The organism is Pseudomonas sp. EA_5y_Pfl2_R50, from assembly GCF_963970475.1.
Lineage (GTDB): Bacteria > Pseudomonadota > Gammaproteobacteria > Pseudomonadales > Pseudomonadaceae > Aquipseudomonas.
Genome location: NZ_CAXAPT010000006.1, coordinates 168,814 through 280,999 on the forward strand (window position 1 = coordinate 168,814; position 112,186 = coordinate 280,999).

The 112,186-nt window shown below is 60.6% G+C and carries 105 protein-coding genes, 1 pseudogene and 1 riboswitch (1 of these 107 cut by a window edge); of the genes and pseudogenes, 52 read left to right on the forward strand and 54 right to left on the reverse strand.

Annotated elements, in window-relative coordinates:
• Positions 1-816, reverse strand: partial view of a coniferyl aldehyde dehydrogenase gene (locus AACY19_RS12520; RefSeq protein WP_339450527.1) — the 5' portion only. It extends 615 nt beyond the left edge of the window; only the first 816 of its 1,431 coding nucleotides appear in the window; its start codon is at positions 814-816; the stop codon falls past the left edge of the window.
• A 147-nt stretch (positions 817-963) separates the two neighbouring features.
• Between AACY19_RS12520 and AACY19_RS12525 the strand changes: the two genes are divergently transcribed.
• Both AACY19_RS12525 and AACY19_RS12530 read left to right on the forward strand, forming a co-directional pair.
• Entirely contained in the window at positions 964-1,635 is a 672-nt protein-coding gene (locus AACY19_RS12525) for a TetR/AcrR family transcriptional regulator (RefSeq protein ID WP_339450529.1), read from the forward strand.
• Positions 1,636-1,667: 32 nt separating this feature from the next.
• A complete protein-coding gene (locus tag AACY19_RS12530; RefSeq protein WP_339450530.1) occupies positions 1,668-2,522 on the forward strand; it encodes a sulfurtransferase in 855 nt (284 codons plus the stop codon).
• Positions 2,523-2,571: 49 nt separating this feature from the next.
• Here AACY19_RS12530 and AACY19_RS12535 read toward each other — a convergent pair whose 3' ends face one another.
• The 5 genes from AACY19_RS12535 to AACY19_RS12555 form a co-directional block, all read right to left on the reverse strand.
• Positions 2,572-3,474 (reverse strand): AraC family transcriptional regulator, encoded by a 903-nt coding sequence (locus tag AACY19_RS12535; protein WP_339450532.1) that lies wholly within the window; start codon positions 3,472-3,474, stop codon positions 2,572-2,574.
• A complete protein-coding gene (locus AACY19_RS12540) occupies positions 3,471-4,466 on the reverse strand; it encodes a hydrolase (RefSeq protein ID WP_339450534.1) in 996 nt (331 codons plus the stop codon). Before AACY19_RS12540 ends, AACY19_RS12535 begins: the two co-directional genes overlap by 4 nt.
• A gap of 62 nt (positions 4,467-4,528) precedes the next feature.
• Positions 4,529-5,143, reverse strand: a complete 615-nt coding sequence (gene rsmD / locus AACY19_RS12545) for a 16S rRNA (guanine(966)-N(2))-methyltransferase RsmD (RefSeq protein ID WP_339450536.1) — start codon at positions 5,141-5,143, stop codon at positions 4,529-4,531.
• On the reverse strand, positions 5,143-6,630 hold the full coding sequence (locus AACY19_RS12550) for a M16 family metallopeptidase (RefSeq protein WP_339450538.1): 1,488 nt from the start codon (positions 6,628-6,630) through the stop codon (positions 5,143-5,145). Before AACY19_RS12550 ends, rsmD begins: the two co-directional genes overlap by 1 nt.
• Positions 6,623-7,978 carry a M16 family metallopeptidase gene (locus tag AACY19_RS12555; protein ID WP_339450540.1) on the reverse strand — a complete coding sequence of 452 codons (1,356 nt, stop codon included), beginning with the start codon at positions 7,976-7,978 and terminating at the stop codon, positions 6,623-6,625. Before AACY19_RS12555 ends, AACY19_RS12550 begins: the two co-directional genes overlap by 8 nt.
• A 344-nt stretch (positions 7,979-8,322) precedes the next feature.
• Here AACY19_RS12555 and ftsY point away from each other — a divergent pair, with 344 nt between their 5' ends.
• The 4 genes from ftsY (at position 8,323) to rpoH (ending at position 12,481) form a co-directional block, all read left to right on the forward strand.
• A complete protein-coding gene (gene ftsY, locus AACY19_RS12560; protein WP_339450542.1) occupies positions 8,323-9,822 on the forward strand; it encodes a signal recognition particle-docking protein FtsY in 1,500 nt (499 codons plus the stop codon).
• Complete coding sequence (ftsE, locus tag AACY19_RS12565; RefSeq protein ID WP_003229148.1) at positions 9,819-10,490, forward strand: cell division ATP-binding protein FtsE; 672 nt, start codon at positions 9,819-9,821, stop codon at positions 10,488-10,490. The genes ftsY and ftsE overlap by 4 nt, the downstream gene beginning before the upstream one ends.
• Complete coding sequence (gene ftsX, locus AACY19_RS12570) at positions 10,487-11,512, forward strand: permease-like cell division protein FtsX (protein ID WP_339450544.1); 1,026 nt, start codon at positions 10,487-10,489, stop codon at positions 11,510-11,512. The genes ftsE and ftsX overlap by 4 nt, the downstream gene beginning before the upstream one ends.
• Positions 11,513-11,626: 114 nt before the next feature.
• Complete coding sequence (gene rpoH, locus AACY19_RS12575; protein WP_007913617.1) at positions 11,627-12,481, forward strand: RNA polymerase sigma factor RpoH; 855 nt, start codon at positions 11,627-11,629, stop codon at positions 12,479-12,481.
• A 210-nt stretch (positions 12,482-12,691) separates the two neighbouring features.
• On the opposite strand, the gene mtgA is transcribed toward rpoH, so the two are convergent.
• Complete coding sequence (mtgA, locus tag AACY19_RS12580; RefSeq protein WP_339450547.1) at positions 12,692-13,414, reverse strand: monofunctional biosynthetic peptidoglycan transglycosylase; 723 nt, start codon at positions 13,412-13,414, stop codon at positions 12,692-12,694.
• Between the two features lie 74 nt (positions 13,415-13,488).
• On the opposite strand from mtgA, the gene AACY19_RS12585 reads away from it, so the two are divergent.
• From AACY19_RS12585 to trmB, 4 genes are all read left to right on the forward strand, one after another.
• Positions 13,489-13,869, forward strand: a complete 381-nt coding sequence (locus AACY19_RS12585; protein ID WP_339450549.1) for a DUF423 domain-containing protein — start codon at positions 13,489-13,491, stop codon at positions 13,867-13,869.
• A gap of 71 nt (positions 13,870-13,940) precedes the next feature.
• Entirely contained in the window at positions 13,941-14,141 is a 201-nt protein-coding gene (thiS, locus tag AACY19_RS12590) for a sulfur carrier protein ThiS (RefSeq protein ID WP_122604433.1), read from the forward strand.
• Between the two features lie 60 nt (positions 14,142-14,201).
• Positions 14,202-14,996 (forward strand): thiazole synthase, encoded by a 795-nt coding sequence (locus AACY19_RS12595; protein ID WP_339450551.1) that lies wholly within the window; start codon positions 14,202-14,204, stop codon positions 14,994-14,996.
• A gap of 9 nt (positions 14,997-15,005) precedes the next feature.
• Positions 15,006-15,731 carry a tRNA (guanosine(46)-N7)-methyltransferase TrmB gene (gene trmB / locus AACY19_RS12600; protein ID WP_064589653.1) on the forward strand — a complete coding sequence of 242 codons (726 nt, stop codon included), beginning with the start codon at positions 15,006-15,008 and terminating at the stop codon, positions 15,729-15,731.
• Positions 15,732-15,862: 131 nt separating this feature from the next.
• Here the strand turns inward: trmB and AACY19_RS12605 are convergent, their stop codons facing one another.
• From AACY19_RS12605 to AACY19_RS12650, 10 genes are all read right to left on the reverse strand, one after another.
• Positions 15,863-16,186, reverse strand: coding sequence for a DUF3392 domain-containing protein (locus tag AACY19_RS12605; RefSeq protein ID WP_003229134.1), 324 nt, complete (start codon positions 16,184-16,186; stop codon positions 15,863-15,865).
• A 20-nt stretch (positions 16,187-16,206) separates the two neighbouring features.
• Positions 16,207-17,412 (reverse strand): radical SAM family heme chaperone HemW, encoded by a 1,206-nt coding sequence (gene hemW / locus AACY19_RS12610; protein WP_339450554.1) that lies wholly within the window; start codon positions 17,410-17,412, stop codon positions 16,207-16,209.
• The gene (gene rdgB, locus AACY19_RS12615; RefSeq protein ID WP_339450556.1) at positions 17,409-18,005 is read right to left on the reverse strand and encodes an RdgB/HAM1 family non-canonical purine NTP pyrophosphatase; all 597 of its coding nucleotides are present in this window, start codon (positions 18,003-18,005) and stop codon (positions 17,409-17,411) included. The genes hemW and rdgB overlap by 4 nt, the downstream gene beginning before the upstream one ends.
• The gene (locus AACY19_RS12620; RefSeq protein ID WP_339450558.1) at positions 18,002-18,436 is read right to left on the reverse strand and encodes a DUF4426 domain-containing protein; all 435 of its coding nucleotides are present in this window, start codon (positions 18,434-18,436) and stop codon (positions 18,002-18,004) included. The genes rdgB and AACY19_RS12620 overlap by 4 nt, the downstream gene beginning before the upstream one ends.
• A 26-nt stretch (positions 18,437-18,462) precedes the next feature.
• Positions 18,463-19,083, reverse strand: coding sequence for a methionine biosynthesis protein MetW (gene metW / locus AACY19_RS12625; RefSeq protein WP_095121520.1), 621 nt, complete (start codon positions 19,081-19,083; stop codon positions 18,463-18,465).
• A gap of 7 nt (positions 19,084-19,090) precedes the next feature.
• A complete protein-coding gene (gene metX / locus AACY19_RS12630) occupies positions 19,091-20,230 on the reverse strand; it encodes a homoserine O-succinyltransferase MetX (RefSeq protein ID WP_339450564.1) in 1,140 nt (379 codons plus the stop codon).
• Between the two features lie 227 nt (positions 20,231-20,457).
• Positions 20,458-20,754, reverse strand: coding sequence for a DUF167 domain-containing protein (locus AACY19_RS12635; protein ID WP_007913642.1), 297 nt, complete (start codon positions 20,752-20,754; stop codon positions 20,458-20,460).
• Positions 20,751-21,341, reverse strand: coding sequence for a YggT family protein (locus tag AACY19_RS12640; RefSeq protein ID WP_339450566.1), 591 nt, complete (start codon positions 21,339-21,341; stop codon positions 20,751-20,753). The genes AACY19_RS12635 and AACY19_RS12640 overlap by 4 nt, the downstream gene beginning before the upstream one ends.
• A gap of 10 nt (positions 21,342-21,351) precedes the next feature.
• Complete coding sequence (gene proC, locus AACY19_RS12645; protein ID WP_339450568.1) at positions 21,352-22,170, reverse strand: pyrroline-5-carboxylate reductase; 819 nt, start codon at positions 22,168-22,170, stop codon at positions 21,352-21,354.
• Positions 22,171-22,193: 23 nt separating this feature from the next.
• Complete coding sequence (locus AACY19_RS12650) at positions 22,194-22,880, reverse strand: YggS family pyridoxal phosphate-dependent enzyme (protein WP_339450570.1); 687 nt, start codon at positions 22,878-22,880, stop codon at positions 22,194-22,196.
• Between the two features lie 56 nt (positions 22,881-22,936).
• Between AACY19_RS12650 and AACY19_RS12655 the strand changes: the two genes are divergently transcribed.
• Positions 22,937-23,971 carry a type IV pilus twitching motility protein PilT gene (locus AACY19_RS12655; RefSeq protein WP_339450572.1) on the forward strand — a complete coding sequence of 345 codons (1,035 nt, stop codon included), beginning with the start codon at positions 22,937-22,939 and terminating at the stop codon, positions 23,969-23,971.
• A 124-nt stretch (positions 23,972-24,095) separates the two neighbouring features.
• Here AACY19_RS12655 and AACY19_RS12660 read toward each other — a convergent pair whose 3' ends face one another.
• Positions 24,096-24,713, reverse strand: coding sequence for a C40 family peptidase (locus tag AACY19_RS12660; RefSeq protein WP_339450574.1), 618 nt, complete (start codon positions 24,711-24,713; stop codon positions 24,096-24,098).
• Between the two features lie 248 nt (positions 24,714-24,961).
• Between AACY19_RS12660 and AACY19_RS12665 the strand changes: the two genes are divergently transcribed.
• Complete coding sequence (locus AACY19_RS12665) at positions 24,962-25,393, forward strand: NINE protein (protein WP_339450576.1); 432 nt, start codon at positions 24,962-24,964, stop codon at positions 25,391-25,393.
• 84 nt (positions 25,394-25,477) lie between these two features.
• On the opposite strand, the gene AACY19_RS12670 is transcribed toward AACY19_RS12665, so the two are convergent.
• The 7 genes from AACY19_RS12670 to gshB all read right to left on the reverse strand — a co-directional run bounded on the left by AACY19_RS12670 (position 25,478) and on the right by gshB (position 31,488).
• A complete protein-coding gene (locus AACY19_RS12670; protein WP_339450577.1) occupies positions 25,478-26,749 on the reverse strand; it encodes a dihydroorotase in 1,272 nt (423 codons plus the stop codon).
• Positions 26,746-27,750: an aspartate carbamoyltransferase catalytic subunit gene (locus AACY19_RS12675; RefSeq protein ID WP_339450580.1), complete on the reverse strand. Its 1,005-nt coding sequence runs from the start codon at positions 27,748-27,750 to the stop codon at positions 26,746-26,748. The genes AACY19_RS12670 and AACY19_RS12675 overlap by 4 nt, the downstream gene beginning before the upstream one ends.
• 27 nt (positions 27,751-27,777) lie before the next feature.
• Positions 27,778-28,284, reverse strand: a complete 507-nt coding sequence (gene pyrR, locus AACY19_RS12680) for a bifunctional pyr operon transcriptional regulator/uracil phosphoribosyltransferase PyrR (protein WP_034153653.1) — start codon at positions 28,282-28,284, stop codon at positions 27,778-27,780.
• 80 nt (positions 28,285-28,364) lie between these two features.
• Positions 28,365-28,802, reverse strand: a complete 438-nt coding sequence (ruvX, locus tag AACY19_RS12685) for a Holliday junction resolvase RuvX (protein ID WP_064589634.1) — start codon at positions 28,800-28,802, stop codon at positions 28,365-28,367.
• On the reverse strand, positions 28,802-29,374 hold the full coding sequence (locus tag AACY19_RS12690) for a YqgE/AlgH family protein (RefSeq protein WP_339450584.1): 573 nt from the start codon (positions 29,372-29,374) through the stop codon (positions 28,802-28,804). The genes ruvX and AACY19_RS12690 overlap by 1 nt, the downstream gene beginning before the upstream one ends.
• A 90-nt stretch (positions 29,375-29,464) precedes the next feature.
• Positions 29,465-30,364: an energy transducer TonB gene (locus AACY19_RS12695; RefSeq protein WP_339450586.1), complete on the reverse strand. Its 900-nt coding sequence runs from the start codon at positions 30,362-30,364 to the stop codon at positions 29,465-29,467.
• Positions 30,365-30,537: 173 nt separating this feature from the next.
• Entirely contained in the window at positions 30,538-31,488 is a 951-nt protein-coding gene (gshB, locus tag AACY19_RS12700; RefSeq protein ID WP_339450588.1) for a glutathione synthase, read from the reverse strand.
• Between the two features lie 225 nt (positions 31,489-31,713).
• On the opposite strand from gshB, the gene pilG reads away from it, so the two are divergent.
• The 16 genes from pilG to madM all read left to right on the forward strand — a co-directional run bounded on the left by pilG (position 31,714) and on the right by madM (position 50,066).
• On the forward strand, positions 31,714-32,118 hold the full coding sequence (gene pilG / locus AACY19_RS12705; protein WP_259497264.1) for a twitching motility response regulator PilG: 405 nt from the start codon (positions 31,714-31,716) through the stop codon (positions 32,116-32,118).
• Between the two features lie 60 nt (positions 32,119-32,178).
• On the forward strand, positions 32,179-32,544 hold the full coding sequence (pilH, locus tag AACY19_RS12710) for a twitching motility response regulator PilH (protein ID WP_007913674.1): 366 nt from the start codon (positions 32,179-32,181) through the stop codon (positions 32,542-32,544).
• 10 nt (positions 32,545-32,554) lie between these two features.
• Entirely contained in the window at positions 32,555-33,094 is a 540-nt protein-coding gene (locus tag AACY19_RS12715) for a chemotaxis protein CheW (RefSeq protein WP_339450592.1), read from the forward strand.
• Positions 33,095-33,237: 143 nt separating this feature from the next.
• Positions 33,238-35,283, forward strand: coding sequence for a methyl-accepting chemotaxis protein (locus AACY19_RS12720; protein ID WP_339450594.1), 2,046 nt, complete (start codon positions 33,238-33,240; stop codon positions 35,281-35,283).
• 11 nt (positions 35,284-35,294) lie between these two features.
• Positions 35,295-41,204 carry an Hpt domain-containing protein gene (locus AACY19_RS12725; RefSeq protein WP_339450596.1) on the forward strand — a complete coding sequence of 1,970 codons (5,910 nt, stop codon included), beginning with the start codon at positions 35,295-35,297 and terminating at the stop codon, positions 41,202-41,204.
• Positions 41,197-41,667 carry a chemotaxis protein CheW gene (locus AACY19_RS12730; protein ID WP_339450598.1) on the forward strand — a complete coding sequence of 157 codons (471 nt, stop codon included), beginning with the start codon at positions 41,197-41,199 and terminating at the stop codon, positions 41,665-41,667. Before AACY19_RS12725 ends, AACY19_RS12730 begins: the two co-directional genes overlap by 8 nt.
• 512 nt (positions 41,668-42,179) lie before the next feature.
• Positions 42,180-42,545 carry a DUF6124 family protein gene (locus AACY19_RS12735; protein ID WP_339450600.1) on the forward strand — a complete coding sequence of 122 codons (366 nt, stop codon included), beginning with the start codon at positions 42,180-42,182 and terminating at the stop codon, positions 42,543-42,545.
• Between the two features lie 295 nt (positions 42,546-42,840).
• Complete coding sequence (gene mdcA / locus AACY19_RS12740) at positions 42,841-44,511, forward strand: malonate decarboxylase subunit alpha (protein ID WP_339450602.1); 1,671 nt, start codon at positions 42,841-42,843, stop codon at positions 44,509-44,511.
• A complete protein-coding gene (locus AACY19_RS12745; protein ID WP_339450604.1) occupies positions 44,511-45,383 on the forward strand; it encodes a triphosphoribosyl-dephospho-CoA synthase in 873 nt (290 codons plus the stop codon). Before mdcA ends, AACY19_RS12745 begins: the two co-directional genes overlap by 1 nt.
• Complete coding sequence (locus AACY19_RS12750) at positions 45,383-45,682, forward strand: malonate decarboxylase subunit delta (RefSeq protein ID WP_039767948.1); 300 nt, start codon at positions 45,383-45,385, stop codon at positions 45,680-45,682. Before AACY19_RS12745 ends, AACY19_RS12750 begins: the two co-directional genes overlap by 1 nt.
• Positions 45,675-46,526: a biotin-independent malonate decarboxylase subunit beta gene (locus AACY19_RS12755; protein WP_339450608.1), complete on the forward strand. Its 852-nt coding sequence runs from the start codon at positions 45,675-45,677 to the stop codon at positions 46,524-46,526. Before AACY19_RS12750 ends, AACY19_RS12755 begins: the two co-directional genes overlap by 8 nt.
• Positions 46,523-47,308, forward strand: a complete 786-nt coding sequence (mdcE, locus tag AACY19_RS12760; RefSeq protein WP_339450610.1) for a biotin-independent malonate decarboxylase subunit gamma — start codon at positions 46,523-46,525, stop codon at positions 47,306-47,308. The genes AACY19_RS12755 and mdcE overlap by 4 nt, the downstream gene beginning before the upstream one ends.
• Positions 47,302-47,922, forward strand: a complete 621-nt coding sequence (locus tag AACY19_RS12765; protein ID WP_339450612.1) for a malonate decarboxylase holo-ACP synthase — start codon at positions 47,302-47,304, stop codon at positions 47,920-47,922. Before mdcE ends, AACY19_RS12765 begins: the two co-directional genes overlap by 7 nt.
• Positions 47,919-48,839, forward strand: a complete 921-nt coding sequence (mdcH, locus tag AACY19_RS12770; RefSeq protein WP_339450614.1) for a malonate decarboxylase subunit epsilon — start codon at positions 47,919-47,921, stop codon at positions 48,837-48,839. The genes AACY19_RS12765 and mdcH overlap by 4 nt, the downstream gene beginning before the upstream one ends.
• A 64-nt stretch (positions 48,840-48,903) precedes the next feature.
• On the forward strand, positions 48,904-49,296 hold the full coding sequence (gene madL / locus AACY19_RS12775) for a malonate transporter subunit MadL (RefSeq protein WP_339450616.1): 393 nt from the start codon (positions 48,904-48,906) through the stop codon (positions 49,294-49,296).
• A 5-nt stretch (positions 49,297-49,301) separates the two neighbouring features.
• Positions 49,302-50,066, forward strand: a complete 765-nt coding sequence (madM, locus tag AACY19_RS12780; RefSeq protein WP_339450618.1) for a malonate transporter subunit MadM — start codon at positions 49,302-49,304, stop codon at positions 50,064-50,066.
• 105 nt (positions 50,067-50,171) lie between these two features.
• Here the strand turns inward: madM and AACY19_RS12785 are convergent, their stop codons facing one another.
• Entirely contained in the window at positions 50,172-51,086 is a 915-nt protein-coding gene (locus AACY19_RS12785) for a LysR family transcriptional regulator (RefSeq protein ID WP_339450620.1), read from the reverse strand.
• Positions 51,087-51,227: 141 nt separating this feature from the next.
• Between AACY19_RS12785 and trhA the strand changes: the two genes are divergently transcribed.
• The gene (gene trhA, locus AACY19_RS12790) at positions 51,228-51,845 is read left to right on the forward strand and encodes a PAQR family membrane homeostasis protein TrhA (RefSeq protein WP_339450622.1); all 618 of its coding nucleotides are present in this window, start codon (positions 51,228-51,230) and stop codon (positions 51,843-51,845) included.
• A gap of 5 nt (positions 51,846-51,850) precedes the next feature.
• A pseudogene (locus tag AACY19_RS12795) lies at positions 51,851-51,943 on the forward strand (metal ABC transporter ATP-binding protein); the annotation flags it as partial.
• Positions 51,944-52,020: 77 nt separating this feature from the next.
• Here the strand turns inward: AACY19_RS12795 and AACY19_RS12800 are convergent.
• The gene (locus AACY19_RS12800) at positions 52,021-52,740 is read right to left on the reverse strand and encodes a 16S rRNA (uracil(1498)-N(3))-methyltransferase (RefSeq protein WP_339450624.1); all 720 of its coding nucleotides are present in this window, start codon (positions 52,738-52,740) and stop codon (positions 52,021-52,023) included.
• 152 nt (positions 52,741-52,892) lie between these two features.
• Complete coding sequence (locus tag AACY19_RS12805; protein ID WP_339450626.1) at positions 52,893-54,299, reverse strand: adenosylmethionine--8-amino-7-oxononanoate transaminase; 1,407 nt, start codon at positions 54,297-54,299, stop codon at positions 52,893-52,895.
• Between the two features lie 223 nt (positions 54,300-54,522).
• Between AACY19_RS12805 and AACY19_RS12810 the strand changes: the two genes are divergently transcribed.
• The 3 genes from AACY19_RS12810 (at position 54,523) to AACY19_RS12820 (ending at position 57,796) form a co-directional block, all read left to right on the forward strand.
• The gene (locus AACY19_RS12810; protein WP_339450628.1) at positions 54,523-56,292 is read left to right on the forward strand and encodes a flavin monoamine oxidase family protein; all 1,770 of its coding nucleotides are present in this window, start codon (positions 54,523-54,525) and stop codon (positions 56,290-56,292) included.
• 345 nt (positions 56,293-56,637) lie between these two features.
• Positions 56,638-57,189, forward strand: a complete 552-nt coding sequence (locus AACY19_RS12815) for a cytochrome b (protein ID WP_339450630.1) — start codon at positions 56,638-56,640, stop codon at positions 57,187-57,189.
• Positions 57,190-57,220: 31 nt separating this feature from the next.
• Positions 57,221-57,796 carry a YceI family protein gene (locus tag AACY19_RS12820; RefSeq protein ID WP_007913714.1) on the forward strand — a complete coding sequence of 192 codons (576 nt, stop codon included), beginning with the start codon at positions 57,221-57,223 and terminating at the stop codon, positions 57,794-57,796.
• A 256-nt stretch (positions 57,797-58,052) separates the two neighbouring features.
• Here AACY19_RS12820 and AACY19_RS12825 read toward each other — a convergent pair whose 3' ends face one another.
• The 4 genes from AACY19_RS12825 to ahcY all read right to left on the reverse strand — a co-directional run bounded on the left by AACY19_RS12825 (position 58,053) and on the right by ahcY (position 63,549).
• Positions 58,053-59,930 carry a DEAD/DEAH box helicase gene (locus AACY19_RS12825; RefSeq protein ID WP_339450632.1) on the reverse strand — a complete coding sequence of 626 codons (1,878 nt, stop codon included), beginning with the start codon at positions 59,928-59,930 and terminating at the stop codon, positions 58,053-58,055.
• Between the two features lie 222 nt (positions 59,931-60,152).
• The gene (locus AACY19_RS12830; RefSeq protein WP_339450634.1) at positions 60,153-60,965 is read right to left on the reverse strand and encodes a substrate-binding periplasmic protein; all 813 of its coding nucleotides are present in this window, start codon (positions 60,963-60,965) and stop codon (positions 60,153-60,155) included.
• A 169-nt stretch (positions 60,966-61,134) separates the two neighbouring features.
• On the reverse strand, positions 61,135-61,980 hold the full coding sequence (metF, locus tag AACY19_RS12835) for a methylenetetrahydrofolate reductase [NAD(P)H] (RefSeq protein WP_339450636.1): 846 nt from the start codon (positions 61,978-61,980) through the stop codon (positions 61,135-61,137).
• A gap of 159 nt (positions 61,981-62,139) precedes the next feature.
• Entirely contained in the window at positions 62,140-63,549 is a 1,410-nt protein-coding gene (gene ahcY / locus AACY19_RS12840; protein WP_250605838.1) for an adenosylhomocysteinase, read from the reverse strand.
• Positions 63,550-63,572: 23 nt separating this feature from the next.
• A riboswitch (S-adenosyl-L-homocysteine riboswitch) is annotated at positions 63,573-63,672 on the reverse strand.
• 187 nt (positions 63,673-63,859) lie between these two features.
• Here ahcY and AACY19_RS12845 point away from each other — a divergent pair.
• Both AACY19_RS12845 and AACY19_RS12850 read left to right on the forward strand, forming a co-directional pair.
• Positions 63,860-64,267: a hotdog domain-containing protein gene (locus AACY19_RS12845; RefSeq protein WP_122594710.1), complete on the forward strand. Its 408-nt coding sequence runs from the start codon at positions 63,860-63,862 to the stop codon at positions 64,265-64,267.
• A gap of 175 nt (positions 64,268-64,442) precedes the next feature.
• Positions 64,443-65,330 carry a formate/nitrite transporter family protein gene (locus AACY19_RS12850; protein ID WP_339450644.1) on the forward strand — a complete coding sequence of 296 codons (888 nt, stop codon included), beginning with the start codon at positions 64,443-64,445 and terminating at the stop codon, positions 65,328-65,330.
• A 149-nt stretch (positions 65,331-65,479) separates the two neighbouring features.
• Here AACY19_RS12850 and AACY19_RS12855 read toward each other — a convergent pair whose 3' ends face one another.
• Together AACY19_RS12855 and AACY19_RS12860 are read right to left on the reverse strand one after the other, a co-directional pair.
• Positions 65,480-66,742 carry a cation:proton antiporter gene (locus AACY19_RS12855; RefSeq protein ID WP_339450646.1) on the reverse strand — a complete coding sequence of 421 codons (1,263 nt, stop codon included), beginning with the start codon at positions 66,740-66,742 and terminating at the stop codon, positions 65,480-65,482.
• Positions 66,743-66,835: 93 nt separating this feature from the next.
• Positions 66,836-68,005, reverse strand: a complete 1,170-nt coding sequence (locus AACY19_RS12860; protein WP_339450648.1) for an MFS transporter — start codon at positions 68,003-68,005, stop codon at positions 66,836-66,838.
• 223 nt (positions 68,006-68,228) lie between these two features.
• On the opposite strand from AACY19_RS12860, the gene AACY19_RS12865 reads away from it, so the two are divergent.
• Positions 68,229-69,062 carry an EamA family transporter gene (locus tag AACY19_RS12865; protein WP_339450650.1) on the forward strand — a complete coding sequence of 278 codons (834 nt, stop codon included), beginning with the start codon at positions 68,229-68,231 and terminating at the stop codon, positions 69,060-69,062.
• 38 nt (positions 69,063-69,100) lie between these two features.
• A complete protein-coding gene (locus AACY19_RS12870) occupies positions 69,101-69,484 on the forward strand; it encodes an MAPEG family protein (protein ID WP_008081053.1) in 384 nt (127 codons plus the stop codon).
• Positions 69,485-69,624: 140 nt separating this feature from the next.
• Here the strand turns inward: AACY19_RS12870 and mltA are convergent, their stop codons facing one another.
• Entirely contained in the window at positions 69,625-70,809 is a 1,185-nt protein-coding gene (gene mltA, locus AACY19_RS12875) for a murein transglycosylase A (RefSeq protein ID WP_339450652.1), read from the reverse strand.
• A 128-nt stretch (positions 70,810-70,937) separates the two neighbouring features.
• On the opposite strand from mltA, the gene AACY19_RS12880 reads away from it, so the two are divergent.
• Positions 70,938-71,387 (forward strand): c-type cytochrome, encoded by a 450-nt coding sequence (locus AACY19_RS12880; protein ID WP_339450654.1) that lies wholly within the window; start codon positions 70,938-70,940, stop codon positions 71,385-71,387.
• Between the two features lie 132 nt (positions 71,388-71,519).
• Here AACY19_RS12880 and AACY19_RS12885 read toward each other — a convergent pair whose 3' ends face one another.
• The 4 genes from AACY19_RS12885 to AACY19_RS12900 form a co-directional block, all read right to left on the reverse strand.
• Entirely contained in the window at positions 71,520-71,915 is a 396-nt protein-coding gene (locus AACY19_RS12885) for a DUF1090 domain-containing protein (RefSeq protein WP_339450656.1), read from the reverse strand.
• A gap of 97 nt (positions 71,916-72,012) precedes the next feature.
• On the reverse strand, positions 72,013-73,689 hold the full coding sequence (ligB, locus tag AACY19_RS12890; protein ID WP_339450658.1) for an NAD-dependent DNA ligase LigB: 1,677 nt from the start codon (positions 73,687-73,689) through the stop codon (positions 72,013-72,015).
• 215 nt (positions 73,690-73,904) lie between these two features.
• On the reverse strand, positions 73,905-75,095 hold the full coding sequence (gene metK, locus AACY19_RS12895; RefSeq protein ID WP_339450660.1) for a methionine adenosyltransferase: 1,191 nt from the start codon (positions 75,093-75,095) through the stop codon (positions 73,905-73,907).
• An 18-nt stretch (positions 75,096-75,113) separates the two neighbouring features.
• A complete protein-coding gene (locus tag AACY19_RS12900; RefSeq protein ID WP_339450662.1) occupies positions 75,114-76,109 on the reverse strand; it encodes an ArsR/SmtB family transcription factor in 996 nt (331 codons plus the stop codon).
• Between the two features lie 259 nt (positions 76,110-76,368).
• Between AACY19_RS12900 and tkt the strand changes: the two genes are divergently transcribed.
• The 8 genes from tkt to AACY19_RS12940 all read left to right on the forward strand — a co-directional run bounded on the left by tkt (position 76,369) and on the right by AACY19_RS12940 (position 84,403).
• A complete protein-coding gene (gene tkt, locus AACY19_RS12905; protein ID WP_339450664.1) occupies positions 76,369-78,366 on the forward strand; it encodes a transketolase in 1,998 nt (665 codons plus the stop codon).
• Positions 78,367-78,516: 150 nt separating this feature from the next.
• Entirely contained in the window at positions 78,517-79,569 is a 1,053-nt protein-coding gene (epd, locus tag AACY19_RS12910) for an erythrose-4-phosphate dehydrogenase (protein ID WP_339450666.1), read from the forward strand.
• A 12-nt stretch (positions 79,570-79,581) separates the two neighbouring features.
• A complete protein-coding gene (locus AACY19_RS12915; RefSeq protein ID WP_083367689.1) occupies positions 79,582-80,745 on the forward strand; it encodes a phosphoglycerate kinase in 1,164 nt (387 codons plus the stop codon).
• Between the two features lie 34 nt (positions 80,746-80,779).
• Positions 80,780-81,001 carry a hypothetical protein gene (locus tag AACY19_RS12920; protein WP_064119176.1) on the forward strand — a complete coding sequence of 74 codons (222 nt, stop codon included), beginning with the start codon at positions 80,780-80,782 and terminating at the stop codon, positions 80,999-81,001.
• 57 nt (positions 81,002-81,058) lie between these two features.
• Entirely contained in the window at positions 81,059-81,391 is a 333-nt protein-coding gene (locus AACY19_RS12925) for an MliC family protein (protein ID WP_339450672.1), read from the forward strand.
• Positions 81,392-81,662: 271 nt separating this feature from the next.
• On the forward strand, positions 81,663-82,727 hold the full coding sequence (fba, locus tag AACY19_RS12930; RefSeq protein WP_008081027.1) for a class II fructose-bisphosphate aldolase: 1,065 nt from the start codon (positions 81,663-81,665) through the stop codon (positions 82,725-82,727).
• 118 nt (positions 82,728-82,845) lie between these two features.
• Positions 82,846-83,136, forward strand: coding sequence for a helix-turn-helix transcriptional regulator (locus tag AACY19_RS12935; protein ID WP_339450675.1), 291 nt, complete (start codon positions 82,846-82,848; stop codon positions 83,134-83,136).
• Positions 83,129-84,403, forward strand: a complete 1,275-nt coding sequence (locus AACY19_RS12940; protein WP_339450677.1) for a type II toxin-antitoxin system HipA family toxin — start codon at positions 83,129-83,131, stop codon at positions 84,401-84,403. Before AACY19_RS12935 ends, AACY19_RS12940 begins: the two co-directional genes overlap by 8 nt.
• 61 nt (positions 84,404-84,464) lie before the next feature.
• Here AACY19_RS12940 and AACY19_RS12945 read toward each other — a convergent pair whose 3' ends face one another.
• Positions 84,465-84,827, reverse strand: coding sequence for a DUF6124 family protein (locus tag AACY19_RS12945; RefSeq protein WP_007913768.1), 363 nt, complete (start codon positions 84,825-84,827; stop codon positions 84,465-84,467).
• A gap of 456 nt (positions 84,828-85,283) precedes the next feature.
• Positions 85,284-85,952, reverse strand: a complete 669-nt coding sequence (locus AACY19_RS12950; RefSeq protein WP_339450680.1) for a polysaccharide lyase family 7 protein — start codon at positions 85,950-85,952, stop codon at positions 85,284-85,286.
• A 321-nt stretch (positions 85,953-86,273) separates the two neighbouring features.
• Here AACY19_RS12950 and AACY19_RS12955 point away from each other — a divergent pair, with 321 nt between their 5' ends.
• From AACY19_RS12955 to AACY19_RS12965, 3 genes are read left to right on the forward strand one after another with little or no spacing between them, the layout of a single operon-like run.
• A complete protein-coding gene (locus AACY19_RS12955; RefSeq protein WP_339450682.1) occupies positions 86,274-88,397 on the forward strand; it encodes a putative bifunctional diguanylate cyclase/phosphodiesterase in 2,124 nt (707 codons plus the stop codon).
• Positions 88,398-88,439: 42 nt separating this feature from the next.
• A complete protein-coding gene (locus tag AACY19_RS12960; RefSeq protein ID WP_339450684.1) occupies positions 88,440-88,934 on the forward strand; it encodes a M48 metallopeptidase family protein in 495 nt (164 codons plus the stop codon).
• A gap of 24 nt (positions 88,935-88,958) precedes the next feature.
• Positions 88,959-89,255 (forward strand): winged helix-turn-helix domain-containing protein, encoded by a 297-nt coding sequence (locus AACY19_RS12965; protein ID WP_016987242.1) that lies wholly within the window; start codon positions 88,959-88,961, stop codon positions 89,253-89,255.
• Positions 89,256-89,307: 52 nt separating this feature from the next.
• On the opposite strand, the gene AACY19_RS12970 is transcribed toward AACY19_RS12965, so the two are convergent.
• Positions 89,308-89,760, reverse strand: coding sequence for a GNAT family N-acetyltransferase (locus AACY19_RS12970; protein ID WP_339450687.1), 453 nt, complete (start codon positions 89,758-89,760; stop codon positions 89,308-89,310).
• Positions 89,761-90,015: 255 nt separating this feature from the next.
• Between AACY19_RS12970 and AACY19_RS12975 the strand changes: the two genes are divergently transcribed.
• Positions 90,016-90,753: a substrate-binding periplasmic protein gene (locus AACY19_RS12975; protein ID WP_339450689.1), complete on the forward strand. Its 738-nt coding sequence runs from the start codon at positions 90,016-90,018 to the stop codon at positions 90,751-90,753.
• Positions 90,754-90,868: 115 nt separating this feature from the next.
• Here AACY19_RS12975 and yccS read toward each other — a convergent pair whose 3' ends face one another.
• The 9 genes from yccS to betI all read right to left on the reverse strand — a co-directional run bounded on the left by yccS (position 90,869) and on the right by betI (position 104,741).
• Positions 90,869-93,061, reverse strand: coding sequence for a YccS family putative transporter (gene yccS, locus AACY19_RS12980; RefSeq protein ID WP_339450691.1), 2,193 nt, complete (start codon positions 93,059-93,061; stop codon positions 90,869-90,871).
• 223 nt (positions 93,062-93,284) lie between these two features.
• Positions 93,285-94,463 carry an NAD(P)/FAD-dependent oxidoreductase gene (locus AACY19_RS12985; RefSeq protein ID WP_339450693.1) on the reverse strand — a complete coding sequence of 393 codons (1,179 nt, stop codon included), beginning with the start codon at positions 94,461-94,463 and terminating at the stop codon, positions 93,285-93,287.
• Positions 94,464-94,609: 146 nt separating this feature from the next.
• The gene (gene dbpA, locus AACY19_RS12995; RefSeq protein WP_339450866.1) at positions 94,610-95,947 is read right to left on the reverse strand and encodes an ATP-dependent RNA helicase DbpA; all 1,338 of its coding nucleotides are present in this window, start codon (positions 95,945-95,947) and stop codon (positions 94,610-94,612) included.
• 128 nt (positions 95,948-96,075) lie between these two features.
• Complete coding sequence (mdtD, locus tag AACY19_RS13000) at positions 96,076-97,503, reverse strand: multidrug transporter subunit MdtD (RefSeq protein WP_339450695.1); 1,428 nt, start codon at positions 97,501-97,503, stop codon at positions 96,076-96,078.
• 151 nt (positions 97,504-97,654) lie between these two features.
• Positions 97,655-98,992 (reverse strand): TldD/PmbA family protein, encoded by a 1,338-nt coding sequence (locus AACY19_RS13005; RefSeq protein WP_339450696.1) that lies wholly within the window; start codon positions 98,990-98,992, stop codon positions 97,655-97,657.
• The gene (locus AACY19_RS13010) at positions 98,992-100,434 is read right to left on the reverse strand and encodes a TldD/PmbA family protein (RefSeq protein WP_339450697.1); all 1,443 of its coding nucleotides are present in this window, start codon (positions 100,432-100,434) and stop codon (positions 98,992-98,994) included. Before AACY19_RS13010 ends, AACY19_RS13005 begins: the two co-directional genes overlap by 1 nt.
• 280 nt (positions 100,435-100,714) lie before the next feature.
• Positions 100,715-102,418, reverse strand: coding sequence for a choline dehydrogenase (gene betA, locus AACY19_RS13015; protein WP_339450699.1), 1,704 nt, complete (start codon positions 102,416-102,418; stop codon positions 100,715-100,717).
• A gap of 148 nt (positions 102,419-102,566) precedes the next feature.
• Positions 102,567-104,039, reverse strand: coding sequence for a betaine-aldehyde dehydrogenase (gene betB / locus AACY19_RS13020; protein WP_339450701.1), 1,473 nt, complete (start codon positions 104,037-104,039; stop codon positions 102,567-102,569).
• A 99-nt stretch (positions 104,040-104,138) separates the two neighbouring features.
• Complete coding sequence (betI, locus tag AACY19_RS13025) at positions 104,139-104,741, reverse strand: transcriptional regulator BetI (RefSeq protein ID WP_339450703.1); 603 nt, start codon at positions 104,739-104,741, stop codon at positions 104,139-104,141.
• Between the two features lie 428 nt (positions 104,742-105,169).
• Here betI and betT point away from each other — a divergent pair, with 428 nt between their 5' ends.
• Positions 105,170-107,167 carry a choline BCCT transporter BetT gene (gene betT / locus AACY19_RS13030; protein WP_339450705.1) on the forward strand — a complete coding sequence of 666 codons (1,998 nt, stop codon included), beginning with the start codon at positions 105,170-105,172 and terminating at the stop codon, positions 107,165-107,167.
• Between the two features lie 118 nt (positions 107,168-107,285).
• On the opposite strand, the gene choV is transcribed toward betT, so the two are convergent.
• The 3 genes from choV to AACY19_RS13045 form a co-directional block, all read right to left on the reverse strand.
• Complete coding sequence (gene choV, locus AACY19_RS13035; protein ID WP_339450707.1) at positions 107,286-108,464, reverse strand: choline ABC transporter ATP-binding protein; 1,179 nt, start codon at positions 108,462-108,464, stop codon at positions 107,286-107,288.
• Positions 108,461-109,306 (reverse strand): choline ABC transporter permease subunit, encoded by an 846-nt coding sequence (gene choW, locus AACY19_RS13040; RefSeq protein ID WP_339450709.1) that lies wholly within the window; start codon positions 109,304-109,306, stop codon positions 108,461-108,463. Before choW ends, choV begins: the two co-directional genes overlap by 4 nt.
• A 66-nt stretch (positions 109,307-109,372) precedes the next feature.
• Positions 109,373-110,320, reverse strand: a complete 948-nt coding sequence (locus AACY19_RS13045) for a choline ABC transporter substrate-binding protein (RefSeq protein WP_339450711.1) — start codon at positions 110,318-110,320, stop codon at positions 109,373-109,375.
• A gap of 437 nt (positions 110,321-110,757) precedes the next feature.
• On the opposite strand from AACY19_RS13045, the gene AACY19_RS13050 reads away from it, so the two are divergent.
• A complete protein-coding gene (locus AACY19_RS13050) occupies positions 110,758-112,134 on the forward strand; it encodes an L-serine ammonia-lyase (protein ID WP_339450713.1) in 1,377 nt (458 codons plus the stop codon).
• Positions 112,135-112,186 lie beyond the last annotated feature (52 nt).

The following is a 112,186-nucleotide window of genomic DNA, read 5'->3' on the forward strand; positions in this document are numbered from 1 at the left end:
GATGCGGTCTTGCGGCACCAGCACGTAATCCGGGGCGACACAGGTCTGTCCGGCGTTGAGGGTCTTGCCGAAGGCGATGCGCTCGGCGGCGTCCTTGAGCGGCACGTCGCGGGAGACGATGGCGGGCGACTTGCCACCCAGTTCCAGAGTGACCGGCGTGAGGTTTTCGGCGGCGGCGCGCATCACGTGCTTGCCGACGCTGGTCGAGCCGGTGAACAACAGATGATCAAACGGCAGGCGGGAAAACGCCACGCCGATGTCCGCCTCGCCGAGCACCACGCAGACCTGATCTTCCGGGAACACCCGCGCCAGCAAATCCTTGAGCAGCAGGCCGGTGGCCGGGGTCGATTCACTGAGCTTGAGCATCACCCGATTGCCCGCCGCCAGTGCGCCGACCAACGGGCCGATCGCCAGATACAACGGGTAATTCCACGGCACGATGACGCCAACCACGCCCAGCGGCTGGTAAACCACTTTCGCCGAGGCGGGCTGAAAGGCCATGCCGACCTTGCGCCGTGAGGCTTTCATCCAGCCCTTGAGATGGCGGCTGGCGTAATGAATGCCGTGCAGGCTCGGCATCAGTTCGGCGAGCAGGGTTTCGTCGGCGCTGCGATGGCTGAAATCCGTGCTGATGGCGTCGATCAAGGCCTGACGCTCGTCGCTGAGCACCTCGCGCAACGCCTTGAGCCACTGCTGACGCTGGGCGGCAGGCGGCATCGGGTTGGCTGCGTAGGCCGCTCGTTGCGCTGTGAACTGCCGATTGAGCTCTTCCAGTGGCTGTTGAAGCGTTTGCAGGTAGGCAATATCGGCAGTCATCGTAGGCTCCGGATTTATCGTAGTGACGAACTTTTTAGAGTCTATGCTCTATAAAGTCAAATGACTTCCTGGTGCAGCATTGTTTTATCCATCTCCAGATAGGTCGTAAGATGCCCGCCAACGCACTCTGAATTAAAGCTCAAGCCTATGGCCCCACGAATAAAAACCAGCGAGCGCATCGTGCAGAACAGCCTGGAGCTGTTCAATCAGCAGGGCGAGCGCAGCATCAGCACCAATCACATCGCAGCCCACATGGAGATTTCTCCGGGCAACCTGTACTACCACTTCCCCAACAAGCAGGCGATCATCGCCGTGCTGTTCAGTGAGTACGAAGCCCTGGTCGACAGTTTTCTGCGTCCGCCACAGGGCCGCGCCGCGACGGTGGAAGACAAGCGTTTCTATCTCAAGGAACTGCTGTCGGCGATGTGGCGCTACCGCTTTCTGCACCGCGATCTCGAACACCTGCTCGACAGTGATTCGGAGCTCGCCGCCCGTTACCGGCGCTTTTCCCAGCGCTGCGTGATTCAGGGCGCGGCGATTTACGAAGGCTTTGTGGCTGCCGGCATCTTGAAGATGGACCGGGTGCAAATCGAATCCCTCACGCTCAACGCCTGGATCATTCTGACGTCGTGGGTACGCTTCTTGTGCACCACTCGGGAAAACTCCAACCACCTCAGCGAGCAGGCCGTTAAACGGGGCGTGTATCAGGTGCTGGTGCTGGAAGCCGGGTTTGTCACCGATGAGGCGCGCGATCAGGTCAATGCGCTGTTCGAGGAGTTCTATGTGCCGCTGGCCCAGGCCCTCGAAGATGTGAAGTAAACCGTTCCGTTGAAACTCCACAGGAGCCCGTTATGCCGATTGCGCAGTTGATCAGCCCGCCAGAACTGGAGGCCCGCAAGGACCAGCCGGGGTTGGTGATTCTCGATTGTCGTTTTGCCCTCGAAGATCCGGATTACGGTCCGCGCAGCTACGCCGAAGGGCATATCGCCGGGGCGGTTTTTGCCGATCTTGAGCGTGACCTGAGCGGTAAAGTGGTCAAGGGCGTGACCGGGCGCCATCCACTGCCTGTGCCTGCCGCGCTGGTCGAGCGTTTGCAGGCATGGGGCATCAACGCCGACAGCGATGTCGTGCTTTACGACGATGGGCCCGGCGCCTATGCGGCGCGGGCGTGGTGGTTGCTGGCGTGGCTGGGCAAACGCGACGGCGTGTTCATCCTCGACGGCGGGCTCAAGGCCTGGCACGCGACGGGGTTGCCGCTGAGTCTGGACGCGCCGTCGGTGAGTCGCGGCAGCTTCAGTGGTCAGCCGGACATGGGCCTGCTGCTCAGCGCCGGGCAACTGCAACAGCGCCTCGGTCAGCCGGCCTTGACCCTGCTCGACGCGCGGGCCTTGCCGCGGTTCAAGGGTGAAGTGGAACCGATTGACCCGATTGCCGGGCACATTCCCGGCGCACAATGCGCGGCGTTCACTGACAACCTCGACAGCGACGGGCGCTTTCTACCGGCGGAGCAACTCAAGCAGCGCTTCGCCGCAAAACTCGGCGAGCGTTCGCCGTCGGAACTGGTGGCGTACTGCGGCTCCGGAGTGACGGCGTGTCACAACCTGTTTGCACTGTGCCTGGCGGGATATCCGTTAGGTTCCTTGTATGCCGGGTCGTGGAGTGAGTGGATCAACGAGCCGGCGCGCGGTATCGCCACCGGCGAATAGTCACTGCACAGGCCAGTGCGGGAGCCGGGTTGGTCGCGAAGACGTCGGGTCAGTCGATATCCATGTTGAATGAGCGACCGCTTTCGCGAGCAACCCCGCTCCCCCATGGGGTATGCGGCGTCTGGGGGGATTGTCGGGCACTGCGATACGCGGCGGGCCCGACGCCGTAAGCCTGTTTGAACTGTCGGCTCAAATGGCTCTGATCGGCAAAACCCAACCGTGTCGCGACTTCCACCGGCAAACAGCCGCTCTGCAACAGGGCGCGTGCGGTGGCGATGCGTTGCTGCATCAACCAGGCATGCGGCGGCATGCCGGTCGCGCGGCGGAACACCCGGGCGAAATGGAATGGCGAGAGGTTCACCGCCGCCGCCAACTCTTCCAGTGACGGTGGCGCCGCCAGTTGCGCTTGCAGACACTCCTTGGCCATGACCACCGCGCGGTGCTCCTTGCCCGGTCGGCCCGCGACCGGAACGGCGGCGTGACGCTGCAACAACAGCAACATCATCTCGCGCCACACCGTTTGCTGTTGCAGGGCGGTGGCAGGGCTTTCGAGCAACCGGTGCAGTTGGGCAAAACCGCTGACCAGATCCGCATCGCGGTACAACGTGGCGCCGAACGCCGGCAAACTCGTCGTGGACAGTTCAAGTTCATCCAGCAGCGAAACAATCTGGCCGGTATCCGGGTAGAACGCTCGATACAGCCACCCGTCGTCGGTGCCCTTGTGCCCGGTGTGCAACTCGTCCGGGTTGATCAGCACCAGCGTGCCGCTGCCGGCCAGATGCTCGGCGCCGCGATAACGGTAGCGCTGGGCACCGGCCATGATCATGCCGATCACGAAGCCGTCGTGCACATGAGGGGCGAAGCGATGATCGATGTAGCGTGCCGACAACAATTCGACTCCGGCCAGCGGCGCGGTTTGCCAGAAATGGATCGATTCGCCGTGTTCGCTCATGCGGGCACACTGGCCAGCCATTGCGGGATGCGGCGTTCGAGGTAGTAGCCGGGCTGGCGCACTGAGCCGTCGACGAATCCGACGTGTCCGCCGCGTGCCTGCAATTCAAATACGGTTGAGGCCGACAGCTCATCAGCCTGGGGCAAGCTGTGCGGGAACACGAACGGGTCGTCCGCCGCCTGAATGATCAGCGTTGGCGTGCGGATCTCAGCGAGGAAATAGCGGCTCGACGCACGCCGGTAATAATCCTCGGCATCGGTAAAACCGTGCAGCGGTGCGGTCACCCGGCCATCGAAATCCCAGAACGTGCGCATGTTTTCCAGCGACCCGAGCGCCGCGAGCGCGGCGAGGCCATCCTCGCGGCCGTCATGCTGGAACTGCCGCTGTTTGTTCTTGATGTACGCGACCATCTCGCGCATGAAATGCGCCTGATAGACCCTGGAAAAGCCCTGGCCGATCCGGTCGGCACATTGATCGAGACGAAACGGCACCGACACCGCCACCGCGCCGAGCACGCCACTGGCACTGCCGGTTTCGCCCAGGTGCTTGAGCAACACGTTGCCGCCCAGGGAATAACCGACGGCATACAACGGCGCCAACGGGCGTTTCGCCCGCAGGTGTTTGATGGCTTCAGCGAGGTCCTCGCTGGCGCCGGAATGATAGCTGCGCGGCAACAGATTGGGTTCGCCCGAACAGCCACGCCAGTTCAGCGCAACGCTGGCCCAACCCTGATCGGCCAACGCCTTCTGGATGCCCGCCACGTAAGGCGAATTGGAGGAACCGGTCAACCCATGCAGTATCAGCACCAACGGCGCAGTGGCTGTGTGCGGGCCGTGCCAGTCGAGGTCGAGAAAGTCGCCATCCTCAAGCCACAGGCGTTCGCGTTCACGTTCGATATGCACGGTTTTGCGCCACAGCGGCCCCCACAGGGTTTGCAGGTGCGGGTTGCTCAGGCCGAAGGCGGGGAGGAAGCGTTCTGAAGAAGCGGACACGATGATTCTCGATGCAGCGCGGCGGCCTCGTTCGAGGCGCACCGCTTGTTCAGGCCGGTCGGTTAACCGGCGATCTGCGCCATACGTTGCCACAACGCGTAATGCACCCGCCCGGATTTTTGCTCACGGTGCAAGCGCCAGTTGCCCGGCAGGCCGAGGATCGACGGAGCGGTTTCGCTTTCAGTGTAGATCCATGAATCAGGCGCCAGCCATTGGCGTTCTTCGAGCAGGGTACAAACCGCCGGCAGCAGATTCTGGTTGAACGGCGGGTCGAGGAATACCAGGTCGTATGCTGTTGCAGTCTGGGTTTCCAGATAACGCAGCGCATCAGCGGTCTGCACCTGGCCGTTGGTGCAGCGCAGGGTGCCGAGATGTTCTTTCAGGCTGGAGACGGCAATGTTGCTGGCATCCAGCGCCTGCCCCATGGCCGCGCCACGGGACAGGGCTTCGAGAAACAGCGCGCCGCTGCCGGCGAACGGATCGAGGACTTTGGCCCCTTCAACATAAGGCGCCAGCCAGTTGAACAGGGTTTCACGCACACGATCCGGCGTCGGGCGCAGGCCCGGCGCATCGGGGAAGCTCAGCTTGCGGCTGCGCCATTGACCGCCAATGATGCGCAACTGGTTAACGCCGTTGTGCACATTGTGTGCAGGTTTCTTGGGTGCTCGAGTCGCCATTAATGCTCCGGAACCCCGAGCGGTTGCTCGGCAGGTTTATCAGAAGGGGCCGGTAACGGCTTTTGCGGCACGGTCGGGCCAGCGCTGACGATGACCATTTTGTCCGTGCTCAGGTGTTTGTTCAGGGCGTCGCGGACTTGTTCCACGGTCAGGCTCTGGGACTGACGCATGAAGTCGTCCAGGTAGCTCAACGGCAGATTATAGAAGCCCATCGCGCCAAGTTGGCCGACTATATCGGCATTGCTCGCGGTGGACAGCGGGAAGCTGCCGGCCAGTTCGCGTTTGGCGTCATCGAGTTCTTTTTGCGTCGGTCCGGTTTTCAGGTAGTCGGCGAGCACGTCCTGCACCAGTTTCAGGGTGCCTTCGCTCATTTCCGCACGGGTCTGCAGATTGATCATGAACGTGCCACGCGCCTGCATCGGGCTGAACGCCGAATACACGCCGTAAGTCAGACCGCGTTTCTCACGCACTTCGCTCATCAGGCGTGTACCGAAACCGCCGCCACCGAGGATCTGGTTGCCCATCGACAGCGCGGCGTAATCCGGGTCGTCACGGTCGATGCCCAGTTGCGCGAGCATCAGGTTGGTCTGCTTCGACGGGAACTCGATGTGGTTGACGCTGGCTTTCGGTTCTTGTGGCTGGGCAATCTTCGCCAGCGCCGGGCCTTTCGGCAAGGCAGAAGAGACCTGATGGGCAATCGCCTCGGCTTCCGCGCGCGACAGGTCGCCGACCAGCGCGATGACGACATTGCCGGCCGCGTAAGCCCTGGCGTGGAACTCACGCAATTGCGCGAGGGTGATCTTCGGCACACTCTGCGGATTGCCGTCGCTCGAATGCGCATACGGGTGATCGCCGTACAGACGCTTCATCAGCTCCAGGCTGGCGAGTTTGCCGGGGTTCTGCTTCTGGTATTCAAAGCCGGCGAGCAACTGGTTCTTGATGCGCGCGAACGAGTCGGCGGGAAAGGTCGGTTTGCCGACCACTTCGGCGAACAGCTTCAGCGCCGGTTCACGCTTGTCAGCGGCACTCAGGCTGCGCAGAGAAGCCAGCGCCATGTCCTTGAATGCACCGTTGCCGAAATCCGCGCCCAGGCCTTCAAAACCTTGGGCGATGGCGCCGACATCCTTGCCGGCCACGCCTTCATTGAGCATCGCGTTGGTCAGCACCGCCAAGCCCGGCGCGTTACCGTCCTGACTGCTGCCGGCGGCGAAGATCAGGCGCATGTCGAACATCGGTAACTCGTGGGCTTCAACGAACAACACCTTGGCGCCTTCGGCGGTGTTCCAGGTTTGTACGTCGAGCTTGCGGCTGGCGGGAGCCTTGCCGTCGAGTTCGGCCAGCGATTGCAGCTTCTGGGTGCTCTTGGCGTTGTCCAGCGCTTCACTGGCTTTGCTGTCGGCACCTGGCGTCAGGTAGAACGCGGCAGAGCCGATCACCGCCACGGCAATCAGGCCGAGCAGCAGGCGTGGGGTTTTGCGCTCACTCATGAGTCGTCTCCAGGGGCAGGACGTGGGCGACGCTGAGACGTTCGCGGGTGAAATACAACTTGGCGGCGTTCTGGATGTCTTGTGGGGTCACGCTTTCCAGATCGGCGAGTTCGGTGTCCATCAGTTTCCACGACAGGCCGACGGTTTCCAGTTGGCCAATCGCCGTGGCCTGGCTGGTGATCGAATCACGTTCGAAGACCAGGCCGGCAATCACTTGCGCACGCACACGCTCAAGTTCTTCAGCGGACGGCGCGGTGGTTTTCAGCTGTTCCAGCAGCTTCCAAAGACCCGCTTCGGCCTGGGCCATGGTCTTTTTCTTCTGCGTGTTCGGCGTCGCCGAGAGGGTGAACAGGCTGTCGCCACGGGTATAGGCGTCGTAGCTCGATGAACCGCCGGAGACCAACTCTTCGCCGCGCTCCAGTTGCGTCGGGATACGACCGCTGTAACCGCCGTCGAGCAGGGCCGAGATCAGGCGCAGGGCGTTGACCGAGCGTTTGTCTTCAGCGGTGGCGATGCTCGGGACGTTGAAACCGAGCATCAGGCTCGGCAACTGTGTCTGTACATGCAAGGTGATCTGGCGTTCGCCGGGTTCGGCCAGTTCCAGCGGTTGTTTCGCGGGCGGCACGTCGCGCCTGGCGATCGGGCCGAAATAGCGTTGGGCGAGGGTTTTCACTTCGTCCGGGGTGACGTCGCCGACCACCACCAGCGTGGCGTTGTTCGGCACGTACCAGGACTGGTACCAGTGGCGCAGCTCTTCGACCTTCATGCGGTCGAGGTCGGCCATCCAGCCGATGGTCGGTGTGTGGTAGCCGCTGGCCGGGTAGGCCATGGCCTTGTAGCGTTCGTAGGCCTTGGACATCGGCTTGTCATCGGTGCGCAGGCGACGCTCTTCCTTGATGACTTCGATTTCCTTGGCGAACTCGTCGGCCGGCAGGCGCAGATTGGCCATGCGGTCGGCTTCCAGTTCAAAGGCCACGCCCAGGCGGTCGCGGGCCAGCACCTGGTAGTAAGCGGTGAAGTCGTCGCTGGTGAAGGCGTTTTCTTCGGCGCCCAGATCGCGCAGGATCAGCGAGGCTTCGCCGGGCCCGACTTTCTCGCTGCCCTTGAACATCATGTGCTCAAGCGCGTGGGACAAACCGGTCTGGCCCGGGGTTTCGTAGCTGGAGCCGACCTTGTACCAGACCTGCGAGACCACGACCGGTGCGCGATGGTCTTCGCGCACGACGACCTTCAGACCGTTATCGAGGGTGAATTCGTGAGTCGGTTGCGGGTCGGCCGCCAGGGCCGAAAGGGGCAGGCAGACTGTGCAAAGCAGCAGGCCTGCAGCGCGGCGGGCTAGAGCATTCATTCGTTTTTTAACCTGTTGGGCGGCCCGCTTGGTCTTAGCCTAGGCGGGCGAGGAGGTGCTAGGATACTGATCCGTTTTACCGGCGACCACGCCTATCAGGTTTCAAGACTTGATCAGGCTGAATGGGTTTACGGCGCAAAGCAGTGTTTTACCTACTAAACTCCGCGTTTTCGCCGATTTTTACCGGTTTAGACCTTCGTTAAAACGATCTTTGAGGTGCCTGTGGCGCCTCGACAAAATGTTGCGCGTGAACAAGCTGGATGAAACACAGTCTGTTCTGCATCGAATATTTATTTGCCGGGGCGCCCTTATGGCGCGTCGCTACCGTGAGATAGCCGTCCTCCATGTTTGGTTCCAACGACGACAAGAAGACCCCAGCTGCGGCTGGCGAGAAGAAAAGCCTGTTCGGATGGCTGCGTAAGAAACCGCAGGAACCCGTCGTCGAACAGCCGCCCGCGATTCCTGAACCAGCCCCTGCGCCGGCACCGGTACTAGAAGAAGAGCCGGCACCGATCGTGCTGCCGATTGCCGAACCGGTGCTGCAACCGGCGGCAGAGCCAGAACCTGAAGCCCCTGTGGCTGCCGAGTTGCCGCTGACGCCAGCGTCCGAGCCGTGGCTGACCTTGCCCGTGGCGGAAGAGCCGGTGGCATTGGTTGAAGAGGCTGCGCCACACATCACCCCGGAAATTCCTGCGCCTGCTGCGTTAGTGTCAGAGGTGACTCCGGTGCCTGAGGTTGAGCCGGTCGTCGAGCCTGCGCCGGTTGTTGCTGAGCCTGTTGCGCCGGCGTTTGTTGCTCCGGTTCCTCCGGTCGTTCAGCCGCCCGAGCCTGCACCTGTTGCGGCTACTTCAGTCGTGCCGGTTGAAGTGGTTGCCGAGACCCCTGTCGCAGCCCCACGCACCGAAGAAACCAAGGCCGGCTTCTTCGCTCGCCTCAAGCAAGGTCTGTCGAAAACCAGCGCCAGCATCGGCGAAGGCATGGCCAGTCTGTTTCTCGGCCGCAAAACCATCGACGACGATCTGCTCGATGACCTCGAAACCCGTCTGCTCACCGCTGACGTGGGTGTCGAAGCCACCACGCAGATCATCCAGCGTCTGACCCAGAAGGTCGCTCGCAAAGAGCTGGCCGATGCCGACGCGCTGTACAAATCCCTGCAGGCCGAACTGGCCGCGATGCTCAAGCCGGTCGAACAACCGCTGAAAATCGCCTCGCAGCACAAGCCGTTCGTGATTCTGGTGGTTGGCGTCAACGGCGCCGGCAAGACCACCACCATCGGCAAGCTGGCGAAGAAACTGCAGCTGGAAGGCAAGAAGGTCATGCTCGCCGCCGGTGACACCTTCCGCGCGGCCGCTGTGGAGCAATTGCAGGTCTGGGGCGAGCGCAACAAGATTCCGGTGATCGCCCAGCACACCGGCGCTGACTCGGCTTCGGTGATCTTTGACGCCGTGCAGGCTGCCAAGGCGCGCGGTATCGACGTGCTGATCGCTGACACCGCCGGTCGTCTGCACACCAAAGACAACTTGATGGAAGAACTGAAAAAGGTTCGCCGGGTGATCGGCAAGCTCGACGCCGATGCGCCGCACGAAGTGCTGCTGGTGCTCGACGCCGGTACGGGTCAGAACGCCATCAACCAGGCCAAGCAATTCAACCAGACCGTCGAACTGACCGGCCTGGCGCTGACCAAACTCGACGGCACCGCCAAGGGCGGGGTGATCTTCGCCCTGGCCAAGCAGTTCGGTCTGCCGATCCGCTACATCGGCGTCGGTGAAGGCATCGACGATTTGCGTACTTTTGAAGCCGAACCCTTTGTCCAGGCATTGTTTGCCGAGCGGGAGCGTTCATGATTCGTTTCGAACAGGTCGGTAAACGCTACCCGAACGGTCACGTCGGCTTGCATGAGCTGAGCTTTCGAGTCCGTCGTGGCGAGTTCTTGTTTGTCACCGGCCACTCCGGCGCCGGTAAATCCACCTTGTTGCGCCTGTTGCTGGCCATGGAGCGTCCGACCAGCGGCAAACTGCTGCTCGCCGGGCAAGACCTGAGCACCATCAGCAACGCGCAGATTCCGTTCCTGCGTCGGCAGATCGGCGTGGTGTTCCAGAATCACCAGTTGCTGTTTGATCGCACGGTATTCAACAACGTCGCCTTGCCGCTGCAGATTCTCGGCCTGTCCAAGGCTGAAATCGCCAAGCGTGTCGACTCGGCGCTGGAGCGTGTGGCGCTGTCGGATAAAACCGATTTGTACCCGGGCGACCTGTCCACCGGTCAGCAACAGCGCGTCGGCATCGCCCGCGCCATCGTTCACCGCCCGGCCTTGCTGCTGGCGGACGAACCGACCGGTAACCTCGACCCGCGTCTGGCGGCCGAGATCATGGGCGTGTTCGAAGACATCAACCGGCTGGGCACCAGCGTGCTGATTGCCAGTCACGACCTGGCGCTGATCGCGCGCATGCGTCACCGCATGCTGACCCTGCAACGTGGCCGATTGATCGGTGACGGGGAGGCCGGGGTATGAGTGCGACACGCAGTCCGAAGGTTTCCGAGCGCGTGGCCCCGAAGGCCGCCGATCCGCAGCCGCCGAAGAAGAAAAAACACGACGATGACGATGGCCCGGATTTCGCCACGTTATTCCATGCCTGGGTCGAAAGCCATCGCGCCAGCCTGCTCGACAGTCTGCGTCGCCTCGGCAAGCAGCCGATTGGCAGCTTCTTCACCTGCCTGGTGATGGCCGTGGCGTTAAGCTTGCCGATGGGCCTGTCGTTGTTGCTGAACAACGTCGAACGCCTTGGCGGTTCGTGGCAGCGTGCGGCGCAGATCTCGTTGTACCTGCAACTCGATGCCAGCCCGGAGCAGGGCGAATCGTTGCGTGAACAGATCAAAGGCATGCCCGGCGTAGCTGATGCTGAATATGTCGGCCGTGATCAGGCGCTGGAAGAGTTCCAGCAACAGTCCGGTCTGGGCGAAGCCCTGCGCGAACTGCCGGAGAACCCGTTGCCGGGCGTGGTGCTGGTCACTCCGAACGAAGTCGACAAGCCGACCCTGGAAGCATTAAGACAAAAACTTTCCGAGTTGCCGAAGGTACAACAGGCGCAACTTGATCTAGTCTGGGTCGAGCGTCTGGCCGCCATCCTCAAACTCGGCGATCGATTTGTCTTCGGTCTGACCGTGCTTTTGGTTTCTGCATTACTTTTGGTGATAGGCAATACCATTCGTCTTCATATTGAAAACCGCCGCACAGAGATAGAAGTGATTAAACTCGTCGGCGGCACTGACAGCTATGTGCGTCGTCCCTTCCTTTATATGGGTGCGCTGTATGGCTTTGGTGCCGGGCTGTTGTCCTGGGGTGTGTTGGCGTTCGGCCTGAACTGGTTGAACGATGCGGTGGTTGGGCTGGCCGGCTTGTACGGCAGTGATTTCGCGCTGGCCGGAGTGCCAGTAGCCGATGGTCTGTCGCTCTTGCTTGGCGCGGTGCTGTTGGGTTATATCGGTGCATGGATTGCAGTCGCACGTCATCTCAGGGAGCTGGCGCCGAAGTAGAATCTTTTTTGCGCGTGATTGGCCTTGCGGTTTTTTGGGAACTTGCTCTTGAGTTCCCGGTCAATTTTTCGCAGTGCTGAGAAGCACGAGTATGTAAGTCGGAGGTTTTTTCGTATGACCAATTCTTTGCAACCTGCGTATGCGTTGGTTCCGGGTGCGAACCTGGAAGCTTACGTGCACACCGTCAACAGCATTCCATTGCTGACGCCGGAGCAGGAGCGTGAACTGGCCGAGAGTCTCTACTATGAGCAGGATTTGGGGGCGGCTCGGCAGATGGTGCTCGCCCACCTGCGTTTTGTCGTACACATTGCCCGTAGCTATTCCGGTTACGGCCTGGCTCAGGCTGACCTGATCCAGGAAGGTAACGTCGGCCTGATGAAGGCTGTAAAACGTTTCAACCCGGAAATGGGTGTTCGACTGGTGTCGTTCGCCGTGCACTGGATCAAGGCGGAAATTCACGAGTTCATCCTGCGCAACTGGCGCATCGTGAAAGTCGCGACCACCAAGGCCCAGCGCAAGCTGTTCTTCAACCTGCGCAGCCAGAAGAAGCGTCTGGCATGGTTGAACAACGAGGAAGTCCACCGTGTGGCGGAAAGCCTCGGCGTTGAACCGCGGGAAGTGCGTGAGATGGAAAGTCGCCTGACCGGCCATGACATGGCCTTCGACCCGGCTGCTGAAGCCGACGACGACAGCGCTTTCCAGTCGCCGGCCAACTATCTGGAAGACCACCGGTACGACCCGGCGCGTCAACTGGAAGATGCTGACTGGAGCGACAATTCCAACAGCAATCTGCATGAAGCACTGGAAGTGCTGGACGAACGCAGCCGCGACATCCTCTACCAGCGCTGGCTGGCAGAAGAGAAAGCTACGCTGCACGACCTGGCGCAGAAGTACAACGTGTCGGCCGAGCGTATTCGTCAGCTCGAGAAGAGCGCGATGAACAAGCTCAAGTTGTCGATCGCTGCATAACCGGCGAGCAGGCAATAAAAAACGCCCCGATCAGCGATGATCGGGGCGTTTTTTATGCGCGTATCTTTGCTTTGGCAGCATAAGCTCCTGTGGGAGCTGGCTTGCCAGCGATGGCGTCGGGCCAGTCACGTAGATGTTTGCTGAACCACCGCTATCGCGGGCAAGCCCGCTCCCACAGGGATTTTCAGTGTCTACAAAAACAGTGACTGATCATCGAGCCCACGGCGCCCGACGCGAATCATTCAGCCCCAGCAGATAATTATCCCCACCCAACTGACTCATCTGCTGGCGAATCCACCCGGCGCGGCGCGAGACATAAGCCGTTGGATGGCTGGCACTCCATACACGTGGGTTCGGTAAAACGGCAGCAAGATAACTCGCCTGCTGGCGGGACAGTGATTTGGCGCTCACCCCAAAATGATGGCGGGCCGCCGCCTCGGCGCCGAACACTCCGTCATCCCACTCGACGCTGTTCAGGTACACCTCAAGAATCCGCTGCTTGGGCCAGAACACCTCGATCAGTGCGGTAAACCACGCCTCCAGACCTTTACGCAGATAACTACGCCCGGCCCACAGAAACAGGTTCTTCGACACCTGCTGGCTCAAGGTGCTGGCGCCGCGAATCGAGCCGCCCAGTTCGTTGTGCGCCAGTGCGGCCTGGATTGCGCTGAAGTCAAAGCCCCAATGCTCGGGAAACTTCTGGTCCTCACCGGCCATGACCGCGACTTTGAGGTCATCGGAGATCTCGTCCCACGGCTTCCACGTGCGTTGCAGGTCAATCGGTTCGCCGTCGACCCAGGATTCGATCTTGCGCTCGACCATCAGCGCCGTTCCCGGTGGCGGCACGAAGCGAAACACCAGCACCAGCAATACGCTACCGCCCGCGAACCAGAGCAGGGCCTTCATAAGACGACGGAAAATAATACGCAGCATAGAGATGGCTTGGCCGAACCGGTGGAGCGGGCCATTATACAGACCCTGCCGAACGAGTCTGACTGGAGTTCCAAATGCTGCGTGGCTTTCTGATGCTGGCCGCTTTTTTCGGTTTCACCGGGGTCGCATTGGGCGCGTTTGCCGCCCATGGCCTGAAAAACCGTCTGACGCCCGAGTATCTGGCGATTTTCCATACCGGCGTGACCTACCAATTGGTGCATACCCTGGCGCTGTTCGGCGTGGCACTGCTGGCGACTCAGATTCAGGGGCGACTGGTCACGTGGGCGGGCGTGTCGTTCACCGTGGGCATCCTGTTGTTCTCCGGCAGTCTGTACGTGCTGACCACCACCGGCATCAGCAAGCTCGGCATCATCACCCCGTTCGGTGGTCTGGCGTTTCTGATCGGCTGGCTGTGTCTGGGGCTCACCGCCTGGCGCTTGCAACCAACCGCTTGACGCTTGGTGCTGACCTTTAGGTCATGATCGGGCTAGAATGCCAGCCCCTAAAAATGATGGCGGCGTTACGCATGCGCATTCAGTTGAACGGCGAATCCCTTGAACTGCCCGACGGCGAGACCGTTGCGGCCCTGATCACTCGTCTGGAACTGACCGGACGCCGGGTGGCAGTCGAACTCAATCTGGATATCGTCCCGCGCAGCCAGCATGCCGACACCACGCTCAACGACGGCGACAACGTTGAAGTGGTTCACGCCATCGGCGGCGGCTGATTCGCTGGCCCCCACGGCCCCAGAATTCTGCAAGACCCTCACCCCTAAAGAGGATTCCCCATGAGCATCGTTCGTAGCGACAAGCCTTTCGTCCTGGCGGGTCGTACTTACCAGTCGCGTTTGCTGGTTGGTACCGGCAAGTACCGTGACATGGAAGAAACCCGTCAGGCCATCGAAGCCTCGGGTGCCGAGATTGTCACCTTCGCCGTGCGCCGCACCAACCTGGGTCAGATCGAAGGCGAACCTAATCTGCTCGACGTCCTGTCGCCGGATCGCTACACCTTCCTGCCGAACACTGCCGGTTGCTACGACGCCATCGAAGCCGTGCGCACCTGCCGCCTGGCCCGTGAGCTGCTCGACGGCCACAACCTGGTGAAGCTGGAAGTGCTGGCTGACCAGAAAACCTTGTTTCCCAACGTGATCGAAACCCTCAAGGCCGCCGAAACGCTGGTCAAGGAAGGTTTCGACGTGATGGTCTATACCAGCGATGACCCGATCATCGCCCGGCAACTGGCGGAAATCGGCTGCATCGCGGTCATGCCGCTGGCCGGCCTGATCGGTTCCGGTCTGGGTATCTGCAACCCCTACAACCTGCAGATCATCCTCGAAGAGGCCACAATTCCCGTGTTGGTCGATGCCGGTGTCGGCACCGCTTCCGACGCCACCATCGCCATGGAACTGGGCTGCGACGCGGTATTGATGAACTCCGCCATCGCTCACGCCCAGCAACCGGTGATGATGGCCCAAGCCATGCAGCACGCCATCGTCGCAGGCCGTCTGGCCTACCTCGCGGGCCGTATGCCGAAAAAACTCTATGCCAGCGCCTCTTCGCCGCTGGATGGTCTGATCAAGTAAGAGCCATTGATGACTGAATCGAACGACACGCCTATCCAGACGGAAGAAGGCGACGAGCGCCAACACCGCCGCATCAAGAGTTTCGTGATGCGCGCCGGGCGCATGACCGAAGGCCAGCAACGCGGTCTGGATCAGGGTGCGCCGCTGTACGTGCTGCCGCTGGCCGACGCGCCGGTGGACTACGATCAGGTGTTTGGCCGGTCGGCGCCGCGCTCGCTGGAGATCGGTTTCGGCATGGGCCACTCGCTGCTGGAAATGGCGGCTGCAGCACCGGATCAGGATTTCATCGGTGTTGAAGTACACCGTCCGGGTGTTGGCGCGCTGCTCAATGGCGTGCTGACCCAGGGCCTGACCAACCTGCGGGTCTACGATTGCGACGCGATCGAAGTGCTCAACCGCTGCATCGCCGATAACAGCCTCGACCGCCTGATGCTGTTCTTCCCGGACCCGTGGCACAAGAGCCGTCACCACAAGCGCCGTATCGTTCAGGCGTCGTTCGCTGAACTGGTGCGCAGCAAGTTGAAGGTCGGCGGCATTCTGCACATGGCCACCGACTGGGAACCGTATGCCGAGTACATGCTGGAAGTGATGAATGTCGCCCCGGGCTACCGCAATCTTGCCGAAGACGGTAAATGCGTACCACGCCCGGCCGAACGCCCGATCACCAAGTTTGAACGCCGCGGCGAACGTCTTGGTCATGGCGTCTGGGATCTGAAGTTCGAAAAACTGTCGTAAGCGTCACGCAATAAAAACGGTGGGAGCGAGCCTGCTCGCGAAAGCGGATGTTCATTCAACACTGATGTTGACTGACACACCGTATTCGCGAGCAGGCTCGCTCCCACAGTTGTTTTGGGGTGTTTGCGGAATCAGCGGCGGTCGGCGACGACGCCGATGAGCACCAGGACCACCAGCAGGACCGGCGCCAGGCTGTAGTTGTTGAACTGACTCAAGCCCTTGACCACCCACGGCGTGGCGTAGATCAGCGCTGCGCCGCTGCCGATCACGCACAGCAACGCCATCAGCGGCACGCGCAAGGCGCCGGCGATGCTGCCCAAGCGTTGCTCGACCCAGCCTTTGAAGTCAGCGCCAAACAGCACCAGCAGGCAGCCGACCAGCGCCAGGGCGATTTCCGAGAGGTTGCTGCGGCTCCAGCGGGAGACAGTGGCGAGCAGGTCGAGTATCAAATCCATGCGTTTTCCCTTGACTGAAGTCAGTTCAGAAATTGTTGCAGCAAGTCGTTGAGGAACAGCTGTCCGCGCTCGGTAGCCGCCAGACGTGACGGTTCGACCTGCAACAGACCGCTTTGTTCTGCCGCTGCCCGGCCTTCAGCAAGGCTTTCCAGCGACAGGCCGGTGCGTTCCGGATACAGCCGCGATTCGACGCCTGCGGTCAGGCGCAAGGCGTTCATCAGAAACTCGAACGGCATCTCGTCATTGGTCAGCGCTTTTTCGCCGGCCTGAAAGCTTTTGGCGGGGTTGAGGTAGTCCTTCGGCAGCCGCGTCTTCCAGGTGCGCAAGATGCGCCCGTCCGGGTGGCTCAGCTTGCCGTGCGCTCCCGCACCGATGCCGATGAAGTCGCCAAAACTCCAGTAATTGAGGTTATGCCGCGCCGGGCGTCCGGCCAGTGCATACGCCGACACTTCGTACTGCGCGTAACCGTGCTCGGCCAGCAGTGCCTGCCCGGCCTCTTGAATGTCCCACAGCGTGTCGTCCTCCGGCAGCACTGGCGGCTGATTCCAGAATACCGTGTTCGGCTCCAGCGTCAGCTGATACCAGGAAATGTGTGTCGGCTTCAGTTCGATGGCCTGGCGCAGATCGCTGAGGGCGTCGTCCGGCGACTGATCGGGCAAGCCGTGCATCAAGTCGAGGTTGAAGTTATCAAACCCGGCCTGCCGCGCCATGCCGGCCGCGCGCACCGCTTCGTCACCGTTGTGAATGCGCCCCAGCGCCTTGAGCTTTTCCTGCTGGAAGCTCTGGATACCAATCGACAGCCGATTGATCCCCAGCTTGCGGTACGCGACGAACTTCTCTTGCTCGAAGGTGCCCGGATTGGCTTCCAGGGTGATTTCGATGTCGTGGGCGAACGGAATGCGCTGCTCGACGCCTTCCAGCAAACGCCCAAGGGCTGCGGCGCTGAACAGGCTCGGCGTGCCGCCACCGAAAAAGATCGAACTGATTTCACGACCGTACACGGCGTGCAGATCCTGATCGAGATCGGCCAGCAGCGCATCGACGTATTCCTGCTCCGGCAGCACCGGGCTGGCGGTGTGGGAGTTGAAGTCGCAATACGGGCATTTGCGCACACACCACGGGATGTGGATGTACAGCGCCAGCGGCGGTAGCGTCGGCAGCGGCGCCCGAGGCGAAGAAGCGGCGCCGCCGACGATCAGCGACGACGCAGAAGAATCACCGGTCATTTCAAGCCCAGACGCTGGCGCAGCAGATCCATTGCTCGGGCGCGGTGGCTGATCTGGTTCTTGTCCGCCGGGCTCAGTTCGGCGCTGGACACATCGCGCTCCGGCACCCAGAACAGCGGGTCATAGCCAAAACCGTGCTCGCCGCTGGCAGCGGTCAGAATGCGCCCGTGCCACAGGCCTTCGCAGAGGATCGGCAGCGGATCGTCGGCATGTCGCACCAGCGCCAGCACGCAAACGAACTGCGCACCGCGTTCGGCTTCCGGCACGTCCTTGAGCGCATCGAGCAGTTTGGCGTTGTTTGCCGCATCGCCCTTGCCGTCGGCGTAACGTGCCGAATAGATGCCCGGCGCACCGCCGAGGAAATCAACCGCCAGACCGGAATCGTCGGCCAGCGCCGGCAGCCCGCAAATGCGCGCGGCGTTGCGCGCTTTGAGGATCGCGTTCTCGACGAAGGACAGACCGGTTTCTTCCGGCTCGACCTTGCTCCACTCGCCAATCGAGCGCAGTTGCACCGATTCGCCGAGCATGGCCTGGAGTTCTTTGAGTTTGCCGGCGTTATGGCTGGCCAGTACGAGCTGCTTGATGTTCATCATTCGCCGGGAAAGAGTTCTTGGTTGAAATTGATGATGTTGATCTTGTCGCCATGCTGCACCTTGATTTCAAAGGTGCGGGTTTCCTGTTGCTCCACCGGATACTGGGCGATGTAGTAGATCGCGCCCTGTTCGGTGATCTGGCGAAATTTCAGCGGCACGCTGTTGCTGGTCAGGTCTTTGACCGTGCCGGTGACGTTGGCGATCAACGGTTTGCCATCCTTGATCACCGAAACATTGATTACGCCCTGGTTCTTGCTGCGAGTAAGCTCGGCAGCCTTGGCGATGTCCGGTTGCAGGTACGTCGAGTTGAAAGTGTTGTAGTGCACCGTCACGTCGCCGAAGGTTTCCTTGCGTTCACCCTTGATGACGTCGGCCGCCAGGGCGCTGGCGCTCAGGCAAGCAGTCAGTAACAACATCGCTAAACGAACCATGATCGTGCTCCTCGAAATGCCGGAATTCAGACCGCGACTTTGTGGTCTGCAAGCTGCGGGCTGCTGACGCGGTAGATACCGATCTCACCCAACAGATTAGGCCATAGCTTACTGGCCCACCCGTGCCGGTGCTGTTGATCCACGGCAAGCCGATCAATGACCTTCGCATCACGTTCGCGGCAAAGTTCTTCAAAGTCTTCGAAGGTGCAGAAGTGGATGTTCGGCGTGTTGTACCAGGTATACGGCAGGAACTCGGAGACCGGCATGCGTCCCTTGCTCGCCAGATACCAGCGGCAGCGCCAGTGGCCGAAATTCGGGAAGGTAATGATGCACTGACGGCCGACGCGGAGCATTTCGTCGAGGATCTTGTCCGGGTAGTGCACGGCTTGCAGGGCCTGGGTCATGACGACGATGTCGAAACTGTTGCTGGCGAAGTTGCCCAGCCCCTTGTCCAGATCCTGCTCGATGACGTTGACGCCTTTGGCCACGCACTCGGCAATGTTGTCGGCGTCGTTTTCCAGGCCATAACCGGTGACGTTCTTGTTGTCGCGCAGCCAGGTCAGCAACTCGCCGTCACCGCAACCGAGGTCGAGGACGCGGCTGCCGGCGGGTATCCATTCCTGGATGATTTCCAGATCAGCTCTCATGGCTTTCTCACAACGTGATGCGGTTCATGTAATTGCCGAACGCCTGCAAGTAGCGAGGGATCGGAATCAGGAAGGCGTCGTGGCCCTGCGGCGCGTCGATCTCCAGATAGCTGACGTCCTTGCGCGCCGCCATCAGCGCGTCCACCAGCTCGCGCGAACGCGCCGGGGAGAAGCGCCAGTCGGTGGTGAACGACATCACACAGAACTTGGCCGTGGCATTTTCAAAGGTTTTCGCCAGGTTATCGTCGAAGTTCGCCGCCGGATCGAAGTAGTCCAGTGCCTTGGTCATCAATAGATAAGTGTTGGCGTCGAAGCGTCCGGAGAACTCTTCGCCCTGATAACGCAGGTAGCTTTCGACCTGGAACTCGACGCTGTGGAAGTCGTAGTTGAGCTTCTCGCTCTTGAGGCCGCGACCGAATTTTTCGCCCATGGAATCGTCGGACAGGTAAGTGATGTGCCCGACCATGCGCGCCAGCATCAAGCCGCGCTTGGGGATCACGCCTGCTTCCTGGAACGAACCGCCGTGGAACTCCGGGTCCGTCAGGATCGCCTGACGCGCGACCTCGTTGAAGGCGATGTTCTGCGCCGACAGCTTCGGTGCCGAGGCGATGGCCAGACAGTGACGCACGCGATCCGGATAAGTGATGGTCCATTGCAACGCTTGCATGCCGCCGAGGCTGCCGCCAATCACTGCCGCGAACTGGCCGATGCCGAGCAAGTCGGCGAGACGTGCCTGGCTGTGCACCCAGTCTTCCACGGTGAGCACCGGGAAGTCGGCGCCGAACGGTTTGCCAGTGTCGGGGTTGATGCTGCTCGGGCCGGTGGAGCCATTGCAGCCGCCAAGGTTGTTCAGGCTGACCACGAAGAATCTGTTGGTGTCGATGGGCTTGCCGGGGCCGATGCAGCTGTCCCACCAGCCGGGCTTGCGGTCGTCGACGCTGTGATAGCCGGCAGCGTGATGGTGGCCGGACAAGGCGTGGCAAATCAGCACGGCGTTGCTCGCCTGCGCGTTCAGCGTGCCGTAGGTTTCGTAGATCAGGTCATAGGCGGCCAGCGAACGGCCACAGGCCAGCGCCAGCGGTTCGCTGAAGTGCGCGGTTTGCGGCGTCACCAGACCAACAGAATCGGGGGGAAAGGCAGTTGGCATCGACCCTGCTCTCGTTGAAATGAGGCGTAAGTCTAAAGACCGGTGGGGTTAGCGGCAAGCGGCCCTCACCCTAGCCCTCTCCCAGAGGTAGAGGGGACTGACCGAGGTGTTCTTTTTAACTACGCCGACCTGATATATCCGGCTGAATTCAGGTCTTGAAAGTCACCCAAATCGGCTCCCTCTCCAGGGGGAGAGGGCTGGGGTGAGGGGGACAGACGCCGCAAAACTCAAGACAAGCGCCCAACCAACCCCGGCAAATCCGGCAACTTCTTCGGCGAGCAAATCTTCACCCGCTTCTGCCGGTTCAGCTCGCCACTGAGCAAACTGACCTGGCTCTTGGAAACCCCAAACGCCTTGGCCAGAAAGCCCATCAGATACGCATTGGCCTTGCCCTCGACCGGCGGCGCTGTCAGGCGGATCTTCAGGCGATCACCGTGCAGCCCGGCGAAGTCATCGCTGCGGGCTGCCGGTTGCAGGTGACATTCGAGGATCAAGTCGTCACCGTCCCATCGAAACCAGCTCACATCAGCAGACGGAGGATTTCCGGCATCATCGTCATCGCCGCCAGATTGTTGATCACCAGCATGTCGATCAGCTTCAGCGCGAGGAAGGCGAAGATCGGCGACAAGTCCAGACCGCCCATGCTTGGCAGGAAGCGGCGGAACGGTGCCAGTGCCGGCTCGCAGATCTGGTTGACCAGTTCAGCGCCCGGGTTGTGGCTGCCCGGTGCAACCCACGAAAGGATCACGCTGATGATCAGGGCGAAGAAGAAAATCTTCAGGAACAGCGCGGTCACGCCGATCAGCGACCAGATCAACAGTTGCAGCGGATTGCCGGTGGTGCCGTAGGTCAGCAGCAGGGTCAGCGCCATCAGTGCCAGTTGCACCAGAATCGCCAGCACCAGCGACGACATGTCGAGGCCGAACAGGCTCGGGATGATCCGGCGCAGTGGCTTGAGCAGCGGCTGGGTCGCTTTGACGATGAACTGGCACAGCGGGTTGTAGAAGTTCGCCCGCACCAGTTGCAGGACGAAGCGCAGCAGCACGATCAGCAGGTACAGACTGCCGAGGGTTTGCAGCACGTAAACCGCTGCGGTGTTCAATCCAATCATGTAAGGCTCCTTATTTGCCCAGTTGTTCGGCCATTTCGGCCGAGCGGTGCGCGGCGGCGCCGAGTGCGGTTTCGACCAGGGCTTCGAAGCCATTGGCCTGGAATGATTTGATCGCGGCTTCGGTGGTGCCGTTTGGCGAAGTGACGCGACGACGCAGTTCGGCAGCATCGACGTCGCTGGAGACGGCCATGTGTGCGGCGCCCAGCGCGGTCCGCAAGGTCAGTTGTTCGGCGATGTCTTTCGGCAGGCCGAGTTTGACGCCGGCGGCGGTCATGGCTTCGATCAGCAGGAAGAAGTACGCCGGGCCGGAACCGGACACAGCGGTCACGGCGTCCAGTTGCTGTTCTTCATTCAGCCACAGGGCGATACCGACGGCGGACAGCAGCTCTTCGGCTTGCTGGCGCTGCTCGGCGGTCACGTCCGGGGTCGCGTACAAACCGCTGACGCCCTGACGCAGCAGCGCCGGAGTGTTCGGCATGCAGCGCACGATCGGCTGCTCGCCGAGCCACGCAGTCATGCTCGCGCAAGTGATGCCCGCGGCGATGGAAACCACCAGTTGATTCGGCTTCAGGCTCGGGCGAATCGCCTCGCACACGGCTTTCATCGCCTGCGGCTTGACCGCCAGCACGATCACATCGACGCCGTCGATGGCCTGGGCGTTGTCAGCGAAGGTTTCGATGCCGTGTTCGGCACTGACCTTGGCGCGGGTTTCTTTACCGGGGTCGCTGGCGCGGATCTGCGCCGCTTCCAGACCCTTGGCGCGCAGGCCGCCGATCAGGCTGGCCGCCATGTTGCCCGCACCGATAAACGCAATACGTGTGTTGCTCATGTGTGGTCCTTATCTGGAAACGTTCAGGATTGGGAATAGTCGCGCGCGCCAAACAGGGCCGTACCGATACGCACCCAAGTGGCGCCTTGGGCAATGGCCGACTCGAGGTCGTGGCTCATGCCCATGGAAAGTGTGTCGAGCGGCAGTTCGAGGCTCGCCTGCAATTTCTGCACGGCGGCGAAGGCCGCGTCCTGCTCGGCACGATCTTCGGTTGGCTCGGGAATCGCCATCAGCCCGCGCAGTTTCAGTCGTGGCAAAGCGCTGATGGCCTTGGCCAATGCCGGCAGGTCAGCCGGTGTGCAGCCGGATTTGCTGGCCTCGCCGCTGACGTTTACCTGAATGCAGATGTTCAGCGGCGGCAGTTCGGCCGGGCGCTGTTCGGACAGACGTTGAGCGATTTTCAGGCGATCCACGGAGTGCACCCAGTCGAAATGCTCGGCAATGGCACGAGTCTTGTTCGATTGAATGGGGCCGATGAAGTGCCAGATCAAGGGCAGGTCGGCCAGTTCGAGCTGTTTGCCCAGGGCTTCCTGCAGGTAGTTCTCGCCAAAGTCGCGCAGGCCGGCGGCATACGCTTCGCGCAGTGCCTGGGCAGGTTTGGTTTTGCTCACGGCGAGCAACTGAATACTGTTTTCGTCGCGGTTCGCAGCTTTGGCTGCTGCCTGGATGCGCGAACCAACCTGAAGAATGTTGTCTGCTATCGTGGACATCAAGAGGCGCCGGCGGTCTGAAGGTTCGCGGCATTCTACTGGAATTGAGGAGCGCTATGGATATCACTGAACTGCTGGCCTTCAGCGCCAAACAGGGAGCTTCCGACCTGCACCTGTCCGCCGGTCTGCCGCCGATGATTCGTGTGGATGGCGATGTGCGACGGATCAATCTGCCGCCGCTGGATCACAAGCAAGTGCACGAACTGATCTACGACATCATGAACGACACCCAGCGGGTCGACTTCGAGAAACATCTGGAAACCGACTTTTCCTTCGAAGTCCCCGGTGTCGCGCGCTTTCGGGTCAACGCCTTCAACCAGAACCGTGGTGCCGGTGCGGTGTTTCGTACCATCCCGTCGAAAGTGCTGAGCATGGAAGACCTCGGCATGGGCGATGTCTTTCGCAAGATTACCGATGCGCCGCGCGGGCTGGTCCTGGTCACCGGGCCGACCGGTTCCGGCAAGTCGACCACGCTGGCGGCGATGATCGATTACCTCAACACCCATCGCCATCACCACATTCTGACCATCGAAGACCCCATCGAATTCGTCCACGAATCGCGCAAATGCCTGATCAATCAGCGTGAAGTCCATCGCGATACCCGCAGTTTCGCCACCGCACTGCGATCGGCGTTGCGCGAAGACCCGGACGTGATCCTGGTGGGTGAAATGCGCGATCTGGAAACCATTCGCCTGGCCCTGACCGCTGCCGAGACCGGGCACTTGGTGTTCGGCACGCTGCACACCACTTCGGCGGCGAAAACCATTGACCGCGTGGTCGACGTGTTCCCCGGTGACGAGAAGTCGATGGTGCGTTCGATGCTGTCGGAGTCGTTGCTGGCAGTGGTGTCGCAGACGCTGATCAAGAAGACCGGCGGCGGGCGGGTGGCCGCGCACGAGATCATGTTGGGCACGTCGGCGATCCGTAACCTGATCCGTGAGGACAAGGTGGCGCAGATGTATTCAGCGATTCAGACCGGTGGGTCGTTGGGGATGCAGACACTGGACATGTGCCTGAAGGAGCTGGTGACCAAGGGCTTGATCAGCCGCGAGCATGCGCGGGAGAAGGCGCGTACACCGGATAATTTCTGAGGGGGCGTTGTGTTGCGATTAACGGCCCCTTCGCGAGCAAGCCCGCTCCCACAGGGGATTGTGTGGGAGCGGGCTTGCTCGCGAAGGCTTCAGTGCTGGCGATGCAGCCTGAGGATCAGTCAGCTCAACGCTGAACCACGCGCATCTGGCTCTGTTCTTTGGGCAACACACGCTTGGCAACAACGTAATGCTGTTTCCAGTAGGGCTTGTTCAGCGTGTCGATGCTCACCGCTTTGCCACGACGCGGGGCGTGGATGAAGCGGTCGTTGCCCAGGTAGATGGCAACGTGGTTGACCCGACGGCTCTTGATGTTGAAGAAAATCAGGTCGCCCGGTTTCAGGTCCTTGCGCTCGACTTTCTCGCCGTGACCGCTGGCCATGGCGTTCGAAGTGCGTGGCAGGTCGAAGGTGGCGTCGTTGAACGCGTATTTCACCAGACCGCTGCAATCGAAACCTTTACTTGGGCTGCTGCCGCCCCAACGATAAGGCGTACCGAGGACGTTCACCGCACGGCTGAGGACGTTGCTGCTTTCCTTGCTCGCCATCGGTGGCACCAGCTTGCTGTGGCCCTTGCTGCTCAGCGTGGTGGTTTTGCTTTTGCTGCTTTTGCTCGATGGAGCCGAAGCATGGGATTTAGGGGTAAAGCCGTTAACGTTAGGAAGACGTTGCTCACGATTGGTGGCGTGGGCGGCCAGTGGCATTAACAGGCAGATGGTTAGCCATGTCTTGAAAAATGGTCGCATTAGGCGTGGCTCTTCAGTGATAGCGCGCAACTTTATAACAGAGTTTTTTTTCATTCCGAGGCCGTTGGTCGATTCACTTGGCTGCCAACGGAACCAAATAAGCGGCAAATGGACGCAATTGTCGGACACAAGTCAGGTGTTATAAGGCTTTGACGGTAGCAACGGTAACATTTGCCATACGTCGGCTACCTGTAAAAAAGTCACAAAGAATTCAAGAATATTTATCTATCGAGTGATTCGAGGTCTTCATGAACCCCTATCGACAATTTGTTGAACAGCAGGATACGCACAGCAAGATCATCGGCTACCTGCTGTGGATTTTTGGCTTTACCGGTGCTCATCGCTTCTATTACGGCAAACCGGTGACCGGAACGATCTGGTTTTTCACCTTCGGTTTGCTGGGCATTGGCTGGTTGATCGACGTGTTCCTGATCCCGGCAATGGATCGCGAGGCGGACCTGCGTTTTAACGCCGGGCCTCTCGAATACAACGTAGCGTGGATTCTGCTGACGTTTCTGGGGGTGTTCGGCGTACACCGTATGTATCAGGGCAAGTGGATCAGCGGACTGCTGTATCTGCTGACGGGCGGGTTGTTCTTTCTTGGCGTGCTGTATGACTTCTGGACGCTGAACGATCAGGTGTCGTTGCGCAACGCCCAGAACAGAGGTGCTTTCCAGTAAGTCTTCGCGAGCAAGCCCGCTCCCACAGGATTCGCGGTGATCCTTGTGGGCGCGGGCTTGCTCGCGAATGCAGGCGACGGGGTATCAAGCCTGGTGGCTGATCCGCCCATCCACCAAGGTGTAGCGAACCACACCCGGCAGACTGTGCCCGATGAACGGGCAGTTCTCACCCTTCGACAGCCAGTTCTCACCCGCCACCGTCGAAGCCTTCGGATCGAACAGGACGATATCCGCCGCACCGCCCACCGCCAGTTTGCCCGCCGGCAGGCGCAGCGCCTCAGCCGGGCCTGCACTCAGGCGCGCAAGCAGAGTTGGCAGATCCAGTAACCCGTCCTCAACCAGCGTCATCGCCAATGGCAGCAGCAGTTCAACGCTGCTGATGCCCGGCTCGGTTGCGCCGAACGGTGCCAGTTTGGCGTCGCGTTCATGCGGCTGGTGATGGCTGGAAATCGCCGAAACCACGCCGGACTTCACCGCTTCGCGCAGGCCGTCGCGATCTGCACGGGTGCGCAGCGGTGGTTGCACGTGATAGAGGCTGCTGAAGTCGATCAGCGCATCGTCAGTCAGAATCAGCTGATACAACGCGACATCCGCCGTCACCTTCAAACCTCGGGCCTGAGCCTGAGCAATCAGGGCAACGCCGCGCGCGCTGGTCAACTGGCTGAAGTGGGCGCGCACGCCGGTCTGTTCGACCAGCAACAGATCCCGGGCCAATGCCACGGTTTCAGCGGTTTCCGGAATGCCCGGCAGACCAAGGAAACTGGCGACAGCACCTTCATGAGCCAGGCCACCTTCGGCCAGATCATGATCCTGCGAGTTGAAAATCACCGTCAGGTCGAAAGTCGCCGCGTATTCCAGCGCCCGGCACAGCGTGCGAGTGTTGCGGAAGCTTTCCAGACCGTTGCCGAACGCCACGCAACCCGCGTCGCGCAGCGCCACCAGTTCCGCCAGTTGCTCTCCGTCCAGACCTTTGCTCAGCGCGCCAATCGGGAACACCTTGGTGTTGCCGGCTTCGCGGGCGCGGTCGAGGATCAGTTCGGCGACGGCAGAGGTGTCGAGCACCGGTTTGGTTTTCGGTGGGCAGCACAGGCTGGTCACGCCGCCGGCAGCCGCTGCACGGGTTTCGCTGATGATCGAGCCTTTGCGGCTGTAACCCGGCTCGCGCAGGGCGACGTTCAGATCAACGAGGCCAGGCGCGGCGACAAGGCCTTGGGCATCAATGGTTTCCACTGCGCTGAAACCGGCCGGGGCCGCGCCGAGGGCGACGATCTTGCAGGCTTCAACGTGAATGTCGGTGACTTGATCCAGGCCGCTGCTTGGATCGATGACGCGTGCGCCGAGAATGCTGAGCTTCACTGGGCGTTCTCCTGCTCGAATTGACGCTGTGCGGTTTGCCCGCTCATGGCCATGGACAGCACGGCCATACGAATCGCGATGCCGTAGGTCACCTGGTTGAGGATCACCGAGTGCGGGCCGTCGGCCACCGCTGACTCGATTTCCACGCCCCGGTTGATCGGCCCCGGGTGCATGACGATGCAATCCGGTTTGGCCCCGGCCAGACGCGCGGTGGTCAGGCCGAACAAGCGATAGAACTCGCCCTCGCTCGGCAGCAGGCCACCGGTCATGCGTTCACGCTGCAGGCGCAGCATGATGACCACGTCGACGTCTTTCAGGCCCTCGGTCATGTCGGTGTAAACCTTCACGCCGTATTGCTCGATGCCGATCGGCAGCAGGGTTTTCGGCGCGATCACGCGGATGTCCGGGCAACCGAGGGTTTTCAGCGCGAGCATGTTCGAGCGTGCGACCCGCGAGTGCAGGATGTCGCCGACGATGGCCACCGAGAGGTTTTCGAAACCGCCCTTGTGTCGACGGATGGTGAGCATGTCGAGCATGCCCTGCGTCGGGTGCGCGTGCCGGCCGTCACCGCCGTTGATGATCGCCACTTGCGGGCAGACATGTTCGGCGATGAAGTGCGCGGCGCCGGAATCACCGTGGCGCACGACGAACATGTCGGCCGCCATGGCTTCGAGGTTGCGCAGGGTGTCGAGCAGGGTTTCACCTTTACTCGCCGACGAGGTCGACACGTTCAGGGTGATCACGTCCGCCGACAGCCGCTGGGCCGCGAGTTCGAAGGTGGTGCGGGTGCGTGTCGAGTTCTCGAAGAACACGTTGCACACGGTCTTGCCGCGCAGCAACGGGACCTTCTTCACCGCCCGGGCACCGACTTCGAGGAACGAGTCGGCAGTGTCGAGGATTTCCGTCAGCAACTCGTGGCGCAGGCCGTCGAGCGAGAGGAAGTGGCGCAGCTGGCCCTGATCATTGAGCTGCAGCGGGCGCTTGGTATCTAGAGGCGTCATCGCGAGGGGGACTCTCAATAGGGCGGATTAAAGGTTGAAGTCTTGCAGTTCGAGCGTCAGCGGCTCGGGGCCGGACAGCTTCACCCGTTCATGGGCAGCCAGCGACAAGGTCGCCCCGACCACGTTCGGGCGGATCGGCAGCTCGCCGGCATCCAGGTCCAGCAGGCAGACCAGGGTCACGCTGGCCGGGCGGCCGTAATCGAACAATTCGTTCATGGCGGCGCGGATGGTGCGGCCGCTCATCAACACGTCGTCGATCAGCACCAGATGCTGGCCTTCGATCTCGAAGGGCAGGGCGGACGGGCGCACTTGCGGGTGCAGGCCGTTCTGGCTGAAGTCGTCGCGGTAGAAGGACACGTCCAGTGTGCCCAGTGGCGCATCGCTGCCCAGTTCCTTGAGCAGAGCCTGCGCGACCCAGATGCCGCCGGTGCGGATGCCGATGTAACGCGGTTCAGTGATTTCACGCTGGGCAAGGTGCGCCTTGAGGCGGGTTGCCATCTGGCTGATCAGATCGGCGGGATTTGGCAGGCTCATGGTTGCTCCTTGTTGGGGGCGAGTCGGGTCCTTGGACGCGACTCGGTTTTTCACTCAAAAGAAAAGCGCCGAAGCGCTTGTCAGGATTCAAACAATGCTGTGTTTTCATCGAGCCAGCCCTGCAACAGCAGAGCGGCGGCGATGGCGTCCACCGGGTTGTCGCGGTAACTGCCTTTCTGGCCACCACGGGCCAGACGCTCGCCCTTGGCCTCAAACGTGGTCAGGCGTTCGTCGTGGGTATAGAAGGGCAGGTTGAAGCGGCCATTGAGGCGGCGGGCGAATTTTTCCGCGCGCACACACATGTCGCTCGGCGTGCCGTCCATGTTCAGCGGCAGACCGACGACGACGGCGTCAGGTTTCCATTCCTTTATGAGTGCTTCGACCTGGTTCCAGTCCGGCACGCCGTTCTGTGCCTTCAAGGTGCACAGCTCGCGAGCCTGGCCGGTGATCACCTGACCGACGGCAACGCCGATCTGCTTGGTGCCGTAGTCGAAGCCGAGAATCAGGCGCAGGGCCATCAGGCGTGACCTGCCTGGCTGGTCAGCAGGCTGAGGTTGATCCCCAGATGCCTGGCCGCCGCTTCGAGGCGCAGCTCGCTGCTGGTGTTGAAGAGGATGTCGGCGTCATACGGGCAGGTCAGCCAGGCGTTGTCGGCCAGTTCGGCTTCCAGTTGCCCGGCTTCCCAACCGGCATAACCGAGAGCGATCAGGCTTTTCGCCGGGCCGACGCCGTCAGCGATGGCGAACAGCACATCCTGCGAGGTCGACAGGGCCAGATCGCCGTCCAGTTGCGCGGTGGCCTGGAAGGTCTGCCCCGCCGGGTGCAGGACAAAACCGCGATCGGTCTGCACCGGCCCGCCGATAAAAATCGGCACGTGCTGGCACAGTGCTGGCGGGTCAATGTCCGGGCGCAGTTGCTCCAGAATGTCGGCCAGATTCAGCTCTTGCGGTCGGTTGACCACAATCCCCATCGCCCCATTGGCCGTGTGCTCGACGATGTAGGTCAAGGTGTGGGCAAAGTTCGGGTCGGCCATGTGGGGCATGGCGATCAGGAATTGATGCTTGAGGTAGCTGGGGCTGACGTTTTTCATGTGCGCTAGTGTGGCGTTCGGGGGGCGAACTGACAAGCTGGAGATACTGACAACATCACAGTCCCCTTGTGGGAGCGGTCTATGGTGTATTCAATTGCTCGAGAGCTTGTCGCCGCGAGCAAATTTCCAGGTACGAATGATTTCCAGACGGTCGATATCCGACAAATCCCCGGTAAACGGCGCAAACGGCGCCGCCAGTCGGACAATGCGCTGCGCCGCCTGATCCAGCAGCGGCTGGCCGGACGATTCCAGCACCAGCACTTCATACAGCGAACCGTCGCGGTTGATCGAAACCATCAGGCGCAGATTGCCGTAGATCTGCTTGCGCCGTGCTTCTTCGGGGTAATTGAGGTTGCCGATGCGCTCGACCTTTTTGCGCCAGTCGTCCTTGTACCAGGCACCCTTGTCGCGCATGGTCGACGCCGCGCTCAAGCGGTGGATGCGCGGGCGCTTGGCGTACAGCTGTTGTTCCTTGGCCAGTTCGGCTTCGAGGCTGGCGATGTCGCTGGACAGCTGTGAGCTGTCGAACTCTGGCGCGTCGACTGTCGGTTTGACTTCGGTTTTGCTTTCTTCTTTCTTGGTCGGCGCTTTTTTCGGCTTCGGCGCAACCGTAGTCACCGCTGCCTTGGGCGCGGCTTCCTGCACTTGCGGCTTGGCGGCCGGTGGCGGGGTGACTTTCTTGACCTGATTGTCCTGGAACGGTGCCACCTCAGTGGTCTTGGGGATCGCCTTCTTGTCCAGCGTGCCGCTGCCTTCCTGATGCTCTTGCGCGAGGAAATCAGCCTTCTGCGGCTTCTTTTCGCTCTTGAAGGTAGCGAGGGTGATTTCCAGGGTTTTGCTGATTTGCTTGGGCTCGACCATCGTGAAGCCGACGCCGAGCAGCAGCGCCAAATGGATCAGCGCCGCGAGAAACAGGGTAAATCCGAGGCGATCGGCCGGGCGCACGCCACGGTGGGCGAGTTCAGCGGGCAGATCGGACGGGAGGGTCATGACAGAAAAACCAACATCGCGTTTTTAAAGGCACGGCATGATAACGCAATGTTGGTTTTTAGCTGCAAGCTTGAAGCGGCAAGCGACAAGCTGCAGAGAAGCAGCTGCAAGCTTCGAGTTGCAAGCTGCAAGTAAAAGCTTGTAGCTCATGGCTTGCGGCTTGTAGCTTGCCGTCAGGCTTGCAGCTTCTTGGCGATGGCATCCATTAGCATGCCGCCGATGTCAGTGCCGAAAGCGTTGTCGATTTCACGAATGCAGGTCGGGCTGGTGACGTTGATCTCGGTCAGGTGCTCACCGATCACGTCCAGACCCACGAACAGCAGGCCTTTCTCACGCAGTGTCGGGCCGACCTGAGCGGCGATCCAGCGATCCTTGTCGGTCAGCGGACGCGCTTCACCACGGCCACCGGCGGCGAGGTTGCCACGGGTTTCGCCCTGCGCCGGAATCCGCGCCAGGCAGTAATCCACCGGCTCGCCGTCGATCATCAGGATGCGTTTGTCGCCGTCCTTGATCGCTGGCAGGTAGGCCTGGCCCATGATCTGCTGGCCACCGAGCGCGGTCAGGGTTTCCAGGATCACCGACAGGTTCGGGTCGCCCGCGCGGTGGCGGAAGATCGAGGTCCCGCCCATGCCGTCCAGCGGCTTGAGGATCACGTCGCCGTGTTTTGCAGCGAATTCACGCAGCACGTCGGCGCGACGGCTGACGATGGTCGGCGGCGTGCACTGCGGGAACAGCGTGGCGAACAGCTTTTCATTGCAGTCGCGCAGGCTTTGCGGCTTGTTCACCACCAGCACGCCAGCGGTTTCGGCCTGCTCGAGCAGGTAGGTGGAGTAGACGAACTCCATGTCGAACGGCGGATCCTTGCGCATCAGGATCACGTCCAGATCGCTCAGCAGGTTGTCCTGCTCGGCGTCCAGTTCGAACCATTTTTCCGGGTTGGCGAAGACTTTCAGCGGCTTCATGCGCGCCCGTGCCTGACCTTCACCCTGATACAGGTCGCGCTGTTCCATATAGAACAGTTCCCAGCCGCGCTTCTGCGCGGCCAGCAGCATGGCCAGCGAGCTGTCCTTTTTATAGGAGATGCTGGCGATAGGGTCCATGACAATCCCGACGCGAACGCTCATTGGGTTTTCCTCGAAAATTGGCTACCGGATCGGTATTGAAAAAGTGCCGCCAGAGTGGCGCCGGGCGGGTTTTCGGTCAAGGAAAAACCCGTCGATAGATTGCATCTGGAGACTGTGCTAAAAAGGCTGTCATGCCGTGCTGGCCCTTGAACATCAAGGGTTTCGAGCATTTGATAATCGCAAAACGGACAAATTGATTCGCAAAGGCGACGGTAGAACCCTCTTATGGAACAGCAGTCCAGCGCCTTGAAGGTCATGGTGATCGACGACTCGAAAACGATTCGTCGAACAGCCGAAACGTTGTTGAAAAATGTGGGTTGCGAAGTCATCACGGCGATTGACGGTTTCGACGCGCTGGCGAAGATCGCCGACAACCACCCCGGAATCATTTTTGTCGACATCATGATGCCGCGTCTGGATGGTTATCAGACCTGCGCTTTAATCAAGAACAACAGCGCGTTCAAGGCCACGCCGGTGATCATGCTGTCGTCCAAGGACGGGCTGTTCGACAAGGCCAAGGGGCGCATTGTCGGATCTGATCAATTTTTGACCAAGCCTTTCAGCAAGGAAGAACTGCTCAATGCGATTCAGGCCCATGTTCCGGGCTTTGCCGCCGTTTTGCCGCAGTAAGACACGTACAGTGACCCTCGGCCAGCGGGCCGGGAGTCGACAAGAAAAATGGGGAAAACCATGGCACGTATCCTGATCGTCGATGATTCGCCGACTGAAATGTACAAATTGACCGGCATGCTCGAAAAGCACGGCCATGAAGTGCTGAAGGCCGAAAACGGCGCCGATGGCGTGGCCCTGGCCCGTCAGGAAAAACCCGATGCCGTGCTGATGGACATCGTCATGCCCGGCCTCAACGGTTTTCAGGCGACCCGCCAGTTGACCAAGGATGCCGACACCAGTCACATCCCGGTGATCATCATCACCACCAAGGATCAGGAAACCGACAAGGTCTGGGGCACCCGTCAGGGCGCCAAGGACTACCTGACCAAACCGGTCGACGAAGACACCCTGATCAAAACCTTGAACAACGTGCTCAAAGGCTGACCGCGCGACCATGAGCGAATCGCTGACCGCATTCGAACTGCTCTGGCAAATCGACCAGCGCTGCCGCTTGCTGGCGGCGGACCTGCCGTCGCAACCGGCGCGTCAGGATCGCTGGAGCGGTATCGGTTTTCGCCTTGGCGAACACTGGTACGTCGCGCCGATGGGGGAAGTCAGCGAAGTGCTGCACGAACCGCGCTTCACTCAGTTGCCCGGGGTCAAGCCATGGGTCAAGGGTGTGGCTAACCTGCGCGGGCGGCTGCTGCCGATCATGGATCTGTGCGGGTTCTTCGGCCACGAGTTATCGCCGCTGCGCAAACAGCGGCGGGTGCTGGTGGTCGAGCATGGCGAGGTGTTTGCCGGGTTGATGGTCGATGAAGTCATCGGCTTGCAGCATTTCGAGCAGGACAGCTTCGAACCGTTGTCGCTCAGCAAGCGCCAGGGGTCGAAGGCCGAGTTCGTCAAAGGCTATTTCCGCCGTGAGCAGAACTGGCGGGTGTTCAGCCTGTTTGCACTGGCCAAATCCCCGGTGTTCATGAGCGTCGCAATTTAGTCGAAACAACACAAATCCCCTGTGGGAGCGGGCTTGCTCGCGAATACGGTCTGACATTCAGGGTTGGTGCTGGCTGACCCACCGCATTCGCGAGCAAGCCCGCTCCCACATTGGGCCGTGGCAGGTTTCATAGGCGAGAACCGATGACAAAAGCAAAAACAGGCAAGCCGGCGGAAGGATCGCGCAGTCGCTCGCAGATCATCGTGCTGTTTATCGCACTGATCGTGTTCATCATGCTGCTGTTCGCCAACTTCGCGTATCTCAACACCCAGGCGAATTACGACAAACAGTACATCGGCCACGCCGGTGAGCTGCGCGTGCTCTCGCAACGCATCGCCAAGAACGCCACCGAAGCCGCCGCCGGCAAGGCTGCCGCGTTCAAGCTGCTCAGCGATGCGCGCAACGATTTCGCCCAGCGCTGGGGTTATCTGAAGAAGGGCGACCCGGCCACCGGCCTGCCCCCAGCGCCGGCCACCGTGCGCCCGGAAATGCGCGCGGTGCAGCTCGATTGGGAACGTCTGCTGAAAAACACCGACGCGATTCTCTCCAGCGAACAAACCGTGCTGTCGCTGCATCAAGTCGCCGCGACGCTGGCCGAGACCGTGCCGCAGTTGCAGATCGAATACGAAAAAGTCGTCGAAATCCTCCTCCAGCGCGGCGCCCCGGCCGCGCAGGTAGCCGTGGCCCAGCGGCAATCGCTACTCGCCGAACGCATCCTCGGTGCGGTCAACACCGTGCTCGCCGGCGACGAAAACTCGCAGCAGGCCGCCGATGCCTTCGGCCGTGATGCCACGCGTTTCGGTCAAGTGCTCAACGGCATGCTGCAAGGCAATCCGGCGCTGAAAATCAGCCAGGTCGAAGACCGCGACGCCCGCGCGCGGTTGAGTGAAATTTCCGAATTGTTCCAGTTCGTCTCCGGCTCGGTCGATGAAATCCTCGAAACCTCGCCGGAGCTGTTCAAGGTTCGCGAATCGGCGACCAATATCTTCAGCCTCTCGCAAACCCTGCTCGACGAAGCCTCGCATCTGGCCACCGGTTTCGAAAACCTGGCCGGAGGGCGCAACACCGACACCATCGGCGGTTACGTCCTCGGTCTGCTGGCGCTGGCCTCGATTATCCTCATCGGTCTGGTGATGGTTCGGGAAACCAACCGCCAGTTGCGTGAAACCGCCGAGAAGAACGAACGCAACCAGAACGCGATCATGCGCCTGCTCGATGAAATCGAAGACCTCGCCGACGGCGACCTCACCGTGACCGCCTCGGTGACCGAAGACTTCACCGGCACCATCGCCGACTCGATCAACTACTCCGTCGACCAACTGCGTGATCTGGTCGCGACGATCAACCTCACCGCCGGCCAGGTCGCCGCTGCGGTGCAGGAAACCCAGGCCACCGCCATGCATCTGGCCCAGGCTTCGGAGCATCAGGCCCAGCAGATTTCCGAAGCCTCGACGGCGATCAGCGACATGGCCGAATCCATCGATCAGGTTTCAGCCAATGCTGCCGAATCCTCGGCGGTGGCCGAGCGTTCCGTGGAAATCGCCAACAAGGGCAACGAGGTGGTGCACAACACCATCCACGGCATGGACAATATTCGCGAACAGATTCAGGACACCGCCAAACGCATCAAGCGACTTGGCGAGTCGTCGCAGGAAATCGGCGACATCGTCAGCCTGATCGATGACATTGCCGACCAGACCAACATCCTCGCCCTCAACGCGGCGATTCAGGCGTCGATGGCCGGGGATGCCGGGCGCGGTTTTGCCGTGGTCGCCGACGAAGTGCAGCGTCTGGCCGAGCGTTCGTCCGCCGCCACCCGGCAGATCGAAACCCTGGTGCGAGCGATTCAGACCGACACCAACGAAGCCGTGATTTCCATGGAGCAAACCACCACTGAAGTGGTGCGCGGCGCGCGACTGGCGCAGGATGCCGGTGTGGCCCTGGAAGAAATCGAAGGCGTCTCCAAGACCCTCGCGGCGCTGATCCAGAGCATCTCCAATGCCGCGCAGCAGCAAACGTCTTCGGCCGGGCAGATTTCCCTGACGATGAACGTGATCCAGCAGATCACCTCGCAGACGTCGTCCGGCTCGACCGCCACCGCCGAGAGCATCGGCAACCTGGCAAAAATGGCCAGTCAGTTACGCCGTTCGGTGTCCGGCTTCACCTTGCCGGCGGCGGAGAAAGTGTGATCGGAGCGGTTATGGGTGATGGGCATGACTACGTGGCCCTCGAATGGGTCAAAGGCGAAATTGCCGAAACGCTGAAACAGGCGCATCAGGCGATTGAATCGGTGCTTGATGACCCGCAGGTCTTCCCCGGGCTGGACGAGTGCCTGGCGTACATCCATCAAGTCCACGGCAGCCTGCAAATGGTCGAGTTCTACGGCGCAGCGTTGCTCGCCGAAGAAATGGAACATCTGGTCCAGGCCCTGCAGCGCGAGCGCGTCAGCCATCGCGAAGAAGCGCTTCACCTTCTGCTGCAAGCGCTCGGACAACTGCCGATCTACCTTGACCGCGTACAGAGCGCCCGGCGTGACCTGCCGTTGGTGGTGCTGCCACTGATCAACGATCTGCGCAGCGCGCGCGGCGAAAGCCTGCTCTCGGAGACCAGTCTGTTCAGCCCGCAATTGCCCGAGTTGCCGCCCTTGAACGGCGCAGCGCTGACATCGCTTGCGCCGGCAGAGCTGGCGAACGTGTTGCGCAAGTTACGCCAGATGCTGCAAATGGCCCTGGTGGGTTTGCTGCGTGAGCAGGATGACCAGACACACCTTGGCTATCTGACGAAAGTCTTCGCCAGGCTTGAAGCGCTGAGCGGCGATTCGCCCCTGAGCCCGTTGTGGCACATTTCTTCAGCGCTGGTCGAAGGCATGCGCGAAGGCGCCATTGCCAACAGCCCGGCGCTGCGCAGCCTGTTCAAGGACGCCGACAAAGAGCTCAAGCGCCTGCTCGAACAGGGCATGTGCGGGCTCAATCAGGCGCCGCCGCCCGAGCTTTTGAAAAGCCTGTTGTTCTATATTGCCAAAGCCGAACATCCCACCGGGCAGATGCTGACCATGAAAGATCGCTACTCCCTGGACGACGCGTTGCCCGACAGCGCGATGGTCGATGAAGAACGCGCGCGCCTGGCCGGCCCCGACCGCGATGCGATGCGCTCGGTGTTGGCGGCGCTGTGCGAAGAGCTGGTGCGGGTCAAGGAACGCCTTGACCTGTTCGTGCGCAGCGACCGCCAGCACACCTCGGATCTGGACAGCCTGCTCGCGCCGCTGCGGCAGATCGCCGACACCCTCGCGGTGCTCGGTTTCGGCCAGCCGCGCAAAGTGATCATCGATCAATTGGCCGTGGTGCTCAGCCTCGCCCAGGGCCAGCGCGAACCCAACGACGCGATCCTGATGGACGTCGCCGGCGCCTTGCTCTACGTCGAAGCGACGCTGGCCGGGATGGTCGGCACGGTCGAGCCGGAAAGCCCGGAAGACACGCGCCTGCCGACCACCGACCTGACGCAGATTCACCAGATCGTGATCAAGGAAGCACGCATCTGCCTGCAACAGGCCAAGGACATGATCGTCGACTACATCGACGCCGATTGGGATCGCCAGCATCTGCAACCGTTGCCGGCCCTGCTGACCCAGGTGCGCGGTGCACTGGCGATGATTCCACTGGCGCGAGCGGCGAGTCTGGTCGAGGCGTGCAACAGTTTCATCCGTGAACATTTGCTGCTTGACCCGCACGAGCCGGGTTGGGAGCAACTGGATCATCTGGCTGACGTCATCAGCAGCCTCGAATATTACCTTGAGCGCCTGAGCGACGATCCGCAGGCGCCGAGCGAGCCGTTGCTCGACGTCGCGCAAAAGAGCCTCGCCAGCCTCGGTTTCTTTCCTGACGAGCCGCTCAACGAACACCGCGTGCCGGTGCTTGAAGATGTCCTCAGCCCCGGCGAGGCACTGGTGATGCAAGACATGCAGGCACTGGACGATCCGGACATCGTGCAGTCGTTGGCCGACGTGTTGGCCAGCCCGGTGTCAGCCGTCAATCCGCCCGCGCTGATCACCCCCGGCAGCCTGAAGCCGCCGCCGGCCGATGAGGCGCCGGTGGATGATGAGCTGCGCGAAGTGTTCCTCGAAGAGACCGACGAAGTCCTCGAAGCCCTTCATGAAAACCTGCCGCGCTGGAGCACCAACCCGCAGGATCGCGAAGCACTGACCGAACTGCGCCGCGCCTTCCACACCTTGAAGGGTAGCGGGCGCATGGTCCGCGCGCTGATCCTTGGTGAGCTGGCTTGGGCGCTGGAAAACCTGCTCAACCGCGTGCTCGAACACAGCATCGAGCCCGGCTCGGTGGTGCAGCAATTGCTCACTGACACGGTGCTGTTGCTGCCCGAACTGATCAGTGAATTCGCCACCGGGCAACAGCGTCAGCGCAGCGATGTCGATCAGCTCGCCGCCCGCGCCCATGCCTTGGCCAAGGGTGATGAACCGCTGGCTGCCGAAGACGTCGACGATGTGGCGGCGCTCGATCCACTGTTGCTGGAGATCTTCCGCAACGAGGCCGAAACCCACCTCGCCAGCCTCAATCGGTACCTCGATCAAGCCGCCGAACATGTGCCGCTGCCGGCCAGTGACGAGTTGCAGCGCGCCCTGCATACGCTCAAGGGCAGTGCTTCGATGGCCGGTGTGTTGCCGATTGCCGAACTGGCCGCGCCGCTCGATCAACTGGCGCGCGAGTTCAAGGCGCACCAGTTGCCGCTGGACCTCGACGAAATGGAGTTGCTGCTGGAGGCAGAAGGCCTGTTCCGTGTTGGTCTGCGCCAGCTCAAACATGATCCGCTGGCGCCGATTGTCGGCGCGCAGTCGCTGATCAAACGTACCGAAAGCCTGCTCGCCGAACGCTTGGAATCGGTTCTCAATGCACCGGCAACCGGCCTGCGGATCAAGCGCGATCCACAACTGATCAACAACTTCCTCGCCCAGGGCATGGACATCCTGCTTGACGCCGAGAACCTCTTGCAGCGCTGGCAGCAACACCCCGGCGAGCGCCAGGAACTCAGCGCGCTGCTGGATGAACTGACCACCCTGGGCGAAGGCGCACACCTTGCGGATCTGCAGCCGGTCGATGTGTTGTGCGAAGCCTTGCTCGACCTGTATGGCGCCGTCGAGGAAAGCAGCCTGGCGGTCAGCGAACGGTTTTTCCAGGAAGCGCAGAACGCCCACGAAGCCCTGATCAATATGCTCGACGAACTGGCTGCCGGCCAGGAAGTCACCCCGCAACCGGCGCGGATTCGTGCCCTGCACGAGTTGCTCGATGAGAGTCTCGACCCGTCGTCGATGGGTCTGATTCGCAGCGACGGCAGCCGTACCCTGAGCATCCACGAACTGGGCGCCGCGACTGCCGAGCTGGCGCAAAACGCTGCCGTCAGCGGGCCGGACGATGAGATCGTCGAGATTTTCCTCGAAGAGGCGGTGGACATCCTCGACAGCGCCGGTCAGGCCCTGCAGCGCTGGCTCGGCGACCCGGACAACGGCGCACCGCTGTCGTCGTTGCAGCGCGACCTGCACACCCTCAAGGGTGGCGCGCGCATGGCCGACGTCGACGCCATCGGTGATTTGGCCCAAGAGCTGGAAAGTCTTTACGAAGGTCTGGTGGATCGCCGCTACAGCCACAGCGATGCCCTCGGGCGGTTGCTGCTCAGGAGTCATGAGCGTCTGGCGCTGTTGCTCGATCAACTGCAAAACCATCAGCCGCTGATGGCGGCCGCGGATCTGATCGAGACGATTCGCCAGCATCGGCAGGGCCACGCCTGCCCTGAGGCGCCGTCGCCCGCAGCGGATCACGCTGGCGCCGGGCACGACCCGGAACTGCTGGAAATCTTCCTCGAAGAAGGTTTCGACATCATCGAAAACTCCGGCGCCGCACTGGTGCGCTGGCAGGCCGAGCCGGGCAATCGTCAGGAAGTGGAAACCCTGCTGCGCGATTTGCACACCCTCAAGGGCGGCGCGCGGATGGTCGAGATCGGCCCGATTGGCGATCTTGCCCATGAGCTGGAATACCTCTACGAAAGCCTTTCCACTGGCGCGTTGCAGCCCTCGGCGCAGTTGTTTGCGCTGGTGCAGCGCGGTCATGACCGGTTGGCGCAAATGCTTGATGGTGTGCGCGCCGGGCAACCGTGTCCGCCGGCGGATCGGTTGATCAATGCGATCCAGAATTTCAGCCACCCGGTGACGTTGCAAGCGCCGCCAGTGATACCTGTTCCGGTCAAGACCGAAGCAGCGCCGCCGGCTGCCGACGCTGGCGCGGACATGGTCAAGGTCTCCGCCGAACTGCTCGACGAACTGGTCAACCTGGCCGGCGAAACCTCGATTGTCCGTGGCCGGATCGAGCAACAGGTCAACGATGCACAGGTTGCCCTGAACGAGATGGAAACCACCATCGAGCGGATGCGCGATCAGCTGCGCCGTCTCGACACTGAAACCCAGGGGCGGATTCTCAGCCGTCAGCAGGTCGACGCCGAACGCCTCGGCTACGAAGAATTCGACCCGCTGGAAATGGATCGTCATTCGCAGTTGCAGCAACTGTCGCGAGCGCTGTTCGAATCCGCCTCCGACTTGCTCGATCTGAAAGAAACCCTCGACCGCCGTAACCACGACGCCGAGAACCTGTTGCAGCAACAGGGCCGCATCAACACTGAATTGCAGGAAGGCCTGATGCGCACGCGCATGGTGCCGTTCGAGCGCATGTTGCCGCGCCTCAAGCGTATCGTTCGCCAGGTCGCCGAAGAACTGAACAAAGACGTCGCCTTCGTCGTCGGCAACGCTGAAGGCGAGATGGACCGCAACGTCCTCGAACGCATGGCCGCGCCGCTGGAACACATGCTGCGCAACGCCGTCGACCATGGCCTGGAGTCTGCCGAAGTACGGCTGGCGGCAGGTAAACCGGCGCAAGGACAGATCAGCCTTGACCTGTCCCGCGAGGGCGGCGACATCGTTTTCGACATCCGCGACGACGGCGCCGGGGTTCCTCTGGAGGCCGTGCGGCGCAAGGCAATCAAGCGTGGCCTGCTCGCGCCGGACGCCGAGATCAGCGACCGCGATGTGTTGCAGTTCATCCTTCAGCCGGGGTTTTCCACGGCGGAAAAGATCACGCAGATTTCCGGGCGTGGCGTCGGTATGGACGTTGTGCACGAAGAGGTGCGGCAACTCGGCGGCAGCATGAGCATCGATTCGGTGCCGGGGCAGGGCGTGCATTTTCGCATCCGTTTGCCGTTCACCGTGTCGGTCAACCGCGCGTTGATGGTGCAGTGCGGCGAGGATCAGTACGCGATTCCGCTGAACACCATCGAAGGCATCGTCCGTGTGTTGCCGAATGACCTCGAAGCTCACTTGCGCGTTGACCCGCCGCGCTACCAGTACGGCGGCCAGACCTATGAGCTGTGCTATCTGGGCGAACTGCTGAAAACCGCACCCCGGCCAAAACTGCTCGGGCAGAACCTGCCGTTGCCGGTGCTGCTGGTGCATTACAACGACCGGCACATTGCGGTGCTGGTCGACGCGATGGCCGGCACGCGCGAGATCGTGGTCAAGAGCCTCGGCGCACAGTTTGCGACGGTGCAGGGCGTGTCCGGCGCGACGATTCTCGGTGATGGCCGCGTGGTGCTGATTCTTGATTTGCTCGCGCCGATCCGCGCGATGCAGGCACGGATTGAGGCGCCGCCGACGCTGCCGGAGATCGACAGCGAACCGCACAAACCGCTGCTGGTGATGGTGGTCGACGACTCGGTCACCGTGCGCAAGGTCACCAGTCGTTTGCTCGAACGCCACGGCATGAACGTGCTGACCGCCAAGGACGGTGTCGACGCCATGCTGCTGCTCGAAGAACACATGCCCGACCTGATGCTGCTCGACATCGAAATGCCGCGCATGGACGGCTTCGAAGTCGCCACCCAGGTGCGCCAGGACGAACGCCTGCGACACCTGCCGATCATCATGATCACCTCGCGCACGGGCCAGAAACACCGCGACCGCGCGATGGCCATCGGCGTCAACGACTACCTCGGCAAGCCGTACCAGGAATCGGTGCTGCTCGAAAGCATTGCCCACTGGAGCAAGAAACATGCATGAGCGCTGGCACAATCCGCGCACCAGCCAACTCACCGGGTTGTTGCTGCCGCTGGCGGATCGCAATCTGATCCTGCCCAACGTCGCCGTCGCTGAGCTGATCGACTATCAGGCCAGCGCGTTCGATCTGGATACGCCACCGTGGTACCTGGGGCGTGTGAGCTGGCGTGAGCGGCATATTCCACTGCTGAGTTTCGAGTCGGCGTGCGGGCAGAAAATCGTCATTGGCGAGCGGGCGCGGATCGTGATTTTGAATGCGCTGGGCGGGTTGCCGGAGCTGAAGTTCATTGCCCTGCTGGTGCAGGGGATTCCGCGTTCGTACAAGCTCGATAGCCAGCTGAGTTATGTCGATGTGCCGTTGTGTGGGCTGGAGCAGGCGGCGGTGCAGGTCGGGGAGCAGGTGGCGAAGGTGCCTGACTTGCTTGGGCTGGAGAAGTTGTTGGTGGATGCGGGGCTGGTCCATTGATCCAGAGTCTTCAGTGTTCTGGCTGGCCTCTTCGCGAGCAGGCTCGCTCCCACATTTGATCTTCAGTGAACACAGATCCCCCGTGGGAGCGAGCCTGCTCGCGAAAGCGCCAGTCGCCACACCATAATCCGACAGACAAATCCTCAATCTCTGTGCGCAATAAACGCCTTCTAGTCGCGTTGTTTAAAGACACCCGGTGTTACGGCTCCCTGGCCTACAAATCCTTGCGCCACTGCCTACGCATGCACCAGAATCCGCCGGCTTGTGCGCCTTGGGCTGGCTGCGTAACTTGATTCCGTCACTGATTCCCAGTGATCGGGTTTAGCAGCCCGTGGTTAATCTAAGGGTGCACATACATCATCGTCAGGCTCGCGCCTGCATTCGATGGCGGCTGTGCGCAGGGCGCTTCGGCGCGCCGGCTTCCTTAGGTTCCCCGGTCTGCTAACCTGCGTTCAGCTGCCACCCCTTCTTTTAGCAGAGAAGCGGTTCCAGCTTAATTTCGGAACCTGAAGATGATTAAACCAACGCCTAACCCCCCGCTCGCAGACCCGGCATCCCCCTACGAATCCCCCGACTCAAAGAAATTCCACGAAGCCGCCGAACGCGCCCTCGACCATTACCTCGGTCCGACCAGCGCCGACCTCATGGCCACGCCCTACACCCCGAACACGCTGTACATGGCCAACCCCAATGCCGACACCGAATCCCTGCTCGCCGACGCCAGCGAAACTCTCGGCTCGGCTACGGTGATGCTCAATAATCACGCGGCAACGGTGGAAGGTACGCACCGCAAGACCCTGCAGGGTATTGCGCAAGTGGTGATGGTGGCGGAGATGGCTGTGAATCGTGTGTTGGACAAGTTGGTGCCGACGGAGTGACTTAAAAGCCAACCCTCACCCCAGCCCTCTCCCAGAGGGAGAGGGGGCCGACCGAGGCGTTTTGCGCTATACATCGCCCTGAAAAACCGAGTCGATTATGGATTCGGTAAAGCACGATCAGGTCGGCGTATCCCTTGAGCATCCCCCAATCAGTCCCCTCTCCCTCCGGGAGAGGGTTAGGGTGAGGGCGCTCTTGATCGTTACGCTGAGCGTAATGATTCGCCACCGCGCTTGATTGATGCCCCCACCCCACACGCCTACCTTGGCTCCACGACAGCGAACCCGTGGAGTGAGCATGACAACAACAATTTCCCCCGACTCGCGCTGGACGCGGCGGCGCGATGAGAAGCAGCGCCGCCTCGACAAGGTGCGCGGGCTGGCCGACGGTGTGGTGTTGCCCACCGACAGGATCGTCGCCGCGCTCGAAGCGCTGATTCATCCCGGCGACCGTGTGGTGCTGGAGGGCAACAACCAGAAGCAGGCGGATTTCCTCTCGCGTTCGCTGGCCAAAGCCGACCCGGAAAAGCTCCACGACCTGCACATGATCATGCCCAGCGTCGGCCGCTCCGAGCACCTCGACCTGTTCGAGCGCGGCATCGCCCGCAAGCTCGACTTCTCCTTCGCCGGCACCCAGAGCCTGCGCATCAGCCAGTTGCTTGAAGACGGCCTGCTGGAAGTCGGCGCGATTCACACCTACATCGAACTCTACGCCCGGCTGGTGGTGGATCTGATCCCCAACGTCGTGCTCTCGGCCGGGTTCATGGCCGACCGCGCCGGCAACATCTATACCGGCCCCAGCACCGAAGACACTCCGGCACTGATCGAGCCGGCGGCGTTCAGCGACGGCATCGTCATCGTCCAGGTCAATCAATTGGTCGACGACGTCAGCGAGCTGCCTCGCGTGGACATTCCCGCCTCCTGGGTCGATTTCGTGGTGGTGGCGGACAAGCCGTTCTACATCGAACCGTTGTTCACCCGTGACCCGCGCCACATCAAGCCTGTGCACGTGCTGATGGCGATGATGGCGATTCGCGGCATCTACGAAAAACACAACGTGCAGTCGCTCAATCACGGCATCGGTTTCAACACCGCCGCCATCGAACTGATCCTGCCGACCTACGGCGAATCGCTGGGCCTCAAAGGCAAGATCTGCCGCAACTGGACGCTCAACCCGCACCCGACGCTGATCCCGGCGATTGAAAGCGGCTGGGTCGAAAGCGTGCATTGCTTTGGCACTGAACTGGGCATGGAAAACTACATCGCCGCGCGCCCGGACGTGTTCTTCACTGGCCGCGACGGCTCGCTGCGTTCCAACCGGATGTTCTGCCAACTGGCCGGGCAGTACGCGGTGGATCTGTTTATCGGCGCGACGTTGCAGGTCGATGGCGACGGCCATTCCTCGACCGTGACCCGTGGCCGCCTCGCCGGTTTCGGTGGTGCGCCGAACATGGGCCACGACCCGCGCGGTCGCCGTCACGGCACTCCGGCGTGGCTGGACATGCGCCATGATGACTCGCAGCAACCGATGCTCGAACGCGGCAAGAAACTCGTGGTGCAAATGGTCGAGACGTTCCAGGAGGGCGGCAAACCGACCTTCGTCGAAACCCTCGACGCCGTGGAAGTGGCGAAGAAAAGCGGCATGCCGCTGGCGCCGATCATGATCTACGGCGACGACGTCACCCACCTGCTCACCGAAGAAGGCATCGCCTACCTGTACAAGGCACGCTCGCTGGAAGAACGCCAGGCGATGATCGCCGCGGTCGCCGGCGTCACCGCCATCGGCCTGCGCCATAACCCGAAAGACACCGAACGCATGCGCCGCGAAGGCCTGATCGCCTTGCCCGAAGACCTCGGCATCCGCCGCACCGACGCCACCCGCGAACTGCTCGCGGCGAAGAGCGTGGCCGATCTGGTCGAGTGGTCCGGCGGCTTGTACAACCCGCCCGCCAAATTCAGGAGCTGGTAATGCACGCATTCAACCTGCAAGCGAAACCGCTGTCCCTGGCTGATCGATTGGCTGATCTGGCGGTGGATGCGTTGATCGACGAAGCCGATCTGTCGCCGAAACCGGCACTGGTCGACCGTCGCGGCAATGGCGCGCACACCGATTTGCACCTGGGCCTGATGCACGCGTCGGCGTTGTCGTTGTGGCCGGCGTTCAAGGAAATGGCCGACGCGGCAATGGAAAGTGGCGAAGTCGGTTTGCCGTTGCGCGAAGCGATTGGCCGGATCGGTCGCGAAGGCGAACACGCCATGCTCGCCACCACCAACGGCGTGAACACGCATCGCGGTGCAATCTGGGCATTGGGTCTATTGGTGACGGCCGCTGCGCTGGAACCGCAATCCTCCAGCGTCAACGCCGTTTCCCTGCGCGCCGCACGTCTGGCCTTGCTGGATGACCGCCACGCCCCCAAACCCTTGAGCCACGGTGCCCAAGTCGCCCTGCGTTACGGCGCACGCGGTGCCCGAGAAGAAGCGCAACTGGGCTTCCCTTCGGTGCTGCAACGCGGCCTGCCGCAACTCAAGCGCAGCCGCGCCAACGGCCACGGCGAACAGAACGCCCGGCTCGACGCCTTGCTCGCGATCATGACGAATCTGGCCGACACCTGCGTGCTCTACCGCGCCGGTGAAGAGGGCCTGCACGCCATGCAGTCCGGCGCGCAAGCGGTGCTCGACGCCGGTTGCAGCGCCAGCCTCAGCGGTCGTCGTCGCCTGCACGAACTGGATCAACAACTCATCGCATTGAATGCCTCGCCCGGTGGCGCCGCCGACTTGCTCGCCGCCACGCTGCTGCTCGACCGTATCGAGCGCGACGGCATCCTTCAGGGAGCGTTTTGATGGAAACCCTATCGTTTGAATTCCCCGCCGGGCAGCCGCCACGTGGTCGCGCGCTGGTCGGTTGTGTCGGCTCGGGTGATCTGGAAGTGCTGATCGAACCGGGCCTGGCCGGCAAGCTGACGATCAATGTGCAGACTTCGGTCAATGGCGCCGAACAACGCTGGCAACATCTGTTTGCGCGGATGTTCGACGGCACCACGCCGCCGGCCATGGCCATCGATATCCATGATTTCGGCGCGACGCCGGGGGTGGTGCGGTTGCGGCTGGAACAGGGTTTCGAGGAGATCGGCCATGACTGACAGCGCAGCGTTGCTCAACAAACACAGCTTCGTCGAACTCGGCGCGCGGCAACGGGCAAAAGCCTTGCTCGATGCCGGCAGTTTTCGTGAATTGCTCGATCCGTTTCAGCGGGTGATGTCGCCGTGGCTCGAACGTCAGGGCGTGGTGCCGCAGGCCGATGACGGCGTGGTAATCGCCAAGGGCAGTCTCGACGGTTTGCCGGTAGTCATTGCCGCGATTGAAGGTGCATTTCAGGGCGGCAGCCTCGGCGAAGTCGGCGGGGCGAAGATTGCCGGCGCGCTGGAGCTGGCGGCTGAAGACAACCGCAAAGGTATTCCGACGCGCGCAGTGTTGTTGCTGGAAACCGGTGGTGTGCGCTTGCAGGAAGCCAATCTCGGGCTGGCGGCGATTGCTGATATTCATGCGGCGATTGTCGATTTGCAGCAGTACCAACCGGTGGTCGGTGTGGTCGCGGGCAGCGTCGGTTGTTTCGGCGGCATGTCGATTGCGGCGGCACTGTGCAGCTATTTGCTGGTGACTCAGGAAGCACGACTTGGTTTGAACGGCCCGCAGGTGATTGAACAGGAAGCCGGGATCGAGGAATACGATTCCCGCGACCGGCCTTTCATCTGGAGCCTGACCGGTGGCGAGCAGCGTTTTGCCAGTGGCCTGGTGGATCGTTATGTTGCCGATGACGCGGCGAAGATCCGTCAGCAGGTCGGCGAATTGCTCCAGCAAGGTTTGCCAAAGCAACCGCGCAGCCAACGTGCCGAATGGTTTCTGCAACGGCTCAGCAATCTGAACACTGACCCGCAAATCGAACCGTCGGTGGTTCGCGATCTGTATCAAGGAGAGCGCTCATGAGCGGTTATTCATTGCGCGGTTTGAACTGGTTCAACGCCTTGAGCGCGGGCGCTGTGGCGGTTGAAGGGCTGCCGGCCTCGTTGAAGGTTGCTGACGGTGAGCTGGGCCGTTTCATCGCCGTGGTCGCTGACCCGCACAATCGCTTCCCGCGTGCTCGCAATGGCGAAGTCGGTTTGCTTGAAGGTTGGGGTCTGGCCAAGGCTGTGGATGACGCAATCACTGCCGACCGCGACAACGCACAGAAGCGCCCGATCATCGCCATCGTCGATGTGCCGAGCCAGGCTTACGGTCGGCGCGAAGAAGCCCTCGGTATTCATCAGGCGTTGGCCGGCGCAGCGGACAGCTATGCCCGCGCGCGTCTGGCCGGGCATCCGGTGATTGCGCTGTTAGTGGGCAAGGCAATGTCGGGGGCGTTTCTCGCTCATGGCTATCAGGCCAACCGGCTGATCGCGCTGCGTGATCCGGGCGTGATGGTGCATGCGATGGGCAAGGTGTCGGCGGCGCGGGTGACCTTGCGCAGTGTCGAAGAGCTGGAAGCACTGGCCGCCAGTGTGCCGCCGATGGCCTATGACATCGACAGCTACGCCAGCCTCGGATTGCTCTGGGAAACCTTGTCGGTTGAGCAGATTGAGCAGCCGACGGCGGATGATCTGGCACGGGTGAACGAATGCCTCAAACAAGCCATCGGCGATATCGCCGGTACTGACTTGGGTAATCGCCTCGGCGCAAAAAATCGTGCTGCTTCCAGCCGTGTACGTGAACTGCTGAGGGCGCAGTGGTGAACGCGCCGCTGGCCCACGACCTGCTCTGGGGCATGACCCCGGCGCAGCTGCCGGCGGATGCGCCGCTGTGGGCCGTCGACTCGCTGGCCGCCGGGCAACCGGTGGTGGTGCGCCGGGCGTTGAGTGCAGACGGTTTTGTCGCGGTCGGTGTGCGCGGCGTATTGCGCGAGCAACGGCTGGCGGGGTTGATGGCAATCGATTCGATTGCCTGTCGGGTCAGCCCGGAGGCGCTTTGTCATGTTGATTGCGCGCGCGATCTGCCGGTCATGCAGGCGCTCAAACAACTGCGGCCGATGCTCGATGATTGCGGTTGGGTCTGGGGTGTCAGCGGCAGTGTCGGGTTTGAATTGGCCAGCGGTTTTAAAGCGATGCACGCGGCCAGTGATCTCGATCTGATTCTGCGTACTGCGCAGATGATCACCCGCCATCAGGCACGCCAACTGGTCGCGGTTTTCGATCAGGCGGTGTGTCGGGTCGATATGCAAATGCAGACGCCGTTCGGTGCTGTGGCATTGCGTGAATGGGCCAGCGGATCGGCACGCGTGCTGCTGAAAAACGAGTATCAGGCCTGTTTGGTGACTGACCCGTGGAACCCGCAGGAGCAGGCAGCGTGAGCAGTCTGCTGGTGTTCCCCGGCCAGGGCGCGCAGCAAGCGGGCATGCTTCAGCGTTTGCCCCGCGAGACCTTGGTCGAGGCCAGCGATGTGCTTGGTGAGGATGTTTTGCTGCTCGATTCCAGCGAAGCATTGCGCACGACAAGGGCGGTTCAGCTTTGTCTGCTGATCGCTGGCGTCGCGGCATCGCGGCAGTTATTGCAGGACGGACTCAAAGCAGATTACGTCGCCGGTTTGTCCATCGGTGCTTACCCAGCAGCAGTGATTGCGGGCGCATTGAGCTTCAGCGATGCGCTACATCTGGTCAGCCTGCGAGGCGAGTTGATGCAACAGGCTTATCCACAGGGCTACGGCATGACTGCGATCATCGGCCTGCAATTATCCACAGTCGAAACGCTGCTGGCGCAGGTGCACAGCGAGGATACGCCGGTGTATCTGGCCAACATCAACGCCGACAATCAGGTAGTGATTGCCGGCAGCGACAAGGCCATGCAAGCGGTGGCTGAACTGGCGCGCGGTCGTGGCGCCGGGTTGGCAAAACGTCTGGCAGTGAGTGTGCCGTCGCACTGCCCACTGCTGGAAAAACCGGCGCAAACCCTCGCCGAAGCTTTCGCCAAGGTCGAACTGAAAACCCCGAAAATCGCTTACCTGAGCGGCAGTCGCGCGCGCCCGGTGACCCAAGCAGAAGCGCTGCGCGACGACCTCGCCTTCAACATGTGCCGCGTGGTGGACTGGCGCGGCACCGTGCAAAGCGCCTACGAGCGCGGCGTGCGTTTACAGATCGAACTGCCGCCCGGTGCGGTGCTGACCGGGCTGGCGCGCCGGGTGTTCGAATCGGGCACGGTCACTGCCTTCGACAGTGCGCGTCTCGACACCTTGCAGGCGCTATTGCGTGAGGAGGGAAGCCGCCAACCCTAAAACGCCGACTCAAGCTTCGAACAACAAAAACAACATTCGACGATGCACTTTGAGGACTACAACAATGATTATTTACGGTGTGGCGTTTCTCGCCTTTTGTACGCTGGTGGGTATCTGGGTCGGTGAACTGCTCGGCAAGCTGATCGGCGTGCCGGCCAACGTCGGCGGCGTCGGTATCGCAATGCTGCTGTTGATTGGTCTGGGCAGTTATCTGAACAAAAGCGGCTGGCTCAAGGGCAAGACCGAGCAGGGCGTGGAGTTCTGGAGCGCTATCTACATTCCCATCGTGGTCGCCATGGCCGCGCAGCAAAACGTGTATGGCGCGCTGAAGGGCGGGCCGATGGCGATTCTCGCCGGCACGCTTGCCGTGGTGATCGCCTTTGCCTTGGTGCCGGTGCTGACGCGCCTCGGTAACAAGGACGCGACGCCGGTCACTCCTGCCAAGACTGCGGGGTGAGCGCCATGTACGAATCAATGATGAAAGTGATCACCGGCTACGGTTTGATCAGCGGCTTTTTGATTGTCGGCCTGACCATGTGGGTGTCCTACTGGATGTCCAGCACCTTCACCAAGGGCCGCTTGCACGGCTCGGCCATCGCCATTTTGCTGGGACTGGTGCTGTCGTATGTCGGCGGCGCGCTGACCGGCGGGCAGAAAGGGGTGGTGGATATTCCGTTGTTGTCCGGCATTGGCTTGCTCGGTGGTGCGATGTTGCGTGACTTCGCGATTGTCGCCACGGCCTTTGGCGTCAGTGTCGATGAACTCAAGCGTGCCGGGTTCGTGGGTGTGCTGGCGCTGTTTGTGGGTGTCGGCACGTCGTTTGTCGCCGGGGTCGGCGTGGCGATGGCGTTCGGTTATACCGATGCGGTGAGCCTGACCACCATCGGCGCGGGTGCGGTGACGTACATCGTCGGACCGGTAACCGGCGCGGCGATTGGCGCGACTTCCGAGGTCATGGCGCTGTCGATTGCGGCGGGGTTGATCAAGGCGATTCTGGTGATGGTAATGACGCCGTTCGTGGCACCGATGATCGGCCTCAATAACCCGCGCAGTGCGGTGATTTTTGGCGGCTTGATGGGCACGTCCAGCGGCGTCGCCGGCGGGTTGGCGGCAACCGATCCGAAGCTGGTGCCTTATGGTTGTCTGACGGCGGCGTTCTACACCGCGCTTGGGTGTTTACTCGGGCCTTCGCTGCTGTTTCTGGCGATGCGCGGGTTGATGGGCTAAGACATCTGTTTTCTGGGCAGACGCCTTCGCGAACAAGCCCGCTCCCACAGGGGAACGCGTTCCAAATGTGGGAGCGGGCTTGCTCGCGAAGGGCGCAACCGGGTTTCAAGCCTGGCGATTGGCATACATACGACACTCCGCCAGCAACGCCAACAAATTCGGGTCGCGCTCCTTGGCCTTCAAGAACACCACGCCAATGTGCTGCTGCAAGCGGTACTTCGCCTGCAATGGGATCAGCTTCACCCGGTTTTCATACACCGCCGCAATCCGTCCGGGCAGCAATGCATAACCCACCCCGGAACTGACCATGCTCAACAGGGTGAAAATGTCATTCACCTGCATCGCCACCTTCGGTTCGAACCCCGCCTGCCTGAACACCCGCACGCCGTCCTGATGGGTCGCAAAGCCTTGGGTCAGGGTGATGAAGGTTTCATCGCGCACCTCTGCCAGATCCACTTCACTGCGCTGGGCAAACTTTGAATCCGCTGGCGTGGCGAGGAAAATGTCGTCGGAAAACAGCGGGATCTGCTCGCAATCCGGGTCATTGATACTGTCGTCCAGCGACACCAGAATCGCGTCGACTTCCATGTTTTTCAGCTTGTAGAGCAGGTCGATGTTCGAACCGAGGATCAGGTCGATGTTGAGTTCGCTGCGGCGGATTTTCAGGCCCATGATCAGTTGCGGCACGGTTTTCACCGTCAGCGAATACAGCGAACCGAGTTTGAAGCGTTCCGCGGAGAAGCCGGCGGCTTCGCGGGTCAGGCGCACGCTTTCGACGACGTCGTTGATCAGCTTTTGCGCACGCTCTTCCAGCACATAAGCGCTTTCCAGCGGCGTCAGGTTGCGCCCTTCGTGCTTGAACAGCGGGCAGCGCAGGGCGCTTTCCAGTGAGTGAATCGCGCGGTGCACGCTGACGTTGCTGGTCTGCAACTCGGCAGCGGCGCGGGCGAGGTTGCCGGTGCGCATGAAGGCGAGGAACACCTCGAGTTTTTTCAGGGTCAATTCTTCGTCGATCAGCATGGCGCGGGCTCTTTTTGGTATCGGCCGATTGTGCCCAATTACCACGACGTGCGCAGGCCCGTGTTGAACAGAAACATTGCGCTTTTACGCTCAAGGCCCGAGCCTTGCGCGCTGCGGTAACGAATGTGAGGTGAGCAAGACATGTATCACGGAGAAAAACTCAACGCCTGGACGCATCTGGTCGGGGCAGTGGCAGCGTTTATCGGCGGCGTGTGGATGCTGGTGATTGCCAGCCTCGACGGCAGCCCGTGGAAGATTGTCAGCGTGGCGATTTACGCGGTTACCTTGCTGGTGCTCTACAGCGCTTCGACCGTGTACCACAGCGTGCGCGGGCGCAAGAAAGCGATCATGAAAAAGGTTGATCACTTTTCGATCTATTTGTTGATTGCCGGCAGTTACACGCCGTTTTGTCTGGTGACCCTGCGCGGGCCGTGGGGCTGGACGCTGTTCGGGATTGTCTGGGGGCTGGCGCTGATCGGCATCCTGCAAGAGATCAAACCGCGTTCGGAAGCGCGGATCCTGTCGATCGTGATTTATGCGGTGATGGGCTGGATCGTGCTGGTGGCGGTCAAACCGTTGATTGCGGCGCTGGGCACCACCGGGTTTGCCTGGTTGGCGTCGGGCGGGGTTTTGTACACGGTGGGGATTATCTTTTTTGCCCTGGATCACCGGCTACGGCATGCGCATGGCATCTGGCACTTGTTTGTGATTGCCGGGAGCTTGCTGCACTTTGTGGCGATCTTGTTTTATGTCCTGTAAATGTAATCCCTGTTGGAGCGAGCTTGCTCGCGAAGGCGTCAGGTCAACCAACTTTTTTGCTGAATGACACGCCGCATTCGCGAGCAAGCTCGCTCCCACATTGGATCTAGGGTGTTCACAAAATCTGTGTTCACCGGAGATCTACTGTGGGAGCGGGCTTGCTCGCGAAGGGGCCTTAGAAATCACCCCAAAGCTGCTGGGCCACCGCCAGCGCCACCACCGGCGCGGTCTCGGTGCGCAACACACGCGGGCCGAGGCGGGCGGCGTGGAAGCCGTTGCCCTTGGCCTGCTCGACTTCGGCATCGGTCAAACCGCCTTCAGGCCCGATCAGGAACGCCAAAGTCGCCGGTTTCGCATGACTGACCAATGGCTCGGCCACCGGGTGCAGCACCAGTTTCAATTCGGCTTCGGTCTGCTTGATCCAGTCCGCCAACATCACTGGCGGATGAATCACCGGCACCCGCGAACGCCCGCACTGCTCGCACGCGCTGATCGCCACCTGGCGCCAGTGCAGCAGGCGTTTGTCGGCGCGTTCGTCCTTGAGGCGGACTTCGCAGCGATCACTGAAGATCGGCGTGATTTCATTCACGCCCAGTTCGGTGGCTTTCTGAATTGCCCAATCCATCCGTTCGCCCCGGGACAGGCCCTGGCCGAGGTGGATGTGCAGCGGCGATTCAACCTGACCGGCGAATTGCTCGGTGATCTGCACGGTCACGCGCTTCTTGCCGACTTCCAGCAGCGAGCCCGAAAATTCATGGCCGGAGCCGTCGAACAACTGCACCGCATCGCCCTCGGCCATGCGCAGCACGCGGCTGATGTAATGCGCCTGGGCTTCCGGCAATTCGTGTTCGCCGGTGCTCAGGGGGGCATCGATAAAGAAGCGGGACAGTCTCATTTCGGGTCTCTGTAAAAATGTGAATCAGTTGGATCGGTGTCGACTTCATTCGCGAGCAGGCTCGCTCCCACAGGGGAATGCATTGCAGATGTGGGAGCGAGCCTGCTCGCGAAAACGGTCGTTCAAACACCGCAAATCTCAAGCAAGCCGAATCAACCCGGATCACGGAAACTGGGGTGGAAATCTTTCGGCACGGCGACGCTGACGCTGTCACGGGTAGCAATGTCGATGCCTTCGCTGGCGACTTCGGCGAGGAAGTCGATCTGCTCCGGGGTAATGACGTAGGGCGGCAGGAAATACACCACGCTGCCCAGCGGACGCAGCAGCGCGCCACGCTCCAGCGCATGCTGGAACACCTTCAAACCACGACGTTCCTGCCAAGGGTAGGCTTCTTTGGTGGCTTTATCCTTGACCATCTCGATGGCCAGAACCATGCCGGTCTGACGCACTTCAGACACGTTCGGGTGATCGACCAGGTGCGCCGTCGCCGAAGCCATGCGCTGGGCCAGGGCCTTGTTGTTCTCGATGACGTTGTCCTGCTCGAAGATATCCAGCGTCGCCAATGCCGCCGCGCACGCCAGCGGATTGCCGGTGTAGCTGTGCGAATGGAGGAAGGCGCGCAGGGTCGGGTAGTCGTCGTAGAACGCGCTGTAGACCTCATCGGTGGTCAGGCACGCCGCCAGCGGCAAGTAACCGCCGGTCAGGGCTTTCGACAGGCAGAGGAAGTCCGGGCGGATGCCGGCCTGCTCGCAGGCAAACATCGTCCCGGTGCGACCGAAGCCCACGGCAATCTCGTCGAGGATCAGATGCACGCCATAGCGGTCGCAAGCTTCGCGCAGCAGTTTGAGATACACCGGATGGTACATGCGCATGCCGCCGGCGCCCTGAATCAGCGGTTCGACGATCACTGCCGCGAGGCTGTCATGATGCTCGGCCAACGTCTGTTCCATGGCCGCGAACATATGGCGTGAATGTTCTTCCCAGCTCATGCCTTCAGGGCGCCCATAGCAATCCGGGCTCGGCACCTTGAGGGTGTCCATCAGCAGGGCTTTGTAGGTTTCGGTGAACAACGGCACGTCACCGACCGCCATCGCCGCCATGGTTTCGCCGTGGTAGCTGTTGGTCAGCGTGACGAAGCGCTTCTTGTTCGGCTGACCGCAATTGAGCCAGTAGTGAAAGCTCATTTTCAGTGCGACTTCGATGCAGGACGAACCGTTATCGGCGTAGAACACCCGGTTCAGGCCTTCCGGCGTCATCTTCACCAGACGCTCGGACAACTCGATCACCGGTTGATGGCTGAAACCGGCAAGAATCACGTGCTCCAGCTGATCGACCTGATCCTTGATGCGCTGGTTGATGCGCGGGTTGGCGTGGCCGAACACGTTGACCCACCAGGAGCTGACCGCGTCGAGGTAGCGCTTGCCTTCGAAGTCTTCGAGCCAGACGCCTTCACCGCGCTTGATCGGGATCAGCGGCAGCTGTTCGTGGTCTTTCATCTGGGTGCAGGGATGCCACAACACCGCGAGGTCGCGTTGCATCCACTGGTTATTCAGGCCCATTTACAGTCTCCTCGAGGCGGCTCGCGTCAGGCGCGGGCAAACAATCGCGCAAGCCTATGCAATGCGTCGCGCGGGAACAACCCATTGTGTCGATTGAGCTACTTTGTATGGGCGGATAGACGTCGCTGGCGGCGTTTTGATGGCTGACGTATTCTTCGCGGTTCTTTGGGTCGACTGGCCCGCAAAACTGCTTTTTCCTACGTGTATTTCCGGAGTTCGCTGAATGTCTGTCGGTTGGCTGCGCGCCTGTGCGCTGGTGGTGTTGGGGCTGTTCAGCGTTACAGCGCTGGCCAAGGATAAAACCGCAATCGTGATCGGTGGCGGCCTGTCGGGCCTGACCGCCGCTTATGAACTGCAAAACAAAGGCTGGCAGGTCACGCTTCTGGAAGCCAAGCCGAGCCTGGGCGGTCGTTCGGGCATGGCCACCAGCGAGTGGATCGGCAACGACAAGACCCAGCCAGTGCTGAACAAGTACGTTTCGACGTTCAAGCTGGGCACCACGCCGGCGCCGGAATTCGTGCGCACCCCGGGTTACCTGATCGACGGCGAGTATTTCTCCGCCGCCGATCTGGCCACCAGGCAGCCAGCCACCGCCGATGCCTTGAAGCGCTACCAGAAAACCCTCGACGATCTGGCGCGCTCGATTGACGACCCGCAGAACCCGGCGGCGACCAACACCCTGCACGCGCTGGACCAGATCACCGTAGCGAGCTGGCTCGACAAGCAGAACCTGCCAGCCACCGCGCGCCAGTTGATCAACCAGGACATCCGCACCCACTACGATGAACCTTCGCGTCTGTCGCTGCTGTACTTCGCGCAGCAGAACCGCGTGTATCGCGGCGTTTCCGACCGTGACCTGCGTGCTTCGCGTCTGGTCGGCGGCAGCCAGGTGCTGGCGCAGGCGTTCGTCAAACAGATCAAGACCATCAAGACCAACTCGCCGGTGTCTGCGATCACTCAGGACAAGGACGGCGTGACCGTCAAGGTCGGCAGTGTTGGCTACCAGGCTGACTACGTGGTGCTGGCTGTGCCGCTGCGCGCACTGAACAAGATTGCCCTGACCCCGGCGCTGGATGCCCAGCATCTGGCAGCGATCAAGGGCACCAACTACGGCTGGCGTGACCAGATCATGCTGAAGTTCAAGACGCCGGTGTGGGAAAGCAAGGCGCGCATGTCCGGCGAGATCTACAGCAACGCCGGCCTCGGCATGCTCTGGATCGAGCCCGCGCTGAAGGGCGGCGCCAACGTGGTGATCAACCTGTCCGGCGACAACGCCCGCGTGATGCAGGCGTTCGGCGACAAGCAAATGGTCGATCAGGTACTGATCCGTCTGCACGCGTTTTATCCTCAGGCCCGTGGCTCGTTCACCGGTTATGAAATCCGCCGCTACAGCACCGACCCGTCGATGGGCGGCGCGTACCTGGCTTACGGCCCGGGGCAGATCAGCAAGTTCTGGCGCCTGTGGGAACGTCCGCTGCAACGCGTGACGTTTGCTGGCGAACACACCGATACCTTGTACCCGGGCACGCTGGAAGGCGCACTGCGCACCGGTCAGCGTGCGGCCAGTCAGGTTGAAGACCTGGCGGCGGGCAAGTCGTTTGAACCGGCGAAAGTAGTGCCGGCTGCAGCAGCGGCGGGTGCGGCGGGTGCCGTGGCGGCGAAGAAGGGCAACTTCTTCACCAACCTGTTCGGCGGTTCGGATGACGACAAGAAGCCTGAGCCTGTGAAGGCGCCAGAGCCAGCTCCTGCTCCGGTCGCACCAGCGCCTGCGCCGACTCCGGCACCCGCGCCAGCTCCGGTGGAAGCACCGAAGCCTGCAGCTCCGGTCAAAGCCGAGCCAGCGAAAAAAGCGGCGGCCAAACCAGCGGCGAAGAAGCCGGCTGCGAAAACCGAGGCGAAAAAGCCTGCGGCCAAACCAGCGGCGAAAAAGGCTGAACCGGCGAAGAAGCCAGCGGCCAAGCCTGCTGCAACGACCGAGACCAAGGCGCAGTAAGCCTTGCGGTGAATGAAAAGCGCGGCGTTTATGCCGCGCTTTTTTTTGCCTGTGAGGGCCCCATCGCTGGCAAGCCAGCTCCCACAGGTTTCTGAGGTGAACGCAGAATTTGTGAACGCCACCGACCACTGTGGGAGCGGGCCTGCCCGCGATGAAGCCTGTCCAGACAGCGCATCATCAGGATCTGCCACCTAACTCCCGCCACACTTTCCCCGTTAATCTTTCCTTAACACGCCACTTACAGACTCTTGATCGTATTTCTCGATATTTCAAAGCAAAATTTTCCGCTTTAATTCGATAGATAACTCGCTAGTCTTGATTCGCAGTTCTCACAGGATTTGGGCAATGCAGCTACGTAACTCTTCTTCGCGCTATGGTTGGGTCAGCATGTTCATGCACTGGGGCGTGGCGCTGGTGGTCTTCGGGCTATTCGCGCTGGGCTTGTGGATGGTCGGGCTGGATTACTACAGCAGCTGGCGCAAAGACGCGCCGGATCTGCACAAGAGCATCGGCCTGGTGCTGCTCGGTGTGATGGTTTTACGGGTGCTGTGGCGCTTTATCAGCCCACCGCCGCCGACGCTGCAAAGCTACAGCCGCATGACCCGTCTCGGCGCCAAATTCGGCCACGGGTTTCTGTATCTGGCGCTGTTCGCTGTGATGCTTGCCGGTTACCTGATTTCCACCGCAGACGGTGTCGGGATTCCGGTGTTTGGCCTGTTTGAAGTGCCTGCACTGGTTTCCGGGCTACCGGATCAGGCAGATACCGCCGGGGTGATTCATCTCTGGCTGGCGTGGGCGCTGGTAATTTTTTCCGGTCTCCATGCGTTGGCAGCATTGAAGCACCACTTTATCGATCATGATGCGACCCTGACGCGAATGCTCGGTCGCAAAGCCTGAAATTCAACCTCGACTCAAAGGAAAAGAAAGCATGTTGAAAAAGACTCTGGCCGCTCTGGCAATCGGTTCTGCACTGCTCTCGGCCCAGGCCATGGCAGCGGACTACAAAATCGACAAGGAAGGTCAGCACGCCTTCGTTGACTGGAAAATCAGCCACCTGGGCTACAGCTTCATCCACGGTACTTTCAAAGATTTCGACGGCACGTTCTCGTGGGATTCGGCCAAGCCTGAAGCCAGCAAGATCTCGGTTGACGTGAAAACCGCGAGCCTGTGGTCGAACCACGCTGAACGTGACAAGCACATCGCCAGCAAAGACTTCCTGGATGTTGGCAAGTTTGCTGATGCCAAGTTCGTCTCCACCGCCGTTAAATCGACCGGTGAAAAGACGGCTGATGTGACTGGCGATCTGACCCTGCACGGTGTGACCAAGCCTGTGACCTTCAAGGCCACGTTCAACGGCGAAGGCAAGGACCCATGGGGCGGCGAGCGTGCTGGCTTCAACGCCAAGACCACCCTCAATCTGAACGATTTCGGGATCAAGGGCCCAGGTCCTACCTCGCAAACTGCGGATCTGGACATCTCGCTGGAAGGCGTGAAAGTTAAATAACTTTCGCTCTGCCACACAAAAACGCCCCCGGTCGAAAGACCGGGGGCGTTTTTTATTGCCCGTCATACACATCCCCTGTGGGAGCGAGCCTGCTCGCGAAAGCGGTCATTCAGGCAACATCATTGCTGACTGACCCGCCGCCTTCGCGAGCAGGCTCGCTCCCACAGGGAATATGCGGTGATTCAGGGGGATTTGTAGCGCCATAAAAAATGCCCCGGCTCTTTCGAGACGGGGCATCTTTTATGGCGACGTTAACTCAGCGATTGCGGGTCAGCAGCGCTGGTTTTTCGCCACGTGGGCGGCTTGGCAGTTGGTCGAGCTGCTCAGGCGTCGGGAAGCGGTCGGCTTTCGATTCCTTGTGCATGATCTTCGGGCCAGTGCTGCGCGGGTTCTGCACGGCGGGTTCGCTGCGTGGCTGATCGTCACGGGCCGGACGGCGGTTGCGCGACGACGAGGCGGAATCGTCACGACGACCCGACTGACCATCACGCGGTGCACCGTTGCGCGGGCCGCTGCGTTTGCCTGGCGGGGTGCCGGTGCTCGAACCGTTGCTGTTGCGCGGGCCGTTCTGGCGACCTTGCGACTGACCGCCGCGTGGTGCGCCGGAACCTGCGCCCTGGGCCGGTGCGCCTGGACGACGACCACGGCCGCCGGCTGGAGCCGCCTTCGGCACGTAGTCAACGCGGTTACCGAAGTTATCGATATCGTCGTCGAGGAACTCGTCCGGTGCCCGATCAGCTGCGGCGCGCGGCGGCTGGCTCGGACGCTGTTCACGGCTCGGGGTACCTTCGCGCGGCTTCTGCTGACGGGCAGGGCGCTCGCCACGTTCACCGGCCGGTTTTTCCTTGCCCTTGTCCTTGCCTTTGTCCTTGCGACCGCCGCCACCGCCGCCGCCATTCGGGCCGTCGCCGCGTGGGCCACGTGGATTGCGCGGGTTGCGCATGTCCGGACGCTCACGGGCTTCCGGCTTCTCGGCTTCAATGGTGCTCGAATCGAAGCCCATCAGGTCGCCGTCGGCGATTTTCTGCTTGGTCATGCGCTCGATGCTTTTCAGCAGTTTTTCTTCGTCCGGGGCAACCAGCGAGATCGCCTCGCCCGAACGACCGGCACGGCCAGTACGGCCGATACGGTGAACGTAATCTTCATCGACGTTCGGCAGTTCGAAGTTGACTACGTGCGGCAACTGATCGATGTCCAGGCCGCGTGCGGCGATGTCGGTAGCCACCAGGATGCGCACCTGGTTGGCCTTGAAGTCGGCCAGCGCTTTTGTCCGCGCGTTCTGGCTCTTGTTGCCGTGGATCGCCACAGCCGGCAAGCCGTGTTTGTCCAGGTATTCGGCCAGACGGTTGGCGCCGTGCTTGGTACGGGTGAAGACCAGCACCTGTTCCCACGCGCCGGCGGTGATCAGGTGTGCCAGCAGCGCACGCTTGTGGCTGGCAGGCAGACGGAAGACGCGTTGTTCGATGCGCTCGACCGTAGTGTTCGGCGGCGTCACTTCGATGCGTTCCGGGTTGTGCAGCAGCTTGCCGGCGAGGTCGGTGATGTCCTTGGAGAACGTCGCCGAGAACAGCAGGTTCTGACGCTTGGCGGGCAGGCGTGCGAGGACTTTCTTCACGTCGTGGACGAAACCCATGTCGAGCATGCGGTCGGCTTCGTCGAGTACGAGGATTTCAACGTGGGACAGGTCAACGCTGCCCTGGCCGCAGAGGTCGAGCAGACGGCCAGGGCAGGCGACGAGGACGTCGACGCCACGGGACATGGCCTGAACCTGAGGATTCATGCCGACACCGCCGAAAATGCAGGCGCTGACGAATTTCAGGTCACGGGCGTAGATCTTGAAGCTCTCGTGAACCTGGGCCGCGAGTTCGCGGGTCGGGGTCAGGACCAGTACGCGCGGTTGGCGCGGGCCGTGACGCTGGGATTTGTCCGGGTGACCGTTGGGGAACAACCGCTCCAGGATCGGAAGGGCGAAACCGCCGGTTTTACCGGTACCTGTCTGTGCCGCAACCATCAGGTCGCGACCTTGCAACACGGCGGGAATGGCCCGCTGTTGCACCGGAGTAGGCTCGGTATAGCCCGCATCTTCGATGGCGCGGACTAAAGCCTCGGAGAGACCGAGGGAAGCAAAGGACATGAGTAATCCTGTTTTAGTTAGGGCTTGGCCCAATGGGAGTCTTGCCTGGCGCGAATGGCGTTTAAGAGGACGCAATCCCGTCCGGTCCTGCTGCGGTTCCGAAGGCACGTCTGGAGCGCTCGCGCGGGCTGCAAAGCTGCGCTGTAGCGGGTCGAGAGGCCTGTTACGGTTCCGGGCGTCCGGGCGTGAGCCTGGCGGGAACGCCGGAGTATAACAGAGCAATCACTGCGCGCTGCTTTCCTGCTGCTCAACGGTTTCACTGCTCACCGACGCATTGCTCATCGGCGCGTCGCTGACCGGTGCTGCGCCGTAGCGTGCGCTGAGCTCGGCGTAGGCCGGTTCGCGCTTGAAGCGCTTGAGTTCGGCGCCGAATCGCTGCACCAGCAAATCCATGCCGGCGTTGCGGCGAACCGCCAGATATTGGCTCTGACGACTGATAACCGTCGGGTTCTCAGTGATCTGATCGCGAATATCCAGCTCATCGAGCAAATGCTGGCCCACGCGGCGATCGGTGATCAGCAAGTCGATGCGACCGCGCACCAGTTTGCCGAAGTTGGCTTCGTGGGTCGGTGCCGGTTCACGGGTAAACAACGTTGATTCGCTGAAATCGGGGCTGTACAGATAACCTGGCGAAGTGCCGATGGTCAGGCCTTTGAGCTCTTCGAGTTTGCTGAACGGGTGCGGCCGGTCGTTGGCGTAAAACAAGACGAACTCAACGTCCGACAGCGGCTCGACGGGATAGAGCAGGGTGGCGTCGCGCTCTTCGCTGTGAAAGATATCCAGCGCACCGTCAGCCTGACCGGTCTCAAGCATCGACAGGCAACGCTTCCACGGCAGGAACTGCCATTCGACTTCGATGCCCAGGCGTTTGAAGACAATGGCGGTGGTCTCGTAATCCAGCCCGAGTTTTTTACCGTTTTCTTCATACACGTAAGGCGCCCACGGCTCGGTGACAATACGCAGCTTCTCGCCTCGAGCAGCAAAGCTCAGGCAAGCAAAAACCAGCACGGCGAATAACTGTGTGATCAAAGGCATGGCTTGAGATTACGACGAGAAACGCGAAAGAGCCAGAAAGTGCCTGCACAAGCTCTAAAACGGGGATTCAAACGCAAAAAATCGCAGCGCCGCCAACCCCTGTAGGAGTTGCCGAAGACTGCGATCTTTTGATCTTGCTTGTCGCTTTCAGCTTGAAGCTTGTGCTGCTTCAGCGCGGCAACTTCAGGTTATTCCAGATCGCCAGGCTAGGTTCTGCCTGGTTCATGGAATAGAAGTGCAGCCCCGGTGCGCCACCCTGCAACAGGCGTTCGCACATCTCGCTGACGACTTGCTCACCAAAGCGCTGAATGCTTTGGGTGTCATCGCCGTAGGCTTCCAGTTGCTTGCGCACCCAGCGCGGGATTTCCGCACCGCAGGCATCGGAGAAGCGCGCGAGTTTGCTGTAGTTGGTGATCGGCATGATCCCAGGGACAATCGGCAGATCGACACCCTGCGCCTGCAAACGGTCGACGAAATAGAAGTAGCTGTCGGCGTTGAAGAAGTACTGGGTGATCGCGCTGTCGGCGCCGGCGCGGGCCTTGCGCACGAAGTTGGCGAGATCGTCTTCGTAGTTGCGTGCTTGCGGATGCATCTCCGGGTAAGCAGCGACTTCGATGTGGAAATGATCGCCGGTTTCTTCACGAATGAATTCAACCAGTTCATTGGCGTGACGCAGCTCACCGCTGGTCATGCCCATGCCGGACGGCAGGTCACCACGCAGGGCGACGATGCGCTTGATGCCGGCAGCCTTGTACTCGTTCAGCAGGCCGCGCAGGTCGTCCTTGCTGTCGCCGACGCACGACAGGTGCGGTGCGGCCGGGACTTTGACTTCGCTTTCCAGTTGCAGAACGGTGTTGAGGGTGCGATCACGGGTCGAACCACCAGCGCCATAGGTGCAGGAAAAGAAATCAGGGTTGTAAGTGGCCAACTGACGGGCAGTGGCGAGCAGTTTTTCATGCCCAGCATCGGTCTTGGTCGGGAAGAACTCGAAGCTGTAGCGACGGTCTTGGGACATGGTCATACCCTTGGAAACAAGAACCTTCGAGGCGCTGCAGTCCCATGTGGGAGCGGGCTTGCTCGCGAAGACGGCGGGTCAGACAACAAGGGTGTTGAATGTTGAACCGCCTTCGCGAGCAAGCCCGCTCCCACAGGGAGAGCGAGCAGTCAGCGCCTGTTAGTAGCGGTAAGCGTGCGGCTTGAACGGGCCTTCGACGGTCACGCCGATGTAGTCAGCCTGTTGCTTGGTCAGTTGAGTGACCACGCCGCCGAAGCCACGGACCATTTCCAGGGCCACTTCTTCGTCGAGTTTCTTTGGCAGTACTTCAACGGTCAGGCGCTCGGCTTTCTGGGCTGGCGACAGGTCGGCGTATTTCTGGCCGAACAGGAAGATCTGCGCCAGAACCTGGTTGGCGAACGAACCGTCCATGATGCGGCTTGGGTGGCCAGTGGCGTTACCCAGGTTCACCAGACGGCCTTCGGCCAGCAGGATCAGGTAGTCGTCGTTCTGCGCGTCGAAAGCGCCCGGCCCGGTACGGTGGATCTTGTGTACCTGTGGCTTCACTTCTTCCCATGCCCAGTTCTTGCGCATGAAAGCGGTGTCGATTTCGTTGTCGAAGTGACCGATGTTGCAGACAACGGCGCGCTTCTTCAGGGCTTTGAGCATGTTCGCGTCGCAAACGTTGACGTTACCGGTGGTGGTCACGATCAGGTCGATCTTGCCCAGCAGCGCTTTGTCGATGCTCGCTTCGGAACCGTCGTTGATGCCGTCGATGAACGGCGAAACCAGTTCGAAACCGTCCATGCAGGCTTGCATGGCGCAGATCGGGTCAACTTCGGAAACCTTGACGATCATGCCTTCCTGACGCAGGGACTGAGCGGAGCCCTTGCCCACGTCACCGTAGCCGATGACCAGCGCTTGCTTGCCGGACAGCAGGTGGTCGGTGCCGCGCTTGATCGCGTCGTTCAGGCTGTGACGGCAGCCGTACTTGTTGTCGTTCTTGGACTTGGTCACCGAGTCGTTGACGTTGATGGCCGGGATTTTCAGCTCGCCCTTGGCCAGCATGTCCAGCAGACGGTGTACGCCGGTGGTGGTTTCTTCGGTCACGCCGTGAACGCGGTCCAGAACGGCCGGGTATTTCTTGTGCAGCAGCTCGGTCAGGTCGCCGCCGTCGTCGAGGATCATGTTGGCGTCCCATGGCTGGCCATCCTTCAGGATGGTCTGCTCCAGGCACCACTCGTACTCTTCTTCAGTCTCGCCTTTCCAGGCGAAAACCGGGATGCCGGCAGCAGCGATAGCGGCAGCAGCCTGATCCTGAGTGGAGAAAATGTTGCACGACGACCAGCGTACTTCGGCACCCAGGGCAACCAGGGTTTCGATCAGCACGGCCGTCTGAATGGTCATGTGGATGCAGCCGAGGATCTTGGCGCCTTTCAACGGCTGTTCGCCAGAGTACTTGCGACGCAGACCCATCAGGGCCGGCATTTCCGATTCGGCGATAATGGTTTCGCGACGGCCCCAGGCAGCCAGGGACATGTCGGCAACTTTGTAATCGTTAAAATCTGCAGGCGTGATAACAGCGCTCATGAAGAGCCTCCATTCGTAATGTATGCGAATGGGCGCCGTTGTGCGTTTAGTGTCCAGCCTATGGCCGGTCAACGCCCCATCCGAGCCTGACAGGTAGAACCTGCTGCAGCGCCCCTCGGACAGGTGGCGGGAAAACGGCAGTAGCCGTTCTGAATCGGTGGCGATTATAGCTTTCTTCGCCCGGCTAGTGGCAAGTAACAAGCTACAAGCGGCAAGTCACTGCGAATCTGCTTTAACTTGCAGCTTGTCGCTTGTTACTTGAAGCTGGGGGAGTAAACCTAATGCCCAAACACCTCGGAGTCCGTCCCCCATGAATTTCCACACCCGCAAATGGGTAAAACCCGAAGACCTGAACCCCAACGGCACCCTGTTCGGTGGCAGCCTGTTGCGCTGGATCGACGAAGAAGCGGCGATTTACGCCATCGTGCAGTTGGGCAATCAGCGCGTGGTGACCAAGTACATTTCCGAAATCAACTTCGTCAGCGCCTCACGTCAGGGCGACATCATCGAGCTGGGCATCACCGCCACCGAGTTCGGGCGCACCTCGATCACCCTGACCTGCGAAGTGCGCAACAAGATTACCCGCAAGAGCATTCTCACCGTTGAGAAGATGGTTTTTGTGAACCTCGGTGAAGACGGCCTGCCGGCGCCGCACGGGCGCACCGAGATCAAGTACGTCAAAGACCAGTTTCAGGAAGATGAACTCGTTACCCAGTGACATCGGCGGCGTGGCCTTCGCGAGCAAGCCCGCTCCCACCAGTACAAAGTGATCTCTGTGGGAGCGGGCTTGCTCGCGAAGGCGGTTGGGCAGTCACCGAAGATTCATCTGGCCACTGAACAGCCATGAGTCGCTGGGGTCGTAGGTAAACACCACCCCCCACGGTTCCCACGCCATGAGCACCCCGACAGACGGCAAGACCCCAGACCTCTCGGCCGATGAGCAACACGAAGTCGAGAAAAATCAGCCGCCCCGCGCGGCCGTTCTGCATGAAATCATTCGCACCCAAGGCGATCAGGAGCTCGAGCGCAGCATCGCCGCACTCTGGTGGTCGGCGCTGGCGGCCGGGCTGACCATGGGTCTGTCCCTGATGGGCATGGGCTTGCTCAATTCGCGCCTGCCCGAGGGTGACGAATTCAAGGTGATCGCCAGTTTCGGTTACTGCGCAGGCTTTCTTGCGGTGATCCTCGCCCGCCAGCAACTGTTCACCGAAAACACCTTGACCGCCGTGTTGCCGGTCATGACCAAACCGAACCTTAAAAACTTCGGCCGGCTGATCCGCCTGTGGACGGTGGTGCTGGTCGGCAACCTGTGTGGCACGATTCTGGTCGCATACGTGATGCTCGAACTGCCGATCTTCGACAGCAAGACTGACCAGGCTTTCCTCGAAATCGGCCGCAAGGTCATGGAAAACCACGCCAGCCAGATGTTCGCCAAAGGCATCGTCTCCGGCTGGATGATCGCCACCATGGTCTGGATGATTCCGTCCATGGAGAGCGCGAAGATGTGGATCATCATCCTCATCACCTATCTCATGGCACTCGGCGACTTCACGCACATCGTCGTGGGGTCGGCGGAGGTGTCGTACCTGGTGTTTGCCGGCGAATTGCCGTGGAGTGATTTCTGGATGGTCTTCGCCGGGCCGACGCTGGCAGGCAACATCATTGGCGGCAGCTTCATCTTCGCGCTGATCAGTCATGCGCAGATTCGCAGTGAGAGTGGGGCGCCAAAGCCGGATAAGCCCGGCTCTGGCAAAACCCGCGAGGGTGACTCAGATAGATAGACAGGCGGACAGATCGCTCAGCGCTACCTCGACGAGCAGGCGATAGAACCGAACGTGCTGTGTGAGCTGGCCGTTGGCGATGCGGCACCTGCTCAAGGTGCTCTGCGGTGCGTCATGAACGTATGCCACGACGGCACCGCAGTGATGCATCAATGCACGGCTTCAGTCGCAGCATTCGGCTCGTCGCGAGTGGCGTGCTTGACCAGTTTGCCGATGGTCAGGCCCTGCAACAGGATCGACGACAGCACCACGATATACGTGATGCTCAGCAGCAGATCGCGTTCCGGGCCCAGCGGCAGGGCCAGCGCCAGTGCGACGGAAACACCACCGCGCAAACCACCCCAGGTGAGAATCCTGATGGTTCCGCGCGGCACCGTGCGCCAGCGGCGCAGCAGGACGATCGCCGGCGCCACGGTGAGCAGGCGCGACAACAGAATCGCCACCGCCAGCAAACCTGCCGCCGCCATGTGCAGCCAGTTGAACGGGAGCAGCAACAACTCCATGCCGATCAGTGCGAACAGCAGTGCGTTGAGCATGTCATCGAGCAACTCCCAGAAACCGTCGAGATAGCGGCGAGTCATGTCATTCATCGCCAGATTGCGCCCGACGTTACCGATGATCAAACCCGCGACCACCATCGCAATCGGCGCTGATACGTGAATTTCGGTGGCCATCGCCGAACCGCCAATGACCAGCGCGAGGGTCAGCATCACGGTGATCTGATGCTGTTCGACACTCTTGATCATCCGGTACACCAGATAGCCGATCAGCCCGCCAAACAGTACACCGCCCACCGCTTCGTGAACGAAGAGCATGGCCGTGGCACTGATGGTCGGGGTTTCGCCGAGTTGGGCGATGCCCAGCAACACGGTGAACACCACCACAGCGGTGCCGTCATTGAACAGCGATTCACCGACGATGGTGGTCTTCAGCGGCTTGGACGCGTTGGCGGTCCGCAACACGCCGAGCACCGCAATCGGGTCCGTCGGCGAAATCAGCGCACCGAACAACAGGCAGTAAAGGAAGCTCACGTGCCAGCCGAACAGCGCAAAGATGTAATAGGCCAGGCTGCCGATCACGGCCGTGGCGATCAATACGCCGAAAGTTGCCAGCAGGCCGATGGGCCAGCGATAGCTGCGCAGGTCGTTGAGGTTGACGTGCAGGGCGCCGGCGAAGAGCAGAAACGAGAGCATCCAGTTCATCAGCAGATCGCCGAAATCGATCTGGCCGATCAGTTGCTGCACGCGTTCTTCGAGACCGGGATAACCAAGTACGCTCAGGCCTTGCAGGATCAGCGAGAACAGCAGAGCAGTGACCATCACGCCGATGGTTGGCGGCAGTCCGATGAAGCGGAAGTTGACGAAGGTAAGGAGGGTGGTCAAGCAGATAAAAGCGGCGACAAGTTCAAGCATCCGGGGTCCTTTGGATGAGGGGTAGAAAGACAGTGCACCGATTGCTCGGTGCTGTGATTGGAGGGTGTGAAGGCGCGTTGTGGCACAACGCAATCAGCCGGGCACATTGACCGCAGCGGCGCCACGACGTTGCAGGTAGATAAAGAAAAGCGCTGTCAGTACCGTCAGTACGCCGACCAGCGCGCCGGTCCACGGCAGATCCGCCAGATCCGCGCCGCTGGCAACCACCAGCCCGCCGATCCATGCACCCGCCGCGTTACCGAGATTGAAGGCGCTCTGGTTCAGGGTCGAGCCGAGGTTCGGCGCTTCGTGGGCCTGATCGATGATCAGCAGTTGCAGGATCGGACACAGGGCGAAGGCAAAAATGCCCCACAGCACCAAGGTGATTGCTGCCGGAATCACTGAACGGCTGGTTTGGCTGAACGCTGCCAGAATCACTACCACCGCCAGCGCAACACCGACCAGTGATGGCAGCAAACGGCTGTCCGCCAGGCGTCCGCCGAGCATGCTGCCACCGGTCAGGCCGACGCCAAACAACAGCAGCATGACGGTCACGCCGTGGGGGCTGACACCGGTGATGTCTTGCAGGATCGGGGCGATGTAGGTGAACACGCTGAACAGGCTGGTCGATGCCAGCACACTCATGCCCAAGGCCAGCAACACGTTGACCTTGCCCAGCACTTTGAACTCGCTGGCGAGGTTGGCCTTGTCCATCGGGATGTGTTTTGGCAGCCACAACCATTGTGCCAGTGCGGCGACTACACCGATCACCGAAACGGCCCAGAAGGTCGAGCGCCAGCCAGCGTACTGACCGAGCGCAGTGCCCAGCGGCACGCCGAGGACGTTGGCCAGTGTCAGGCCAGTGAACATCATGGCAATCGCTTGCGCCCGCTTGTTTGGCGCGACCAGTCCGGCGGCGACCACCGAGCCGATGCCGAAGAACGCGCCGTGGCACAGCGCAGTGACCACTCGCGCGGCCATCAGCGTTGCGTAGTTCGGTGCCAGTGCACAGAGCACGTTGCCGAGAATGAACATCAACGTCATGCCCAGCAGTGTGGCCTTACGCGGCATGTTCGCGGTGCCGATGGCCAGGATCGGCGCACCGAACACCACGCCGAGGGCGTAACCGGTGATCAACAGACCCGCGTGTGGAATGCTCACCGCGAGGTCGCGGGCGACGTCGGGCAGCAGGCCCATGATGACGAATTCAGTGGTGCCGATGCCGAACGCGGCAACAGCGAGTGCAAACAAGGCGAGTGGCATGCGCGAGGTCTCTGTCGTTAATCTTGACGCGTTGATCAGGCATACGCAGGCCGACGACCGTTCTCGAAAGAGCACGGGCCAGTCAGGGATTATTGGAGTTTTTCTGTGCGCAAGTGAGTGCGGCGTGGTCGGTTGCAGTATAAACAGCTGCCGACACATCGAGAATCAATAATCTGACTATTCGGATTTTCCCTGCAGGGCGAATAAAAACAAGGAGTGAAACGTGCTGGCGACAGCTCTGGTATTAGTGGCGGCGCTGTTGCATGCGACGTGGAATACCCTGATCAAGTTCAGCGCCGAACGGCTGCTGGTAGTGGCGTGCATGGACACTGTGGCGCTGTTGGTGGTCGCCATCTCGTTGCCATTTGTGCGCTTGCCACCCATGGACATCTGGCCGTGGATTCTGGCGTCGGCCGCTTTCGAACTGCTCTATCGCTACCTGCTGATTCAGGCCTATCGGGTCGGCGATCTCGGGCTGGTCTATCCGTTGATGCGTGGGTTGTCGCCGCTGGTGGTGCTGGCACTGACCCTGATCTTTGCCGGCGAAGTGCTCACCACGCAGCAGATCGTCGGGATCATGTTGATTCCGCTCGGCATGGTCTGCCTGCTCTGGCAGGGCGGTGGCGGCAAGCACTTGCCGTGGTCGATGTTGCCGGTGGTGGCGCTGATCGGCGTGTGCATCGGTTGCTATACCTACATCGATGGCCAGGCGTTGCGACGCTGGTCGCATCCGCTGGATTACCTGGTCTGGGTCACGCTGCTCAGCGCTTGGCCTTTTCCGTTGCTGGCGTGGGTCGCCAGGCGCCCGGTGTTCATGCTGTTCTGGCGTGAGCAATGGAAGCTCGGGCTGGCGGTGGGCTTCTGCGTATTGGCCAGCTACGCTCTGGTGCTGTGGGCGATGCAGTTGGGCTCGATTGCAGAAGCAGCGGCGTTGCGCGAGATCAGTGTGATCCTGGTGGTGCTGTTCGGCATGCGCTACCTCAAAGAACCTTTTGGCCGGCCACGGCTCTTAGCCTGTGGGCTGGTATTGATCGGCATGCTGATCATGAAATTCTGACGGCCCGCGAATTTTATAACTCGAAAAAGGACGGCGTTATGACGGTAGCTCTCTGGTGTGTGTTGATCGCGATTTTTCTGCCGTATATCTGCACGGGAGTGGCCAAGGCTGTGGGCGGCTACCGGCTGAGTGACAACCATGATCCGCGCGACTTTCTGGAAAGTCTCAACGGTGTGGCGAGGCGGGCGCATGCGGCGCAAATGAACAGCTTCGAAGTGACCCCGGCGTTTGCCGCGGCGGTCATCGTTGCGCATCTGGTGGGGACGGCGGAACTGGTGACGGTGAATGTGCTGGCCGTTCTATTTATCACCAGTCGCCTGTTGTACATCATTTGCTATCTGGCGGACTGGGCGATCTTGCGGTCGCTGGTGTGGTTTGTGGGGATGGGGTTGATTGCTTCGTTCTTCTTCGTGTCTGTCTGACCATTGGGTGTTGCTGCAGGCCTCTTCGCGGGCAAGCCCGGGCCCGCAGGTTTCTTTGGTGTACACCGAGTGCGGGTTCACCGTTGATACCTGTGGGAGCGGCCTTGCCCGCGAAGGCCATTGATCAGGCCAGGAACACCTCAGGATTTGTCCTTGGTCTTGTCCGCCACCTGCGGCACTTGCGGCAACGCTGCACCCTTGGGCCAGAGCATCCAGATCTGCCCTTGTTGTTTCATGTCCCCGGCCAGTTGCCCGGCCGCATCGCCAGTGCCCCAGAACAGATCCGCACGCACTTCGCCGGCAATTGCGCCGCCGGTGTCCTGTGCCGCAACCGGGCGTACCAGTGCGGTGCCGTCAGGGCGAGTGGTCGACAGCCACAGCAGGCTGCCCAGCGGAATCACCTTGCGGTCCACCGCCGCGCTGTAACCGGCCGTCAGAGGCACGTTCAGCGACCCACGCGGGCCTTCGTTGCTGTCCGGATTGCGAGTGAAGAACACATAGCTCGGGTTGCTGCCGAGCAGTTCCGGGATGCGCGACGGATTGGCCTTGGCCCAATTGCTGATCGCGTTCATGGTCACGTCTTCTTTTTTCAGTTCACCTTGCTCCACCAGCCAGCGACCGATGGGGCGATAAGGGTGGCCGTTCTGGTCGGCGTAGGCGATGCGCAGCTGTTTGCCGTCTTGCGTCTGAATGCGTCCGGACCCCTGAATCTGCAGGAATTGCAGGTTCATCGGGTCCGTCAGATAAGCCACGACGGGAGCTTTCACGCCTTTTGATTCGATGGTCGCGGCGTCGTCATAAGGCTTGAGCACCCGACCTTCGAGGCGACCGCGCAGACGTTTGCCCTTGAGCTCCGGGTAAATGCTGTCCAGCGAGACGATGATCATGTCTTCCGGCACGCCGTACACCGGTACGTTGGCCGTTTCGGTTGGTGTCAGGCTGCCGGGGTAGACCGGTTCGTAGTAGCCGGTGATCAAGCCGTTGGGGTTGTCGTTCTCGGCGCGCAGGCCGAAGACATCGAGGTTCTGTTTGAGGAATGCGCGAATCTCGCTGGCACTCTGTGGCACATTGGCCGCTGCGGTACAGGTTGGACCCCAGACTGCATCAGCCTTGAGCCGGTTGCAGGCGCTGCGCCACGAGCCGAACCCGGCGACCAGGTCGCTATCGGATACAGCCGGCAATGCATCCCAGCTAGCGCTGGAATAAGTGGCCAGCGCGTGGGTTTTTGGCTTGGCGGTATCACCACCGGTACAGCCGGCGAGGATCGCCAAGAGTGGGAGGGTGGTGATCAACGGGTGACGCCAGGCCTTGAAGCAGCTGTTCATGGAGTGATTCCTGTGCCGGTTGTCCGAGCGCTCCATGCGCTCGAACAACCCGTATTTTTAATAGGGCTATTGGTGTTTGCTGGTGAGGCGAGGATACTGGCCGCCGAATTCCGTGACCTGAAGCCACCATGACTCTTAAAAGCATTGCTGTTGTATTGCTGGCCTGTCTGACCCTTTCCGCCTGTGGCGGTGTCGATCCGAATTCTCCGCTGGGCCAACGAAAGGCCATCTTCAAACAGATGCTCAAGACCGGTGAAGACCTTGGCGGCATGTTGCGTGGGCGCATCCCGTTCGACGGGCCGAAGTTCGCCGAAGGCGCGGCCAGGCTCGATGCGTTGTCCCACGAACCGTGGAAACATTTTCCGCAGGTGCGCGAAGAAGATCACACCAGCGCCAAAGATGATGTCTGGCAGAAACAGGCGCAGTTTCAGGAGATGGCCCGCAACCTTGAAGCGGCCACCGGTGAATTGGTGATCGCCAGCCAGGTTCAGCCGTACAAGGCCAGCAACCTGGGGCCTGCGGTGCAGAAGGTAGAAGATGCCTGCAGCGCTTGCCATAAACAGTTTCGGGATCATTGATCTCTGTCGTTTGAGCTGACGCCCTCGCGAGCAAGCCCGCTCCCACCGTTGACCAAGTTGTAAAGATGAATAGGGTCAACTGTGGGCGCGGGCCTGCTCGCGAAGAGGCCAACAAACTCACCGCGTCATCGATTATTTATCGATTTCGTCCAGCGCGTCCTGCAGTTCCTTGCGCGATTCGGCGAGCTTGTCCTTGCGCTTGTTGATCTTCTCCGGATCGCCTTTCTTCATGGCTTTGTCCAGGTCTGCCTGGCGCTTGCTCACTTCGTGCTTGGCATCCAGCACCTTGTTTTCGCGTTCTTTCTTGAGGCCGGCATCGGTGCAGTGGTCGTTGACTTCACGCAGGGCTGTTTCCAGGCCGGCCTGCTGATCGGCATTGCCGCGGGACTTGGCCTGCTCGATCTGGTTCATGATGCCTTGCTTCTTGGCGGCGCAGCCGGTGAGGCCCGGCGCATCTTCATCGGCCATCACAGGCGCGGCCATCATGCCGCAAAGGGTCAGCATGGCGAGCGGTGCAAGAAATTTCATAAAAGCTCCATGTGCAAAGGCAATCGGGTCAGTTGGGCACTGCGCTGTTGGAGCGCTTCGGCGACCGTTGGGTTCCCGGTGGCCCGGGATTGCATGTTCAGAAACCGTCGATTCCGGCGGCATGTAACGTTTCGCTCAAGGCCAGCACCTGCGGGTCGCGAAAGAAAGCGCTCAATTGCGCCGCGCGGCCCGGGCCGATACCGGCTTGTGCCTGCCATTGTGCGGCATCGCGTTGGGCCAGCGCCTGCCATGAGTCTGCAAGTTGTGCCTGACCGGTCGGTGGCAAACCCAGGGCTTTCAGCCATTGGCTGAAAGGTTGTTGGCGAGCGCGTTGAAAACTGTGCATCAGGCGTGCGCTGCTGCGCTCGCCGAGGCCGGCAATGTTAGCAAGCTCTGGCGCCTCGAGGGTCATCCAATCCAGCAGGTTGTTCAGGCGGCCTGTTTCGAGAAGTTTCTCCCAGGTGCCGCGCCCGACATGCTGCATCGCCAGCCCTTGCTTGCCACTGAGCCAGGTCAGGCGCGCGAGAAACTGGCTCTCGCAGCCGGGGGTGGGTTGCCAGCAGCTCAGGGCGTGAAAATCGCTGGCGACGGGGATATCAATATCTGAGCGTTCGATGCTGCGCAGAACCACGCTGTCCAGTCTTGGGATCGTCAGGCCGGCGAGGCTGATCGCAACCTGGTCGCCGGGGCGGATATCCAGTGCCCGCCAACGCTTCAAGGAGCTGGCACTGACCCGCTTGATCTCCCGGTCGTCCAGCATGACGGGTTTGAGTTCCAGCACAGGCGTAATGCGCCCGGTGCGACCGACTTTGAAGTTGATCCTGCGTACTTCGGCCAATGCCTGGGCGAACGGGTATTTCCAGGCAACGGCCCAGTACGGCGCGTGAGCCTGCCAGCGTTCGGCGGGTGGTCGCTGGCTTTGGCGCAGGACCACGCCATCCGTGGCGAAGGGCAGAGGGGAGCGATGCCAGTGATCGCGCCACTTCTGCGCCTCGGCGAGTTCGCTGACCGGTTGACTGTAGGGTTCCGTCGTGGCGAAACCCAGCGTCGCCAATCCGGATATTCGCTTGGGCAAGTCCAACGCGCTTTGCGGCCAGTCCCAAACGAACAGTCCGATGCCGTCGGCTTGCTCGGCGCTCAAGAATTTGCGTCCCATCAGTCCGGCGACGATGGCGCGAGCGTTGACGCTGCCGGTTTTGGCTTGCACGTGTTCGTTCAAGCGCCAATAAAGTTCGCCTTGCACCAGCAGGTCCAGCGGTTGCGTCAGGCGTTGAGGAATGGCGCCGATCTTCTGCGCGGATGGCGTCCAGTCCTGGCCCCGAATCCCGTCACCACGACTGATTGCCTGATGCAGAACGCCTGCGCGATAAATCAGCGTCACGGCGACGCCGTCGATCTTGGGTTGTACCCAGACATCCCGGCGGTCGCGCAGCCACGATTCCACGGCCGCCGCTTCGTGCAACTTATCCAGACCGGTATGGGCGATGGGGTGTGCGATTGAGCCTGAGGCAGTGCGCAGTGGCACAGGTGCGGGTGGCAGATCGAAACAGCGCCTCCATTGGCTTAAGCGCAGACGCGACTGATCGTAGAGTTCATCGGCGATCAGTGAGCGGCCTTCGCGGTGGTAGGCGTCGTCCCATTGGTCGATCTGGTTTTGCAGGGCGGTGATCCGGGTTTGCGCGGTGGCGGCAGACCAGACAGGGCAAACGGCGTAGGCGATCGTGTGGGTGAAGCTCAGCAGAAGAATTGAAAACAGGCGCAGCGTGGCAAGCATGTTGAGCGTCCTTGCTCAGGGGGAATGCTTGAAGGCTAGGCGAGGATTGTGAAGTGGGTTGGCGGGGTGTTTTGCCGGGTGTTTCGGTTGCAAAGGAATGTTGCCTGTTCGGGCCTCTTCGCGAGCAGGCTCGCTCCCACAGCGTATTGAGCACGCATGAAAAAGCCCCGCACGGCGCGAACCGTGCGGGGCTTTTTTGTACCGCCGGGGAAGTCTTACAGACCGGCAGCGGAACGCAGGGCGTCGGCGCGGTCGGTTTTTTCCCAGGTGAAGGTGGTGAAGGTGTCTTCGCCAACGGTCTTGGTCTGTGGCGCGCGACCGAAGTGGCCGTAGGCTGCAGTTTCCTGGTACATCGGGTGCAGCAGATCGAGCATTGTGGTGATCGCGTATGGGCGCAGGTCAAACACTTCACGGACCAGTTTGACGATCTTGTCATCGCTGATCTTGCCGGTACCGAAGGTGTTCAGCGAGATCGATGTCGGCTGAGCGACACCAATCGCGTAGGAAACCTGGATTTCGCAACGCTCGGCCAGGCCGGCAGCGACGATGTTCTTGGCAACGTAACGGCCAGCGTAGGCAGCCGAACGGTCAACCTTCGATGGATCTTTACCGGAGAACGCGCCGCCGCCGTGACGGGCCATGCCGCCGTAGCTGTCGACGATGATCTTGCGCCCGGTCAGACCGCAGTCACCTACCGGGCCGCCAATGATGAACTGGCCGGTCGGGTTGATGTGGAACTGGGTGTCTTTGCTCAGCAGTTCGGCAGGCAGTACGTGCTTGACGATCAGCTCCATCACGCCTTCGCGCAGGTCTTTGTACGACACTTCCGGGTTGTGCTGGGTCGACAGAACAACGGCGTCGATACCGACAACCTTGCCGCCTTCGTAACGGCAGGTCACCTGCGACTTGGCGTCCGGACGCAGCCATGGCAGCAGGCCCGATTTGCGGGCGTCAGCCTGGCGCTGCACCAGTTGGTGCGAGAAGGTGATCGGCGCTGGCATCAGCACTTCGGTTTCGTTGCTGGCGTAGCCGAACATCAGGCCCTGGTCGCCGGCGCCCTGATCTTCAGGCTTGGCACGGTCAACACCCTGGTTGATGTCTGGGGACTGCTTGCCGATGATGTTCATCACGCCGCATGTTGCGCCGTCGAAGCCAACTTCGGAGCTGGTGTAGCCGATGTCGCAAATCACATCACGAACGATCTGCTCCAGGTCGACCCAGGCGCTGGTGGTCACTTCACCGGCAACGATGGCTACACCGGTTTTGACCAGGGTTTCCACCGCAACGCGGGCGTGTTTGTCCTGGGCAATAATGGCGTCCAGCACCGCATCGGAAATCTGGTCGGCGATTTTGTCCGGATGCCCTTCAGACACGGACTCGGAGGTGAAGAGGGAGTATTCGCTCATCTCGATTTTTTCCTGAATTTACCGATGGTGAGTGTCGCCAGCCGGTCGCTGAAAGTGGCGAACCTGGATCTGGAAACCATTACGTAAGCCTACATAGAGACTTTCCCCGGGAACGAGTCCCGCAGCGGTGGCCCAACGGGCCAAATCGTCCTGTTCAAACCCCAACCACAGATCACCGCAGGCCTCCCTGGCCCAACTCTGGTTGTGGCTACATAACTCTGTCACGAGCAAGCTGCCGCCCGTTTGCAATAGGCCGGCCAAGTGCTTGAGCGCGTCGGCCGGCGCGGCGAAGTGGTGCAGCACCATGTTCAACACCACGCAATCGGCCTGAAGGCTTGTGCCGTTCAATGCATCGGCCAATTGCAGGCTGACGTTAGCCAGTTGTTCACGTTCACATACCTGGCGGGCCAGTTCGAGCATCGCCGGGCTGTTGTCCAGCGCGGTTACGGTGCCGAAGCGGCGGGCCAGTTCCGGCAGAAAAGCTCCATCGCCGGGACCGACTTCAATGGCCGTGGCAGCACCCTCGAAGTTCAGTTTGTCGAGCAGGGCCAGCACGCTGTCACGGTACTGCGGCAGGCCCGCAATCAAGTCTTGCTGGGCGCGGAATTTCTCCGCGACCCGGGCGAAAAAGTCCTGGCTGGCCGCGGCACGTTGGCCGTGAACCTGTTCAATGCGCGCCTGCACGTCGTCAGGCAGCGCCAGATTGTCGACTTCTTCTAACAATGCGGCGTGCAGCTTGCCCCCCAGCAGTTCGGTGTGGGGCAGGGCGCGACGATAGAAAATCGCGTTGCCTTCACGGCGCGTTGCTACCAGATCTGCCTGGGCCAGCACCTTGAGGTGGTGGCTCATGCCGGACTGGCCAATGCCGAAAATCTGCGCCAGCTCCAATACACCGAACGAGTCGTTGGCCAGCGCGCGCAATACATTCAGGCGCAGCGGGTCGCCGCCGGCCTTGCACAGGGCCGCCAGCTCGTCGCAATCGTCATGTCGAATGGAAGGCGCACGTAAGTTCATAGGGCTGGCAGTCTAGAGAGGGGGGCAAATCATCGCAAGAGCAATATCAAAAAGTTTTGATATTGCTCGATAAATGGCACTTCTCACGAGACGGTCAACTCTACAAACCAGTAGCGGAAAGGTTTCACCAACAGAAAGCGCCGCTATCCATTGGAAAAACGCCGCCCGATGACTATCTGTCATTGCCCCGAGGCGCTCCGGTGAGGGAAAATGCCCTCCTTTTTTCCGTTTCGACTTACCAGAACCCAGGAGATCAGCGATGCCTAGCCGTCGTGAGCGTGCCAACGCCATTCGTGCCCTCAGCATGGATGCCGTGCAAAAAGCCAACAGCGGCCATCCCGGTGCCCCTATGGGTATGGCAGATATCGCCGAAGTGCTTTGGCGCGACTACCTCAAGCACAACCCGAGCAACCCATCGTTCGCCGACCGTGACCGCTTCGTGCTGTCCAACGGCCACGGCTCGATGTTGATCTACTCGCTGCTGCACCTGACCGGTTACGACCTGTCGATCGACGACCTCAAGCAGTTCCGTCAATTGCACAGCCGCACGCCGGGCCACCCGGAATTCGGTTACACCCCAGGCGTTGAAACCACCACCGGCCCATTGGGTCAGGGCCTGGCCAACGCAGTGGGCTTCGCTCTGGCAGAAAAAGTACTGGGTGCGCAGTTCAACCGCCCTGGCCACGACATCGTCGACCACCATACCTACGTATTCCTGGGTGATGGCTGCATGATGGAAGGCATTTCCCACGAAGTCGCTTCCCTGGCCGGTACGCTGGGTCTGGGCAAGCTGATCGCTTTCTATGATGACAACGGCATCTCCATCGACGGCGAGGTCGAAGGCTGGTTCACCGATGACACCCCGAAGCGTTTTGAATCCTACAACTGGCAAGTGATCCGCAACGTTGACGGTCACGACCCGGAAGAGATCAAGACCGCCATCGAAACCGCGCGCAAGAGCCCGCTGCCGACCCTGATCTGCTGCAAGACCACCATTGGTTTCGGTTCGCCGAACAAGCAGGGCAAAGAAGACTGCCACGGCGCCCCACTGGGTGACGCGGAAATCGCCCTGACCCGTCAGGCGCTGAACTGGAACCACGGCCCGTTCGAAATCCCGGCCGACATCTACGCCGAGTGGGATGCCAAGGAAAAAGGTCGCGCGGCCGAAGCCGAGTGGGATCAGCGTTTCGCGGCCTACTCCGCTGCGTTCCCGACCGAAGCCAACGAGCTGGTCCGTCGTCTGAGCGGCGAACTGCCGGCTGACTTCTCCGAAAAAGCCTCGGCCTACATCGCTGAAGTCGCGGCCAAAGGCGAAACCATCGCCAGCCGTAAAGCCAGCCAGAACGCCCTGAATGCGTTCGGCCCGCTGCTGCCGGAAGTGCTCGGCGGTTCCGCTGACCTGGCCGGTTCCAACCTGACCCTGTGGAAAGGTTGCAAAGGTGTCACCGCAGAAGACGCCAGCGGCAACTACATGTATTACGGCGTGCGCGAATTCGGCATGACCGCGATCATGAACGGCGTGGCCCTGCACGGCGGTCTGGTGCCTTACGGCGCGACCTTCCTGATGTTCATGGAGTACGCACGCAACGCGGTGCGTATGTCGGCGCTGATGAAGAAGCGCGTGATCCACGTCTACACCCACGACTCCATCGGTCTGGGCGAAGACGGCCCGACGCACCAGCCCATCGAGCAACTGACCAGCCTGCGCAGCACACCGAACCTCGACACCTGGCGTCCAGCCGATGCCGTTGAGTCGGCAGTGGCGTGGAAAAACGCTCTGGAGCGTAAAGATGGCCCGTCGGCGCTGATCTTCTCCCGCCAGAACCTTCAGCACCAGGAACGCGATGCCGGCCAGATTGCCGACATCAGCCGTGGTGGCTACGTGCTCAAGGACTGCGCAGGCGAGCCTGAGCTGATCCTGATCGCTACCGGTTCGGAAGTCGGTCTGGCCGTTCAGGCCTACGACAAACTGACCGGGCAGGGCCGCAAGGTGCGCGTGGTTTCCATGCCGTGCACCAGCGCGTTCGACGCTCAGGACGCTGGCTACAAGCAATCGGTTCTGCCGTTGCAGGTCAGCGCACGTATCGCCATCGAAGCGGCCCACGCCGACTTCTGGTTCAAGTACGTGGGTCTGGAAGGTCGCGTGATTGGCATGACCACTTACGGCGAATCGGCTCCGGCTTCGGCACTGTTCGAAGAATTCGGTTTCACCCTGGAAAACATCCTGGGTCAGGCTGAAGAGCTGCTGGAAGACTGATCCAGATCAGGTTTCGCCTGAGCTGACGCCTTCGCGGGCAAGCCCGCTCCCACAGGGAAATGCATTCCAGTGTGGGAGCGGGCTTGCTCGCGAAAGCGATAGTCCGGGCGCCATCGCACTGACTGATTCACCACGGTAATCGAGAACCCCATGCCTCAACCGCGTCTCTACAAAGTTGCACTCAACGGCTACGGCCGCATTGGTCGTTGCGTCTTGCGTGCGTTGTTTGAGCGAGGCGAGAAAGCCGGGTTTGAAATTGTCGCGATCAACGATCTGGCTGACATGGCCAGCATCGAATACCTGACACGCTTCGACTCCACCCACGGTCGCTTTCCGGGCGAAGTGCGAGTGGAAGGCGACTGTCTGCATATTAATGGCGACTGCGTGAAGGTCCTGCGCAGTGCCACCCCCGAAGGCATCGATTGGGCGTCGCTGGGCGTCGATCTGGTGCTGGAATGTTCCGGTGCCTATAACACCCGTGAAGACGGCCAGCGCTTTCTCGCTGCCGGTGCGCCACGCGTGTTGTTCTCGCAGCCGATGGCCAGCGAGGCGGATGTCGACGCCACCATCGTGTATGGGGTCAATCAGGATTGCCTGACCGGCGACGAACTGCTGGTATCCAACGCCTCCTGCACGACCAACTGCGGCGTGCCACTGTTGCGCCTGCTCGACAAGGCGATCGGCCTGGATTACGTATCGATCACCACGATCCACTCGGCGATGAACGATCAGCCGGTGATCGACGCCTATCACCACGAAGACCTGCGCCGCACGCGCTCCGCGTTTCAGTCGGTGATCCCGGTGTCCACAGGGCTGGCGCGCGGTATCGAGCGCCTGCTGCCGGAACTTGCCGGGCGAATTCAGGCCAAAGCCGTGCGCGTGCCGACGGTCAACGTGTCCTGCCTCGACATCACGATGCAGACTGCCACCGCGACCGATGCCAATGAGGTCAACCGGATACTGCGCGAGGCCGCCACCCATGGCCCGCTCAAAGGCCTGCTGGCTTACACCGAGCTTCCCCACGCCAGCTGTGATTTCAACCATGACCCACATTCGGCCATCGTCGATGCCAGTCAGACCCGTGTTTCCGGCCCCAAGCTGGTGAACATCCTGGCCTGGTTCGACAACGAATGGGGTTTTGCCAACCGAATGCTGGACGTTGCAGAACACTATCTGCAAACAGCAACTTCAAAAAAACCGTAGGAAGTGCGACCCATGACCGTGTTGAAGATGTCCGACCTCGATCTGCAAGGTAAGCGCGTATTGATCCGCGAAGACCTCAACGTCCCAGTCAAGGACGGTGTTGTCACCAGCGATGCGCGTATCCTGGCTTCGCTGCCGACCATCAAGCTGGCCCTGGAAAAAGGTGCGGCGGTGATGGTCTGCTCGCACCTTGGCCGTCCGACCGAAGGCGAGTTCTCTGCCGAAAACAGCCTCAAGCCTGTTGCTGACTACCTGAGCAAGGCTCTGGGCCGCGAAGTGCCGCTGGTGGCCGACTACCTGGGTGGCGTTGACGTCAAGGCCGGCGACATCGTGCTGTTCGAAAACGTGCGCTTCAACAAGGGCGAGAAAAAGAACGCCGACGACCTGGCCCAGCAATACGCCGCCCTGTGCGACGTGTTCGTGATGGACGCGTTCGGCACCGCGCACCGCGCCGAAGGCTCGACTCACGGCGTGGCCAAATTCGCCAAGGTTGCAGCTGCTGGCCCGCTGCTCGCCGCTGAACTGGACGCACTGGGCAAGGCCCTCGGCGCACCGGCCAAGCCAATGGCGGCCATCGTGGCTGGCTCCAAGGTCTCGACCAAACTCGACGTGCTGAACAGCCTGAGCCAGATCTGCGATCAACTGATCGTCGGCGGCGGCATCGCCAACACCTTCCTCGCGGCTGCCGGTCACCCGGTTGGCAAATCCCTGTACGAACCGGATCTGCTCGACACCGCACGCGCCATCGCTGCCAAAGTCAGCGTGCCGCTGCCGGTGGACGTAGTGGTTGCCAAGGAATTCGCCGAAACCGCCGAAGCCACCGTCAAGCTGATCGCTGACGTCGCGGCTGACGACATGATTCTGGACATCGGCCCACAAACCGCAGCCAATTTCGCCGAACTGCTGAAATCGTCGAAAACCATTCTGTGGAACGGCCCGGTCGGCGTGTTCGAGTTCGATCAGTTCGGCAACGGCACCAAAGTGCTGGCTCAGGCCATCGCTGAAAGCTCGGCGTTCTCCATTGCTGGTGGTGGCGACACCTTGGCCGCCATTGATAAATATGGCGTGGCTGAGCAAATCTCCTACATTTCCACCGGTGGTGGCGCGTTCCTCGAATTCGTCGAGGGCAAAGTGCTGCCAGCCGTAGAAGTCCTGGAAAGCCGGGCCAAGGCCTGAGGCCGCCCCGTTTGGCCAGGCAAGGAGTGTTTACATGGTCAAGTCGTTAGCGCTGTTGTTGCTGACCGGTACGCTGGCCGCCTGCGGGAGTAACCCGAAGGCTGAAGCCACGCCGGCGCCGAGCGAGTCGCAGAAGGGCTGCTATCAGGCCGACTGGCAGGCCGAAACCAACCCGGTGCTGAACAAGCGCTCGGGGCCGGACGGCCTGGAGAAATACGAGACGCAAACCCCGGCCAAGGAACATGGTTGTCCTTGACGGGTCTGACTCTTTAACTCAGGGCTGGCGGGGTGCACCGTCAGTCGAGGAACACGGATGAAAGGCTTGATCGCCATTGCGGCGTTGGCATTGTTGGGCGGTTGCGCGCAGTTGAACCTGTTTCAGTCGCCCGTTCCGGCGGATGACTGGACGACCTGGACCTGCGACAGCCAGGCCAAAGTGCTGTGGCGTTACGCCGATGCCGGCCAGAAGGAAGTCGATGTTCGACTGGGTGGTGGTGATCAGGTCTATCGCCTGAAAGAAGAGCCGGGCGCCTCGGGCACGCTGTACAGCGACGGCATGCTGGCGTTTCACGTCAAGGGAGAGGAAGGCCTGGTGTACTGGGTCGCCACCAATGACCTGATCGGCCGCGGCTGCAAGGCCGAGTAATTGACACAACACAGATCCAATGTGGAAACCGATCCAACTGTGGGAGCGAGCTTGCTCGCGAAAGCGGTGGATCAGCTTGCATCAATGTTGAATGCCAAGCCGCATTCGCGAGCAAGCTCGCTCCCACAGGGGTTCTGTGTAGCTCTCAGGATTTTGCTTTATCGAATCACCAGACCGGGGCTCAACCCCCGATCTGCAATCACTTGAATAGCCGCCGCCGCTCCGGCAGGCTGGCACGATTAACGACCCTCAACCGGGAGAGAGACACACAATGGCACTTATCAGCATGCGCCAGATGCTGGACCACGCAGCCGAATTCGGCTACGGCGTTCCAGCCTTCAACGTCAACAACCTTGAGCAGATGCGCGCCATCATGGAAGCCGCTGACAAGACTGACTCCCCGGTGATCGTTCAGGCTTCGGCCGGCGCTCGCAAATACGCCGGCGCGCCTTTCCTGCGTCACCTGATCCTGGCCGCGATTGAAGAATTCCCGCACATCCCGGTGTGCATGCACCAGGACCACGGCACCAGCCCTGACGTCTGCCAGCGCTCGATCCAGCTGGGCTTCAGCTCGGTCATGATGGACGGCTCGCTGGGCGAAGACGGCAAGACCCCGACCGACTACGACTACAACGTGCGCGTTACCCAACAAACCGTGGCCATGGCGCACGCCTGCGGCGTTTCGGTTGAAGGCGAGCTGGGCTGCCTGGGTTCGCTGGAAACCGGCATGGCCGGTGAAGAAGACGGCATCGGCGCCGAAGGTGTTCTGGATCACAGCCAAATGCTGACCGACCCTGAAGAAGCCGCTGACTTCGTCAAGCGCACTCAGGTCGATGCCCTGGCCATCGCCATCGGCACCAGCCACGGCGCCTACAAGTTCACCAAGCCACCTACCGGTGACGTGCTGGCAATCGACCGCATCAAGGAAATCCACAAACGCATCCCGAACACCCACTTGGTGATGCACGGTTCCTCGTCGGTGCCGCAAGAGTGGCTGGCGATCATCAACCAGTACGGCGGCGACATCAAAGAAACCTACGGCGTACCGGTTGAAGAAATCGTCGAAGGCATCAAGCACGGCGTGCGCAAGGTCAACATCGACACCGACCTGCGCCTGGCATCCACCGGCGCCATGCGTCGCCTGATGGCCACCAATCCGAGCGAATTCGACCCGCGTAAATTCTTCGGCGCCACTGTGACTGCAATGCGTGACGTGTGCATCGCGCGTTACGAGGCTTTCGGTACGGCGGGTAACGCTTCGAAGATCAAACCGATCTCGCTGGAAGCGATGTATCAGCGTTATCTGAAGGGTGAGTTGAACGCTAAGGTTAACTAAGCCTGAGCGTTAAACTGCTTTAAAAGAAACCCGCCGTGAGGCGGGTTTTTTGTGGGTGAAATGTTTGGTAGTGATACTTGAAAATCCGCACTTGAAATGTCACCTATAGTGAACTTTAATGATTTTTATCAGCTTGAAGTCCGATATAGGTGACATTTTGATCCTGAACAATCCTGCGATTTTTGCCGAACGCATTCGTCAGCTGCGAAAAGCCAAGGGCTACAGTCAGCTAATGCTGGCGCATAAGGCCAAATGCAGTCGCAAGACCATCATCGATCTTGAGGCCGGTGAAAACGTCGCTTTTTATACCGTGTTCCGGGTGATTGCCGCGTTGGGCATGGCGCTTGAAATCGTCGACAACCGAATCGATCTCAAGTCGCTCGCCGATCTGGTAGAGCATGATGAATAAGGTCAAACGACTCAACGTCATGACGCCGCAAGGCTGCGCGGGCGAGCTATCCAAAGGTTCGCAGTTCTCGTTTTCCTACCAGACGGCAGAAGCGTCCAGGGAAGTCTCATTGGTCATGCCTTATGACCCGACACCCTCGGTGAGCAATGTGCTGCACCCGATCTTCGATATGAATGTGCCCGAAGGTTTTCTGGCCGATCAGATCAAGCGCCGGATGGCCAAGCATATGCAGGTCGATGAAATGCGCCTGCTATCGGTCATTGGCGGTAATCAGATTGGGCGCCTTACTTATGAAAATCCGACTGAGCCCTCTACCGCTGTGCGCGCGCAGGTCGGTCTGCAAGACATTCTGTCTGCCGACGCCTCTCAGGGTGTTTTCAACTTTCTGGTTGAAACCTACTTCGAGTCGGGTATTTCCGGAGTGCAGCCCAAGGTACTGGTGCCTGACCTGGACAAACTCACCGGTAGCCGAAAAACAATGCTCAGCTCCGATCTTATCGTCAAATCAGGAGCCGAGGAGTATGAGCACTTGGCCCAGAACGAGTTTCTGTGTCTGGAGGCGGCGAGGCTGGCAGGATTGGAAACGCCACCGTTCTGGCTTTCCGAGAGCGGTGAGCTATTTGTCATGGAGCGGTTTGACCTGACGTCGTCTGGCCGGCTCGGCTTCGAAGACATGGCGGTACTGTTGGGTCTTAACAAAGATCCTCACGACAATTACAAGTACTCGCAGAGCTATGAAACCCTCGCGGCGGTCATCCGCCAGGTATGTCGCCATGCCGATCCGATACGCGAGCTGGAGCGATACTTTTCCTCTGTCTGCCTTTCGGTGATGGTGCGCAATGGCGATGCACATTTGAAGAACTTCGGCGTGATATACACGCAGCCCGCGGCTCCAGAAACCGTGCAGTTGGCCCCGATTTACGATGTTACGACCACCACGGTCTATGAAAACTACAACCCGAAGTCAGGGCGTTCACTGGTTGACCGTACCCTAGCAATCAAAATGAATAAAACCAAAGACTACCCGGATCGCCAGCAACTGATCGAGTTCGGTCGCAAACACTGCGCGGTGGATAGGCCGGCATTGATCATCGACCGGATAGCTGAAGCAATGGGCCAGGCACTGGCTGCCCATCGGTTCCGAGTGGATGCTGAATTGTTTGTGGGGATGCAACGCGAATGGGATGCCGGGCGTACAGTTGCCTTGAATGATTCGGTTGGGTCGGGGTTGAAGCTTAAGCCTGTATTGGGAGATAGCAACGGTTAGCTACGCTTTAGCGCTTATTGCTATTCAGGAACCCGCCGCGAGGCGGGTTTTTTGTGGACGATTATTCCTTCAGTTCAACGTGATCCAGTGCCTGATTCACCGCCAATTCACCGAGCATGACCACTTGCGCAATGCCCAGGGCAGTCTTGCGGTGTGAGGTGTCGAGCATGGCGGCGAAGTTGTTGAGCATTTCGCTGGCTGAACCCAGGGTTTCGCTGGCGTTGGCCAGCAGGGATTCGGTGTTGTACTTCGGGTTGGCGAGGTACATGGGCTCGGGTTTATGCGTGCTGGCCATGATGAAGGCGGACGGTTTGAGGTAATGGTCAAGGGCGCGTTCGGCGGCGTCGTTGAGTTTTTTTGAATCGAGGGATTCGTAGGGGGATGCGGGATCTGTTTCTGGCGGGTGAGGCGTTGATTTTGTCATTGCTCGAAACCTGATTGGAGTGCCCCCGCTTTGGCTACTAAATCAAAGTGGAGGCAACTGTACGCAGGTTAGTAGACCGGGGTTTCGAGCAAGCCGGCGCACCCGAAGGTGCCCTGCGCACAGCTACCATCAAGCGCAGGTATGGGAATACCTGACTGACAGATGCTTGTGCACAACGCTTGAAACCTCGGGCTACTAAACCCGATCACTGGAAATCAGTGACGCGAATCAAGTTACCGATGGCCCGCCAGGCGCACAAGCCGGCGGATTCTGGCGTAGTGGTAGGCAACGACGCAAGCTGTTGTAGGCATCCGGAAGTAACCGCCGACAGATCTAAACAGCACTGTTTAAAGGTAGGAGCTGCCGAAGGCTGCGATCTTTTGATTTTGTCTTTTTAGAATCAAAAACAAGATCAAAAGATCGCAGCCTTCGGCAGATCCTGCAGTGGGGATTGGGCTATTTATCGTGATCGATGTCGAGTTTGGAGAAGGTCACTTGGCCACCTTCACTGGTGTACCCGGTGTTGTCCTGCACATAAACCCCAGCCTTGAAATACAGCGGCTTGTTGCGCCATGTCGCGCTGATCTGTGAATCCCACTGGTAACCCGCCGCACTCACACCCAGCGCGCCGCCAGGACTCAGGTGAATGAGGTAGTTGAATTCGCGATCAAGCTTGATGCCGGTGGCGAGGGTGATGACGCGCCCTTCTTCGTCATCCGGGCGCATGCGCACCTTGATCACCAGGTTGCCGGTCTCGGTCTTGGTCTTGTATTGGTATTCGAGTTTGAGCATCGGTTTCTGGCTTTCATAGGCATGTATCTGGCCGATGACGATCTTTCCAGAGCTGGGCACTTTGTTGACCGAGAGGGTGGCGCGCAGCAGGTTGTCGGCGTCCGGGTAATACCAGTTGCGCAGAGTGCCGTTGCTGAAGGTTTCGCGCAGTTCGGTGCGGGGGTAGATGGCGTTTTCGGTTTTTGAACCGGTAACCGGTGACCAGAAAAACAAGGTACCGGTGTCGGAATGGAAGTACTGATCCTTGAAGCCCTTCACCAGTTTTGAGGTTTCGACGGTGTACGGCGGACTGCCGACGGGAACGCTGAGGTTCCAGGTTGCGAGATCGATCATGTCGGTTCTTCCACTCTGTTCATCCTGAACGCGGGTGCCAGAAGCTCTAGCCCGCGCCTTTTCGGGGCGCCTTTATAAGCGTAGAGGGATTTTTTGTTAACGCCCGTTCGGCAGATGATTGACGTCAACATCCTGTCTAAATGCCATCTTTCCCGGTTTTAGTGGGCCTGCGGCGCGACCGTTAGTCGGCTAAACGAAGCTTTGGTTAAATGATGGCCTGATGACAGCTATTGCTTTTAGCGATCCCGGACTAGAGTGAGCGCTCAGTATGTGTGCGGTTTTTACCCAAAACCGACTTGAAGTCCCGACAAGAGAAGCAGCATGGAATGCGCGCAAACCCAGCCAGTTGAAGGCAACTCTGTCCTTTTGATCGTTGACGATTACCCTGAAAACCTGATCAGCATGCGCGCGTTGCTGCAGCGTCAGGACTGGCACGTGATGACTGCCGCCTCAGGCTTCGAGGCGCTAAACCTTTTGCTTGAGCACGATGTCGACCTGGTGCTGCTGGATGTGCAGATGCCGGGTATGGACGGCTTCGAGGTAGCGCGGCTGATGCGTGGCAGCCAGCGCACGCGGCTGACACCGATTATTTTCCTGACCGCCAACGAGCAATCCCAAGACGCCGTGATTAAGGGCTATGCCAGTGGCGCGGTGGATTACCTGTTCAAACCGTTCGATCCACAGATCCTCAAGCCCAAGGTGCAGGCGTTGCTCGAACACCAGCGCAATCGCCGGGCCTTGCAGCGTCTGACCCATGATCTGGAACTGGCGCGCGCCTTCAATGCCTCGGTGCTGGATAACGCTGCCGAAGGAATTCTGGTATTGGGCGAAGACGGCGTTATCCGTTTTGCCAATCCAGCGATTTCGCGACTGCTGAATGCGCCGGTGAAGGAACTGGAGGGTCGGGAATTCCTCGATTACCTGCAGAAACCGCACATTCCGGCGTGGGAGGGTTCCGAGATTTATACCTGCTACAAGCGTGGCGAGACGTTGCGTCTGCACGACGCTCTGCTGCGCACCGCACCCGGTCAGCAAGTTCCAGTGGCGCTCTCCTGCGCGCCGTTGCCTGCCGAACAGCATGCGATGGTGGTGACGGTGCTGGATATGTCGGTGGTGCGTCACCTGCACCAGCAACTGGAGTTCCAGGCTGTCACCGACCCGTTGACCGGGCTGCTCAACCGCCGGGGGTTCTACCAGACCGTGGAAAACCTGCTGCTGCGAGGCGAGCGCAGCGACAGCAGTTGGGTGCTGCTGTACCTCGATCTCGATGGCTTCAAGCGGGTCAACGACTCCCTCGGTCACGACGCGGGTGACCGCGTGCTGCGCTGGGTTTCGGAGCAATTGAAGGCGTGCCTGCGCCCCTTCGACATTCTCGCGCGCATGGGGGGGGATGAATTCACCGCGCTGCTCGATCTGGAGTTCCCTGAGCAGGCAGCGAAAATCTCGGAAAAACTCATCGAGCGGGTGTCGATCTGTCAGCAAATCGAAGGCCTGGACATAGCCCTCGGCGCCAGTATTGGCATCGCCACTTATCCTGATTGCGGATCGAGTCTTGATGGTTTGCTACGCGCGTCGGATATCGCCATGTACGAAGCCAAGCGTGCCGGGCGTCAGCAGTATCGTTTCTACGATCACGAGATGAACGGGCGCGCACGTTCCCGGTTGATGCTCGAAGAAAGTGTGCGCAACGCTATCGAGAACCGTGATTTCAACCTGGTCTATCAGCCTCAGGTCGCCATCGAAAGCGGGCAGATTCGTGGCTTCGAGGCGCTGCTGCGCTGGCAGCACCCGAGCGTCGGCGATGTGCCGCCGGGGTTGTTCCTGCCGTTGCTGGAAGAGGCACGGCTGATCAGTCGTCTCGGCAGCTGGATTTACCATCGCGGCGCCGGCCAGCGCAAAGCCTGGGAAACGCTGTTTGCCGAGGACCTGGTGCTCGGCGTGAGTCTGAGCAACACCCAGTTCAGCCTGCCGAATCTGGTGACCGAGTTGCGTCAGGTGATGGAGCGGCATGACCTGCAGCCTCGGCAACTTGAGGTGGAAGTCACTGAAGAAGCGTTGATGCAAAATCCCGACGAAACCCGCAAGCAGATACGCTTGTTGCGCAATCTCGGCGTGCGGGTGGCGCTTGATGACTTCGGCTCGGGACCCTGCTCGCTGGCACATCTGCGTGATCTGGAACTGGATACGCTGAAACTGGATCGACACCTGATCGCCCGATTGCCGGACTCCACGCGTGACGCCTCGCTGGTACGCACGGTGATCGACCTGAGCAAGCAATACGGGCTGCTGGTGATCGCCGAGGGTGTGGAAACCATCGAGCAATATCAGTGGCTGCAAGCCAATGGTTGCGAATATGTTCAGGGCTTCCTTGTCGCGCGGCCGTTGATGGCCGAAGACGCCAAGCGTTTCACCGAGCCCTTCGACTGGAGCGCGCTGCCCGGTTGATTTCGCTACACTGGCGCTCTTTTCCGAACCGTATCGCCCGTCATGACTGCTCTGAAATATCTCCAGGCCTATCCCGCACAATTGCAGGACCAGGTGCGCCAGTTGATCGCCCAAGGGCGTTTGGGTGATTACCTGAGCCAGCGTTATCCGGGAAAGCACGACGTACAGAGCGACAAGGCGTTGTACAGCTACGCGCTGGACCTGAAGCAGGAATACCTGCGCAACGCCCCGGCCATCGACAAGGTGTTGTTCGACAACCGCCTCGACCTGACCCACCGCGCGCTTGGTCTGCACACCACGGTGTCACGCGTGCAGGGCGGCAAGCTCAAGGCCAGGAAAGAGATTCGTATTGCCTCGTTGTTCAAGGACGCGGCGCCGGACTTTCTGAAAATGATCGTGGTGCATGAACTGGCGCACTTCAAGGAATCGGATCACAACAAGGCGTTCTATAAATTGTGTGAGCACATGCTGCCGGGGTATCACCAGGTCGAGTTTGATCTGCGGGTGTACCTGACGTGGCGGGATATGCAGGCTTAACAGTACGCAAGCAGGAAGGTGTGGATGGACGTCAGCAAGACCAAAAGCAGTTTCTACCGCCGCTTGTACGTGGCGTACCTGATCGACAGCGGTCTGGCGCCGAGTGTGCCGACGCTGACCGAAGTGACCGGCATGCCCCGGCGCACGGCGCAGGACACGATTGCCGCGTTGGCGGATCTGGACATCGTCTGTGAATTCGAGCAGGAAGAGGGCGCGCGTAATCACGCCGGGCGCTATCGGATTCGTGAGTGGGGAGCGATTGATCGCGGGTGGATCGAGCGTAACTTGCGGCAGATCAGGGCTGTTCTGGAGTATCCCTGAAAAAAGCCCACCCTGACCCTCTCCCTCAGGGAGAGGGTCAGGGTGAGGGGATTCAGGCGCGACGCATCCCGATATGCGGAATGTCATCTTCGAGATATTCCTCACCCGCCACAACAAACCCGTACTTGCCGTAATACCCCTGCAAATGCGCCTGCGCCGACAGGTAGATCGGCACCTGCGGCCAATGCTTCTCGGCCTGTTTCAATGCCTGCTCCATCATTTCGTGCCCCAGCCCCTTGCCTCGACCTTGCGGTGCCGTGACAACGCGGCCGATGACCACATCTCCGCCCTGAGACTCCGGGTCAAGCAGGCGCAAGTAGGCCATTAACTGGTCATCCTCCCACCCCATCAAATGATAGGTATCACCTTCGAGGTCCTGGCCGTCGAGGTCCGGGTAGGCGCATTTCTGTTCGACCACGAACACTTCCGAGCGCAATTTCAACAGGGCGTACAGCTGCTCTTTGCCCAGGTTGCTGTGATGCTTGCAGATCCACTCGACTGTCATTTTCCGATTCCTTGAACGTGTAGGCCGATACTAAGCGCACGGGGCAAAGATGTCTGTATGGCGTAATAGTCTGTGACGAAGGTCAAAATGCCATCATTCCTTTCGCGCAGCGTGGATGAGTTTGTGTAATCTGCTGAAGAGCCCTGTGCACAGGCTGCAATGAGCTAATGTTAGGGCCTGGGTTTTGCCGGTAAGGGGCCTTGGGGTTTTGACTGAAAACACGCCGGGCAGCCCGCCCGCTAAGGATTTTCAAGCATGCCGCGATTGCATCGAGCTTTTGCTTTGATCGGTTTGCTGTTGCTGGGTCAAAACGCTGCAGCGGACAAGCTGCGGCTGGTGTTTGATATCTGGCCGCCCTTTACCGATGACACGCTGATCAACGGCGGCCTGGCCACTGACATTGTCAGTACCGCGCTGGCCCGGGCCGGATATGCCACCAGCTATGAACAGGTGCCGTGGGCACGGGCGTTGCTGGGCATTGGGGAGGGGCGTTACGACGTGCTCGTCAACGCCTGGTACAACGACGAACGCACAAAGCTAGGCCGGTTTTCCGGCGAATATCTGCTCAACCGCATCCGTTTCCTCAAGCGCAAAGAGACCCCGCTCGAGTACAACACCCTCCAGCAACTGCACACTTATCCGATTGCGGTGGTGCGCGGTTATGCCTATTCAGCGGCGTTCGATGCCGACACGGCGCTGCAGAAAGTCCCTGTACATAACTTCGCCATGGCCGTGCGCATGCTCGCCGCCGACAGGGTCAAGCTGACACTGGAGGATGAGTATGTGGCGAAGTATTACCTGGCCCGGCAATCAGCCAAGGTGCGCAATGCCGTGGAGTTTCTACCCAAGCCGTTGAGTGAGAACAGCCTGCACATATTGGTCAGCCTGAAGAATCCGCAGCATGAGCAGATCGTCGCGGGGTTTGATAAGGCGATTGCGGCGATGAAAGCGGATGGGAGTTATGAACGGCTGCTTCGCGAGCATGGGATGTGAAGGTGTTCCCGGTGTTGAGTGGTCACTGATGGCCTCATCGCTGGCAAGCCAGCTCCCCCATGAGTTGTGCGCGCGGCGAAACATGTGGAGCTGGCTTGCCAGTGATGGGGCCTGCTCAGCCAGCGCCAACCTCACTGGTGTCCTTGATCAGGTGCGCCGCCAAAGTCCGCAACGGCCCCAACTGCCGGCAAATCAACGCCAACTGCGTCTGCACCAAGCGCTGCCCTTCATCAATCTCATCCGCCATCTGCTCCAGCTCATTGGCCAGCGCTTCTTCCTCATCGCTTTGAATCGCCACTGGCTGTTTGTTCGCCAGCCCTTGGGCGATTTCATCGATACTCGTCGCCAGCTTCACTCCGGCGCCATCAATCAAGTGTTCACGCACATCGGCGGGCAACTGCGTTTCCCGGTGCGCGCCCAGCCCTGACAGATAACTGAGCAAGGTGTGCGACAGCACCAGAAAGCGGAAGCCGACATCCGCTTCCTTACGGAAATGCCCGGGCTCCATGAGCATGTTTGCCAGCGTGGTCGAAAGCGCCGCATCGGCGTTATGTGCATTGCGCCGGGCCAGGCGGTAGGCGAGGTCGTCACTCTTGCCAGCGGCGTATTGCTGCATGATCTGACGCAGATAGATGCTGTTGCAGGTCAGGGTGTTGGCCAGCACTTTGTTCAGGCGCCGCCCTTGCCAGTCCGGCAAGAACAGGAACACTGCCAGACCGGCGATCAGGCTGCCCAGCAGGGTATCGAACAGGCGCGGCAGGAACAGTCCGTAACCATCACCGACCTGATTGAAGCAGAACAACACCATGATGGTGATCGCTGCGGTCGCCAGGGTGTAGCGCGTGGTGCGGTTGGTAAAGAACACCACCCCGGCGGCGATGGCGAAACATGACTGCACCAACGGGCTGGGGAACAGATCGAACAAGGCCCACGCCACGGTCAGGCCGATGGCCGTACCAAAAATCCGCTGGCCGAGTTTACGCCGCGTCGCGCCGTAGTTCGGCTGACAGACGAACAGCGTGGTGAGAATGATCCAGTAGCCTTGCGACGGGTGAATCAGATGCACCATGCCATAGCCGATACTCAGCGCCAGCGGCAGGCGCAGGGCGTGACGGAACAGCAAAGACGTCGGCGTCAGTTGCGTGCGCAAGCGAATCCAGACGTCTTTGAGATTGCGCGGCGAGCGGTCGAGCAGACTGCTGTCAGTGGCGTCGGCCAGGGCATCCGGGTTGCTGGCGTCGCTGAGTAAACGATCAAGGGTGCCTAAATTGGCCGCCAGTGCGCGCAGCGAACGCAGCAGGCCGCGCCACGCCGGGTTGCTCTGGATGCGCAGGTGTTCGAGGGAGGCGTCGAGGTCGCTCAGGGCTTCGGCGAAACTCGCGTCGTAGATAAACGGCTGGCGCATCTGGATCGATTCGGCCAGCGCCCGGCAGGCTTTGCCTTGCTGGCGCAGCAGGCGCTGACAGCGGAACAGCACGTCACTGTGGAAAAACGCTTCGGCCAGCGCGTTGTACGGGTAGTGCGAAGAACTGGCGCGTTCGTGGATGTCCTGGGCGAGGAAATACAGCTTCAGGTAACGGCTGACTTTCGAACCCGGACGACCATTGCCGACCCGGTGCAGGATGATTTCCTTGGCGCTGTTCAGCGCGGCCACCACGCGACCGTTTTGTTGGGCCAGTTCCAGGCGCCGCGCCTCGACATTCATCTGCCGGATCGGCTCGAACAGCGAGGCTTTGAGCTTCAGGTAAAAGCCCAGCTCGCGGAACAATCGCGCCAGACTCTGCTGCACCGGCTGATTGGAGAACAGTGCTTGCCACACCACCGAAAGCAGGCCGTACCACGCCGCGCCGGCGACCAGCAGCATCGGTTCGTGCCAGAAATCGGTGACTGCGCCGCCACGCTGATCGACGCCGATCATGGTGTACACGGACAAAATCAACGTCGCCGAGGCGATCGCGCCGTAACGTTCGCCCAGCGCGCCTAGCATGGTCAGGCCGAAACTGGCCAGCGCCAGGGCAATGGCAAAGACGATGGGATAGGGGAAGAGCAATTCCACCGACAGCGCGGCGATGCTGAAGCACACCAGTGTTACCGCCAGCGCGTTGAGGCGGCCCTGCCAGCTGTCGTCGGTCTCGGCCAGGGCGCTGGCGATAATCCCCAGAAACAACGGGATCAGCAGGCCCATTTCATCCTGATACCAACACAGCGCCATGCTGCCGGTCAGGGCGATGAACACACGCACGCTGTAGCTGAATTTATCCAGCGCCCACAGGCGCCGCAAAGACTGACGAAACGAGGTCGAGGACATGAAGTGCGAAGGCCTTCCGAGGCGATGCCGCTAAATTGAGCCAGTAATGACGCCGACGCAATGGCGCCGATCACATCTGACAGCAAAAAGTGTTCCTTTTACTTACACCAAAAACCACTGTGGGAGCGAGCTTGCTCGCGAATGCGATGTGTCAGTCACCACAATGTTGACTGAAAGACCGCTTTCGCGAGCAAGCTCGCTCCCACAGGGTTTTGTGTATTGATCAGGCGTACTGCGCAGCGGCGTAGCCCGAGGCCCAGGCCCACTGGAAGTTGAAACCGCCCAAGTGACCGGTGACGTCGAGCACTTCGCCGATGAAATACAGACCGGGGCTTTTCAGCGATTCCATGGTTTTCGACGACACTTCGCGGGTGTCGACGCCGCCGAGGGTCACCTCAGCCGTGCGGTAACCTTCAGTGCCCGCCGGGACGACTTTCCAGTTGCCCAGCTTGTCGGCGATTTCCGCCAGTTCGGCGTGGGTGTACTGCTTCATCGGTTTGGACACGAACCAGTTGTCCGCCAGCAGGCTAGCCATCTTCTTGGTGAAGATTTCACCCAGCAGGGTTTTCAATTCGCTGTTCGGGCGTTCGGCCACTTGTTGTTGCAGCCAGCTCGCCGCGTCGTGATCCGGCAGCAGGTTGATCTCGACGGTGTCGCCAGATTCCCAGAAGGACGAAATCTGCAAAATCGCCGGACCACTGAGGCCGCGATGGGTAAACAGAATGTTCTCGCGAAAGCTCTGATCGTTGCAGCTGACCAGGCAATCCACCGACGTGCCGGACAGCTCGGTGCACAACTCCTTGAGCTGATCGGTGATGGTGAACGGCACCAGACCGGCGCGGGTCGGCAGCAATTCATGACCGAACTGTTTAGCGACCTGATAGCCGAACCCCGTCGCGCCCAATGTCGGGATCGACAGCCCGCCAGTCGCGATCACCAGCGACTGGCACTGGACCTGGCCGAGGGTGGTGTCGAGCAGATAACCGCTCTCGACCTTCTCGATTGTCTGGATCGACGTGTCCAGATGCAGCTCGACGCCTACCTGATCGCACTCGGTCAGGAGCATTTCAAGAATGTCGCTGGACTTGTTATCGCAGAACAACTGGCCGAGTTTCTTCTCGTGATACGGCACGGCGTGCTTGCCGACCATGGCGATGAAATCCCACTGGGTGTAACGCGCCAGTGCGGATTTGCAGAAGTGCGGGTTCTGCGAAAGGAAATTGCCTGGCTCGGTGTACATGTTGGTGAAATTGCAGCGGCCACCGCCCGACATCAGGATTTTCTTGCCGGCCTTGTTTGCATGGTCGAGCAGCAGCACCTGACGCCCACGCCCGGCGGCGGTCAGTGCGCACATCAATCCAGCGGCGCCAGCGCCAATGATCACGACTTCGGTAGAGCGCAAAACGGTGTCCTCACACAAATTTCAAAATCACCGGAAACCTGATGTGGGAGCGGGCCTGCCCGCGAATGCGGTATGTCATTCAACATTGACGTCGACTGACCGATTGCATTCGCGAGCAAGCCCGCTCCCACAGGGGTGTGGCGTTCTTACAGGACGCGCACGCGCAGCGAACGGCCCTTGATCTTGCCGTTGTTCAGGCGCTGCAATGCCTGCATGACCACGGTGCGTTCGACGGCGACATACGACTGGAAGTCGAAGATCGCGATCTTGCCCACCTGGGCGCCCGGGATGCCGGCGTCGCCGGTCAGTGCGCCCAGAATGTCACCCGGGCGCACCTTGTCCTTACGGCCGCCGGCGATGCACAGGGTGCTCATTGGGGGCTGCAGCGGGGCACCGCCCTGGGACTTCAGGTTATCGACCTGATCCCAGTTCAACGGGGCTTTCTGCAGTTGCTCGATGGCTTGGGCGCGATGGGCTTCGCCCGGTGCGACGAGGCTGACCGCGATGCCTTTCTCACCGGCGCGGCCGGTACGGCCCACGCGGTGAATGTGGATTTCCGAGTCGCGGGCCAGCTCGACGTTGATCACCATGTCCAGTGCATCGATGTCCAGGCCACGGGCGGCGACGTCGGTGGCGACCAGTACCGAGGTACTGCGGTTGGCGAACATCGCCAGCACCTGATCGCGATCACGCTGTTCCAGATCGCCGTGCAGGCCGACGGCGGAGATGCCCTTCGACGTCAGGTGATCCACGGTTTCCTGCACCTGCTGCTTGGTAAAGCAGAACGCCACGCAGGACGCCGGGCGGAAGTGGTGCAGGACTTTGGTCACTGCGCTCATGCGGTCTTCCGGGGAAATCTCGTAGAAACGCTGCTCGATCTGCGTGTCATCGTGGAAGGCTTCGGCTTTCACCGTTTGCGGATCACGCATGAATTTCGACGCCAGTTGCTTGATGCCCACCGGATAAGTGGCGGAGAACAGCAGGGTCTGACGACGCTCCGGCGTCTTCACGATGATGTCTTCGATGGCGTCGTAGAAGCCCATGTCGAGCATGCGGTCGGCTTCGTCGAGGATCAGCGTGTTCAAACCGTCGAGGACCAGCGAACCCTTGCGCAAGTGCTGCTGGATACGACCCGGGGTGCCGACGATGATGTGCGCGCCGTGTTCCAGCGAAGCGATCTGCGGGCCGAACGACACGCCGCCGCACAGGGTCAGGACCTTGATGTTGTCTTCGGCACGGGCCAGACGACGGACCTCCTTGGCGACCTGGTCGGCCAGCTCACGGGTCGGGCAGATCACCAGCGCCTGGCAGCCGAAGTAGCGCGGGTTGATCGGATTCAGCAGACCGATACCGAACGCGGCGGTCTTGCCGCTGCCGGTCTTGGCCTGGGCGATCAGGTCCATCCCCTTGAGGATCACCGGCAAGCTTTGCGCCTGGATCGGCGTCATCTGGGCGTAACCGAGGGATTCGAGGTTAGCCAGCATGGCGGCGGACAGGGGCAAAGTATTAAAAGCGGTGGCGATGGTGGTCACGGGACTGGCCTGCAAAACAAAATGTCGCGCAGTGTAGCAGCCCCGTGCCACTTTCCTCGAAAGTTCTGGACGAACAGTGGTTAATGTTCGATGTGTTCTTCCGGGCGTTTGGCCCGCCGGCCGTCTTCTTTCGACAGTTGCGAGAAGATCGTTGCCGCCAGCATCGCCATGATCCCGACCGTGACGAAGGTCAACTGGAACGCGCCGAGCACGGTCTCCACGCCATCGTTACCGATTTGCGCCGTGAAGCCGCCAAGCAATGCACCGGCACAGGCGACGCCAAGGCTTAACGACAACTGCGCGACCACCGATAGCAAACTGTTGCCGCTGCTGGCGCTGGCGTCGTCGAGGTCGATCAGGGTCACGGTGTTCATCGCGGTGAATTGCAGCGAGTTGATCGCCCCCAGAATCGCCAGCAGGCATAACAGCAGCCAGTACGGCGTCTGCTCGCTGACCAGGCCCATGCTTGCCAGCATGATGCCCAGCGCCAAGGTGTTGCCGGTCAGCACAATGCGATAACCCAGACGTTCGATCAGCGGCCGTGCCACCCACTTGGCGATCATGGCCGCAGCGGCCAGCGGCAGCATGCTCATCCCCGCTTGCGACGGCGAATAACCCAGCGCCACTTGCAGCAGCAACGGCACCAGAAACGGCAGCGCGCCGCTGCCAAGACGGGCGAACAGATTGCCGAGAATGCCGACGGCAAAGGTGCGAGTCTTGAACAGCGAAGGCGCGAACAACGGGTTTTCGATGTGCCCGGCGCGCAACCAGTACGCCGCCAGACAGGCCATGCCGCCGAACAGCAGCAACATCACCCGCAGGTGCGGCAGGTGCAATTCGCCGAGGCCTTCCATGGCGATGGTGATCAGGATCATCGCCGCGCCGAACAGCAGAAAACCCAGGCTATCGAAGCGCGTGCGTTCACTGCCACGCAGATCGGGAATGAATTTCCATACCGCGTAGCAACCGATGACGCCGACCGGCAGGTTGATCAGAAAGATCCAGTGCCACGTCAGGTATTCGACCATCCAGCCGCCCATGGTCGGGCCAATCAAAGGGCCGAGCAGGCCGGGAATGGTGATGAAGCCCATGATCCGTACCAGTTCGGAGCGCGGATAGGCGCGCAGCACGACAAGGCGCCCGACCGGCAGCATCAGCGCACCGCCCAGGCCCTGAATGACGCGGGCGCCGATCAGCATGCTCAGGCTGCTTGAGAGCGCGCAGAGCAGTGAGCCGAAACTGAACAGCAGGATCGCACCGAAGAAGATTTTCTTGGTGCCAAAACGGTCGGCGATCCAGCCCGAGGCGGGGATCAGCAAGGCCACAGTGAGCATGTAGGCGATGATCACGCCCTGCATGCGCAACGGGTCTTCGGCGAGATCGCGGGCCATGGCGGGCAGGGCGGTGTTGAGGATGGTTCCGTCGAGGGACTGCATGAAGAAGGCAATGGCGACGACCCACGGCAACCAGCGTGCGGTGATGGCGTCGAGGGGCGGGCGGTTGGGCATGGAACCTCTTGTCGTTGGAGTTAATGCGTATCCATTGTCGAGCGCGCTCAGTGTGGGAGCGAGCCTGCTCGCGAAGAGGCCATTTCATTCAACATTGAAGTCGACTGATCTACCGCTTTCGCGAGCAGGCTCGCTCCCACAGGTTTTGCGTTTAAAGGGTTAGCGTGAGTCGGCTGACCAGCGCCCCCGGCAACAAAGCCGACGAGGTATTGCGCTGGCTGTACGTGCTCGCCGAGAGCAGCAACTCACGCTCGGCGGTCAACGCTTCCAGCTGCGCACCGAGCAGGCTGTAAGCGCTGTCGTCAAAACGCATGGTGCTGACCGGCGCCTGAATTTCGCCGTTCTCGACCCAGAAGGTCGCGAAGCGAGTCATGCCCGTCATGCGTGCTGCCGGTTGATCGGAGAAATTCAGGTACCACAGGTTGCTGATGTACAACCCGGTGCCCAACTGCTTGAGAACCTCTGCTTGCGGCAGCACGCCGGCGGCCATGTTCAGCGCACTCGGCGATTCACCGCCGCTGGCACCGTTGGCGGTCAGGCCGTATTCAGCGGCACTGCGCGAGCCGACCAGTTGGTCGCCAGCCTTGCCCTCGATGATCAGCCGCAGATCGCTGCGCGGATAACCCTCGCCGGAAAACGCCGGGCTCAGGGATTCGCTGACTTTCTCGTCCAGCGACACCAGCGGACTGAATGCCTGATCGCCGACATACAACTTCTGCAACGGGCTGCTCTTGCTGGCAATCGACTGCGCCGAGAAACCGCCCCAGCTCAACATGCCCATGATCTCTTCCAGTGCTGCCGGTGCCAGATACGCGCGGTATTGCCCCGGTGCCAAGGTGCGCAGCGGACGACCCAGAAATTCCAGCTGTTCGCGAGCCTGACCAAAGCGCTTGGCAAAACCTTCGCTGCTCCAGTCATGCCCGGCGTAGCTGGCTTTCACCGCTTCGCCGTTCTCGTGGAACAGGCTGAAGTCGAAATTGAAACTGTTCGCTTGATGCCAGCCGAACGCCCCCGAAGAACTGGCAAAGCCACGGCTGATCGGGCCGGCGGCATAGAAGCCAACCAAGTCCAGACCTTGAGCGGCGGCGCAGATTTCATCGACAACCTGTTCAGTGTCCGGCAGCGGATGTTGCTGCACATTCTGGCTCTGCCAACCGTTGTGATTGAGCAGCAGGTAAGGGTCCTGGGGCAGCAACGGCAGGGTTCCGCGCAGTTGTTGCAGACCTTCGGCAAGCCGTTGCAGGTCGGCTTCCTGATCGCCGGACAAGGTGACCTGAAGGTCGGCGTGGCGACCGTCATTGATCAGTTTCAGGACGATATTGGCCTGCTGTACTTGCCCGGCCTGACGCACCTTGGCGTGGTTGAAACGCACGAACGCCGAGGATTCGGCGGCATAGCTGAGGGTAAACTGTTCCGGCTCGCGCACGCTGTCGCGCAGCCACTCGACCATGACCTTGAAGGCGTCGGACTGACTCTTCGAAATGCTCATCAGGCGTCTCCCCCAAATACATCAACGTTGCTGAATACGCAGGCCGGCGAAGCGTGGCCGACGCGGATCACCTGGTTCGGTTCGCCTTTGCCGCAGTTCGGCGTGCCCAGCACCTTGAGGGTGCTGGCGTCGCCGACCGCGCGCAGGCTTTTCCAGAAATGCGCGGAAATCCCCCGGTAGTTCGGGTTTTTTACCACGCCTTTCAGTTCACCGTTTTCGATCAGTTGACCCCATTCGCAGCCGAACTGGAATTTGTTGCGGGCATCGTCAATCGACCATGAGCGGTTGGTGCTCATCAGGATGCCGTGCTCGATACGCTTGACCATTTGTTCGAGCGTCTGGTCGCCCGGTTCGATATTGAGGTTGGCCATGCGGTCGATGGGCGGACGGTTCCAGCCGCAGGCGCGGCTGTTGGCGACGCCCTCCATCCCTGCACGATATTGCGACAGCGCACCGCCCAGCGGACGCAGTAACAAGCCTTCGCGAATCAGAAATTGCTTGCTCGCTTTGCTGCCGTCGTCATCGTGGCCATAACTGGCCAGTTCTTCAGGAATGCCCGGATCGAAGGTCACGTTGAGCAGCTCCGAGCCATATTGCAGGCTGCCGAAGTCGCTGACCTTGACGAAACTGGTGCCGGCGTAATTGCGCTCGTCGCCGAGGATGCGGTCGAGTTCCAGCGGGTGGCCGATGGATTCGTGGATCTGCAGCATCATTTGATCCGGCATCAGCAACAGATCGCGCGGGCCGTGCGGGGTGTTCGGCGCCAGCAACAGTTGCAGCGCCTGATCAGCAACCTGTGGGCCGGCACCGATCAGGCCGCAGCGGCTGATCACGTCGGCGCCGCCCTGTTGGCCGAAGTTCTCGCGGCCGAGGCTGCGGGTCTGGCTGTCGCTGCCATCGTAGGCGGTGACGTCGAGGCTTGGGTAGACGAAGCGCTGGGCCTGGCGCAACTCGGCACCGGCGCTGCTCAGGTAAATCTGTTCGACTTGGGTGATGCCGATGCTCACTTGCCAATTCACCAGGCGCTCATCCTTTGGCACCGAAGCGGATTCCGCGCCGAGCAGCTCGAAGCAGTCGCTCAGGGACGGGAAGGCTTGTTCGAGATTGGGCGAAAAATAATCAGCGCGGTCGCTGGACACCGGCTGATCGCACAGGTCGAGCAAGGCGTGCGGCTTGAGGCGGCGGGCTTGCTGCTCGGCGCGTTCGAGGGCGGCTTGCAGGCCTTGTTGCGACAGGTCGTTGGTCGCGGCATAGGCCTCAACGCCATTGACGCGAACAGTGAGCATCGCGCCTTCGTCGCGGCTCAGGCTCGGCGGTTCAGCGACGTTCTTGCGCACCGACAGGTACTGCCCGGACTCGCGTACATACCGCAGGGAAAAGAACTCGGCGCCCGTGCGCAAGGCAGCGAAGCGCTGCTTGAGCTGGGGGTGGAAATCGAACATTCGGAAACCTCCTTGTCAGGGGCAAGCGGTAAAGCAAAGGCGGGCAGGGGTGAAACGGTTGTGCGAGGTCTAGAGTAGGCCTGCGTGGGGGTAGGATCAAGTGAAGAGGGGGTGTAGGAGGTTTTACTGTGCAGCAGGGGAATTTGTGCTGGATGTGAGGGCCTCTTCGCGAGCAAGCCCGCTCCCACAGTAGGTCTCCAGTGAACACAAAATTTGTGAACACCCGGAATCCTGTGTGGGAGCGGGCTTGCTCGCGAAGGCCGCGCCTCGGTGTTACACCTTACTGGGCAGCAGGCGTGATATCACGCATCGGCTTGCCCTTCACCGGCGCATCGCCCGCGACGTAGTACGGCGCGGTGCTGCGCGGCAGCGGCTGGCGGCCACGGATCTTGTCGGCGATTTTCTCGGCGATCATGATCGTCGGCGCGTTCAGGTTGCCGGTGGTGATGATCGGCATGATCGAGGCATCGACCACACGCAGGCTCTGCATGCCATGCACGCGACCTTCGCCATCCACAACGGCCATGTCGTCGGTGCCCATCTTGCACGAGCAGGACGGGTGGAACGCGGTTTCGGCGTGCTCGCGGATGAACTTGTCGAGCTGCTCATCGGTTTGCACTTCAATGCCCGGGCTGATTTCGCGACCACGGAAAGCGTCGAGTGCCGGCTGCTGCATGATTTCGCGGGTCAGGCGGATGCCGTCGCGGAATTCCTGCCAGTCTTGCTCGGTCGCCATGTAGTTGAACAGGATGCTCGGGTGCTGGCGCGGGTCTTTCGACTTGACCTGGATGCGACCACGGCTCGGCGAACGCATGGAACCCATGTGCGCCTGGAAACCGTGCTCTTTCACACCGTTGCTGCCGTTGTAGTTAATCGCCACCGGCAGGAAGTGGTACTGGATGTTCGGCCATTCGAATTCCGGACGCGAACGGATGAAACCGCCGGCTTCGAACTGGTTGCTGGCGCCGATGCCGGTGCCGTTGAACAGCCACTCGGCACCGATGGCCGGCTGGTTGTACCAGAGCAACGACGGGTACAGCGAAACCGGCTGAGTGCACGCATATTGCAGATACAGCTCAAGGTGATCCTGCAGGTTTTCACCGACGCCCGGAAGATCGTGAACGACCGGGATGTCTAGGCTTTCCAGCAGTTTCGCCGGGCCAACGCCGGAACGCTGCAGAATCTGCGGCGACGCGATGGCGCCGGAGCACAGCAGGACTTCCTTGCGTGCTTTGACTTCAACGCGTTCTTCAGCCGAGCCGACCAGGTAGCGCACGCCGACCGCACGCTTGCCTTCGAATAGAATCTTGTCGGTCAGGGCGTGGGTGACGATGGTCAGGGTCGAGCGCTTTTTAGCAGTGTCGAGGTAGCCACGGGCGGTGGAAGCACGACGACCGTTCGGCGTCACGGTGCGGTCCATCGGGCCGAAGCCTTCCTGCTGGTAACCGTTCAAGTCTTCGGTACGCGGATAACCGGCCTGTACGCCTGCTTCAACCATCGCGTGGAACAGCGGGTTGTTGCCGGCTTTCGGCGTGGTCACGCTGACCGGGCCTTCACCGCCGTGGTAGTCGTTCGGGCCGATGTCGCGGGTTTCCGCTTTGCGGAAGTACGGCAGGCAGTCGAGGTACGACCAGTCTTCCAGGCCTGGCAGTTTTGCCCAGCCGTCGTAGTCCATGGCGTTGCCACGGATGTAGCACATGCCGTTGATCAGCGAGGAACCGCCGAGGCCCTTGCCGCGACCGCATTCCATCCGGCGACCGTCCATGTGTGGCTCTGGATCGGTTTCGTAGGCCCAGTTGTAACGACGACCTTGCAGCGGGAACGCCAGTGCAGCCGGCATTTGCGTGCGGAAGTCGAGACGGTAGTCCGGGCCGCCTGCTTCGAGCAGCAGAACGGTGACGCCAGCGTCTTCAGTCAGACGGGTCGCAAGTGTGTTGCCTGCAGAACCGGCCCCTATGATGATGTAGTCGTATTCTTGAGTCATAAGTTCTCCTGGGGGAGCTACAAGCCACAACCTTCAAGCTGCAAGAAAAAGCAACGAGCTGTGGCTTCGAAATCGGGGAGGGCGGCAACCCCAAACTGCTTTTACTTGCAACTTGAAACTTGCCGCTTGCAGCTGATCAGCTAGCTGATCAGAAAACCGAAACGTAATCGCCCAGTTCGACCTGTACCGATTTGATGCGGGTGAAGTTGTTCAGCGAGCTGATGCCGTTTTCACGGCCAACACCCGACTGCTTGTAACCGCCGACCGGCATTTTTGCGTCGGACTCGCCCCAGGCGTTGATCCAGCAGATACCCGCTTCCAGTTGATGGATCACGCGGTGCGCGCGGTTCAGGTCTTTGGTGACGATACCGGCGGCCAGGCCGAAGTCGGTGTCGTTGGCGCGGCGGATCACTTCTTCTTCGGTTTCGTAAGAGAGGATCGCCATCACCGGGCCAAAGATTTCTTCACGGACGATGGTCATGTCGTCGGTGCAATCGGTGAACACGGTCGGAGCCACGAATGCGCCTTTGGCGAATTCGCCGTCGGTCAGACGTTCGCCGCCGCACAGAACGCGGGCGCCTTCTTCTTTACCCTTGGCGATGTAACCCAGCACGCTTTCCATGTGCGGGAAGCTGACCAGCGGGCCGAAGTTGGTGTTTTCGTCTTCCGGGTTGCCGACACGGATGCGCGCAACGCGCTCGACGATCTTGGCTTCGAAAGCAGCTTTCAGGTGCGCCGGTACGAACACGCGAGTGCCGTTGGTGCAGACCTGACCGGAGCTGTAGAAGTTGGCCATCATGGCGGTGTCGGCAGCGCGATCCAGATCGGCGTCGTCGCAGATGATCAGCGGGGACTTGCCGCCCAGTTCCATGGTTACGTCTTTCAGCGACGAAGCCGAAGCGCTGGCCATGACCTTCTTGCCAGTGTCGGTGCCGCCGGTGAAGGAGATTTTCTCGATGCGCGGGTGCTCGGTCAGCCAGGTGCCGACTTCGCGGCCGCTGCCGGTCAGGACGTTGAACACACCGTTCGGAACGCCGGCTTCGGTGTAGATCTCGGCCAGTTTCAGGGTGGTCAGCGACGTGACTTCGCTTGGCTTGAAGATCATCGCGTTACCGGCCGCCAGCGCTGGCGCGGATTTCCACAGTGCGATCTGGATCGGGTAGTTCCACGCGCCGATACCGGCGACTACGCCCAGTGGCTCGCGACGGGTGTAGACGAACGAGGTGTCACGCAGCGGAATCTGCTCGCCTTCGATGGCGGGTACCAGGCCTGCGTAGTATTCCAGCACGTCGGCGCCGGTAACGATGTCGACGTACTTGGTTTCGGAGAAGGCTTTACCGGTGTCCAGGGTTTCCAGGGCAGCCAGCTCATCGTTGCGCTCGCGCAGGATGTCGACGGCACGACGCAGGATGCGCGAACGCTCCATGGCGGTCATCGCGGCCCAGATTTTCTGGCCTTTTTCAGCGCTGACCACTGCACGCTCGACGTCGTCCTTGGTCGCACGTTGTACTTGTGCGAGGACTTCACCGTTTGCCGGGTTGATGGCTTCGAAGGTGGCGTCGCTGCTGGCGTCAGAGTACGCGCCATCGATGTAGAGTTTTTGCAGTTCGAAACGGGCCATAGTGTCCTCGCAAGTGCATTAGTGGTTGGCGTTGGTCACCGGGTGAGCCATGTAGCTGTGGCATCGCTGGTCGGTAACAGTTCAGGGGCCGAGCGTTTTCTATGTGCTCTGGCTCACCTGCTTGGCCAATTGGAAATCCATGTATTCGTAAGCGATCTGTTGCGCCTGCGCTGTGTCGAAAGCGTCTCCCGACAGCGCGCCGCGCAACCACAACCCGTCAATGAGGGCTGCCAGACCGCGGGCGGCACTGCGCGCATCTTCGAGCGGCAACACACGGCGGAACTGGCAGCACAGGTTGGAATACAAGCGGTGATCGTTGATCCGCTGCAACCTGTGCAAAGACGGCTGGTGCATGCTGGTGGCCCAAAAGGCCAGCCAGGTTTTCATTGCCGGGCCATTGACCTGGCTGGCGTCGAAGTTGCCTTCGATGATCACCTGCAGATGCGCCCGTGGGCTGTCATCTGCCAACGCCTGACGACGTGCGGTGACACTCTCGCTGAGGGCGGTCATCAGATACCGCATCGTGGCGGCGATCAGGCCATTCTTGTCCTGAAAATAGTGACTGATGATGCCATTCGAGACACCGGCCAAACGGGCGATCAGCGCAATGCTGGCGTCCCCCATTCCGACCTGATCGACCGCCTGCAAAGTGGCTTCGATCAGTTGTTGGCGGCGGATGGGTTGCATACCGACCTTGGGCATCTTGCACATCTCCTTAGGCCTTCCGAGCGGCGAATGACGCCTATCGGATTGACGGCCAGTCTATTTTGTTTTGATTGAACGTTCAATCAACAAAGAATAAGATCTGCGACAAATCGTCGCTGTCTACAGAATTTTCCTACGTATAAGTGGCGATAAAACCGACATCCGAAAATGCTCGAAACCTGCGTGGGGCATGGCGCGGTTCACGATTCGATGGACGTGTTGAAAGGGCAGACGCTCAGGGCCAGGTTTCGGATGAACGTCCGTTCACCTCCGGCCACGAAAGCGATTCGTAGCGCCATTTCGGCAGGTTCGGGCTTTTTTCGGCGTGTCTTTATATCACCCGCCAGTCGGCTGCCAACTAACCGATTGGTCGGGTTCCGTGTTGCCTTGTGTTCTTCTCTCGCACTGCCTGGAGCATTTGTGCCATGAGTTCTGCCTCGCTTATAAAGACCCCGCCCGAGAAGGTGACGGTCAACGGTTGGGTGTTTTACACCTCTACCGCGCTGATTCTGTTGTTGACCGCCATTCTGATTATCGCCCCGCAAGAGGCCGGCAGACTGTTGGGTATCGCTCAGGCCTGGTTGTCGCGCAGCTTCGGCTGGTACTACATGGTCGTCATCGCCGCCTATCTGGTGTTTGTCGTCGGCCTGGCGTTTTCCTCGTATGGCAAACTCAAACTGGGCAGCAAGGACGACACCCCGGATTTCAGTTACGGCGCCTGGGCGGGGATGCTGTTCTCGTCGGGCATCGGTATTTCGCTGCTGTACTTCGGCGCGTCCGAGCCACTGGATCACTACTTCAATCCGCCGGAAGGTGCATCGGCCACCAACATGGCGGCGCGTCAGGCAGTGCAACTGACCTTCCTGCACTGGGGCCTGCACGGCTGGGCGATTTACGCACTGGTCGGCCTGGCGGTTGCTTACTTTGCCTATCGCCATAACCAGCCGCTGGCCCTGCGTTCGGCGCTGTATCCGCTGGTGGGCGAGCGTTGGGTCAAAGGCGCGGCCGGCCATGCGGTGGACGGTTTCGGCATGTTCGTGACCCTGCTGGGTCTGGTGACGAACCTGGGGATTGGTTCGCTGCAAGTGTCGTCGGGCCTGGAAAACCTCTTCGGCATGGAGCACAGCAACACTAACCTGTTGATCGTGATCATCGTGATGAGCACCGTGGCGACCATCGCTGCGGTGTCCGGTGTGGAGAACGGCATCCGTCGTCTGTCCAACCTGAACATCGTGCTGTTCAGCGGCCTGCTGATTTTCGTCCTGCTGTTCGGCCCGACGTTGCACCTGCTCAACGGCTTCGTGCAGAACATCGGCGACTACCTGAACGGTGTGGTGTTGAAGACGTTCGACCTGTACGTCTATGAAGGTGACAGCGCCAAGTCCGACCGCTGGCTGGGCCTGTGGACCCTGTTCTACTGGGCGTGGTGGATTTCCTGGGCGCCATTCGTGGGCATGTTCATCGCGCGTATTTCCCGTGGCCGTACCGTGCGTGAACTGGTCGCTGGCGTACTGTTGATTCCACTGGGCTTCACGTTGGCCTGGTTGTCGATCTTCGGCAACTCGGCGCTGGATCTGGTGATGAATCAGGGGGCGGTGGAGTTGGGCAAGACGGCACTGGAACAGCCGTCGATGGCGATCTATCAATTGCTTGAACACTATCCTGCGTCGAAAGTCGTCATCGGTGTGTCGATCTTTGTTGGCTTCGTGCTGTTCCTGACCCCGGCTGACTCGGGCGCGGTGATGATGGCGAATCTGTCCTGCAAGGGCGGCAACGTTGACGAGGATGCGCCGCACTGGCTGCGGATCTTCTGGTCGGTGGTGATCACCCTGGTGACTATCGGCCTGCTGTTTGCCGGTAACTTCGAAGCCATGCAAACCATGGTGGTGCTGGCCGGTCTGCCGTTCTCGGTGGTGCTGGTGTTCTTCATGTTCGGCCTGCACAAGGCGATGCGTCAGGACGTGCAGATCGAACAGGAGCAAGCGCAACTGGCGGAGCGCGGTCGCCGTGGTTTCAGCGAGCGTCTGACGCAACTGGATCTGCAACCGAGCCAATCGGTGGTGCAGCGTTTCATGGACAAGCATGTAACCCCGGCACTGGAAGATGCCACCGCGCAGTTGCGTGCGCAGGGTCTTGAAGTGCAGACGCTGCTGGGTAAGTCCAAACGCTGCATGGGCGTGCGTGTCGAGATGGAAGAGGGCAACCCTTTCGTCTACGAAGTCAGCCTGGACGGCTACCTGGCGACCCCGACCGAATCGGCCCAGTCCGATGAAGCGCGCCAGCGTTACTACCGCGCTGAGGTGTATCTGCATAACGGCAGCCAGGATTACGACCTGATGGGCTTCACGCAGGATCAGATCACGCGGGATGTGCTCGATCAGTTTGAAAGCCATCGGAAGCTCCTTGGCCGGGTGTATAGCTAAAGTCAAAAGCCCCCTCTTCCCAAGGGAGAGGGCTAGGCGGGCGGCGTTCCGATGAGGGGCTTTTCCCTGACCCAATAAAAAAGGGATCGCTCACCGCGATCCCTTTTTTTATCCTGCCTTAACCGAGGTTCTTGCCCAGCAACGCGTGATACAACTCGCTGTCGCCCAAGATCCCCACCACGTGGTTGTTGTCGTGCAGCACCAGTTTGTTGCCGGTCTGATAACGAATCTGCAATGCGTCACGCATACCGATGTTCGAGTCCACCAGCGTCGGTTTGCGCTCCAGGCCTTCCACCGCTTGCCCCGGCGCCCAGTTCTGCAGGTTCAGCACCGCCCCGTTCTGCCGCGCACCCTTGATGGTGTTGCCTTCGGCCAGGTCCAGCCACGAATCGCCGCCCGGATCGAGGCACACCGAGCCGTTGATGCGTTTGCAGTTGTCCAGCGTGCGCATCAGGCTGCGACCGCAGAGCACATTGAGCGGGTTGGTGTGTGCGACGAAGGTGCGCACATAATCGTCCGCGGGGTTCAGCACGATCTCTTCCGGCACGCTGTACTGGATGATCCGGCCGTCCTTCATGATTGCGATGCGGCTGCCGAGTTTCAGTGCTTCATCAAGGTCGTGGCTCACGAACACGATGGTCTTGCTCAGCTTGCGTTGCAGTTCCAGCAGTTCGTCCTGCAGGCCCTGACGGATCAGCGGGTCGAGTGCCGAGAACGGTTCGTCCATCAACAGAATATCGGCGTCCATCGCCAGTGCCCGCGCCAGGCCGACGCGTTGCTGCATGCCGCCGGAAAGTTCGTCAGGCTTCTTGTTGCGCCACTGGGTCAGGCCCACCAGCTCGAGTTTTTCATCGACCAGTTTGCGCCGTTCCTTTTCCGGTCGACCCTGCATCTCCAGACCGAAACTGATGTTCTCGCGCACCGTCAGCCACGGCATCAAGGCGAACTTCTGGAACACCATCGCGATGCGTTTGGTGCGCATCATTTTCAGCTCGGCGGGCGTGCAGGACGCGATGTCGATCTGTTTGCCTTCATGCTCGACGAACAGCTTGCCGCGACTCACGGTGTTGAGGCCGTTGATACAGCGCAACAGGCTCGATTTACCCGAGCCGGATAGGCCCATCAGCACGCAGATTTCGCCTTTGTTGATATCCAGCGTGGCTTTTTCCACGCCGACGATCTGCCCGGTCTTTTTCAGGATCTCGTTGCGGGTCATGCCCTGGTCGAGCAGCTTGAGGGCCTCGCGCGGGTCTTTGGAGAAGATTACGTCTACGTCTTCGAAGCGAATGATGCTCATGCGTCACCCCCTGCTTTGGCATCGGGTTGTTTGCAGATCCGGTCGAGCATGATCGCCAGCAGTACGATCGCCAGGCCTGCTTCGAAGCCCAAGGCGATATCAGCAGTGTTCAGTGCGTTGACCACCGGTTTGCCGAGTCCGTCGGCGCCTACCAGTGCCGCGATCACCACCATCGACAACGACAGCATGATGCACTGGGTGATGCCGGCTGCGATGCTCGGCATGGCGTGAGGCAGTTCGATCCGTGAGAGCAATTGGCGACGCGAGCAGCCGAAGGCCTTGCCGGCGTCCATCAGTTCTTGCGGGACATCGCGGATGCCCAGGTAGGTCAGGCGGATCGGTGCCGCGATGGCGAACACCACCGTGGAGATCAGACCCGGGACCACACCCAGCCCGAAGAGGGTCAGGGTAGGAATGAGGTAAACGAAGGTCGGTACGGTCTGCATCAGATCGAGTACCGGACGCATCAACGTGTAGAACATCGGTTTGTGCGCGGCGACAATGCCCAACGGCACGCCGATGACCACGCAGACCAGGGTCGCAAACATGACCTGGGCCAGGGTTTCCATGGTTTCCTGCCAGTACCCCAGGTTGAGGATGAGCAGAAAGGACGCGATGACGAATGCCGTCAGACCCCATTTGCGCTGGATGAAATGGGCGAGCAGGGCGATGAGGCCGATCAAGACAAAAGGGTTGAACCAGGTCAGCGCGAACGTCACGCCGTGGATCATCGTTTCCAGTGTCACGGCGATTGCGTCGAAGGTGTTGGCGCCGTGTTGCGTCAACCAATCAACGAAACCCGCGATGTACTGGCCTAAAGGTATTTTCTGATCAATCAGCATGGTAGTGAACGTCCGCATGCAAGGAAATAAACAGCCCGGGCGGCGTTAACCGCCCGGCATAAGCGATTACTGATTCAGCTTGGCTTTCACGGCCTCCAGGCCAGGTTTACCGTCAATGGTGGTCACGCCAGCGAGCCAGGTATCGAGCACCTGTGGATTCTTTTTCAGCCAGGCCTTGGCGGCCGCGTCAGGCTTCATTTTGTCGTCGAGGATGTTGCCCATCAGTTCACTTTCCATGTCGACGGTGAACTCCAGGTTCTTCAACAACTGTCCGACGTTGGTGCATTCCTCGGTGTAACCCTTGCGGGTGTTGGTCGCCACGGTGGCAGCACCGAAATCAGGGCCGAAGAACTCGTCGCCGCCAGTCAGGTATTGAATCTTGAAACGCTTGTTCATCGGGTGCGGCGCCCAGCCGAGGAACACCACTTCGGTACCACGGCGCGAGGCACGGTCGACTTGCGAGAGCATGCCCGCTTCCGACGATTCGACGACTTTGAAACCGGCGGTTTTCAGGCCGAAGGCGTCCTTGTCGATCATGCTCTGGATCAGGCGGTTACCGTCGTTGCCAGGCTCGATGCCGTAGATCTTGCCGTCGAGCTCTTTCTTGAATTTGGCGATGTCGGCGAAGTCATGCAGACCTTTGTCATACAGGGCTTGCGGGACGGCGAGGGTGTACTTGGCGCCCTTGAGGTTGGTGCGCACGGTTTCCACGGTGCCGGCCTCGCGGTAGGCCTTGATGTCGTTCTCCATGGTCGGCATCCAGTTACCGAGGAACACGTCCATGTTCTTGCCGTCGGCCAGCGACTTGTAGGTCACAGGCACGGAGATCATGGTGGTTTTGGTCTTGTAGCCGAGGGCGTTGAGAACGACGGAGGTGGTGGCGGTGGTCGCGGTGATGTCGGTCCAGCCGACATCGGAGAAGTTAACGGTACTGCATTGTGCCGGTTCTGCAGCTTGCGCCAGTAACGGCAGACTCAGCGCGGCGGCCAACAACAACGACGGGGAACCTTTCATGGATGGACTCCTTGGTGTTTTTTTTTGGCAGTGTTCCGACTGTGGACCACCGCACTTATAGGTTGCGGTTGGATGGCGTTCTGGAGACAGCTCTGTCACGGCGCCTTGCAATCGAGTCATAACGATCATGTACCAGTGAAAATCTGACGCCTACAGGGTGCGTCGTATCCAGTACAGGGATGGTCGTATCTAGTGTCAGTGACGTCGTTTACAGCTTTTTTCGGCCCTCAATGATCATCTGAACTGCATAAAAACGGCGCAAATGCGGGACGAAAACGGCGCGGCGCTGGTGGACATGAGTGCGTCGGTGTCAGACGCCGTGCTACCCGACAAAAGCCTGATGATGCGGGCATTCCGGCGGATCGCAGCTTGAGCGTAGCAGCTCCGCCAGCGGGTGCTTTCGCGTCCGGACCGGCATTTTCAGGAGCTCTGCAGCAATGGCTATCAGCGTTTTCGACCTGTTCAAAATCGGCATCGGCCCCTCCAGTTCCCACACCGTCGGGCCGATGCGCGCCGCAGCGTTGTTCGTCGAGTCGCTACGGGACAAGTACCCGTTGGAACAGGTGCGTCGTATAGAAGTGCAGTTGTTCGGATCGCTGTCGGCCACGGGCATCGGGCACGGCAGTGACAACGCGGTGATCATGGGGTTGATGGGCGAATGGCCGGACGCAATCGACCCGTCGCAGATCGGCCCGCGTATCCAGGCCCTGCGCGAAACTCACACGCTTCTCCTGGACGGTCGCTTGTCGGTGCCGTTTGTCTGGGCGCGGGACATGCGCCTCATTGATGAGAACCTGCCGTTCCATCCCAACGCCATGACGATTGTTGCCGAGGGCGATCACGGCGAGCTGCATCGCGACACCTACTATTCGGTCGGTGGCGGTTTTGTGGTTGATCAAGCGCAGGCGTCCAGTGGCGTGGTCGATCTGGATCGCACTGAACTGCCTTATGACTTTTCCAGCGCGGTCGAATTGCTGGACTTGTGCAAGCGCAACAACCTGCGCGTCGCCGAGCTGATGATGGCCAACGAAAAGGTCTGGCGCAGCGAAGAAGAGATTCGCGCCGGACTGATGAAACTGTGGCGGGCGATGCAGGATTGTGTCGAACAGGGGCTGAAACACGAAGGCATCCTGCCCGGTGGTTTGAATGTGCGTCGGCGTGCGGCGAAGTTGCACCGCAGCCTGCAGGAATTGAACAAGCCCAACGTCATCGGTTCAACGCTGAGCGCGATGGAGTGGGTCAACCTGTTCGCGCTGGCTGTCAATGAAGAGAACGCGGCGGGCGGGCGCATGGTCACGGCACCGACCAATGGCGCGGCAGGGATCATTCCGGCGGTGCTGCACTACTTTATGAAGTTCAGCGAGGCGGTGACTGACGCCAACGTGGTCGATTATTTTCTGGGTGCGGCAGCGGTAGGGATTCTGTGCAAGAAAAATGCGTCGATATCGGGCGCCGAAGTCGGCTGTCAGGGTGAGGTCGGTTCTGCGTGCGCGATGGCGGCGGCGGGGCTGGCGGAGATTCTGGGCGCCACGCCGGAGCAGTTGTGCAACGCGGCAGAAATCGGCCTGGAGCATAACCTCGGCCTGACCTGCGACCCGGTCGGCGGCCTGGTCCAGGTGCCATGCATCGAGCGCAATGCGATTGCCGCAGTGAAAGCAATCAATGCGGCACAGATGGCGTTGCGCGGGGATGGTCAGCACTTCATCTCGCTGGATCGGGTGATCCGCACCATGCGCGACACCGGCGCCGACATGCATGACAAATACAAAGAGACATCGCGCGGCGGGTTGGCGGTCAGCGCAGTTGAGTGCTGAGCCAGCGCCACCGGGTTGAATTCTTCGCGAGCAAGCCCGCTCCCACATTGGA

What these genes read in the sequence shown, in the direction of transcription:
- AACY19_RS12525 (WP_339450529.1), top strand. Translation starts at nt 964, where the DNA reads ATGGCCCCACGAATAAAAACCAGCGAGCGCATCGTGCAGAACAGCCTG.
- AACY19_RS12530 (WP_339450530.1), top strand. Translation starts at nt 1,668, where the DNA reads ATGCCGATTGCGCAGTTGATCAGCCCGCCAGAACTGGAGGCCCGCAAG.
- AACY19_RS12535 (WP_339450532.1), bottom strand. Translation starts at nt 3,474, where the DNA reads ATGAGCGAACACGGCGAATCGATCCATTTCTGGCAAACCGCGCCGCTG.
- rsmD (WP_339450536.1), bottom strand. Translation starts at nt 5,143, where the DNA reads ATGGCGACTCGAGCACCCAAGAAACCTGCACACAATGTGCACAACGGC.
- AACY19_RS12550 (WP_339450538.1), bottom strand. Translation starts at nt 6,630, where the DNA reads ATGAGTGAGCGCAAAACCCCACGCCTGCTGCTCGGCCTGATTGCCGTG.
- AACY19_RS12555 (WP_339450540.1), bottom strand. Translation starts at nt 7,978, where the DNA reads ATGAATGCTCTAGCCCGCCGCGCTGCAGGCCTGCTGCTTTGCACAGTC.
- ftsY (WP_339450542.1), top strand. Translation starts at nt 8,323, where the DNA reads ATGTTTGGTTCCAACGACGACAAGAAGACCCCAGCTGCGGCTGGCGAG.
- ftsE (WP_003229148.1), top strand. Translation starts at nt 9,819, where the DNA reads ATGATTCGTTTCGAACAGGTCGGTAAACGCTACCCGAACGGTCACGTC.
- ftsX (WP_339450544.1), top strand. Translation starts at nt 10,487, where the DNA reads ATGAGTGCGACACGCAGTCCGAAGGTTTCCGAGCGCGTGGCCCCGAAG.
- rpoH (WP_007913617.1), top strand. Translation starts at nt 11,627, where the DNA reads ATGACCAATTCTTTGCAACCTGCGTATGCGTTGGTTCCGGGTGCGAAC.
- mtgA (WP_339450547.1), bottom strand. Translation starts at nt 13,414, where the DNA reads ATGCTGCGTATTATTTTCCGTCGTCTTATGAAGGCCCTGCTCTGGTTC.
- AACY19_RS12585 (WP_339450549.1), top strand. Translation starts at nt 13,489, where the DNA reads ATGCTGCGTGGCTTTCTGATGCTGGCCGCTTTTTTCGGTTTCACCGGG.
- thiS (WP_122604433.1), top strand. Translation starts at nt 13,941, where the DNA reads ATGCGCATTCAGTTGAACGGCGAATCCCTTGAACTGCCCGACGGCGAG.
- AACY19_RS12595 (WP_339450551.1), top strand. Translation starts at nt 14,202, where the DNA reads ATGAGCATCGTTCGTAGCGACAAGCCTTTCGTCCTGGCGGGTCGTACT.
- trmB (WP_064589653.1), top strand. Translation starts at nt 15,006, where the DNA reads ATGACTGAATCGAACGACACGCCTATCCAGACGGAAGAAGGCGACGAG.
- AACY19_RS12605 (WP_003229134.1), bottom strand. Translation starts at nt 16,186, where the DNA reads ATGGATTTGATACTCGACCTGCTCGCCACTGTCTCCCGCTGGAGCCGC.
- hemW (WP_339450554.1), bottom strand. Translation starts at nt 17,412, where the DNA reads ATGACCGGTGATTCTTCTGCGTCGTCGCTGATCGTCGGCGGCGCCGCT.
- rdgB (WP_339450556.1), bottom strand. Translation starts at nt 18,005, where the DNA reads ATGATGAACATCAAGCAGCTCGTACTGGCCAGCCATAACGCCGGCAAA.
- AACY19_RS12620 (WP_339450558.1), bottom strand. Translation starts at nt 18,436, where the DNA reads ATGGTTCGTTTAGCGATGTTGTTACTGACTGCTTGCCTGAGCGCCAGC.
- metW (WP_095121520.1), bottom strand. Translation starts at nt 19,083, where the DNA reads ATGAGAGCTGATCTGGAAATCATCCAGGAATGGATACCCGCCGGCAGC.
- metX (WP_339450564.1), bottom strand. Translation starts at nt 20,230, where the DNA reads ATGCCAACTGCCTTTCCCCCCGATTCTGTTGGTCTGGTGACGCCGCAA.
- AACY19_RS12640 (WP_339450566.1), bottom strand. Translation starts at nt 21,341, where the DNA reads ATGATTGGATTGAACACCGCAGCGGTTTACGTGCTGCAAACCCTCGGC.
- proC (WP_339450568.1), bottom strand. Translation starts at nt 22,170, where the DNA reads ATGAGCAACACACGTATTGCGTTTATCGGTGCGGGCAACATGGCGGCC.
- AACY19_RS12650 (WP_339450570.1), bottom strand. Translation starts at nt 22,880, where the DNA reads ATGTCCACGATAGCAGACAACATTCTTCAGGTTGGTTCGCGCATCCAG.
- AACY19_RS12655 (WP_339450572.1), top strand. Translation starts at nt 22,937, where the DNA reads ATGGATATCACTGAACTGCTGGCCTTCAGCGCCAAACAGGGAGCTTCC.
- AACY19_RS12660 (WP_339450574.1), bottom strand. Translation starts at nt 24,713, where the DNA reads ATGCGACCATTTTTCAAGACATGGCTAACCATCTGCCTGTTAATGCCA.
- AACY19_RS12665 (WP_339450576.1), top strand. Translation starts at nt 24,962, where the DNA reads ATGAACCCCTATCGACAATTTGTTGAACAGCAGGATACGCACAGCAAG.
- AACY19_RS12675 (WP_339450580.1), bottom strand. Translation starts at nt 27,750, where the DNA reads ATGACGCCTCTAGATACCAAGCGCCCGCTGCAGCTCAATGATCAGGGC.
- pyrR (WP_034153653.1), bottom strand. Translation starts at nt 28,284, where the DNA reads ATGAGCCTGCCAAATCCCGCCGATCTGATCAGCCAGATGGCAACCCGC.
- ruvX (WP_064589634.1), bottom strand. Translation starts at nt 28,802, where the DNA reads ATGGCCCTGCGCCTGATTCTCGGCTTCGACTACGGCACCAAGCAGATC.
- AACY19_RS12690 (WP_339450584.1), bottom strand. Translation starts at nt 29,374, where the DNA reads ATGAAAAACGTCAGCCCCAGCTACCTCAAGCATCAATTCCTGATCGCC.
- AACY19_RS12695 (WP_339450586.1), bottom strand. Translation starts at nt 30,364, where the DNA reads ATGACCCTCCCGTCCGATCTGCCCGCTGAACTCGCCCACCGTGGCGTG.
- gshB (WP_339450588.1), bottom strand. Translation starts at nt 31,488, where the DNA reads ATGAGCGTTCGCGTCGGGATTGTCATGGACCCTATCGCCAGCATCTCC.
- pilG (WP_259497264.1), top strand. Translation starts at nt 31,714, where the DNA reads ATGGAACAGCAGTCCAGCGCCTTGAAGGTCATGGTGATCGACGACTCG.
- pilH (WP_007913674.1), top strand. Translation starts at nt 32,179, where the DNA reads ATGGCACGTATCCTGATCGTCGATGATTCGCCGACTGAAATGTACAAA.
- AACY19_RS12715 (WP_339450592.1), top strand. Translation starts at nt 32,555, where the DNA reads ATGAGCGAATCGCTGACCGCATTCGAACTGCTCTGGCAAATCGACCAG.
- AACY19_RS12720 (WP_339450594.1), top strand. Translation starts at nt 33,238, where the DNA reads ATGACAAAAGCAAAAACAGGCAAGCCGGCGGAAGGATCGCGCAGTCGC.
- AACY19_RS12725 (WP_339450596.1), top strand. Translation starts at nt 35,295, where the DNA reads ATGGGTGATGGGCATGACTACGTGGCCCTCGAATGGGTCAAAGGCGAA.
- AACY19_RS12730 (WP_339450598.1), top strand. Translation starts at nt 41,197, where the DNA reads ATGCATGAGCGCTGGCACAATCCGCGCACCAGCCAACTCACCGGGTTG.
- AACY19_RS12735 (WP_339450600.1), top strand. Translation starts at nt 42,180, where the DNA reads ATGATTAAACCAACGCCTAACCCCCCGCTCGCAGACCCGGCATCCCCC.
- mdcA (WP_339450602.1), top strand. Translation starts at nt 42,841, where the DNA reads ATGACAACAACAATTTCCCCCGACTCGCGCTGGACGCGGCGGCGCGAT.
- AACY19_RS12745 (WP_339450604.1), top strand. Translation starts at nt 44,511, where the DNA reads ATGCACGCATTCAACCTGCAAGCGAAACCGCTGTCCCTGGCTGATCGA.
- AACY19_RS12750 (WP_039767948.1), top strand. Translation starts at nt 45,383, where the DNA reads ATGGAAACCCTATCGTTTGAATTCCCCGCCGGGCAGCCGCCACGTGGT.
- AACY19_RS12755 (WP_339450608.1), top strand. Translation starts at nt 45,675, where the DNA reads ATGACTGACAGCGCAGCGTTGCTCAACAAACACAGCTTCGTCGAACTC.
- mdcE (WP_339450610.1), top strand. Translation starts at nt 46,523, where the DNA reads ATGAGCGGTTATTCATTGCGCGGTTTGAACTGGTTCAACGCCTTGAGC.
- madL (WP_339450616.1), top strand. Translation starts at nt 48,904, where the DNA reads ATGATTATTTACGGTGTGGCGTTTCTCGCCTTTTGTACGCTGGTGGGT.
- madM (WP_339450618.1), top strand. Translation starts at nt 49,302, where the DNA reads ATGTACGAATCAATGATGAAAGTGATCACCGGCTACGGTTTGATCAGC.
- AACY19_RS12785 (WP_339450620.1), bottom strand. Translation starts at nt 51,086, where the DNA reads ATGCTGATCGACGAAGAATTGACCCTGAAAAAACTCGAGGTGTTCCTC.
- trhA (WP_339450622.1), top strand. Translation starts at nt 51,228, where the DNA reads ATGTATCACGGAGAAAAACTCAACGCCTGGACGCATCTGGTCGGGGCA.
- AACY19_RS12800 (WP_339450624.1), bottom strand. Translation starts at nt 52,740, where the DNA reads ATGAGACTGTCCCGCTTCTTTATCGATGCCCCCCTGAGCACCGGCGAA.
- AACY19_RS12805 (WP_339450626.1), bottom strand. Translation starts at nt 54,299, where the DNA reads ATGGGCCTGAATAACCAGTGGATGCAACGCGACCTCGCGGTGTTGTGG.
- AACY19_RS12810 (WP_339450628.1), top strand. Translation starts at nt 54,523, where the DNA reads ATGTCTGTCGGTTGGCTGCGCGCCTGTGCGCTGGTGGTGTTGGGGCTG.
- AACY19_RS12815 (WP_339450630.1), top strand. Translation starts at nt 56,638, where the DNA reads ATGCAGCTACGTAACTCTTCTTCGCGCTATGGTTGGGTCAGCATGTTC.
- AACY19_RS12820 (WP_007913714.1), top strand. Translation starts at nt 57,221, where the DNA reads ATGTTGAAAAAGACTCTGGCCGCTCTGGCAATCGGTTCTGCACTGCTC.
- AACY19_RS12825 (WP_339450632.1), bottom strand. Translation starts at nt 59,930, where the DNA reads ATGTCCTTTGCTTCCCTCGGTCTCTCCGAGGCTTTAGTCCGCGCCATC.
- AACY19_RS12830 (WP_339450634.1), bottom strand. Translation starts at nt 60,965, where the DNA reads ATGCCTTTGATCACACAGTTATTCGCCGTGCTGGTTTTTGCTTGCCTG.
- metF (WP_339450636.1), bottom strand. Translation starts at nt 61,980, where the DNA reads ATGTCCCAAGACCGTCGCTACAGCTTCGAGTTCTTCCCGACCAAGACC.
- ahcY (WP_250605838.1), bottom strand. Translation starts at nt 63,549, where the DNA reads ATGAGCGCTGTTATCACGCCTGCAGATTTTAACGATTACAAAGTTGCC.
- AACY19_RS12845 (WP_122594710.1), top strand. Translation starts at nt 63,860, where the DNA reads ATGAATTTCCACACCCGCAAATGGGTAAAACCCGAAGACCTGAACCCC.
- AACY19_RS12850 (WP_339450644.1), top strand. Translation starts at nt 64,443, where the DNA reads ATGAGCACCCCGACAGACGGCAAGACCCCAGACCTCTCGGCCGATGAG.
- AACY19_RS12855 (WP_339450646.1), bottom strand. Translation starts at nt 66,742, where the DNA reads ATGCTTGAACTTGTCGCCGCTTTTATCTGCTTGACCACCCTCCTTACC.
- AACY19_RS12860 (WP_339450648.1), bottom strand. Translation starts at nt 68,005, where the DNA reads ATGCCACTCGCCTTGTTTGCACTCGCTGTTGCCGCGTTCGGCATCGGC.
- AACY19_RS12870 (WP_008081053.1), top strand. Translation starts at nt 69,101, where the DNA reads ATGACGGTAGCTCTCTGGTGTGTGTTGATCGCGATTTTTCTGCCGTAT.
- mltA (WP_339450652.1), bottom strand. Translation starts at nt 70,809, where the DNA reads ATGAACAGCTGCTTCAAGGCCTGGCGTCACCCGTTGATCACCACCCTC.
- AACY19_RS12880 (WP_339450654.1), top strand. Translation starts at nt 70,938, where the DNA reads ATGACTCTTAAAAGCATTGCTGTTGTATTGCTGGCCTGTCTGACCCTT.
- AACY19_RS12885 (WP_339450656.1), bottom strand. Translation starts at nt 71,915, where the DNA reads ATGAAATTTCTTGCACCGCTCGCCATGCTGACCCTTTGCGGCATGATG.
- ligB (WP_339450658.1), bottom strand. Translation starts at nt 73,689, where the DNA reads ATGCTTGCCACGCTGCGCCTGTTTTCAATTCTTCTGCTGAGCTTCACC.
- metK (WP_339450660.1), bottom strand. Translation starts at nt 75,095, where the DNA reads ATGAGCGAATACTCCCTCTTCACCTCCGAGTCCGTGTCTGAAGGGCAT.
- AACY19_RS12900 (WP_339450662.1), bottom strand. Translation starts at nt 76,109, where the DNA reads ATGAACTTACGTGCGCCTTCCATTCGACATGACGATTGCGACGAGCTG.
- tkt (WP_339450664.1), top strand. Translation starts at nt 76,369, where the DNA reads ATGCCTAGCCGTCGTGAGCGTGCCAACGCCATTCGTGCCCTCAGCATG.
- epd (WP_339450666.1), top strand. Translation starts at nt 78,517, where the DNA reads ATGCCTCAACCGCGTCTCTACAAAGTTGCACTCAACGGCTACGGCCGC.
- AACY19_RS12915 (WP_083367689.1), top strand. Translation starts at nt 79,582, where the DNA reads ATGACCGTGTTGAAGATGTCCGACCTCGATCTGCAAGGTAAGCGCGTA.
- AACY19_RS12920 (WP_064119176.1), top strand. Translation starts at nt 80,780, where the DNA reads ATGGTCAAGTCGTTAGCGCTGTTGTTGCTGACCGGTACGCTGGCCGCC.
- AACY19_RS12925 (WP_339450672.1), top strand. Translation starts at nt 81,059, where the DNA reads ATGAAAGGCTTGATCGCCATTGCGGCGTTGGCATTGTTGGGCGGTTGC.
- fba (WP_008081027.1), top strand. Translation starts at nt 81,663, where the DNA reads ATGGCACTTATCAGCATGCGCCAGATGCTGGACCACGCAGCCGAATTC.
- AACY19_RS12935 (WP_339450675.1), top strand. Translation starts at nt 82,846, where the DNA reads ATGATTTTTATCAGCTTGAAGTCCGATATAGGTGACATTTTGATCCTG.
- AACY19_RS12940 (WP_339450677.1), top strand. Translation starts at nt 83,129, where the DNA reads ATGAATAAGGTCAAACGACTCAACGTCATGACGCCGCAAGGCTGCGCG.
- AACY19_RS12945 (WP_007913768.1), bottom strand. Translation starts at nt 84,827, where the DNA reads ATGACAAAATCAACGCCTCACCCGCCAGAAACAGATCCCGCATCCCCC.
- AACY19_RS12950 (WP_339450680.1), bottom strand. Translation starts at nt 85,952, where the DNA reads ATGATCGATCTCGCAACCTGGAACCTCAGCGTTCCCGTCGGCAGTCCG.
- AACY19_RS12955 (WP_339450682.1), top strand. Translation starts at nt 86,274, where the DNA reads ATGGAATGCGCGCAAACCCAGCCAGTTGAAGGCAACTCTGTCCTTTTG.
- AACY19_RS12960 (WP_339450684.1), top strand. Translation starts at nt 88,440, where the DNA reads ATGACTGCTCTGAAATATCTCCAGGCCTATCCCGCACAATTGCAGGAC.
- AACY19_RS12965 (WP_016987242.1), top strand. Translation starts at nt 88,959, where the DNA reads ATGGACGTCAGCAAGACCAAAAGCAGTTTCTACCGCCGCTTGTACGTG.
- AACY19_RS12970 (WP_339450687.1), bottom strand. Translation starts at nt 89,760, where the DNA reads ATGACAGTCGAGTGGATCTGCAAGCATCACAGCAACCTGGGCAAAGAG.
- AACY19_RS12975 (WP_339450689.1), top strand. Translation starts at nt 90,016, where the DNA reads ATGCCGCGATTGCATCGAGCTTTTGCTTTGATCGGTTTGCTGTTGCTG.
- yccS (WP_339450691.1), bottom strand. Translation starts at nt 93,061, where the DNA reads ATGTCCTCGACCTCGTTTCGTCAGTCTTTGCGGCGCCTGTGGGCGCTG.
- dbpA (WP_339450866.1), bottom strand. Translation starts at nt 95,947, where the DNA reads ATGCTGGCTAACCTCGAATCCCTCGGTTACGCCCAGATGACGCCGATC.
- mdtD (WP_339450695.1), bottom strand. Translation starts at nt 97,503, where the DNA reads ATGCCCAACCGCCCGCCCCTCGACGCCATCACCGCACGCTGGTTGCCG.
- AACY19_RS13005 (WP_339450696.1), bottom strand. Translation starts at nt 98,992, where the DNA reads ATGAGCATTTCGAAGAGTCAGTCCGACGCCTTCAAGGTCATGGTCGAG.
- AACY19_RS13010 (WP_339450697.1), bottom strand. Translation starts at nt 100,434, where the DNA reads ATGTTCGATTTCCACCCCCAGCTCAAGCAGCGCTTCGCTGCCTTGCGC.
- betA (WP_339450699.1), bottom strand. Translation starts at nt 102,418, where the DNA reads ATGACTCAAGAATACGACTACATCATCATAGGGGCCGGTTCTGCAGGC.
- betB (WP_339450701.1), bottom strand. Translation starts at nt 104,039, where the DNA reads ATGGCCCGTTTCGAACTGCAAAAACTCTACATCGATGGCGCGTACTCT.
- betI (WP_339450703.1), bottom strand. Translation starts at nt 104,741, where the DNA reads ATGCCCAAGGTCGGTATGCAACCCATCCGCCGCCAACAACTGATCGAA.
- betT (WP_339450705.1), top strand. Translation starts at nt 105,170, where the DNA reads ATGAGTTCTGCCTCGCTTATAAAGACCCCGCCCGAGAAGGTGACGGTC.
- choV (WP_339450707.1), bottom strand. Translation starts at nt 108,464, where the DNA reads ATGAGCATCATTCGCTTCGAAGACGTAGACGTAATCTTCTCCAAAGAC.
- choW (WP_339450709.1), bottom strand. Translation starts at nt 109,306, where the DNA reads ATGCTGATTGATCAGAAAATACCTTTAGGCCAGTACATCGCGGGTTTC.
- AACY19_RS13045 (WP_339450711.1), bottom strand. Translation starts at nt 110,320, where the DNA reads ATGAAAGGTTCCCCGTCGTTGTTGTTGGCCGCCGCGCTGAGTCTGCCG.
- AACY19_RS13050 (WP_339450713.1), top strand. Translation starts at nt 110,758, where the DNA reads ATGGCTATCAGCGTTTTCGACCTGTTCAAAATCGGCATCGGCCCCTCC.